We start from the raw sequence: 114,728 nt of genomic DNA, 5'->3' as shown, positions 1-114,728 counted from the left end.
GTTGCGCGCGGACCTCGAGTCCCAGGGATTCGACGTCGTGACGATCGGCCGGTCCGTCTCGAACCCGTCCCACGTCTCGTGGGGCGACACTGCCGCGCTCGACGCCGCGGTCGACGGCGCAGCGGTCGTGATCAATCTCGCGGGCAAGAACGTCAGCTGCCGCTACACCGCCCGCAACCGGCGCGAGATCCTCATATCGCGGACGGCGACGACGTCGGCGCTCGCGCGCTCCATCTCCCGCGCGACGACGCCCCCGCCCGTCTGGATCAACGCGAGCACCGCGACGATCTACCGCCACGCTACGGACCGACCGATGACGGAGTCGACGGGAGAGATCGGTGAGGGCTTCTCCGTCGGCGTCGCGACCGCGTGGGAGGCGGCGTTCTTCTCGCCCGATCTGCGCGGCACCCGCCGTGTGGCCCTGCGGATGGCGATCGTGCTCGGTCATGGTTCGGCGCTCGCACCCCTCCTCGGCCTCTCGCGCGTCGGATTCGGCGGACGTCAGTACGACGGCCGCTGGTGGGCTCCTCGCGAGAAGCGGGCCGCCGGCGCGTTCCACGAGTACCGTCCGACGCACGGGCGCCAGATGTTCAGCTGGGTCCACCTCGACGACGTGCTCGCGATCGTGCGACGGGCCATCGACGATCCGGCCGTCGAGGGCGCCGTCAACGTGAGCGCCCCGAAGCCGGTCGACAATGCGACGCTCATGGCGACCGTCCGCCGCGCCGTCGGGATGCCTGTCGGCGTGCCACTCCGACGGTGGATGATCGAGCTCGGTGCGCTCGGCATGCGGACGGAATCCGAGCTGCTCCTCAAGAGCCGGTGGGTCGTCCCGGAACGACTGACGCAGCTCGGCTACGAGTTCCGTCACCCCGAACTCGCCGGGGCGATCGACGCGATCGTGCGCCCGGCACGCTGATCCGCTCGGTCGACGCGCGGACCGTGCGCGAGGCGACCGGCACCGTGGGACAATGTGATGTCCACCGAACCACCCCTGACGTGAGGACCGCGTGAGCCCCCGAGCGACTACGGCACTCCAGCCCGCCTCCACACCACCGGCGTCGATCCGCAACTTCTGCATCATCGCGCACATCGACCACGGCAAGTCGACGCTCGCCGACCGGATGCTCCAGATCACGGGAGTCGTCGCCGATCGCGACATGCGCGCCCAGTACCTCGACCGCATGGACATCGAGCGCGAGCGCGGCATCACGATCAAGAGCCAGGCCGTGCGCATGCCGTGGTCGAAGGACGGTCAGACCTTCGCACTCAACATGATCGACACGCCCGGTCACGTCGACTTCACGTACGAGGTCTCGCGGTCCCTCGCGGCGTGCGAGGGAGCCATCCTCCTCGTCGACGCCGCTCAGGGGATCGAGGCGCAGACGCTCGCGAACCTCTACCTCGCGCTCGAGAACGACCTCGAGATCATCCCCGTCCTCAACAAGATCGACCTCCCGGCCGCGGACCCGGACAAGTACGCCGCCGAGCTCGCCGGGCTCATCGGCGGGTCCCCCGACGACGTCCTCCGCGTCTCCGGCAAGACGGGCATGGGGGTCGAGGAACTCCTCGACCGCGTCGTCGATCGGATTCCGAACCCACAAGGGGACGCGAACGCGCCGGCGCGCGCCATGATCTTCGACTCGGTCTACGACACGTACCGTGGCGTCGTCACGTACGTCCGGATGATCGACGGATCCCTCAGTCCGCGTGAGCGGATCCAGATGATGTCCACACGGGCCGTGCACGAACTGCTCGAGATCGGCGTCTCGTCTCCCGAGCCGATCCCGACCAAGGGCCTCGGCGTCGGCGAGGTCGGCTACCTCATCACGGGTGTGAAGGACGTTCGCCAGTCGAAGGTCGGCGACACCGTCACGACCGCGTCGAAACCGGCCACGGAAGCCCTCCCCGGCTACACCGATCCCAAGCCCATGGTCTTCTCGGGGCTCTACCCGATCGATGGTGCCGACTACCCCGACCTCCGCGAGGCCCTCGACAAGCTCAAGCTCTCGGACGCCGCACTCAACTACGAGCCCGAGACCTCCGTGGCCCTCGGTTTCGGTTTCCGCTGCGGCTTCCTCGGTCTCCTCCACCTCGAGATCATCACCGAACGGCTCGAGCGCGAGTTCGGCCTCGACCTCATCGCGACGGCGCCGTCTGTGACGTACGAGGTCACGACGGAGGACAAGAAGACCGTCACCGTCACGAACCCGAGCGAGTTCCCCGGCGGCAAGATCCAGGCGGTCTCCGAACCCGTCGTGAAGGTCGGGGTCCTCGCGCCGAAGGACTACGTGGGCACGATCATGGAGCTGTGCCAGTCCCGGCGCGGCACCCTGCTCGGCATGGAGTACCTCGGTGAGGATCGCGTGGAGTTGCGCTACACGATGCCGCTCGGCGAGATCGTGTTCGACTTCTTCGACCACCTCAAGAGCCGCACACAGGGCTACGCGTCCCTCGACTACGAGCCGGCCGGCGAGCAGGAGGCCGATCTCGTGAAGGTCGACATCCTCCTGCAGGGCGAACAGGTCGACGCTTTCAGTGCCATCGTCCACCGCGACAAGGCGTACGCGTACGGTGTGCTCATGACGGAGCGGCTCAAGAACCTGATCCCGCGTCAGCAGTTCGAGGTTCCCATCCAGGCCGCGATCGGCGCCCGCATCATCGCGCGCGAGTCCATCCGTGCGATGCGCAAGGACGTCCTCGCGAAGTGCTACGGCGGTGACATCACCCGCAAGCGCAAGCTGCTCGAGAAGCAGAAGGAGGGCAAGAAGCGCATGAAGATGGTCGGAAAGGTCGAGGTGCCGCAGGAGGCCTTCATCGCGGCGCTCTCCGGAGACACCGAGACGAAGAAGGACAAGAAGTAGAGCCATGCGCCGGGAGACCTTCGAGGACGTACACGTCGACTACGGCTCCGTCGGGGCGACGGCGGCGCCCGACATGATGCAGTACCCGCCCCGCGGTTTCCGCTCCGCGGAGGTCGAGGTCCGGTTGGGCAGCGGTGTCGAGCGGTTCACGCAAGCGGTCGACGCGATCATGTCGTGGGATCTCTACCGAGGCTCCGGCATCGCCGTCCAGGTACTCTCGCACGGCGAGCCGGGCGCGTACACGGGCGTGCGCTTCGCGGACGACGGCACGCCCATCGCTCCCGCGACGCTCTCGGCCGAGGAGCGGTTCACCGCCGACGGCATCCCGTACGTCTCCTCGGGCGCCTCGGCGCGGCTGAGCGGCCGCGTCGGCGTCTACCGCGTCACGAGCCGCGTGCGTGTCGTCTCCGTCGTCGAGGACGAGCGCCGCGTGAGCGTGACGTTCGGCACCCTCGGTGGGTGCGTCGTGAGCGGCGAGGATGCGTACATCGTCGAGCTCGCCGACGACGACAGCGTGCACTTCCGGCAGCGTTCGGTGTTCCGGCCGCGCGCCTTCCACTACCGCATCATGCGCTGGCTGGCGAAGCGGCGCTGGACGGCGCTGTCCACGCGGTTCTCGCGCACGCTCTCGCCGTTGTGGGCCGCCCGCTCTCGCGGTCAGGTCTCGGAGTAGTACGCGTGGGCGGTCCGCTCCCTCTCGCCGACCCGGCCCCACGAGACGGCTCCCTCCCCGCGTCCGTCGCGCGGGGAGCGGGCGAGCGCGCGTTCGGCGTCTATCTGCATGTTCCGTTCTGCACGGTCCGCTGCGGATACTGCGACTTCAACACCTACACCGCGACAGAGCTGCGCGGCGCTTCGCAAGCCGATTACGCTTCCACAGCCCTCGCGGAGATCGACTTCGCCGCCGCGGTGCTCGAGCGCGCAGGTCTTCCCGACCGACCGGCGCAGACGGTCTTCTTCGGCGGCGGCACCCCCACCCTGCTGCCCGCTGGCGACCTCGTCAGGATGCTCGACGGCGTCCGGACGCGTTTCGGCATCGCCGAGGGCGCGGAGATCACGACCGAGGCCAATCCGGACAGTGTCGACGTGGAGTACCTCGCCGAGCTCGCGGCGGCGGGATTCACGCGCGTCTCGTTCGGGATGCAGTCCGCGGTCCCGCGTGTGCTCGCGACCCTCGACCGGACGCACGACCCGGAGCGCATCCCCGTCGTCGTCGCGGCGGCACGGGAGGCCGGACTCCAGGTGAGCCTCGACCTCATCTACGGGACGCCGGGTGAGACCATCGAGGACTGGCGGCGGTCGCTCGAAGCCGTGACCGCCCAGCGGCCAGACCACGTCTCCGCCTACGCGCTCATCGTCGAGCAGGGGACCCGGCTCGCCCGCCGCATCCGCTCGGGTCAGCTCGCCGCGCCGTCGGACGACCTGCAGGCCGACATGTACGAGCTCGCCGACGACCTCCTGGGTCGAGCCGGCTATTCCTGGTACGAGGTGAGCAATTGGGCGGCGGCGCCCGAGTTCCGGTCGCGTCACAACCTCTCCTATTGGAGGGGTTCGGACTGGTGGGGCGTCGGGCCGGGAGCGCACAGCCACGTCGGCGGCGTCCGCTGGTGGAATGTCAAGCATCCCGCCGCTTACGCTGGGCTCATCGCCGACGACGCGTCGCCGGCCCACGGTCGCGAGACGCTCGACGACTCCACCCGGCTCGTCGAGCGTGTCCTGCTCGAGACGCGTATCGCTGAGGGCCTGGCGATAGACGCGCTCGAGGCCGACGGGCGGACGGCCGTCGCCGGTCTCATCGCCGACGGCCTCGTGAACGGAGAAGCCGCCCTGCGCGGGAGGGTCGTCCTCAGCTTGCGCGGGCGGCTTCTCGCCGACGCCGTCGTGCGTCGACTCGTGGCGTGACGTCGGTCCCGTCGCCATGCGACGGGACCGACGGCCGTCCTACTTGATGAACCGGAAGTTGACCGGGTAGCGGTAGGCGGAGCCGCCGTTGACCTTGACTCCGCCGATGATCGAGAACACGAGGTTCGCGAGGTAGGGCAGCCAGCCGATGAGCCCGAGGAGCAGGGAGATTCCGCCGTAGCCGTAGCTGTAGCCCATGCTGAAGCCGACGATTCCTCCGATGATCCCCGTGAGGATCTGGAAGGCGATGTTGACGATGATCCAGGTGATCTGCCAGTTGAGCGCTTCCTTCGACTCCTGGCGGGTGAACCCGCCGCGGTCCTTGAAGACGAGGAAGATGATGAGCGATGGCAGGAAGCCGATGACGCCGCCGAAGTGCGACCACATCGCCCACTGCTTGTCCTCGGCAGGAGAGAGGGGTGCTGCGCCACCCTGCTGGCCGTAGGGCTGCTGTCCATACGGGGGCTGCTGGCCGTAGCCGCCCTGACCGGCCTGGGGCGCGCCGTATCCGGGCTGCCGGCCCTGCGGAGCCCCGTAGGGCTGACCGCCCTGAGGAGCGCCGTACGGCTGGCCCCCCTGCTGGGCACCGTACGGCTGCCCGCCCTGCGGAGCACCGTACGGCGGCTGGCCGGGTGCCGGAGCACCGTACGCCGACTGACCACCCTGGGCGGGAGCTCCGTACGGCGGCTGCGGGGGAACCGGGGGCTGGGGAGCGCCGTACGGCGGCTGCCCGTTCGTGGAGTTCGGCTGCTGATCTCCCGACTGGGGGGAGGAGGGGTCGGTCATCGCCGTTCCTTTCGATCGGATGACGTGCGTTACGACGGCCCCGTCGAACGAGACCGCTCAGGACGAACCCGCCCGGGCACAGCATCACGGTATCGGTCCCGCCGAACGAGCCGCAATCGCCACGACGCGTGGTCGCCATTGGAGCCGCCGTCGTCGCGCTCGTCCGCTTCGCGCGGCTGGCCTCTACCGGGCCGCCTACCGCTTGTCCCGACGGTGGCCCCTAACGCGGCCTGCCGACACGGGCGCCCGGCAGGCGGCCGGGCCGGCGGAGGGAGTATTATTGGCACTCAGAGCAGGTGAGTGCCAACGAGCGATGGGAGGGCGCTGATGGTTTCGGAACGCGGACTGGACGTCCTCAAGGCCATCGTGCACGACTACGTCGCCTCCCGTGAGCCCGTCGGGTCCAAGACCATCGTCGAGCGGCACGCCTTCGGCGTCTCCGCCGCGACGATCCGCAACGACATGGCTCTCCTCGAGGAGGAGGAGCTCATCGTCGCCCCGCACACGTCGAGCGGGCGGGTCCCCACCGACAAGGGGTACCGGCTCTTCGTCGACCAGCTCGCGGACCGCCGCCCGTTGTCGAGCGCACAACGCCTCGCGATCGAGCAGTTCCTCGGCGAATCCGTCGACCTCGACGACGTCCTCTCCCGAACGGTCCGGCTCCTCTCGCAACTGACCAATCAGGTCGCGCTCGTGCAGTACCCGTCGTTCACCAACGCCTCGGTCCGACACGTCGAGCTCGTCACGCTCGCACCGTCGCGCCTCCTCGCCGTCCTCATCACGGATTCCGGGCGCGTGGAGCAGCGTATCGTCGAGACGGTGACAGCCGTCGACCCGTCGGACGTCGAGCGTGTCAAGACCGCGATCGGCGACGCGACCGTCGGGCGCTCGATCGCCGACGCCGCCGCCGCGCTCGAGTCGCTGCCGGACGGGCTCGACGTCCCGCTCCGGCAGCTCGCGCGCTTCGTGGCGGACGCGGTCATCGGACAGCTCGGCCACTACCGCCAGGATCGCCTCGTACTCGCCGGATCCGCGAACCTCGCGCGCACGGAGGACGACTTCCGCAGCATCTTCCCCGTGCTCGAGGCGCTCGAGCAGCAAGTCGTCCTGTTGCGGCTCTTCGGCGAGATGCAGTCGGACGCCTTCGGCGTCTCGGCACGCATCGGTCGAGAGAACGCGGCGTACGGGCTGTCCGAGACGAGCCTCGTGGTGAGCGACTACACGACGGCACCGGGGGAGACGGCGCGGCTCGGCGTCCTCGGTCCCACCCGCATGGACTACTCGAGCAATATGGCGGCCGTTCGAGCGGTCGCCCGCTACCTGACCAGGCTCCTCGGAGAGTCATGACCACCCGCCGTCCGCTCCGGCGGACGAACCAACCCGTAATCCACGTCGTCGGCGATTCCCCGATGCCGGCGCACTCCAGACGAAAGGCCCCGTGTGGCTGACCACTACGACGTCCTCGGCGTCTCGCGCGATGCGAGCGTCGACGAGATCAAGAAGGCCTACCGGAAACTCGCACGCGAGCTCCACCCCGACGTGAACCCGGGCGCCGACGCTTCCGAGCGCTTCAAGGAGGTCACGCACGCCTACGACGTCCTGAGCGACCCCGACCAGCGTCAGCGGTACGACCTCGGCGACGCCGGCGGATTCGGCGGGGCAGGAGGCGCGGGCTTCTCCGGGTTCGGCGACATCTTCGATTCGTTCTTCGGCGGCGGAGCCCAGCGCGGACCGCGGTCGCGCCGCGAGCGCGGCCAGGACGCCCTCCTCCGCGTCGAGGTCGACCTCGACGAGGTCATCTTCGGAACGCACCGCGACCTCGAGGTCGACACGGCTGTGCTGTGCGAGACCTGCAACGGGTCGTGCTGCCAGCCGGGCACCAACCCCGTCACGTGCGACGTCTGCCGTGGCACCGGCCAGATCCAGCGCACCGTGCGCTCGCTCCTCGGCAACGTCGTCACGGCGTCCCCGTGCGGCACGTGCCGCGGTTACGGCACCGTCATCCCGCACCCCTGCGTGACGTGCGGCGGCCAGGGCCGCGTGCGCGCCCGACGCACGGTCGCCGTCGACATCCCCGCCGGCGTCGACTCCGGGCTCCGCCTCCAGATGCCGGGCAGCGGAGAGGTCGGCCAGGCCGGCGGCCCGAACGGTGACCTCTTCCTCGAGATCTCCGTGCGCAGCAACGACGACTTCAGCCGCAACGGCGACGACATCCTCTGCACGCTCGAGGTGCCCATGACCGACGCCATTCTCGGCACCGAAGCCACGATCCCGGCGCTCGATGGCGACGTCGACGTCGAGTTGCGCGCCGGTGTGCAGAGCGGCGAGATCATCACGATCAAGGGCCGCGGCATCACGCGGCTCCGTGGCTCCGGTCGCGGCGACCTCCGCATCGGCGTCCAGGTCGTCACCCCCACGAAGCTCGATCACAAGGAGCGCGAGCTCATCCAGCGGTTCGCGAAGGGGCGCAAGCAGCACGGTCCCCAGCTCGCGCACTTCCACCAGGGTCTGTTCGCGAAGCTCCGCGACCGCTTCCTCGGCTGATCCGTGGCCTCGCTCTATCTCGTCGACGCCCTCCCGGAGAGCGTGGTCGGCGGCGTCATCACCCTCGACGGCCGTGAGGCGCACCACGCGGCCGTCAACCGGGTGCGGGCGGGAGAGAGCCTCCTCGTGGGAGACGGTCACGGCACGCTCGCGGAGGTCACCGTCGAGTCGGTCTCGAGCACCGCGATCGAGGTCCGCGTGGGATCGGTTCGCACCGAGAACCGTCCGACGCCCGAGATCTGGCTTGCGCAGGCCCTCGCCAAGGGGGATCGGGACGAGCTCGCGATCCAGGCGGCGACGGAGGTCGGTGTGTCCGGCGTCATCCCGATGCAGACCGCTCGGAGCGTCTCGCGCTGGAGCGGCCCCAAGCTCGAGAAGGGCGTCGCCCGGTGGGAGAGCATCGTCCGGGAGGCGAGCAAGCAGGCCATCCGGGGCTGGGTACCCGACGTCGCGGCTCCCGCAACACCGGGGACGCTCGTCGACCCCCGCGACCACGTGCTCGTGCTCGACCCCCGCGGCGTCATCCGTCTCGCGGACGCCGTGGCCTCGACGCCGACGGAGACGCGCCGGATCGTACTCGTCGTCGGCCCGGAGGGCGGGTTCGCCGGCGAGGAAATCGACCGCATGACGGCTGCGGGAGCGGTCTCCGTCGTGCTCGGCGACACCGTGCTGCGGACGTCGACGGCCGGCCCCGCCGCGATCGCCGTGGCGAACGTCGTCCTCGAGCGCTGGTGACGGTCCCGGCGAGCGCCGGCCGCCGTAGAATGGATGTCATGACCTCCACCGAACCGAGCATCTTCAGCCGCATCGTCGCGCGCGAGATCCCGGCAGACGTCGTGTTCGAGTCCGACGCGGTCATCGCTTTCCGCGACATCGCCCCGCAGGCCCCCGTCCACCTCCTCGTCGTGCCGAAGACCGAACAGTACCGCGACGTCGCGGAGCTCGCGGCGGGCGACCCTGCCCTCCTCGCGGAACTCGTCGCCACGGCGTCGCGCCTCGCGGACGAACTCGCCGACGGGCACTTCCGCCTCGTCTTCAACACCGGCGCGGGCGCCGGCCAGACCGTCTTCCACGTCCACGCGCACGTGCTCGCGGGTGGACTCGAGGAGGCATCGCTTGGCGGAGCCTGACGGCGGCGCGGTATCGCACCTCCACATCGACGGGATCGCCCTCGTCCGACTCTTCGGCCCGCAGGACCGACTCCTGCGCACGATCGAGACCCAATACCCGCTCGTCGAGGTGCAGACGCGCGGCAACGACATCACTCTCAGCGGAGACCCCGATCAGGTCGCCGCCGCCACGACTCTCATCGAGGAGCTCCTCATCATGATCCGCAACGGGCAGGACGTCGATCCTGCCGAGGTCCGGTCGTCCGCTCGCATCATCGAGAGCGACGGCCGTCCCGCCGACGTATTGGGCGGCCAGGCCGTCCTCACCTCCCGGGGCAAGAGCATCCGACCGAAGACCGCGGGCCAGAAGGCGTACGTCGACGCGATCGACGAGAACACGATCGTCTTCGGCATCGGCCCGGCGGGAACCGGGAAGACCTACCTCGCGATGGCGAAGGCCGTCCAGGCTCTCCAACGCAAAGAGGTCAACCGCATCATCCTCACGCGACCAGCCGTCGAGGCCGGTGAGCGGCTCGGTTTCCTCCCGGGTACGCTCACCGACAAGATCGATCCGTACCTCCGCCCTCTCTACGACGCGCTCAACGAGATGATGGATCCCGAGCTCGTGCCGAAGCTCCTCGCCGCGGGAACGATCGAGGTCGCGCCGCTCGCCTACATGCGTGGGCGCACCCTCAACGACTCCTTCATCGTGCTCGACGAGGCGCAGAACACGTCACCCGAACAGATGAAGATGTTCCTCACGCGACTCGGCTTCGGATCGAAGATGGTCGTGACGGGTGACATCACCCAGATCGACCTCCCGACCAACGCCTCGGGACTCCGTCTCGTGACGCGTGTGCTCGCGGACGTCGACGACATCCACTTCGCCCGCCTGACGAGCGAGGACGTCGTGCGTCACACGCTCGTCGGACGCATCGTCGACGCGTACAGCGAGTACGACGCCCGCAAGCAGGCCGACCACTTCGAGCGCGAGCAGGCGCGCGAGTTCGCGAACCGGGCGGAACGTCGCGGTGCGGCTCCGCGCGACCGGATGCCGCGTGGGGGCCGCGCGTGAGCATCGAGATCAACAATGAGTCCGGCGTCGAGGTCGACGAGAGCAAGATCCTCCGCATCGCCGACTTCGCCCTCGGCGTCATGCACGTGAGCGAGGAGGCCGAGCTCAACATCGTCCTCGTCGACGAGGCCGCTATGGAGCAGCTCCACGTGCAGTGGATGGACGAGCCCGGACCGACGGACGTCTTGAGCTTCCCCATGGACGAGCTGCGGCCCGGCACCGAGGACGACCCCACCCCTCCGGGTCTGCTCGGCGACATCGTGCTGTGCCCGCAGGTCGCGGAGTCGCAAGCCGAGACCGCCGGCCACGCGACGATCGACGAGCTCCTCCTCCTCACGACGCACGGGGTCCTCCACCTCCTCGGTTTCGACCACGCCGAGCCCGACGAGGAGAAGGAAATGTTCGGGATCCAGCGCGACATCCTCCTCGGGTTCGCGATGCGCGAGCGGCGCGGCTGACACATGCTCCTCGTCTGGCTCATCGCCGGGTCGTTGCTCCTCGTCGCCTTCGCCGGCCTCATGTCGGCTGCCGAGGCGGCCATCTCGGTCAAGTCGCGCGCCGACATCCTCGCCCTCGCGATCGAGTCGCGATCGCGCACGGCGCTCGTGCGCATCGCCGAGGACACGGGCACGCACGTCAACGCGCTGTCATTCGTGAGGATCACGACGGAGACGACGGCCGCGGTCCTCGTGACCCTCGCCTTCTCGTTCTCGCTCGAGTCCCTCTGGCTCGCGCTCGTCCTCTCCGCGCTCCTCATGACGGCCGTGTCCTTCGTGCTGGTCGGAGCGAGTCCCCGGGGGTTCGGCCGCAACAACGCCGACGTCATCCTCCAGGTGAGCGCACCGATCGTGCATGCTGTGCGCGTCGTCCTCGGTCCACTCGCCGACGCTTTGGTGACGTTCGGCAATCGCGTCACTCCGGGTGTCTCGAGGAACTCGGCCTTCGCGTCGGAAGAGCAGCTCCTCAGCATGGTCGACGAGGCGACGGAGCTCGCCGTGCTCGAGGAGGACGAACGCGCGCTCATCCACTCCATCTTCGAGTTCAATCAGACCGTCATCCGCGAGGTCATGGTCCCGCGCACCGACATGATCGTCATCGACGCCGGCGAGACCATCCAGGAGGCGACGGGGGTCTTCCTCCGCACGGGCGTCTCGCGTCTCCCCGTCATCGACGACGACATCGACGAGGTCGTCGGCATCCTGTACCTCAAGGACGTCGCGCGCATCGGCTACGAGACGCCAGACGAGGCCGGTCGACTCACGGCCGGCGCGATCGCCAAGCCCGCGCTCTTCGTTCCCGAGTCGAAGAAGGCCGACTCCCTCCTCGCTCAGATGCAGGCCGAATCGAACCACCTCGCCATCGTCATCGACGAGTACGGCGGCGTGGCGGGTCTCGTGACGATCGAGGACCTCATCGAGGAGCTCGTCGGAGAGATCTCCGACGAATACGACACGGAGCTCGACGAGGTCGTCGCCCTCGAGGTCGACGCGTACCGCGTGAGCGCCCGGCTCGCGATCGACGAGCTCGGCGAGTTGTACGGCATCGAACTCGAGGACGACGACGTCGACACGGTCGGGGGCCTCCTCACGAAGCATCTGGGCAGACTCCCCACCGCGGGCGACGAGGTCACGGCGAACGGGCTCGTACTCGTCGCCGAACGCGTGGAAGGGCGACGGAAGCGACTCGTGACCGTCGTCGTACGACCGACGGAGGCGCTCGACGAGATTCGTGCAGCGCTCGCACGAGAGGCAACGGAATGACCGACGAACAACAGGACGACGGCGAGACCACGAGCGCGGCACCGGCATTCCGAGCGGGCTTCGTCTCGTTCGTCGGTCGGCCGAACGTGGGCAAGTCGACCCTCACGAACGCCCTCGTAGGCGAGAAGGTCGCCATCACGAGCTCGAAGCCGCAGACGACCCGGCGCGCGATCCGTGGAATCGTGCACCGTCCCGACGGTCAGATCGTCATCGTCGACACCCCCGGCATCCACCGGCCGCGCACCCTGCTCGGCCAGCGCTTGAACGACCTCGTGGAGTCGACGCTCGGCGACGTCGACGTCATCGGGCTCTGCATCCCGGCCGATGAGAAGATCGGTCCCGGCGACCGCTTCATCAATGAGCAGCTCGACCGCTACGGCCGCGCGAAGAAGATCGCCATCGTCACGAAGATCGACGACGTGGCGAAGGACCGCGTCGGCGATCAGCTCCTCGCGGTGTCGCAATTGCGCGAGTGGGACTCGATCATCCCCGTGTCATCGACCGCCGGCATCCAGTTGGACGTCCTCGCGAGCGAGATCCTCGCGCTCCTGCCGCGATCCGTCGCGCTGTACCCCGACGAGGCCGTCACGGAGGAGTCCCTCGAGGACCGCGTCGCCGAGCTCGTGCGCGAAGCCGCGCTCGAGGGCGTGACCGACGAGCTGCCGCACTCGCTCGCCGTCACGATCGACGACATCCAGCGGCGTGAGGACAAGGACCTCGTCGAGATCTACGCGAACGTCTTCGTGGAACGCGACAGTCAGAAGGCGATCATCATCGGGAAGGGCGGATCCCGCTTGCGGGACGTCGGAACGCGGGCCCGCGCCGAGATCGAACCGCTCGTCGGTTCGCCGGTCTTCCTCTCGCTCCGAGTGAAGGTCGCCAAGGAGTGGCAGCGCGACCCGAAGCAACTGCGGCGCCTCGGCTTCTGACACCGTCAGACCGGAGGATGATCTTCGTCGCTCGACGGGCGGACCGGCGCGTCCCGTACGTCGCGCGGGTTCCCGCTCGCGTTACCGTGGACGGATGACCCGGGACCTCACGCGCACGCAACTCGTCGCCGACACCGTCGTCGCGAGCGTCGTGGGTGCGCTCCTGCTCCCGTCCGTCGTGCTTTCGCCGGCGCCGGGCGTGAGCATCGTCGTCGTCGTCCTCCTCGCCGTGGGGCTCGCGGTCCGGAGGTACTCCCCGGCGGGCGCGCTGTCGGTCGCGTGGTTCGCCGTCGCGGTCCAGCTGTCCGCGCAACAGCCCGCGAACGTCTACGACGCGATGATCCTCGGGATCCTCTACGCCGTCGGTCGCTACGGGGACGGCTGGGTGCGCTGGTACGGCCTCATCTCGGCGATCGGCGGGGGAGTGGTCGCGTCCGTCTACACCGTCGCACAGGTCTACGGCGGCGGCACCGTCATCTCCATGGTGGACCCGGCCAACCTCTCCGTCGCGATCTTCAGCATCGTCACGGCGTCGGCCGCCGCGATCTTCGTCCTCACCATCGCGTGGGGACTCGGCGTGCTGATGAGGCAGGCCGCAGCCACTCGAGCCTCGCGCGCCGAGCAGTTCCGGCTCGAGCAGGAGCGACGACTCGCGGAACGCACGATCGTCGTCGAACAGGAGCGGAACCGGATCGCACGCGACATGCACGACGTCGTCGCGCACTCGCTCGCCGTCGTGATCGCTCAAGCGGACGGTGCCCGCTACGCCATGGCGACCTCCCCGAAGGTCGGCGAGGCCGCTCTCGAGACCATCTCCGAGACGGCGCGCGAGGCTCTCGTCGACGTCCGCGTCCTCCTCGCCGAGCTCCGGCACAGTCAGTCGGGCGGACCTCAGCCGATGATCGCGGACCTCGGCCGCCTCGTCGAGCAGATGCGCGCAGCCGGGCTCGACATCCGCTTCGAGCAAACGGGGGAGGCCCGCCCGATGCCGGCGAGCCACCAGATCGCCGTCTACCGGATCGCGCAGGAATCCCTCACGAACGCGCTGCGTCACGGCGACCGCTCGCGCCCCGTGGCCCTCAGCGTCATCTGGGTGCCGCACGGCGTCGTCGTGCGGGTGCAGAACAGCGTTCTCCCCGCTCCGGCGTCCTCGTCACCGGGTCACGGCATCGCCGGGATGCGCGAACGCGCCGAACTCACAGGCGGTCGCCTCATCGCCGAGTCCATCGGCACCGACGCCTTCCTCATCGAAGCCCTCATCCCCTTCCCACAGCCCATGAGAGAAGTCCATCCGTGACCGACGCCCCGATCTCCGTCCTCCTCGTCGACGACCAGTCCCTCTTCCGTGCGGGCATCCGCATGCTCGTGGACTCCCAGCCCGATCTCACGATCGTCGCCGAGGCCGAGGACGGCGCAACCGGTCTCGCACGGGCAGTCGAGCTGCGGCCCGATGTCGTCCTGATGGACGTCCGTATGCCCGTCATGGACGGGATCGAGGCGACGAGTGCCATCCTCGAGCGCTTCGACGCCACCGGCCTCTCGGCCCCGAAGATCATCGTCCTCACGACCTTCGACCTCGACGAGGCCGCCGCGACGGCGCTCCGTCGCGGCGCGAGCGGTTTCCTCCTCAAGGACACCCACCCCGAGTTCCTCCTCGCCGCGATCCGCACGGTGCATGCCGGTAACGCGGTGATCGCCCCGAGCGCGACCGTCGAACTCTTCCGCCACGTCGGCGGCGGGTCGACGAGCCCCGTCCCCGCGCAGTTCGCCACGCTGACGTCGCGCGAGCACGACATCTTCCTCTTCGCCGCGTCGGGGCTCAGCAACTCGGAGATCGCCGCTCAGGAATTCGTGAGCGAAGCCACCGTCAAGACGCACATCTCCCGCGTGCTCGCGAAGCTCGGGCTCCGCGACCGCGTCCAGCTCGTGATCTACGCGTACGAGCACGGACTCGTCGATCGCGGCAGGCTTCATCCTCGGGGATGACGGTCGATCCGACCGGGTGCCGACGCGGCGGACGGGGTCCGCTTCCTAGCGTGGAAGCATGACGATCACCACTACAGAGATGGGCCTCGCGGCCCGCGTCGCCGGCGTCTCCCGGCGGTTCGGAGTCGGGCACGGCGCCGTCGTCGCGCTCGACGACGTCTCCGTCGGCATCCGCCGCGGACAGTTCACCGCGATCATGGGGCCGAGCGGTTCCGGCAAGTCGACCCTCATGCACGTCATGGCCGGACTCGACTCGAGCGACAACGGCAGCGTGTGGGTGGGGGACACCGACATCACGAGACTCCCGGACCGGGACCTGACCCTGCTCCGACGCCGTCGCATCGGATTCGTGTTCCAGTCGTTCAACCTCGTCCCGACCCTCGACGCCCGCTCCAACATCCTCCTCCCGTTCGACCTCGACGGTCGAAAGCCCAACGTCGACGAGAGCCGCTGGATCGACTCGCTCGTCACGACGCTCGGGATCGCCGACCGGCTCACCCACCGCCCGCACGAACTGAGCGGTGGTCAGCAGCAGCGCGTCGCCATCGCTCGTGCCCTCGCCACCCGCCCCGACCTCGTCTTCGCGGACGAGCCGACCGGGAACCTCGACTCCCGGAGCGGCCGCGAGGTGCTCACGCTCCTCACCGAGGCGTGCTCCCGATTCGGGCAGTCGATCGCGATGGTCACCCACGATCCGGTCGCGGCGTCCTACGCCGATCGCATCCTCTTCCTCGCCGACGGCCGCATCGTCGACGAGCGGGAGCGGTCGACGCCCGAGCAGATCTCCGCCATCATGCTCGCGATGGAGGCGACGCGATGAGAATGCGCTGGCGCGAGTACCGCGCCACGATCCTCGTCGCGGCCCTCTCCGGCGCCTTCGGTGCGCTGCTGCTGCAGGGCACGGTCCTGCTGACCGCACTCGTCGCGGGCGACTCGATCGGGGAGAAGGAGTCCGTGCAGCTGGCGCTCGGGCTCGTGGCCGTCGTCTTCTTCGCGATCGCGATCTTCGTCGGCGGGATCGTCACGGCGAACACCGTCGGAACGGTCATCGCGGGTCGGACACGCGACATCGCCCTCCTCCGGCTCGTGGGCGCCGACGCACGTCGCTTGCGAGCGAGTACCGCTCGGGACGGCATCCTCGTCGGACTCGTGGGCTCGCTCATCGGCACCGTCGTGGGCATCGGCATCATGGTCGGATTGGTCGCGCTCGGTCGGTCGACTGGCGACCTCCCCGAGACGACGCCGCAACTCGTGACCCCGATGCTCGTCGCGCCCGTCGTCGCCGTGACTCTCGTGACGTGGCTCTCGTCCTGGGTCGGCTCGCGCCGCATTCTCGCGGTGAGCCCGATCCAGGCGTCGGCCGCGGCCGTCGAACCCGACGCCGACACCGTGCGGTCGGCGACGGGCCGTCGGATCACTGCGATCGCCCTCGTCGCGGTCGGCGCTCTTCTCCTGGCCGCCGGGGTCGTCATCGGCCTCGTCACGATGCTCGGCATCCTCGTGGGGATGCTCGGGGGGATCCTGTCCTTCTCCGGCATCGTCCTCGCCGCTCCCTTCGTGATGCCGGCCGTCCTCCGCCTCGTCGGTCGGGCGATGGGATCGTCGCCGACGGCCCGTCTCGCCGCCGAGAACGCCGTGCGGAATCCCGCTCGGAGCTCACGGGCGACGATCGGTCTCGTCATCGGCGTGACCCTCGTCACGATGTTCGCCGTCGCGACGTCGAGCTACTACGACATGATCGTCCGCGCGAGCGAGCAGTACCCGGACGACTTCGCGGGCGTCGACGAGACGCTCGCGATGACGATCGGCGTCTTCTCGGTGCTCTTCGGATTCAGCGCCGTCATCGCCGCCGTCGGCATGGTCAACACCCTCTCCTTGAGCGTCCTCCAGCGGCAACGAGAGCTCGGACTCCTCCGCGCGCTCGGATTCACTGCCGGTCAGGTCCGCCGCATGGTGCTCGCCGAGGCGGCGCAGATGTCCGTCGCCTCGGTCTTGTTCGGGCTCGTCCTCGGCGTCGTGTACGGCTGGTGCGGTGCCCAGGCGCTCCTCGGTTCGATGCTCGGTGGGGGCCTCGTGGCGCCGAGCATGCCGTGGTTCGTCCTCGGCGGCGCCGTCCTCGTCGCTGCGGTCCTCGCCGCCGCCGCGTCGGTCGCCCCCGCGCGACGCGCGACCCGGGTGAGTCCCGTCGCCGCGCTCGCGGTCGACTGAACGGCGGCGGACCGCCCGCGGGAGCACGGCGCGACCTGGAACGCTCCGGTCGCGCCGTGCTAGCCTGCTCAGGTGATGTTCGGTTCGCTCCTCCTTAGCTGCCGCGACGAGGCTTAGCCGCTTTCTCCTCGTCGCGGAGTCCGTCGTGACCTACGTAGACGTTTCGCAAGGAGAAGAGCAGTGAAGAACACCCAGCAGCCCTCGGCCATGCCGATCCACAAGTACCGCCCGTTCCACGAGCAGATCCGCGTCGACCTCCCGGACCGCACATGGCCGAGCAAGCGCATCACGGAGGCCCCCCGCTGGTGCGCGGTCGATCTGCGCGACGGCAACCAGGCCCTCATCGACCCGATGAGCCCCGAACGGAAGCGCGTCATGTTCGACCTGCTCGTCTCGATGGGCTACAAGGAGATCGAGGTCGGTTTCCCGAGCGCCTCGCAGACCGATTTCGACTTCGTGCGCAGCCTCATCGAAGAGAACGCGATCCCGGAGGACGTCACGATCCAGGTGCTGACGCAGGCGCGGGAGCACCTCATCGAGCGCACCTACGAATCGATCGCCGGCGCCAAGCAGGCGATCGTGCATTTGTACAACTCGACGAGCGTGCTGCAGCGCGACGTCGTCTTCCGCACCGACAAGCAGGGCATCATCGACATCGCCCTCGCGGGAGCGCGGCTGTGCCGTCAGATGGAATCGCGCATCCCCGAGACCACCGTGTACTACGAGTACTCGCCCGAGAGCTACACGGGCACCGAACTCGAATTCGCCGTCGACATCTGCAACCAGGTGATCGAGGTCTTCGAGCCGACGCCGGACCGCAAGGTCATCATCAACCTCCCCTCGACAGTCGAGATGGCGACGCCGAATATCTACGCCGACTCGATCGAGTGGATGTCACGCCACCTCGCGCACCGTGAGAACGTCATCGTCTCGCTCCACCCGCACAACGACCGCGGCACCGCCATCGCCGCAGCCGAGCTGGGGTACCTCGCCGGAGCCGACCGCATCGAGGGCTGCCTCTTCGGCAACGGCGAGCGTACGGGCAACGTCGACCTCGTCGCCCTCGGCGTCAACCTGTTCACCCAGGGGGTCGACCCGCAGATCGACTTCAGCGACATCGACCAGGTCAAGCGCACCGTCGAGTACTGCAATCAGCTGCCGGTACCCGAGCGTAGTCCCTGGGCAGGAGACCTCGTCTTCACGGCGTTCAGCGGATCGCACCAGGACGCGATCAAGAAGGGCTTCGAGCGCATGGCGAGCGATGCCGCCTCGCGCGGCGTCTCGGTCGACGAACTGCAATGGGCCGTTCCCTACCTGCCGGTCGACCCGAAGGACCTCGGTCGGAGCTACGAAGCGGTCATCCGCGTCAACTCGCAGTCCGGCAAGGGAGGCGTCGCCTACCTCCTGAAGAGCGACTACGGCCTCGACCTGCCTCGCAAGCTGCAGATCGAGTTCTCGACGGTCGTCCAGGCGAAGACCGATGCGGAGGGCGGCGAGCTCACGAGCGCGGCCATCTGGCGCATCTTCGAGGACGAGTACCTCCCGTCGGCCGTCGAGGAGGCGCGCTGGGGCCGCTTCGAGCTGCGCCACGCGCGCACGTCGAGCGACCTCTCGGGCGTCGTCGACCTCATCGTGCAGTTGCGTGACGGTGAGGAGATCGATGAGAGCACGTCGACGGGCAACGGCCCGATCGACGCGTTCCTCGACATCCTCCGCGGCCATGGCGTCGACGTGACGCTCTACGACTACGTCGAGCACGCGATGAGCGAGGGCGGCGACGCCCGCGCCGCCTCCTACGTCGAGCTCCAGGTGGACGGCAAGCGGTTGTGGGGCGTGGGCATCGACAGCGACATCGCCGTCGCGTCGCTCAAGGCGATCGTCTCGGCCGTCAACCGCGGCATCCGCACCGGACACGTCGACCGCGAGCTCGCCTCGGTCTGATCCTGTCAGCCGGAACGGCGCCGTCCCCGTGAAGGGGGGCGGCGCCGTCCCGCGCGCGGACGGCCGGTACGTCCCGTCCACGTCACCGTCTGTTCACCTCGGATTCTCCACAGGGACACGTGCGGGCGACGGGTCGTTCGATGTGACCTGTTTGAGTGGTGCGCACTCACCACCTCACGGAAAGTCGGGTCATGACCACGTCGCAACGCCGCATCGAACTCCTCCCCATGGCCGGACACGTGAAGGGCAAGCGCAGCGCCGTGACGTGCGCGCTCAAGTGCTCGAACGCGTGCGCCTCCGGGGTGTGCAACACGTCGTCGAACGGCTATTTCCGCGACATCGTCGGCGCGCAGGTGTCCCGACGCACCGCTCTCGGTCTCGGTCTCGCCGGCGTCGTCACCGTCGCGGCCGGTTCCTTCGGCCTCACCCGCGCCACCCCGGCCGTCGCCGCAGCCGGCGGTCCCTTCGCGGCTGCCGCCCCCTCGGCCCTCGCGTTCTCGCCGATCGACCCCGTTCCGTACACGGTCGACGCCTTCACCGTCCCGGAGGGCTTCTCGTGGCAGCCCATCATCCGTTGGGGCGACCCGCTCTTCTCGGACAGCGCCGCGTTCGACATCACGAACCAGACGCCGGAGTCGCAGGCCGGACAGTTCGGCTACAACAACGACTACACCGACATCGTCGAGATCCCCGGCTCCGATCGGCTCCGCGCGCTGCTCTTCGCCAACCACGAGTACACGAACGAGAACATCATGTTCTCGGAGGAAGAGATCGCGAACGACGCGGAGCGCGTCCGTGCGGTCGGCCGGGCGGCGCACGGCCTGACGGTCGTGGAGCTCGAGCGCACGGCCGTCGACCGCCCGTGGAGCTACGTGCGGGGCGGCGAGCACAACCGCCGTTTCCTGATCGACACCCCGTACGCCGTCACCGGTGCCGCTGCCGGATCGGCGTTGCTGCAGACGATCGACGACCCGTCGGGCCGCTCCGTCCTCGGCACGCTCGGCAACTGCGCCGGCGGCACGACGCCGTGGGGCACGATCCTCTCCGGCGAGGAGAACTTCAACGGTTACTTCCGAGCGACGGGCACGAGCTCCACCGACAAGCGCTATGGCCTCACCGACGCGGCGACGACCCGGCAGTGGGAACTCGACGACCCTCGCTTCGATGCACGCACGCCGGGGTACGAGAACGAGGTGAACCGTTTCGGCTGGATCGTGGAGGTCGATCCCTTCGACCCCGACTCCACGCCCGTCAAGCACACGGCTCTCGGCCGTCTCAAGCACGAGGGCGCGAACGTCTCCATCGCCGCGAACGGCAAGGTCGTCGCCTACATGGGCGACGACGAGCGCTTCGACTACCTGTACAAGTTCGTGTCGCGGGGGACGTACGTCGAGGGCGACCGCGCCCACAACAAGACACTGCTCGAGGAGGGCGACCTGTTCGTCGCGCGGTTCGCGGGCGACTCACCCGCGAGCGAGATCACCGGAACCGGCGCCGTGCCCTCCGACGGCTCGTTCGACGGCACGGGGGAGTGGATCCCGCTCGTGGTCGGCGGTGCGTCCGCCATCCCCGGCATGACGGTCGAAGAGGTCCTCGTCTTCACGCGCGTCGCGGCCGACCTGGCGGGCGCGACGAAGATGGACCGCTGCGAGGACGTCGAACCGAACCCCATCACCGGCAAGGTCTACGTCGCCTGCACGAACAACTCGAACCGCGGCAACCCCGGCACCGAGGGACCGACGGAGATCAACCCGCGCACGCAGAACCGCGACGGACACATCGTCGAGATCACCGAGACGGGCGGGGACCAGACCGCCACGACCTTCACGTGGAACCTCCTGATGCTGTGCGGCGACTACACGCAAGGCGACGTGGTGTACTTCTCCGGTTTCCCGCAGGACCAGGTCTCGCCCATCTCGTGCCCGGACAACCTCGCGTTCGACTCGGTCGGCAACCTCTGGATCTCGACAGACGGCGCTCCCGACGGCATCGGCTACAACGACGGTCTCTTCAAGGTCGCGCTCGACGGCGCCGAGCGGGGCAAGGTCGAGCAGTTCCTGTCGGTGCCGCGTGAGGCCGAGACTTGCGGTCCGATCATCCGTGACCTCGACCAGCACGTCTTCGTCTCCGTGCAGCACCCGGGGGAGGAGGGTTCGTACGCCGAGCCGAGCTCCTACTTCCCCGACTACGCCGGCCCGGCCGCCCGCCTCGTGGGTGCCGTCGCGGCACCGCGCCCCTCCGTCGTCCAGGTGCTGCCGTCCGTGCAGCTGGCGGAACCAACCCCCACCCCGACGCCGACCGCGACGCCCACCGCGACGCCGACGCCCACGGCGTCGCCGACCGCGAGCCCGACGGCTCCCGCACCGACGCCGAGCGGCGCCGCCGGCCCGGGAACGGGCAACGGAGCCGGTACCGGCAACGGGGGCGGGCTCGCCGCGACCGGTGCGGAGACCGGTGGCATCATCGCTGCGGCCGCCGCTCTCCTCGCGACGGGAGCCGCGGCCATCGGCCTCCGCTCTCGCCGCGCAGGCAAGCCCGACGCTGCCGATGAGCCGACCGAGGGCTGAGACGGATCCAGCCGAGAGCCGTCTGTGAGCGGTGGTGTCGATCGGCGCCACCGCTCACGGGCGTTCGGGTGGCCCGTCAGCGGCGACGGCGCCAGGAGCGCCACCCCGCGAGCGCCCGCTGCTCCGGGAGACTCCACCCGAAACTGATGGCGAGGACGCGGATGAGGGTCGTCACGACGACGCACGCGATTGCCGCAGCCCCGATGTCGAGTCCGAGGCTTGCCGCGACCACGAGCGTCGTCGTGCCGGCCGCCGCCGCGATCGCGTAGAGCGAGCCGACGTGCATGAGTGCGACGGGCAGGTTCAGCATGATGTCGCGAACGACGCTCCCTCCCACCGCCGCGACGACGCCGACGAAGATCGCCGGCACCTCCGGCAGGCCCATAGCGAGGGCCTTCGACGATCCTATCGCCCCGAAGAGACCGATCGTGAGGGCGTCCAGCCCGATGATGACGGGGCCGAGGCGCGAGAAGACGCGCAACAGCAGCATGCCGAGGAGGGCGGCGGCCGTCGCGACGAGGAGGTAACCGTTCGACTGCAGCGCGGCAGGCGGCAGACCGAGCAGGATGTCGCGGCCGAAACCGCCGCCGAGTCCCACGACGATGCCGATGATCCCGACCCCGAGCAGGTCGAGCCGGTTGTCCGTGAATCTGGCCGCGAACATGGCGCCCTGAACGCCTCCGACGGCGACGGCCGCGAGATCGACCCAGAGCGGGATCGTGAAGAGGGGGGACACCCGTCCATCGTGCCACGCGGGTCCCGACCGACGGACGAGGGGGAAGCGACCGACGGACGAGGGGGAAGCGGCCGACCATCAGGGCGGTGACCGACGGGTCGCCCCGGCGGCGAGTCCGGCGGAACACCGTCGAAGACGGGACCGGACCGGGTGTGAGCGGGGATAATCGGATGGTGCCCCTGTACCGAGATGAAGCCGTCGTCATCCGCACGACCAAGCTCGGTGAGGCCGACCGGATCGTCACGATGCTCACGAAGCAGCACGGCAAGGTCCGGGCCGTCGCGAAGGGCGTCCGGCGCACCGCGTCGAAGTTCGGGGCGCGACTCGAGCCCTTCATGGTCGCGGACGTGCAGTTGTACGAGGGCCGCAGCCTCGACATCATCACGCAGGCCGAGACCCTCGGTGCCTACGGGGCGGACATCGTCGCCGACTACCCGAGCTACACCGCCGCGAACGCGATCGTCGAGACCGCCGAGCGACTCACCGACGCTGAGCCGCAACTCCAGCAGTACCTCCTCCTCGTCGGCGCCCTTCGCTCACTCGCACGCGGCGATCACGACGCCGCCCTCGTTCTCGACGCGTACCTGCTGAGGGCGCTGTCCCTCGCCGGATGGGCCCCGAGCTTCTTCGACTGTTCCCGGTGCCAGAAGCCCGGCCCTCATTCGCACGCCGTCGTCCAACTCGGCGGCGTGGTGTGCGACGAGTGCGCGCCGTCGGGCAGCCCTCGACTCGACGCCGACACGCTCGGGCTGCTCTCCGCGCTGCTCACGGGCGATTGGGACCTCGCCGACGAGAGCCCGGAAGACGTCCGGCGCCGTGCGAGTGGCGTGACGGCGGCGTACACGCAATGGCACCTCGAGCGCGGGCTCCGCTCCCTCGCCCACCTGGATCGGAAGCAACTCACGACATGACGCCGAAGCCGTTCACGCATAAGGACGCCGTCCCGTACCGTCCGATCGACTGGACCGGGATCTATCCGCCCCACCTCCCGAAGCGCGTCGTCCCGAAGCACGTCGCGATCGTCATGGACGGCAACGGTCGGTGGGCGAACCGGCGCGGCCAGACCCGCATCGAGGGCCATCGCGCCGGAGAGGCCGCGCTGCTCGACGTCGTCGCGGGCGCGATCCAACTCGGGGTCCAGCACCTCAGCGTCTACGCGTTCTCCACCGAGAACTGGGGGCGTTCGCCGGACGAGGTCCGCTTCCTCATGGGCTACAACCGCGATGTCCTGCACCGTCGTCGCGATCAGCTCAACGAGTGGGGCGTGCGGATCCGCTGGGCCGGACGTCGACCGCGACTCTGGCGTTCGGTGATCTCGGAGCTCGAGTTCGCGGAGCGTCTCACGGCCGACAACTCGACGCTGACCCTCACGATGTGCGTGAACTACGGCGGCCGCATGGAGATCGCCGACGCGGTCCGGTCGATCGCGGAGGAGGTGAAGGCCGGTCGCCTCAAGCCCTCCGGCATCTCGGAGAAGACCATCGCGCGGGCGCTCTACCTGCCCGACATGCCCGACGTCGATCTCTTCGTCCGCAGCTCGGGGGAGCAGCGCACGAGCAACTTCCTGCTCTGGCAGAGCGCATACGCCGAGATGGTGTTCCTCGACACGCTGTGGCCGGACTTCACCCGCACCGACCTGTGGAGGGCCGCGGAGATCTTCGCGTCCCGCGACCGCCGCTTCGGCGGTGCGATCGACAAGCCGACCGCGGAGGCGACCGCCGGGGAATAGGCCGGCGCTCGCCCCGGTTCCGCTCATCGTGACTGAATCGCTCCGTGTCGACGTCTGGTCGGACATCGCCTGTCCGTGGTGCTACATCGGCAAGCGCCGGTTCGAAGCGGGTGAGACGGTGTGGCGTGAGGGTCAGGGCGCCGATGCCCCCGACGTCGAACTCGTCTTCCACAGCTTCGAACTCGCCCCGGACACTCCGGAGGACTTCGCGGGCGACGAGATCGACTACCTCTCCCGCCACAAGGGCATCGCACCCGAGCAGGCCCGGCAGATGCTCGACCACGTGACGGGTATCGCCGCCTCCGTCGAGTTGGGGTACCGCTTCGACATCCTGCAGCACACCAACACGGTCCTCGCGCATGAGCTCATCCATTTCGCGAAGGCGAACGGCAAGCAGCTCGAGATGACCGAGCGCCTCATGAGCGCGTACTTCACGGAGGGCCGCCACCTCGGTCGTCCGGAGGAGCTCGTCGCCCTCGCCGGCGAGATCGGGCTCGACACCGCTGCCGCCGCCTCCGCGCTCGAGACGCACGCGTTCCTCGACGACGTCCGAGCGGACGAGCGCCAGGCGACCGAACTCGGCATCAACGGCGTGCCGTTCTTCGTGATCGACGGGAAGTGGGCGCTCTCGGGCGCCCAGGAACCCGCGACCTTCGCTGCTGCTCTCGCCCACGCCGAACGCGAGCGTGATATCGCACCGATAGACGGAGCGGCGTCGTGACGACGAGCGACAGGACCACGGTCCCCGTCGGAGGCTTCACGTTCTTCGCGCCCGCTCAGGATGCGTGCGAGGGCGACGCGTGCGTCATCCCCGGCGCCTCGGAAGGAGCGGAAGAAGCCGGGGGAGCGTCACTCCTCCGCGGTGATGTCCGCGACGGTCGCGTCGAGGGCTGAGAGCAGAGCGTCCCCGTCGACGAACGTGCTGAGGCCGTGCGCTCCACCGCCCAGCCCGACGCGCCGCCCGCGGATCCGTTCGTCCGCGAACACCGGCCACGCCGTCGTGCTTCCGAGCGGGGTGATCGTGCCGCGCTCGTAGCCCGTGGCGTCCTTCGCCTGACCGGCGTCCGGAAGCGAGAGCCGGTTCGTCCCGACGACGCCACGGAGCTTGGCCCAATCGATCTTCCGGCCTCCAGGGACGAGCGCGAAGAGGTACTCCCCGTCCGAGCGACGGACGACGAGCGACTTCACGATGTCCCCGGGCTCGATACCGAGCAGGTCGGCCGCCTTTGCGAGGCTGCGGGCCGGCGGTCGGGAGACGACCTCGACGTCGAGGCCGAGCGCCGCGGCGTGCGCCTTCATCGCGTCGGTGCCCGTCGGAGCGCTGCCGCTCGGCTGCGGTTCGGTCACGTCCGACGACGGTCCGCGGACGTCCGTCCCGATCGGGGTGCTGCCGCTCGGCTGCGGTTCCGTGGCGTCCGGCATATTGGTGCGCTCCGATCTGGGAGAATGGGACGGACATGACGACTTCAACGATAAGCGAGCGGCCGACCGCGCGCGGGCGATCGGCGCTCCGCATCGGGCCGTTGCAGCTCGACACCCCTGTCGTGCTCGCACCGATGGCGGGTATCACGAACACGGCGTTCCGTCGGCTCTGCCGCGAATTCGGAGCGGGGCTCTACGTGAGCGAGATGATCACGTCTCGCGCCCTCGTCGAGCGAACCCCCGAGACGATGCGTCTCATCACGCACCACGAGTCCGAAACGCCTCGGAGCATCCAGCTCTACGGCGTCGACCCGACGACGGTCCGAGAGGCCGTGACGATCCTCGTCGCCGAAGACCGTGCCGACCACATCGACCTCAACTTCGGTTGCCCCGTTCCGAAGGTCACGCGGAAGGGCGGGGGAGCGGCGCTGCCATGGAAGCTCGACCTGTTCCGAGCGATCGTCGAGAACGCCGTCGAGGCGGCAGGCGACGTCCCTCTCACGATCAAGATGCGCAAGGGCATCGACCCCGATCACCTGACGTATCTCGAGGCCGGTCGTATCGCCGAGGGCGCGGGAGTCGCGAGCATCGCGCTCCACGCGCGCACGGCGAGCGAGTTCTACTCCGGTCAGGCCGATTGGGACGCCATCGCGACGCTCAAGGAGACGATCGGCTCCGTCCCCGTCCTCGGCAACGGCGACATCTGGTCGGGCGAGGACGCCGTCGCGATGATGGAGCAGACGGGATGCGACGGGGTCGTCGTCGGCCGCGGCTGCCTCGGTCGGCCGTGGTTGTTCGGCGACCTCGCCGCCGCCTTCGCCGGATCCGACGAGCGCCACCATCCGTCGCTCGCCGACGTCGCCGCGACGTTCCGTCGTCACGCCGAGCTGCTCGCGGAGTTCTTCGAGAGCGAGGAACGCGGCTGCCGCGACATCCGCAAGCACGTGGCGTGGTACTTCAAGGGCTACCCCGTCGGAGGAGATCTCCGGACGCGCTTCGCCCTCGTCGAGTCGCTCGACCAGCTCGACGAGCTCATCGCCTCGCTCCCGCTCGACGCCCCGTACCCCGGCGCCGACGCCGAGGGGCCCCGCGGTCGCGCGGGGACGCCGAAGCGGCCCGTTCTGCCGGAGAACTGGCTCTCCTCACGCTCCCTCGACGTCCAGGAGGCCACGAACCTCACCGAGGCGGAGCTCGACACGAGTGGCGGCTGACACGACAGGGCAGTACAGCGCTTTCGACAGCGAGCGCTGGTTGCCAGAGGACCACTCGTCGCGCCGCAGCGACTTCGCCCGCGACCGGGCGCGGCTGCTCCACTCCAGTTCGCTCCGTCGGCTCGCAGCCAAGACGCAGGTCCTGTCTCCGACGGCGGGGCTCGACTTCGCCCGCAACCGGCTCACGCACTCGCTCGAGGTCGCGCAGGTCGGCCGCGAACTCGCGACGAGCCTCGGACTCGACCCCGACATCGTCGACACCGCGTGCCTCGCCCACGACCTCGGCCACCCGCCTTTCGGGCACAACGGCGAACGTGCTCTCTCCGAATGGGCTCGTGACGTCGGCGGCTTCGAGGGAAACGCCCAGACCCTGCGCATCCTGACTCGGCTCGAGCCGAAGGTGTTCGGACCCGATGACCGCAGCTACGGTCTCAACCTCACGCGTGCGAGCATCGACGCGAGCTGCAAGTACCCGTGGTCGGCGTCGGCTCCGGTGCTCGAGCCCGGCGGGCGCGAGAAGTTCGGGTTCTACGAGGACGACCGCGAGGCGTTCGAATGGGTGCGCATCGGAGCACCCGAGCGCAAGCCCTCCGTCGAGGCCCAGGTCATGGACCTGTCCGACGACATCGCCTACTCGGTCCACGACTTCGAGGACGCGGTCGTCGGTCAGTTCATCGACCCGGCGTTCCTCAACGCGAGGGCCGGGCACGACGCCCTCATCCTCGCGATCCGGGACTGGAACGGCCCCCGCTTCTCGACCGATGAGCTCGCCGCCGCGTTCGACCGGCTCGCGGGCTTCTCCGTCTGGGTCACGAGCTGGGACGCGTCACGCCGTGACCTCGCGAAGCTCAAGAACTTCACGAGCCAGATGATCGGCCGGTTCGCGGGGTCCGCCGTCTCCGCGACGCGAGCCGCCTTCCCGCAGGAGTCGATCGCGCGCTTCGGTGCCGATGTCGTGGTGCCGGACGAGATCGCGGCCGAGATCGCCGTCCTCAAGGGCGTCGTCGGTGCGTACGTCATGACGAGCGAGCCTCGGCAACCCGTGTACGCCCAGCAGCGAGAGATGCTCGCGACGATCGCCGATGCGCTCTACGACACCGGGGGAGCGGGTCTCGACACGGGACACCGTCACGAGTGGGAACTCGCCCCCGACGACACGGCGCGGCGCCGCGTGGTCGTGGATCAGGTCGCGAGCCTCACCGACCAGGCGGTCATCGCGTGGATCGAACGCGGACGTCCACTGGGGACGGCGGCATCGGGACCGGGCGACCTCTCGCGCGGCTAGAATTCGACTATGGCGGGGCGGATTCGACAGAGCGACATCGACGAGGTCAAGTCGCGCACGAACATCGCCGACATCGTCGGTGATCACGTCAGCCTGAAGAGCGCCGGAGTCGGTTCGCTCAAGGGACTGTGCCCCTTCCACGACGAACGCAGCCCGAGCTTCCACGTCCGCCCCCAGGTGGGCTTCTACCACTGTTTCGGCTGCGGCGAATCGGGTGACGTCATCTCGTTCCTGCGCAAAATCGACCACGTGACCTTCACCGAGGCGGTCGAGCGGCTCGCCGGCCGTATCGGCTTCACGCTCACGTATGAGGACGGGGGCGGACCGGACACGGACGGGCCGAATCGCGCACGCCTCCTGGCCGCGAACCAGGCGGCCGAGCAGTGGTTCCAGGAGCAGCTTCACACGGCCGCGGCTGAGCCGGGCCGTCGATTCCTCGGGGAACGCGGCTTCGACGCGGACGCCGCCGCCCGATTCGGTGTCGGGTTCGCCCCGCAGAGCTGGGATCAGCTCACGAAGATGCTCACGGGACGCGGATTCACGCGCGACGAGATCAACGCGTCGGGCCTCGTGTCCGTGAGCGACCGGGGGGCCTACGACCGCTTCAGAGGCCGACTCGTGTGGCCGATCCGCGACGTGACGGGGCAGACCGTCGGGTTCGGCGCCCGCCGGCTCCTCGAGGACGACAAAGGGCCGAAGTACCTCAACACGCCGGAGACGCCCGTCTACCACAAGGCACAGGTCCTCTACGGGCTCGACCTGGCGAAGCGGGAGATCTCCCGCGGTCATCGGGTCGTCGTCGTCGAGGGCTACACCGACGTGATGGCCGCACACCTCGCGGGTGTCGGCACGGCCGTCGCGACGTGCGGAACGTCTTTCGGCGTCGATCACATCAAGGTGCTGCGCCGCGTCATGGGCGACGACTCGACGGGGGGAGAGGTCATCTTCACCTTCGATCCGGACGCCGCGGGTCAGAAGGCCGCGCTCCGGGCGTTCAGCGAGGAGAAGCGGTTCGCCGCGCAGACCTACGTCGCGATCGGCCGCGACGGTCTCGATCCCTGCGATCTGCGGCTCGCCCACGGCGATGACGCCGTCCGCGGTCTCATCGACGCCAAGGAGCCGATGTTCGAGTTCGTGATCCGGCAGACGCTCGCGGGCTTCGACCTCGACACCGTCGAGGGGCGCGTCTCGGCTCTCCGGAAGGCGGCGCCGATCGTCGCGGACATCCGCGACCCCTCCATCCGACCGGGCTACACGCGCGTGCTCGCCGGCCGTCTCGGTATGGACCTCGACGAGGTGGCTCGTGCGGTCACGGCGGCATCACGCCGCTCGTCGCCGTCCGACACGCGCGCACCGCTCGAGGTCGCCCCGGTGGCCGAGCGGGCCGCGTCGCTGCGCGATCTTCCCGCCGATCCCGCCACGAGGCTCGAGCGCGACGCACTCATGGCGATCGTGCAGCACCCTGATCTCGTCGGCCGCGACCTCGTCGATTCGGCCATCCACGCTCGAGTGGACAATCCGACCCTCGCGCTCGTGCGCGACGCTCTCGCCGCGAGCATGGACGTGTTCGGGAGCCCGGAGTGGTTCCTGCGGGTGGGCGACGCCCTCCCGGAGCTTTTCCGCCCCTTCGTGCGGCAACTCGCGGTCGCCCCCATCCCGCAGCGAGACGGGGAACGGCTGAGCGGTTACGTCCGCGGCATCACGATCTCGCTCATCGAGCGGGATCTGCTCCAGCGAGAGGCGGAACTGCGCCGGATGATCCAGCGCAGCGATCCGAACGACCGCGACGCCTCGCGCGAACTGCAGCGCCGACTCGTCGCGATCGGTGACGAACGGCGACGCCTGCAGAGCGGCGCGGCGTGACGCGAGCGGCCGTGTCGGTGCAGGATGGACCGTGTGACAGCTTCTCCTGACTCCCGCGCCATCGTCGCCGACGATGTGAGCGTCGACTTCCCCGCCCACGGCATCAGCGGAGCCCACCGCGCCGTCGACGGCGTCTCGTTCTCCGTCGATTGGGGCGAGGTGCTCGGGCTCATGGGGGAGTCGGGGTCCGGCAAGTCCACGGTCGCTCGCGTGCTCGCGGCCGACCACGTGCGGCCGGCCGGTCAGAACGTGGCTCCCTCGATCGTGGGGGGCACCATCCGAGTGAACGGCAGGGCCGTCCGGTCCCTGCGCCGACGATCCCTCCCCGTGTTCGACTTCGACGTCGCTTTCCTCCGGCAGGACGCCGCCGACACTCTCGACGCCGAACGCACCGTCGCCGAGATCGTGGCTGCTCCGATCCTCGAGCGCGATCGCCGCTCCGACCGTCGGAAGCTCGACGTCCGCGTAGCGACCCTCCTCGACGAGCTGATGCTGCCTCTCGGGACGATGTCGAAGTACCCGTACGAGCTTTCGGCGGGTCAGCGACAACGGGTCGCCATCGCTCGCTCCCTCGCCCTCGACCCGCAGATCCTGATCGCCGACGAACCGACGGCGGGGATCGACATCTCCGTCCGATCCGCCGTGGCCGAGGTCGTCGAGCGCAGGCGCGATGCCGGCCGCTTCGCCGCCGTTTTCGTCACGCACGACATCGGTCTGCTGCGGGCCGTCGGCGGGCGTGTCCTCGCGTTGCACGCGGGGAGCGTCGTCGGCGTGGGCTCCGTCGACGGGCTGCTCGAGTCTGCCGAGCATCCCTATCTGACCGCGCTCGCTCACGCCGTCGCGCCGTCGCAGAGGGAGGGCGGTGGCGCCGCTCGTCGGTCGCCGGCGTGATTTGGACTCCACCGAAGTTTTGCTAGAGTAGTCGAGTCCTCACGGATGATCCTCGATAGCTCAATTGGCAGAGCAATCGGCTGTTAACCGATAGGTTCTTGGTTCGAGTCCAAGTCGAGGAGCAATGCAGAAAGGCCCCCGCTCACGCGGGGGCCTTTCTGCATGTCACCGTCCTGACGGTCTCCGTGTCGAGGGAGAACGTCGCCGGGCCTCACGCGTCGAGGTCGTCGACTCCGGGTTGCCAAGCGAGGCCGGGCTTGCCCCAGCCTCGCTTCCGTTCGATCTTGTCGGCCGTCCGCTGGTACGCGTGCTGGAGCCGATCCACGTAGAGGGTGCCGTCGAGGTGGTCGTACTCGTGCTGCAGGATGCGCGCTCGCCATCCGCGCACGTCGAGGCGCACGGGAGCCCCCTCGAGATCGGTGCCCGTCACGACCGCGCGGTCCGAGCGACGGAGCGGGAAGCGCTCACCCGGGAAGGACAAGCACCCCTCCGACTCCTCGTCCTCGTCTGGGTCACCGGGTTCGGTCGGAGAGACGAGCAGCTCCGGGTTGATGACGACGCCGCGCCACGGATTGCCCTCGTCGTCGGCGTAGCCGTAGACGAACAGTCGGAGCGGCACCCCCACCTGGGGCGCCGCGAGGCCGACTCCCGGGGCGGCGTCCATCGTCTCGAACATGTCGGCGACGAGCCGGCGGAGATCGTCGTCGACGGTTTCGACGGGCGAAGCGGGGGAGTGGAGGACGGGGTCACCGGAGATGAGAATCGGGAGAACGGCCATTCGTTGAGCCTAACGGGCGAGGGCCGCGGGTAGGCTCTGGGGGTGTTTCTCGCCCCGCTCGACGACCTCTCCGACATCACGAACGACTTCGTCAGAGACCCCATGCAGCTCGCCGGGATCCCTCTCGCCGTCATCGGCGCCGTCTTCCTCTCCGTGGGTGCTCAGCTCCAGCATCGCGGGGTGACGAAGGTCGAGGCGAGCGGAGCCCCGTCGACCTCCGGGTTGAGCGTCCGCCAGCTGACCGCTCTCCTGACTCGGCCTTCCTGGGTACTCGGCACCCTCATGCTCGGGCTCGCGATCGTGTTCCAGCTCGGTGCCCTGGCCTTCTCCCCCCTCATCATCGTGCAACCGCTCGGCGCGATCGCCCTCGTTCTCACCGCGATCATCAACGCGAGGACGCACGGCGTCCGTCTGAACCGTGCGTCCGTCCGAGCGGTCGTCGCGTGTGTCGGCGGCGTCGGGCTGTTCGTCACCGTCGCAGCACTCGTGGCGGGGGAGAAGGCCGTGACCGACGCGAACCTCGTCGTCATCCTCGGGTTGCTCGCCGTTGTGCTCGTGTTCTTCGGCGCGGCTTTCGCGATCGGCCGCCACCGTACGCGAGCGGTCTTCTTCATCATCGCCGCCGGCTTCATCTACGGCTTCGTCGCGACGCTCGCGAAGGTCATCATCAACCGCGTCCAGAACGGCAACGTCGAGTGGCTCACGATCCTGTGCGGCGTCGCGCTGCTCGTCGGCACCGCGCTCGGTGCCTACTTCGTCCAGAACGCCTACTCGTCGGGACCGCCGGACCTCGTCATCGCGGGCCTCACCGTCATCGACCCGATGGTCGCGATCGGGATCGGGATCGTCGTCCTCGGCGAAGCGGCCGGGGCTCCGCTCTGGGCCGTCCTCGGCTTCATCGCGGCGGGGCTCCTCGCGGTCTGGGGCGTCTTCCAGCTCGCGCGACACCACCCGCAACTGCAGACCTGATCGCGCTCACTCGACTGGGCGCGCCGCTCGACCTCGACTGGGCGCGCCGCTCGACGCACCGCGGACTCCGCCGGTTAGACTGATCCGACCGAAGACCGGCAGCGCCTGACACCGTCGGCGGACCCACCCGCAGCACGCCGGCCGACACCGGAGGAACACCTCATCTTGTCCGACTCCCCGAGTTCGAGTCCGTCCCCGGCGACCCCCGGTGAGGCGGTCGAGAAGCCCCTCACCATCGTGATCGGCGCCGACACCTTTCCCCCGAACGTCAACGGCGCAGCCCGATTCGTCGAGCGCCTCGCCGCCGGTCTCGTCCGGCGCGGCCACACCGTCCATATCGTCGCTCCCGCAGCCTCACGCAAGAACGGAACGTGGCAGGAGACCCACGACGGCGCGACCATGACGGTCCACCGGCTCTTCAGCATCCGGTGGCTGCCCCACGACTGGCTGCGCTTCGCACTCCCCGTCGTCATCCAGCGCCACGCCGCTCGAATCCTCGACGAGGTCAAGCCCGACGTGGTGCACTCCAACTCGCACCTCATCGTGGGCCGGGGCCTGAGTGTCCAAGCGGCGAAGCGGGGCATTCGGGTCATCGCGACGAATCACATCATGCCCGAGAACATGATCGAGTTCACGGTCGTCCCGAAGTGGACCCGCGGGGCGCTGCTCCGTTGGGCATGGGGCCAGACGAAGAAGATCCTGAGCCTCGCCGAAGCGGTCACGACCCCGACCCGTCGGGCCGCCGACTTCCTCGAGAAGAACACGGGTCTGTCCGGCGTGCACCCCATCTCGTGCGGCATCGATGCCGAGCTCTACACGCCGAGCTTCACCCCCCGCACGGAGAACCGCATCCTCTTCGTCGGCCGTGTCACGGGCGAGAAGCAGATCGATGTGCTCATCCGAGCGCTCGGCAGGCTTCCGCAGCACCTCGACGCGAAGCTCACGATCGTGGGAGGCGGCGACCAGAAGCGCAACCTGGAGCTGCTCGCCGAGCAGCTCGGTCTGGCCGATCGGGTCGATTTCAGCGGGTACGTCACCGAGGAGGAGCTGCGCGAGAGCTACACGCGTGCGACCGTCTTCGCGATGCCGTCGATCGCGGAGCTGCAGTCGATCGCGACCATGGAGGCCATGGCTTCCGGCCTGCCCGTCGTCGCCGCCGATGCGATGGCTCTTCCCCACCTCGTGCACGACGGTGCGAACGGCTTCCTCTTCACGCCGGGCGATGTCGACGAACTCGCGGCTCGACTCACGGACGTCTTCGAGGCCGACGGCGATCGCCTCGACGCCATGAAGAACGAATCACTCCGGCTCATCCAGGCGCACGACATCAACCGCACGCTCTCGACGTTCGAGCGTCTGTACCGCGGGAAGCCCGTCATGGACCCGGTGTCGGAGATCCCGGCCGAGCCCGCGCGCGACGACGCCTGACCGACCGACCGGACATCCTCCTGATCCGCCCCTCCTGGAGCGTCTTCTCGCCGCAGAGACCGCGTTGCCGGTAATCTCGATGCGGGGCGGTCGCCAAGTTGGTTAAGGCTCGGTGCTCATAACACCGTCATGCGTGGGTTCGAGTCCCACCCGCCCTACTGGGTTCCGCTCGTCGCCGCGGCCGGTTCATCACTGCGACGCGTCGATGTCGCGAGAGCCGATGGCCGAGCGAGCGCCACCCCCGGTGCGCGCCGAGGAGCTCGGGCTACGATCGCGCTAGGGCGGCGGTGACAGGCCGGCGTCATACCGTCGGGTTAGGGTGGATGACCGTCCCATCGGAGCGATATTCCGATGGACGCCGGAGCATCCCCGCGATGCCCCTCAACGGATCGACCGAGCGATACGCGAGTAAAGGGATGACGATGACCGATCAGAACCAGAACCCCTCGGATCGGAACGACCCGAACCGGCAGGGCGCAGCCCCGGCATGGGGGAGCACGCCAGGGGAGGCCGGAAACGCATCCGGGGGCCAGTACCCCACGGGCCAGCCCGGCGAGTACGCCGGGCGCGACGCCGCCACATCGGGCGGACAGTTCGGTCAGCCCGGCGAGTACGCCGGCGCTCCCACGGCCGACGATCACGTGGGTCGTCCCGCACCCTCGTACGGACCTCCCGCGCCTCTGTACGGCGCTCCGGGCGGTGACGTCACACCCGACCAGAACGCCACCGGCCAGTATCCCGGCGCTCCGTTCGGCGGGCAGTACACCGCACCGCAGCAGGACACCGGACAGTTCGGCGGGTCGGAGCACTCCCCGTTCGGCCATGCCGCGTTCACCGAGCAGTCGCGTGGGCCGCGGCAGAGCACGGACGAGAACGGCGAGCGGTACGGCGTCGGGCCGTTCTCACTCCGCGAGGCGGTCATCGCCGGGCTCGGGCTGCTCCTCCTCATCGCCTCCTTCCTGCCGCTCGTGGGCGGCGACTACGCCGAGTTCGTCGGGTACACCAACCTCTGGGGTCCGACCCCCTGGCTGGTGATCCCGGGCGCGCTCCTCTTCATCGCCGCTGCCGCACTCCTCGTGCTGCGTCGTGTCGTCCCGAAACTCCGGTGGCGCGTCGGCTCCCTCTCGGTCGACCAATTCGCGTCGGCTGCGGCGATCGTGACGGCCGGATTCCACCTCGGTGCGATCCTCCTCATCTCGAGCCTCGGCGCCTGGTTCGGCGGCCTCGAGGACCGCTTCGCACCGGGCGCCGGCCCCATCGTCGGCCTGCTCGTCTCGCTCGTAGCGATCGCCCTCACGACGCTCGCCACATTCATCCCACCGTTCGCCGCCGACTTCCGGGACCGTCCCGAGGCGCCCGCACACCGCTACGCGCGCTCCGCGAAGCCCGTTCCGCAGCGTCCGAAGCCTGCTCCTGCACCCGAGCAGCAGTGGACGCCCGATTCCTCGGCCGAGCCCGCTCCCACCGGATACGCCGATCCGAACGCCGGGTGGAACACCGCCACGGCAGCGCCCGCTGAGCAGTGGCCCGGCTCGGTCGCATCCGCGGCCGAGCCCGATCACGGCGACGTGGCGGCACCTGTCGACGCCGCTCCCGCGACGGCGGCGTACGCGTACCGCCCGGACGAGCAGGTCGCTCCCACGGCGTCTTCGTCCGTCGACACCTCCTCCCTCGAGGAGGACATCAGGACGGACGATCCGTTCGCGGCGCGTGAGCCGATCGTCGCCTTCAGCGACGAGCCGAGCGCGAACACCACGCACGACGAGTCGACCGCGAACACCACGCACGTCGAGCAGGTCGCCGAATCGCTGTCCTCCGAGCGTGGGGAGCCGACTGTCGCCGAGACCGCCCCTCCCGCCGTTCCGCAGCCCGAGCCGTTCGCTCCGTACTGGGTCCTCGCCCCCGAACAGCGCCAGGTCGTCGATCTCCACTCGGGCACGCCGCTCTTCGAGGTCGGACCGACGGCGTGGTCGCTCGCCGTGGGGGAGCGGGACGGCGGTCTCGTCATCCGCGCAGACGACGGACGCGTCGGCCTGCTCCGGGCCGTCGACGGTCTGACGAGAGGCTGACTCTCCCCGGACGAGGAGCCCCGGGGAAGGCGCGGTCGTGCGGCCGGTAGGCTGGATACGACATGATCCAGACCATCGACCTTCGCGGCCGCGCCCGGGACCGGGCGACCCTCCGCCGTCTGATCCCGCGTCCCATCCTCGACATCGACGTCGCGAGCTCCTCCGCTCGTGACCTCATCGGCGACGTGTCCGAGCGCGGGGAGAGCGCGCTCCTCGAGCAGTCGGAGCGGTTCGACGGCGTCCGACCGCAGCACGTCCGCGTGAACGCCGACGCGATCGACGCGGCCCTCGCGGCGCTCGATCCCGCCGTTCGCGCGGCTCTCGAGGAGGCCATCCGGCGCGTGCGCGCCGCGTCGGCGGCCCAAGTACCCGTCGCGACGCGCACCGAGTTCGGCTCCGGCGCGCTCGTGGAGCAGCGCTGGCACCCCGTCGAGCGAGTGGGTCTCTACGTCCCGGGCGGCAAGGCCGTCTATCCCTCGAGCGTCGTCATGAACGTCGTTCCGGCCCAGGTTGCCGGTGTCCGATCGATCGCCCTCGCCTCTCCCGCTCAGCGGCAGTACGACGGCGCCGTCCACCCGACGATCCTCGCTGCCGCCGGCCTGCTCGGCATCACCGAGGTCTACGCGATGGGAGGCGCCGGAGCGATCGGCGCGTTCGCCCATGGAGTCCCGTCCATCGGGCTCGAGCCCGTCGACGTCGTCACCGGTCCCGGCAACATCTTCGTGGCCGCGGCGAAGCGCCTCGTGAAGGGGCTCGTCGGCATCGACTCGGAAGCGGGCACGACGGAGATCCTCGTCATCGCCGACGCGTCGGCGGACGCCCGTCTCGTCGCCGCCGATCTGGTGAGCCAAGCGGAACACGACGAAGCCGCCGCCTCGTTGCTCGTCACGGACTCGGCTCCGTTCGCTGCGGCCGTCGAGCGTGAGCTTCCCGCCATCGTCGCCTCGACGGCGCACTCGGAGCGTGTCGCCACTGCCCTCGGCGGCCCCCAGTCCGCCGTCGTGCTCGTCGATGATCTCGAAGCCGCCGCGGACTTCAGCAACGTCTACGGGCCGGAGCACCTCGAACTCCAGGTCGAGGACGTCGCGGCGCTGCTCCCGCTCATCCACTCGGCCGGTGCCGTCTTCGTCGGCCCGCATTCGCCGGTGAGCCTCGGCGACTACCTCGCGGGCTCGAACCACGTGCTCCCCACCGGGGGCGGCGCGCGCTTCTCCTCGGGTCTCGGAGCGTTCACGTTCCTCCGACCGCAGCAGATCGTCACGTATTCCGAGACCGCCCTCGAGACGGTCGCCCCGCACATCGTCGCGCTCTCCACCGCCGAAGACCTTCCCGCCCACGGTGAGGCCGTCACCGCACGGTTCGCGCCGCGACCCGTCGACTGAGGACGTTTCATGCACTGTCCCTTCTGCCGATTCCCCGACTCCCGCGTCATCGACTCGCGGACGAGCGACGATGGTCTGTCGATCAGACGTCGACGCCAGTGTCCCGAGTGCGGGCGCCGCTTCAGCACGACGGAGACGGCGAGTCTCAACGTCATCAAGCGCAGCGGCGTGGTCGAGCCGTTCAGCCGCGATAAGGTCGTGAGCGGCGTCCGGAAGGCCTGCCAGGGCCGTCCCGTCACCGACTCGGATCTCGCCGTCCTCGCGCAGCGCGTCGAGGAGGCTATTCGACAGACCGGATCGTCGCAGATCGACGCCAACGACATCGGACTCGCCATCCTGCAGCCGCTCCGGGAGCTGGACGAGGTCGCCTACTTGCGGTTCGCGAGCGTGTACCAGGCCTTCGATTCGCTCGACGACTTCGAAGAGGCGATCACGCTCTTGCGCGTCGAGCACGCGGGCGACGAACAACCGCGACGGAGTGAATAGCGGCCCCGCTATTCTGGAGCCGGCATGTATCGCATTCTCTTCTCCCTCGTCCTCAAGCGACTCGACCCGGAGCGGGCGCACCACTTGGCCTTCTCGGTCATCCGTGCGATCCCCGCCGTTGGTCTCGCTCCTCTCGTGCGTCGGTTCACGAAGCCGTCCCCGGAGGACGCCGTCTCGACCCTCGGCTTGCGGTTCTCCTCACCGTTCGGCGTCGCGGCCGGCTTCGACAAGAACGCCGAGGCCGTCATGGGACTCGGCGCGCTCGGTTTCTCGCACGTCGAGGTCGGAACGCTCACGGCCGTCGCGCAGCCGGGTAACCCGAAGCCACGCATGTTCCGTTTCGTCGCCGACCGTGCGGTCGTCAACCGAATGGGCTTCAACAACGGGGGCGCGGCCCTCGCGGCCGAGCGGCTCGTGGCCCTTCGTCGACGTGAAGACCGGCCGGTCATCGGTGTCAACATCGGGAAGAGCCGGGTCGTGGACGTCGACGACGCGGTCGACGACTACCTCGAGAGCACCCGGATCCTCGCTCCGCTCGCGGACTACCTCGTCGTCAACGTGTCGTCGCCGAATACGCCGGGACTCCGTGGGCTGCAGGAGATCGACCGGCTCGCTCCGCTGCTCGCCGCTGTCAAGGCGACCGCGGGCAGGACCCCTCTCCTCGTGAAGATCGCGCCGGATCTCGCCGACGACGAGGTCGTACGGATCGCGGAACTCGTCGTGAGCACGGGGCTCGACGGAGTCATCGCCACGAACACGACCATCTCGCGAGCAGGTCTCCGCACGTCCGCCGACATCGTCGAGAAGGCCGGGGATGGAGGGCTCTCCGGAGCGCCCCTGCGGTCTCGGTCGCTCGAGGTCCTCGCTCTCCTCCGGCGCGAGCTTCCCACCGGGATGTGCGTCATCTCCGTCGGGGGAGTCGAGACAGCCGAACACGTCCGGGAAAGACTCGAAGCCGGCGCGACCCTGGTTCAGGGCTACACCGGCTTCGTCTACTCGGGGCCGCTCTGGGCGCGATCGGTGAACCGAGGACTCGCGCGCCAGAGAAGCAGGAGCGTCTCGTCTACTCCGGGAACTGCCGACGCTTGACCTGCGGCTTCGGCAGGCGCAGCACACGCAGCTGAAGCGAGCGCATGGCGGCGTACCACCGGACCCCGCGTTCGACCTTCGACTCGCCGAACTTCTCGGCGAGCCGCTTGCGGAGACGCCGTCCGAGCAGGAACACGTCGACGAGAGCGAGCAGGAAGAACGCCCAGATCACGAGCATCGCGTAGACCTGGACCTCCGCGCTCGGGATGAGCGTCAGGAGAATCACGGCGAACATGATCGGAATGAGGAACTCGCCGACGTTGAAGCGGGCGTCTACGTAATCGCGGATGAACTTCTTCTGCGGGCCGCGGTCCCGCGCGGGGAGGAAGCGCTCGTCACCGGCCGCATAGCCGACGCGGGCCTTCTCGCGGGCCTCCGCCATCTTGGCGCGGGCTTCCTTCGCGGCGAGCTTGCGATCACCGGGGACGAGCGGTCGCTTGTTCGCCGCCTCGCGCTCTTTGCGCGTCGGCGTCGGACGCCCCTTGCCGGCCGCGATGCGCGCCTCGATCTCCGCCTCGGCGGTCGTCGAGGTCGTCGTCGGGTTGTCTGTCTTGTTCCTGGTCACGTCGGTTCCTCCACCCACTGCCTCTTAAGATTACCTCTATGAGCGATTCCTCTCCCTCCACGCCCGACCAGACCGCCGTCGACCGTGCTCTCATCGACGCCGTCCAGCTCGGAATGCCGTCCACGATCGCCGATCTGTCGGCGCTCGTCCGCATCCCGTCGGTCTCGTGGGCGGCCTTCGATCCCGCGCACGTCCAGTCGAGCGCCGAGGCCGTCGCGGCCCTCGCCGAAGCCACCGGCGTGTTCGATTCCGTGCGGATAGCCCGCGCCGCGATCGGTGACACCGAGGAGCTCGGCCAGCCAGCCGTGCTCGCACATCGAGCTGCCCGCAACGGCGCGCCGACCGTGCTGCTGTACGCCCATCACGACGTCCAGCCCCCCGGCCGCGACGAGGACTGGGACACCCTCCCGTTCGAGCCGACCGTCGTGGGAGACCGGCTCTACGGGCGTGGCGCCGCCGACGACAAGGCCGGTGTCATGGCGCACATCGCTTCCATCCGTGCCCTCACCGAGGTGCTCGGCGACGGTTTCGACCTCGGTCTCGCTCTCTTCATCGAGGGTGAGGAGGAGTTCGGATCGCGCTCCTTCGAGACCTTCCTCGCGGAGAACGCGGACGAGTTGCGAGCCGACGCCATCGTCGTCGCCGATTCCGGCAACTGGGACGACGTGACCCCGGCGCTCACCGTGAGCCTGCGGGGCAACGTGACCTTCCGCCTCACGGTGCGTCCGCTCGAGCACGCGTCGCACTCCGGCATGTTCGGGGGAGCGGTGCCCGACGCGATGCTCGTGATGATCCGACTCCTCTCCTCTCTCTGGAACGAGGACGGCTCCGTCGCCGTCGAAGGACTGACGTCCCGTGAGGGCATGACGCCGGACTACGACGAAGCGCAATTGCGCTCGGAGACGGGGCTCATCGACGGCGTGCAGCCGATCGGCGCGGGCTCGCTCCTCAGCAGGATCTGGTGGCAGCCGTCGATCACGGTGACGGGAATCGACGCGCCGACCGTCGCGAACGCCTCGAACACGCTCATCCCCGAGGTCTCGGTGCGTGTGAGCGCGCGGATCGCTCCCGGCCAGAGCGCGGCGGAGGCCGCGGACGCCATCGTGCGACACCTCGAGGCCAACGCGCCGTTCGGCGTCGTGCCGACGATCGACGACATCGACACCGGAAACCCCTTCCTCGTCGACACGTCCGGACCCATCGTCGCGGCGACCAAGCGGGCGATGGCGGACGCATGGGGCGTCGAGCCGGTCGACTTCGGCGTCGGCGGATCGATCCCGTTCATCGCGAGTCTCGTCGAATCCTTTCCCGACGCCGAGATCCTCGTGACCGGCGTGGAGGACCCGCATTCGCGTGCGCACAGCCCGAACGAGTCCCTCCATCTCGGTGTGTTCCACCGCGCTGTGCTCTCCGAGGCACTCCTGCTCGCGCGTCTCTCGTCCCGGTGACGCGCCTTCGGCCCAACCTCCGGATCGGCGCGGTAGAATCGACGCGACCGGTGAACGCCGGTCCACCGACCATCCGAGGAGAGTCATGACGGACACGATGACGCCGGCGCCGGCAACCGATCTCGCCGGCGAGGCGGAGAAGAAAGCCCACGGCGTCGCCCTCAGCGACACCGCGGCAGCGAAGGTCAAGAGCCTGCTGGCCCAGGAGGGCCGCGAGGACCTGCGTCTGCGCGTCGCCGTCCAGCCCGGCGGCTGCTCAGGACTCATCTACCAGCTGTACTTCGACGAGCGTTTCCTCGACGGCGATGCCGCAGTGGACTTCGACGGCGTCGAGGTCATCGTCGACAAGATGAGCGTCCCGTACCTCGACGGGGCATCCATCGATTTCGAAGACAGCATCCAGAAGCAGGGCTTCACGATCGACAACCCGAACGCCCAGGGAAGCTGCGCATGCGGAGACAGCTTCCACTGATCATCCGGCTCGTCGGAAGCGGGGGTCGACCGTCCGGTCGGCCCCCGCTTCCGTGTATCCACGCGGGTTATACAGGATTTCGACAGATCGTAGAAACACAGCTCCGTGGTCATCGGCTCCCGCTGTCTTCGGGCTAGACTGTCAGGGAACCAACAGTGTCTTGCGAAAGGTCCCCAGGTGCGCTCGAACAGACGACTCCGCTGGGCTGCAATTCCGGTCGCTCTCACCCTCGCGGTAGTGCTCGCCGGCTGCACCCAAGCCGAACTGCACGGCTATCTGCCGGGCTTCACGGAGGGTGAGGCGCCCGTCACGGACCGCACCGAGATGGTGGCGGGTCTGTGGACCAACTCCTGGATCGTGCTCCTCGTCGTGGGTGTCATCACCTGGGGCCTCACGTTGTGGGCCGTGGTCGTCTACCGTCGCCGCAAGGGCCAGACGGGCCTTCCGCTCCAGCTCCGGTACAACATGCCGATCGAGATCTTCTACACGGTCGTGCCCCTCATCCTCGTCCTCGGCTTCTTCGCCTTCACCGCTCGCGACCAGGCCATCATCGAGACCCAGTTCGAGCAGCCGGACGTCGAGATCGACGTGTACGGCAAGCAGTGGGCGTGGGACTTCGTGTACGAGGGCGCGGCTGACGGCGAAGACGTCTGGTCGGCCGGAGTCCAGGCTCAGGACATCGAGGGCGCCTCGGAGGACGGCTCGGTCGACCAGGAACAGCTCCCGACGCTCTACCTGCCCGTCGACGCCAAGGTCAACTTCGACCTCAACTCGCGCGACGTGCAGCACTCCTTCTGGGTCATCGACTTCCTCTACAAGAAGGACCTCTATCCGGGCATCACCAACCACATGTCGGTCCAGCCCCTCCGCGAGGGCACGTACGCCGGCAAGTGCGCCGAGCTCTGCGGCGAGTACCACTCGCGCATGCTCTTCAACGTCAAGGTCGTCTCCCAGGAGGAGTACGACGAGTACATCCAGTCGCTCGTCGACGCCGGCAACGTCGGTGACTACGGCGACACGTACGACAGGAACTACACGCCCGGTCTGACCGGCGGCGAATCGGAAGAGGGAGCGGAGTCATGACGAGTACCGTCGACCTGCCCACCGGCCAGGCCAAGGTCGTGAACACGACCCGCGTCGAGCGCAAGGGCAACGTCGTGGTCAACTGGATCACGTCGACCGACCACAAGACGATCGGGTACATGTACCTGATATCGTCGTTCATCTTCTTCTGCATCGGCGGCGTGATGGCCCTCATCATCCGCGCGCAGCTCTTCGAGCCCGGCCTCGAGGTCGTGGCGACGAAGGAGCAGTACAACCAGCTCTTCACGATGCACGGCACGATCATGCTGCTGATGTTCGCGACCCCGTTGTTCGCCGGCTTCGCGAACGTCATCATGCCGCTCCAGATCGGTGCTCCCGACGTCGCCTTCCCGCGACTCAACGCGTTCGCCTTCTGGTTGTTCCTCTTCGGCAGCAGCATCGCCGTCGCCGGGTTCCTCACGCCGGGAGGCGCTGCCGCGTTCGGATGGTTCGCCTATACGCCCCTGTCGAGTACGACGTTCACTCCAGGCCTCGGTGGTCATCTCTGGGTGTTCGGACTGGCTCTCAGCGGTTTCGGCACGATCCTGGGCGCTGTGAACTTCATCACCACGATCATCACGATGCGCGCTCCCGGCATGACGATGTTCCGCATGCCGATCTTCACGTGGAACATCCTCGTGACGTCGATCCTCGTGCTCCTGGCGTTCCCGGTCCTCGCCGCGGCGATGACCGCTCTCGGTGCCGACCGTGTCTTCGACGCCCAGATCTACGACCCGGCTCTCGGCGGCGCCATCCTCTGGCAGCACCTGTTCTGGTTCTTCGGCCACCCCGAGGTGTACATCATCGCGCTGCCGTTCTTCGGCATCGTCTCCGAGATCTTCCCGGTGTTCAGCCGCAAGCCGATCTTCGGCTACAAGACCCTCATCTACGCGACGATCGCGATCGCCGCCCTGTCCGTCACGGTGTGGGCCCACCACATGTACGTCACGGGTTCCGTGCTGCTGCCGTGGTTCGCGCTCATGACGATGCTCATCGCGGTCCCGACCGGCGTGAAGATCTTCAATTGGATCGGCACGATGTGGCGTGGCTCGATCACGTTCGAGACGCCGATGCTCTGGAGCATCGGATTCCTCATCACGTTCACGTTCGGTGGCCTCACGGGTGTCATCCTGGCCTCGCCGCCGCTCGACTTCCACGTCTCCGACAGCTACTTCGTCGTCGCGCACTTCCACTACGTCGTGTTCGGCACCGTCGTGTTCGCGATGTTCGCGGGCTTCTACTTCTGGTGGCCGAAGTGGACCGGCAGGATGCTCAACGAGAAGCTCGGATACTGGCACTTCTGGATCCTCTTCATCGGATTCCACATGACGTTCCTCATCCAGCACTGGCTCGGCGTCGTCGGCATGCCGCGTCGCTACGCGACCTACGCGCCGGAGGACGACTTCACCTGGATGAACCAGGTGTCGACGATCGGGGCCATGGTGCTCGCGAGCTCGATGATCCCGTTCTTCCTGAACGTCTTCATCACCGCCCGCAAGGCTCCGAAGATCACCGTCAACGACCCGTGGGGTTACGGGGGATCGCTCGAGTGGGCGACTTCGTGCCCGCCCCCGCGGCACAACTTCACATCGATCCCGCGCATCCGCTCGGAGCGCCCTGCGTTCGACCTCAACCACCCCGAAGCGATGCCTGTCGGCGTCGGTCCGGCCAAGGACGCCCCCGACGCCCCGGTGTACGATGCCGGCGACGAGAAAGTGAAGTGACGTGAAAGCAAATACCAATCTCTTCTGGCTGCTTTCGGCGTTCTTCGGTCTCTCGGCCGTCGTCTACACCGGCTGGAACCTGCTCGACGACAAGCACATCGTCGAGTGGGTCGGGACGGTCGCGCTCGTCCTGAGCGCCGCGCTCGGCGCCTTCCTGGCGTTCTACCTGGGTCGCGTGCGCAGCCACCAGGGCGGCGAGTTGCCCGAGGACACGCTCACGGCGGACATCGACGACGGAGACCCCGAGCTCGGGCACTTCAGCCCGTGGAGCTGGTGGCCCATCTTCCTGGCCGGAGCCCTCGCACTCGTGTTCCTCGGCGTCGCGATCGGCCCCTGGATCGCCTTCATCGGCTTGCCGCTCGTACTCATCGCCATCGTCGGTTGGTGCTACGAGTACTACCGCGGATTCTTCGCGCGCTAGGAGCCGCTGTGACGCTCATCCGACGGGGAACCCTCGACGACCTGGACGCGGTCTTCCACCTCGCCCAGCAGTTCGTGACGGAGAAGGCCGGTATCGATCTCGACGGCTTCACCGTGGCTTTCAACAACGTCATCCGGTGGCGCGAGAACGAGACGAACGTCCTGCACGTGGCCGAGAGCGACGAGGGCGCCGTGATCGGCTACACCCTGATGAGTGTGTCGCGACTTCTCCACGTCGCTGGCCTCACGGCTCACCTGCAAGAGCTCGTCGTCGACGAGTCCGCTCGGGGCCACGGCGTGGGTTCGGACCTCGTCTACGCGAACGAGCTCTACGCCATGGAGCGCGGAGTGCGGCGCTTGACCATGTCCACCTCGCGAGCCGGGGAGTTCTACCGCCGGCTCGGGTACGAGGTCACCGCGGAGTTCTACAAGAAGATCCTGCCGCTCGGCGGCTGACCTCGAGCGGTCAGGACCGAACCGTGCGGCGAGTCGAGGCTTGCGGCGTGACAGGTGCCACAGGTCGGCGAGGCAGCCCGAAGCCCGATCGCGGTGTAGGCGGCTTTCGTCCCCGTGTCAGTATCGGTCGGTACCTCGCGGTCATGACTCTCGTTCTGATCGTCACGTGCGGTTTTTACGCCCTCGTCGTGTCTCTCTCCGATGCCGGAGGAATCGGAATCGGAACAGCCCTCTTCCTGCCGTATGCTCACGCCTTGGCGGCGGTGTTCGTCGGACCGGCCTGCGTCATGGGCACGCTCGCCGGGCTTGCCACAATCGGGCTCTCGCGGCGAGGGCGCATGTCGCTGCAGATCTGGTCGACGGCCACCATCTCGGCCCTCTGCGTGGTCGGCGTCCTCGCCGTCGCCCAGTTTCCGTTCGAATGGTACGCGTCCGAACCTCTCGAGCTGGATGGCGTCGGGCCACTTCACCCACTCGCCGCGATCGGTGGGTACAGCGCCCTCCTCATCGCGCTCACGTCCATCCTCGCTACCGTCGGCCGGCGCTATATCTGGACTCGCGCTCCCGCGCCCGAACGTCATAGGGTCGTCGAGACGGACGCGGTCCTACCACCCGGCGGCTGAGCCCCGAGATCGTCGAGCCACCGCTCGGTCTGCCGCGGCGACGTGAAGCGACGCACGTCGAGCGCGGCCGTCGACGTCTTCTCGAGAGCCCTCATTCGTTGGCGGTTGAGCTCGAACATGGTCCATGCCCACCGGACGATGTGCTCCCGATCAGTCATGATCGTTCGGAGCGGCGGCTCCTGATTCCCGTTCCAGAGCTCGACCCGGCGAATGCGACGACGGAGCGTTCGCCGGACGACGCGCGTCATGACACGCGCCCTGCTGTAGTCGAGGGCCACGAGAAGTTCGGCACGCTCGAGCAACAGCGACCTGACGGGCGTGTACTGCCACTCCGACACCCACGCGTCGGACCGGACGATCTGTTCGACGTCGCGTACGAAGCCCTCCCGAGGGATCCAATCGGGTCCGTGGTACAGCGCGTCGAGTTCGGTGTAGGGGAGTCCCAGCCGCGCCGACAGTTCCCGCGCGAGAGTGCTCTTACCCGCGCCGGCGGAGCCCGCGACGAGGATGCGCCGGGGAAGTGCCACCCCGGCGTGGTCGGCGGTGCGGGAACGATCCTCGGACATACGAAACGGCCCCTCTCCTGTTCGGCGCCATCGATGTTACTCGACGAGCTCCGAGGAGAGGGGCCGTTCGCTCGACCGACTCAGACTGCGGCGGTCAGTGGTTCTGGTGCGACGACTCGATCTCGACGTGGTCCTCGTGGTGGTGCGAGGCCTCGATCTCGCCACGCGTCGGGGGAGCGATGCGGTCCTCGAAGAACCATCGCGACAGTGCGGCACGAGCACGCTGGCCCACCGAGATCTTGCCTCGCGAGTTCGGACGGATCATGAGCGGCTTGTAGTCGTGGTAGCTCACGAGCTTCCAGCGCTGGTACTCGTCGATCGGCTCGTGCTTCTCGATGTACTCGCCGCCGGGGAGCCGGATGATGCGGCCCGACTCGTAGCCGTGGAGCACGATCTCGCGGTCCTTCTTCTGCAGGGCGAGGCAGATGCGCTTCGTGATGAAGTAAGCGATGAACGGCCCGGCGATCACCACGAACTGGAGGGCATGGATGACACCTTCCATCGTGAGCTTGAAGTGCGTCGCGATGATGTCCGAGCTCGCAGCCGCCCACAGGCCGGCGTAGAACGTGAGGCCGGCGGCACCGATCGCCGTCCGGGTCGCGGCGTTGCGCGGCCGGTCGAGGATGTGGTGCTCGCGCTTGTCACCCGTGACCCATGCCTCGATGAAGGGATAGATCATGGCGAGCACGATGAAGAGACCGAGCGCGCCGAGCGGGATGAGGATGTTGAAGGACCACGTGCGGTCGAACAGCACGAACTCGAGGTGCGGAGGAATCAATCGGAGGGCGCCGTCGGCGAATCCGATGTACCAGTCGGGCTGGGTTCCCGCCGACACCGGTGACGGGTCGTACGGACCGTAGTTCCAGATCGGGTTGATCGTGAAGAACGTCGCGAGCAGCACGATCACGCCGAACACGATGAAGAAGAAGCCACCGGCCTTCGCGGCGTAGACGGGAAGCACGGGGTAGCCGACGACGTTCTGCTGCGTCTTTCCCGGGCCCGAGAACTGGGTGTGCTTGTGGACGACCACGAACACCAGGTGCAGCGCAATGAAGAGCAGCACGAGCGCGGGGAGGAGCAGGATGTGCAGCGTGTAGAGGCGTCCGACGATCGCGGTACCGGGGAACTCGCCGCCGAAGAGCAGGAACGAGATCCAGGTGCCGACGAGCGGGATGCCCTTGATCATGCCGTCGATGATCCGCAGGCCGTTGCCCGAGAGCAGGTCGTCGGGCAACGAGTAACCGGTGAAGCCCTCGGCCATAGCGAGGATGAAGAGAACGAAGCCGATCACCCAGTTGAGTTCGCGCGGCTTGCGGAAGGCACCCGTGAAGAAGATGCGCATCATGTGCAGGCCGATGGACGCCACGAACAGCAGTGCGGCCCAGTGGTGGATCTGCCTCATGAGCAGGCCACCGCGGATGTCGAACGAGATGTCGAGCGTCGACGCCATGGCGGCCGACATCTCCACACCCTTCAGAGGGACGTAGGAGCCGTCGTAGTGCACCTCTGCCATCGATGCTTGGAAGAAGAACGTCAGGAACGTCCCCGAGAGGAGGATGACGACGAAGCTGTAAAGGGCGACCTCACCCAGCAGGAACGACCAGTGGTCGGGGAAGACCTTGCGGCCGAACTCTTTGACGACGGCGGAGATCGAGGTGCGCTCGTCGAGATAGTTCGACGCGGCGGCCGTGAAGCCGCCGGACTTCTTCTCGACGGACGTCTCGGGCCGCGTAGCGGTTGACGTGCTCATCAGTGACGCTCCCAGAAGGACGGTCCCACGGGCTCGCGGAAGTCGCTCTGCGCGACGAGGTAACCTTCGTCGTCAACGGCGATCGGGAGCTGGGGGAGGGGTCGTGCTGCCGGCCCGAAGATGACGGCTGCGTGGTTGGCCACGTCGAACTGCGACTGGTGGCACGGGCACAGCAGGTGGTGGGTCTGCTGCTCGTAGAGGGCGACGGGGCAACCGACGTGTGTGCAGACCTTGGAGTAGGCCACGATGCCGTTGTACGACCAGTCCTTACGTGATTCCTCTTCGACGAGGTCTTCCGGCTTCAACCGCATGAGGAGGACGATGGCCTTCGTCTTCTCCTCGAGCATGTGCTCGGAACCCGGGAGGTTCTCGGGGATGACGTGGAAGACGGAGCCGATGGTGACATCGGAGGCCTTGATGGGCGTTCCGTCGGGGTCGCGGGCGAGGCGGGTGCCCGCCTCCCACATCGTGTGGCTGAGGAGTTCGACCGGGTCCTCGCCCTCGGGAGCGAGGCCGCGGAAGAGCACGACGGCCGGAAGCGGGAACGCGATGAGCGATCCGATGAGCGTGTTGCGGATGAGCGACCGGCGCCCGAAACCGCTCTCCTGGTTCGCCTCGTCGAAGATCTCGACGGCACGGGCACGCGTCTCGTCCGTCCCGCGGACGGGGTGGCGGATGTCGATCGCCTCGTGATCCGCCATGAGCGCCTTGCCCCAATGGACCGCGCCGATCCCGATGCCGAGGAGGGCGAGGGTCATGCCGATACCGATGAACATGTTGTTCAAGCGCACCGAGAGGAGGTCCTCCGGGACGATCGGGAACGCCATGTAGGCGGCGACCGCGAAGATGCTGCCGGCGAGCGAGAGGTAGAAGAGCGTGTAGACGGCGCGCTCGGCGGTCTTGGCCTTCTTGGGGTTCGTGTCGGTGACGCGCAACCGGTGCGGAGGCAGACCCGGGTCGCGGACGGCGTCGGAGGACACGACGGCCGTGCCCGGCGAGACGGCATGCGCCTCGTCGTGGTCGCCGGCAGCGGCGAGTTCCGTGCCGCTTGTACCGTCCTGTGCCATGTTGCTCCTTCTACTTTCCGTACTGCGTTCGTCGATGCTGTGGGGTCGCGGAGGCGACTAGTTGGACCGAGCCGTGATCCACACGGTCAGCGCCACGATGATGCCCATTCCGGCGATCCAGAGGAAGAGACCTTCCGCGACGGGGCCGAGGGCTCCGAGCGGGTGGCCACCGACGGAGGTCGAGTTCTCCTGGAACTTGAGGGCGGTGATGATGTCGCGCTTGTCCTCTGGGGTGAGGTTGGCGTCGTTGAAGACCGGCATGTTCTGCGGGCCCGTGAGCATCGCCTCGTAGATGTGCGACGGCGTGACACCCGTGAGGGCCGGAGCGTACTTGCCCTCGGTGAGGGCTCCACCGGCGCCGGCGACGTTGTGGCACATGGCGCAGTTGACGCGGAAGAGCTCGGCCCCCCGAGCGGCGTCGCCCTCGGCATCGAGGTACTGATCCTCGGGAATCGACGGGCCGGGAGCGATCGACGCGACGTACTGCGCGAGGGCGTTGACCTGGTCGTCGGTGAACTGGACCGGCTTGACGGGGGCCTGAGGAGCGTGGGCCTGGAGGGGCATTCGACCCGTGCCGACCTGGAAGTCGACGGCGGCCGAACCGACGCCGATGAGGCTGGGGCCGTCGTCGCTGCCCTCGAGGTCGAGACCGTGGCACGTGGCGCAGTTGGCTTGGAAGAGCTTCTCGCCCTCCTCGACGGTGGCCTGGGTCGCCGTCGAGGACGTGTCCGCGACGGCGGTGGACGAGCTGACGAGGGCGTAGGCGCCGCCGGAGAGCAGGAGGCCGAGCGCGATGAGCGAGACACTCGCGAGAGGGGAGCGGCGTCCGGTCTTACGGCCGGCTCGTGGCTTCCGGGAAGTTCTGAACATGTGTGTGTGCGCTCCGGTGCTATTTCAGGACGTAGATGACGAAGAAGAGGCCGATCCAGACCACGTCGACGAAGTGCCAGTAGTACGAGATGACGATGGCGCTCGTGGCTTCACGATGCCCGAAGGACTTGACCGCGTAGGCGCGTCCGATCACGAGGAGGAAGGCGATGAGTCCGGCGGTCACGTGGAGGCCGTGGAAGCCCGTCGTGAAGTAGAACACCGAGCCGTACGAATCGGAGCTGAGCGTGACGCCTTCGCTCACGAGGGTCGCGTACTCCCAGATCTGACCGGCGACGAAGATCGCACCGAGGGCGTAGGTGAGGAAGAACCACTCCACCATGCCCCAGTCCTTCGGATTGCCCGAGGTGGAGCGCGCCTTCGACTTCTCCGCCGCGAACACGCCCATCTGGCACGTCACGGAGGACGACACCAGGATCAGCGTGTTGACCAAGGAGAACGGCACGTTGAGGAGGCCGGACTGTTCGGCCCAGAGCTCGGGCGCCATCGATCGGAGGGAGAAGTAGATCGCGAAGAGGCCGGCGAAGAACATCACTTCGCTGCCGAGCCACACGATCGTCCCCACCATCACCGGGTTCGGTCTGTTGAGTCGCTGCGCTGCGGCCGCGAAGTTCACTGGAGTGCTCGTCACCGTTCCATTATGGCCGATCCCGAGTCCGAATTCGTGCACCACGGAGCTCGTTCTACAAGTTGTCGAACTTAGGCGAGCCTTAGTCGACGCCGGGAAGGCGCCGTGAATCCGGTGCGAGAACGCCGCTCACTAGAATCGGACCATGACCTCCACCCCGTCATGGCCAGCGCTCATCTCGACTCTCCTCGACCGCGAAGACCTCAGCGTGGCGCAGGCCACCTGGGCGATGCAGCAGGTCATGACGGGCCAGGCGACCCCGGCTCAGCTCGCCGGCTTCCTGGTCGCGTTGAGCGCGAAGGGGGAGACGGTGGACGAGATCGTCGGCTTCCGCGACGCCATCCTCGAACACGCCATACCGCTACCGGCCGACTCCATGGCCCTTGACATCGTGGGCACGGGCGGGGACAGATTCGGCACGGTGAACGTGTCGACGATGGCGTCGGTGATCGCGGCCGCGTCGGGTATCCCGGTGATCAAGCACGGAAATCGGGCCGCGAGCTCGAAGTCCGGATCGAGTGACGTGCTCGCCGCTCTCGGCCTCGATCTGACGCTTTCGCCGGAACGCGTCGCGGCGACGGTCGACGATGTGGGGATCACCTTCGCATTCGCTTCGGCGTTCCACCCCGGGTTCCGCCACGCCGGTCCCGTCCGGGCCGATCTCGGCATCCCGACGGTCTTCAACTTCCTCGGCCCGCTCTGCAATCCGGCGCGTCCGGAGGCCTCGGCGGTCGGCGTCGCCTCGCTCGACCGCGTCCCCCTCATCGTCGGCGTGTTCCAGACGCGGGGTGCCACTGCCCTCGTCTTCCGCGGCGACGACGGGCTCGACGAGCTCACGACGACGGGCCACTCGCACGTGTGGGAGGTGAGCAGGGGACTCGTCACCGAGCATGACCTCGATCCGCGCGACCTCGGCATCCCGCGGTCCAGGATCGAGGACCTCGTCGGAGGAACGCCGGAGGAGAACGCCGCCATCGTGCGGCGGACACTCGACGGCGAGACCGGTCCCGTGCGCGACATCGTCCTCCTCAATGCCGCGGCGGGGATCGTGTCCTACCGTTTGGCCGAGGACCCGTCGCGTGTGCAGGAGAGCTTCGTCACGCGGTTCCGCGAGGCTCTGGCCGTCGCCGCCGAGACGGTCGACTCCGGGGCGGCGACGCGCACTCTCGACGCCTGGATCGCCGCGACGCGAGCACCGGCGGCCTGACTCGGTCGACTCCTTTCCCGCCGAGCCCTTTCCGGCGTACGGTGTGTGGAGGCGGGCCTCCCGCGGCCACCTGACCCGACCCTCCCGACGACCCCGGAGATTTCAATGAAGAAGCTCATCAACGATCCGAAGAATGTGGTGCAGGAGTCCGTGGCGGGCTTCGCAGCCGCGCATTCCGACATCGTCACCGCGTCCACCGACCCTCTCTTCATCGTCCGCTCCGACGCGCCCGTCGCCGGCAAGGTCGGGATCGTGAGCGGCGGGGGAAGCGGCCACGAGCCCCTCCACGGCGGGTTCGTCGGGCACGGCATGCTCGGCGCTGCAGTGCCGGGACCCGTCTTCACCTCGCCGACGCCCGATCCGATCGTCGCGGCCACGAAGGCCGTGGACGGCGGGGCGGGCGTCCTCCACATCGTCAAGAACTACACGGGCGACGTGCTCAATTTCGAGACCGCCGCGGATCTCGCCGCCGCCGACGGCATCGAGGTGCGCTCGGTCGTCACGAACGACGATGTCGCCGTACAGGACTCGCTCTACACGGCGGGACGCCGCGGTGTCGGCGGGACCGTCCTCGTGGAGAAGATCGCGGGAGCGGCCGCCGAGCGGGGGGACGCCCTCGACGAGGTAGCCGCGATCGCCGAGCGGGTCAATGCGAATGTCCGCACGATGGGTGTCGCCCTCACGCCGTGCGTCGTCCCGCACGCGGGCGAGCCGAGCTTCACGCTCGGTGACGACGAGATCGAGATCGGCATCGGTATCCACGGCGAGCCCGGTCGGGAGCGCATCGCCCTCGAGCCTGCCGACGCCATCGTCGACCGCTTGCTGGCACCGATCCTCGACGACTTTCCCTTCGAGTCGGGTCAGTCGGTCCTCCTGTTCGTGAACGGGATGGGCGGGACCCCTCTCGTCGAGCTCTACATCGTCTACCGCCATGCGGTCGAGGTCCTCGCGCAACGGGGCATCACGGTCGTCCGTAACCTCGTCGGCAACTACATCACCGCCCTCGAGATGCAGGGAGCATCCATCTCCGTGTTGAAGCTCGACGACGAGATGACCGAGCTCTGGGACGCACCCGTTCAGACGGCGGCGCTCCGATGGGGTCGCTGATGCCGGTGCGGCTGACGTTGAGGGACGATGGGCGCGAGCGACGCGTCCGGAAGGGAGTGGACGAATGACGCTGGGGACTGATTGGGCCGTCGCGTGGGTGCGGCGGGCAGCAGAGGTGATCGCGGAACACCGCGTCGAACTCATCACGCTCGATCGGGAGATCGGAGACGGTGACCACGGCGAGAACCTCGACCGGGGCTTCACCGCCGTCCTGCCGAAGCTCGACGCGCTCCCGGGCGACTCGACTCCCGGCGATGTGCTCAAGGTCGTCGCGACGACGCTCATCTCGACCGTCGGCGGCGCCTCCGGCCCGCTCTTCGGAACGGCCTACCTCAAGGCGTCAGGAGCGATCGCGGGTCGAGCCGAGATCGACGCGACGGGCCTCGTCGAGCTCCTGACCGCCGCTCGCGACGGCGTCGTCCTGCGTGGGAAGGCCGAGGCCGGCGACAAGACGATGATCGACGCGTGGACGCCCGCCGTCGATGCCGCTGCGGCCGCCGCCGAGTCGGGCTCCGACGAACGCGAGGTCCTCGAGGCCGCCGCGGCCGCCGCCGAGGCCGGCGCCGTCGCGACCGAGTCGCTCGTCGCGCACAAGGGACGCGCGAGTTACCTCGGTGAGCGGGCCGTCGGTCACCGCGACCCGGGCGCTCAGTCGAGCGCGCTGATCCTCCGCGCCGCTGTGGAGGCGGCGAGGTGACGGTCGGGATCCTGATCGTCTCCCACTCGGAGAAGATCGCCGAGGGCGTCGTCGATCTGGCCGGACAGATGGCGTCTGGAGTGACGATCACGCCGGCAGGCGGAACGGATGACGGGCGCATCGGGACGAGCTTCGACCGCGTGACGGCAGGCCTCGCAGCGACCGACTCCGGCGACGGCGTCGTCGTGCTGTGCGACCTCGGGTCCGCCGTCCTGACGGCGGAGACGGCCCTCGACTTCCTCGACGATGAGGCACGAGCGCGAGTCGAGATCGTGGATGCGCCCCTCGTGGAGGGCGCCGTCGCCGCGGCCGTGGCCGCCGCGTCCGGATCGGCGCGTGCCGACGTCGCGGCCGCGGCCCGCACGGCGAACGGGGAGACCGCGGTCGCCGACGCGCCGACGTCGCCGGCCGACGCGACGACGAGCGGTCCGTATGAACGCTCCGTCGTACTCGTCAACCGTGACGGTCTGCACGCGCGACCCGCTGCCGAGTTCGTCAAGCTCGCCTCGCGGCAGGACGCGCCGGTCACCGTCAACGGCAAGGATGCGAGGAGCCTGCTGGCGATCATGGGCCTCGGCCTGACGGCCGGTTCCACGGTCACGCTCTCGACGCCCGACCCGGCCGGACGACCGGCGGTCGACGCGCTCGCGGAACTCATCGAGTCCGGTTTCGGCGAGACCTGACGACGCCCGACCCATTGACCTGAACCACCCCACCACGTCCGTCGGACGCGAACCGGCGAGCGGACGACAACGACGACAGATCGGATACACACATGGGCATCGACGACATCTCGAAGAAGGCGCAGGAGTTCCTGAAGGACGAGCGCGTCACGAAGGCGCTCAAGAGCGAGAAGGCCGAGGGAACGAGCGACAAGATCCTCGACGGCATCGCGGGGGCCGCCGACAAGGCGACCGGCGGGAAGTATCGGGACCAGATCGACAACGCGAAGAAGGCGGCCGACAAGAAGATCGGCAACCAGTAGCGGGTGTCGACGGCCGATGGTGACAGTTCGCGTCGATAGCTGGATCTGGGCCGTCAGGCTGACGAAGACCCGATCGGCGGCGACGGCCGCGTGCAAGGCAGGGCACGTCCGCGTCAATGGCGAGCGTGCGAAGCCGGCTCAACCCGTTTCCGTGGGGGACGAGGTACGCGTCCGCATCGGCGACGAGAGGATCGTCGTCGCGCGTGCGCTCCTGGTGAAGCGTGTCTCGGCCGTGGTCGCTGCGGAGAGCTACAGCGACCTGACCCCGCCGCGTCCGCCGCGCGCCGAGACGCCGACCGACGTGACGCGCGACCGGGGGAGCGGTCGCCCGACGAAGCGCGATCGACGCGATCTCGAGCGCCTGCGCGGCCGCTGACGCTCCGGCACTCGCCGGAATCGACCGCACCGGGCGATTTATACTCCTCCGACCGCTCGCCGGGCAAGGGGCGAACCGGGGTTCGCCGCCCGCCTCGATCGCGGGTCTAGGGTGAACGCCGAGGAGGCGCAATGTCGACCACTGATGTACACGAGGACACCGCACCGATCCGCAGCCTCGTGCCCGCCCGGATGGACCGGTTGCCGTGGACCCGGTTCCACTGGTCGATCGTCGTCGGCCTCGGATTCTCGTGGGTTCTCGACGGTCTCGAGATCCAGATCGTCGCGTCCGCCGGCTTCCAGAAGGAATTCGGCCTCGCGGCGGCGGAGGTGGGGATCACCGCGACGGTCTACCTCATCGGCCAGGTCATCGGCGCCCTCGTCTTCGGTCGGCTCTCAGACCGGCTCGGACGCAAGAAGCTCTTCCTCCTCACCCTCGCGATCTACCTGATCGCGTCGGGCCTCGCCGGTCTCGCGCCGAACTACGAGATCCTCCTCGTGTGCCGATTCATCGCGGGAGCGGGTATCGGCGGCGAGTACGCCGCCATCAATTCCGCGATCGACGAACTGATCCCGGCGAAGTACCGCGGGCGCGTCGACATCGCGATCAACGGCACCTACTGGGGCGGGGCGGCTCTCGGTACGGCCTTCAACTTCTTCTTCCTGAACGAGTCGATCTTCGCGGAGAACGTCGGCTGGCGTCTCGCGTTCTTCATCGGCCCCGTCCTCGGGATCCTCATCATCTTCCTGCGGCGCCACATCCCGGAGAGCCCGCGATGGCTCATGACGCACGGGCGCGAGGAGGAGGCCGAGCGCACGGTCGACGACATCGAGGGCCGTGTCGAGCGCGAGGGCGGGACCCTCGAGAAGGTGGACGATTCGCAGGCCATCGAACTCAAGACGACCGGATCGATCCCCTTCCGCGTGATCGCGCGGGTCCTCCTCAAGGACTATCCGAAGCGCACGCTCGTGGGAGCGACGATGATGATCACGCAGTCGTTCCTCTACAACGCGATCTTCTTCACCTACGCTCTCGTGCTGCAGAATTTCTACGGCCTCGACTCGTCGACGACCCAGTTGTACTTCTTCCCCTTCGCGATCGGAAACCTCGTCGGTCCATTCGTGCTCGGTCACTTCTTCGACGTCTGGGGGCGGCGCAACATGATCCTGCTGACCTACGGCGTCTCCGGCGTCGTGCTGGCCATCTCCGCCGTGCTTTTCCAGGCGGACATGCTGACCGCGACGACGCAGACGATCTTCTGGTGCGTGGCTTTCTTCTTCGCTTCGGCGGGCGCATCGTCCGCCTACCTCACGGTGAGCGAGATCTTCCCGCTCGAGCTCCGCAGCCAGGCCATCTCGTACTTCTTCATCATCGGCCAGCTCGCGGGCGCTTTCGCGCCGACGATCTACGGCATCCTCGTGGGAGACGGAACCGACCGGGGACCGCTCACGATCGGGTACTTCCTCGGTGCGGCGATCATGATCGTCGGTGGCATCGTCGCGAAGATCTTCGGGGTCGACGCCGAGCGGCAGTCGCTCGAGGCGATCACGAAGCCGCTGTCGCTCTACGAGACCGGGACCGCGAGGTAGGCCCGGTACCGGATCCCGGCCGAGCTCAGCTCACGGCCAAGGCGACCCAGGAGACGGCGGGGAGTTCGACCGTGACGACACCCGCGGCGATCGCGGCGTCGACGGCGCACAGGGCGACTCGTTCCGGATCGTCGCGCGTGTTCTTCGCGTACGGGTCGTCGTCGTGGAGGACGAGCGCTTCCGTGATCGCCGTGACGCCGAGCGACGAGAGGTCGACCGTCACCGTCGCGGCCTCGGAGAGGGACCGGTTCACGAGGAAGACGGCCGCGGTGCCGGTCTCCTCGTCGAACGTCGCCACGGCGTCGACGAGCGGCGCCGCGCCGTGCTTCGCCGTCGGGTACGAACCGACCTCGATGCGAGGGCGAAGGACGACACCCCTCGCCAGCCGTGAGGTCACCGAGAAGGGGAAGAACGTCGTCTGACGCCACGCCTCACCCCCGGGCTCCGTCATGATCGGCGCGATGACGTTGACGAGCTGAGCGAGCGACGCCGAGGTGACCCGGTCGGCGTGCGACAGGAGCGTGATGAGCAGGTTTCCGAGAACGACGGCGTCGGCCGCGGTGTAGACGTCCTCCAGGAGGCGCGGCGCATAGGGCCACTCCCGTGAGCCGTCCGTGTCGGCCGCGGCGAGCTCCGCCTCCCGCGCTTGATGCTCCTCCAGGTACCAGATGTTCCACTCGTCGAACGACAGCATGATCGTCTTCTCGTGCCGCAGCTTGTACTTCACGTGGTCGGCCGTCGCGACCACGGTCGAGATGAAGTACTCCATGTCGAGCGACGAGGCGAGGAATGACCCGAGGTCGCCGCCGGACTCCTGGTAGTAGGCATGGCAGGAGATGAACTCGACGTCGTCGTACGTGTGCTCGAGCACCGTGCGCTCCCAGTCGCCGAACGTCGGCATCCCCGATCCGCTCGACCCGCACACGACGAGTTCGAGGCCCGGGTCAGCGATCTTCATCGCCTTGGCCGTGCGGGACGCGAGCTTGCCGTAGTCCTCGGCGCTCATGTGGCCCACTTGCCAGGGCCCGTCCATCTCGTTGCCGAGGCACCACATGCGGATGTCGTAGGGCTCGGTCCCTCCGTTGGCGATCCGCAGGTCGGCGAGGGTCGTGCCGGCGGGTCCGTTCGCGTACTCGAGCACGTCGAGAGCCTCGATCACCCCGCGCGTTCCGAGATTGACGGCGTACATGACCTCGCTTCCCGTGAGCCGCGCCCATCGCGCGAACTCGTCGAGACCGACCTCGTTCGTCTCGAGGGAGTGCCATGCGAGGTCGCGTCGTCGCGGGCGCTCGGATCGAGGACCGACGCCGTCCTCCCAGCGGTACCCCGAGACGAAGTTGCCGCCCGGGTATCGGATGGTGCTCGTGCCGAGTTCCTTCACGAGCTCGACGACGTCGAGCCGGAACCCGTCAGCGTCGGCCGTCGGGTGGCCCGGCTCGTAGAGCCCGTCGTAGACGCATCGCCCCAAGTGCTCGACGAATGAACCGAAGAGCCGGCGATGGACGGGAGCGACGATCGCACTGCGGTCGACCGAGACGGAGGCGTGAATCATGATGTCGTCCTATTCGAAGCGGGGGAGGGGAGCGGCTCGACGCCGTCAGGCGCTCGCAGGGGCACGGGCTCGGGCCGCTCGACGCGGCTCTCGAGCTCGATCGCCGTGTGCGCGGCGTTCGAGCGCAGGACGGCGTCCATGATCTCGAGCACGTGGAGGGCCAGCCGGCCGCTCGCCCGATGAGGTCGGCCGTCGGCGACGGATTCCGCGAGATCGGCGAGTCCGATTCCGCGGGTGGCGTCCCGATAGCCGGCGGACTCCGGTACCTTGCGCCACTCGGGGTCCTCGTCCGTGGCGATCTCGACCGACTCCGAGAACATGTTCGGATCCGGTACCGCGACCGTTCCACCCGTGCCGAAGACCTCGAAGAGTGGGGCGCGCGTCCGCCGGATCTCGAAACTCACCGTGATCGTCGATGTGACTCCGCCGGCGTGTTCGAGAACGGCGCTGACGTGAGTGTCGACATCGACCGAAAGCGTCGTGCCGGCGTTGGGACCGGTCTCGATGGTTCGAACCCGGTCGGACCGCGTCGACCGACCGTACACCCGGACGACGGGACCGAAGAGGTGGACGAGAGCCGTGAGGTAGTACGGTCCCATGTCGAGGAGCGGACCTCCTCCCGGCTGGTAGTAGAAGGCGGGCGAGGGATGCCAGCGCTCGTGACCGGGAGCCGACCAGAAGACGGACGCGGCGATCGGTGTGCCGATGGCACCCGAATCCACCACCACGCGAGCGGTCTGCACGCCCGTCCCGAGGACGGTGTCCGGCGCGCTTCCCACGCGCAGCCCGAGCGAGTCGGCGAGGTCGAGCATCGCCTGAGCCGATGCAGGCTCGAGCCCGAGCGGCTTCTCCGCGAACACGTGCTTACCTGCTCGCAGGGCGCGCGTGCCGATCTCCACGTGAGCGGAGGGGATCGTGAGGTTGAGGACGACATCCACGTCGGGTGCGGCGAGCAGCTCGTCGACGGTCGAGGCGCGGACTCCATGCGCCGCCGCGACGAGTTCCGTGCGTTCGGCGTCGAGGTCGGCGACGGCAACGAGACGGAGGACGGGGAGCGACGGGAGGGTCGCGAGGTACTGCTCGCTGATCTTCCCGACCCCGACGATGCCGACCCTCAGCGGGAGGCCCACAGCAGGCCCCGTTCGATGATGGTCCGCACGCGGGCATCCTCGAGGATCTCGACGCGGTGACCCGGGGTCGACACGAAGATGCGCCCGGTGCCCCAACGCCGGGTCCAGATGGCGGGTGACGTCACGGGCCGGGTCCAGGGATCACCCTCTCGAGCGGCTTGTGTCGTGGTCGCGAGCACGTCGTTGTAGTCGTCGTGGAGCACCCAGTACTGCTCGGTGACGAGCTCGAAATCACCGATCCCGCGCGTGATGGGATGGTCTGCGGCCGCCGGTGTCATCCGGATCGTGTGACGCACGTCGTTGTCGGCCGTATCGGCACTGCGCTCGCTCGGGCGCTTCGCCGGATGCGCGGCGAACTGGCCGCCCACCAGCTGGAGGTAATCGGAGGAGTTGCGATAGGAGTCGGCGATGCCGCCATGCCAGCCGGCGAACCCCGTGCCCTTCTCGACAGCGGTGCGTAGTCCGGCGACCTCCTCGGTCTCGATCGTGGACATCGTGTTGCTTTGGACGATGAGATCGACCGTGGCGAGGAAGGAGGCATCCGCGTAGATCGCGGGGGAGTCCTCGATCGTGACGTCGAAGCCGTTGTCGATGAGGAAGGGGATGAAGAGTTCCGTCGCCTCGACCGGCTGGTGCCCGTCCCACCCGCCGCGGACGACGAGCGCCCGTCTCGTCGCGGTGGTGGTGCTGGTGTCGGTCATCATCGTCCTCGAAGAGTCGGAGAGGCGAAGACTGGCATACGCAGTTGCGCAATTTCGACTCTGAAAGCGGGTGATGTCGCTCTATTGTGAACCGGCAGCTCTGCGAAGACAAGGCATGCACCACGATTCGGTGCCGTAAGTTGTCGATGCAAGTTTCGCAACTTGCGGTATCGTCTCATCATGGTCGAACGAGAACCCGAGCCGTCGCGACCCGCGAGAGTCACGATGGCCGAGATCGCCCGGGCCGCGGGAACGAGCGTGCCGACCGTCTCCAAGGTCCTCAACGGCGGTACCGACGTGTCGGAGGGGACCCGCCGCACGGTCATGGAAGCGGCCCACGGTCTCGGCTACAAGCGGCACCCTCGGCGCCATCGGGCTGAGGAGGCGGGGGAGTCTCGCATGGTCGACGTGATCGTCGGACACCTCGAGGGTTCGTGGATCAGTCGCGTGCTCGAAGGCGTGGAGCGCGAGACCGCGGCCGCCGATCTCGACCTCGTCCTCACAGTCGCGGACCCGGCGGGCGACTGGGTACGCCGCCTGCTCCGCCGATCGACGATCGGAGCGATCGTGGTGCTCGTCGAGGCGACGGCCGCCCAGCTGCACACGCTCGCGGCGGCGGGTGTGCAGGTCGTCGTCGTCGATCCCGGCACGCGGCCGCCGCGGGAGATCGCGAGCATCGGCGCCACCAATTGGGAGGGGGGTCGCCTGGCTGCCGAACACCTCCTCGCGGGCGGGCACACCGACGTCGCCGTCATCGGCGGATCGCGCCCACACCTCTACAGCAGCGCACGGATCGACGGCTTCTCGACCGCCTTCCGCGACGCAGGCCACCCGGTGCCGCCGGAGCGCGTCATCCATTGCGGGTGGGACAGGGGAGCGGCGCGAGAAGCGGCGACGGCGCTCCTCGGGGCGGGCACGACGAGACCGTCGGCCGTCTTCGCATGTTCGGACCTCATGGCCCTCGGCGTCTACGATGCGGCGGCCCGCCTCGATCTCCGCATCCCCGAGGAATTGAGCGTCGTCGGTTTCGACGACGTCCGCGAGGCCGCGTGGGCGGCGCCGGCGTTGACGACGATCCAACAGCCGATCACCGAGATGGGGGCTGCCGCCTTCCGCATGCTGCGGCGGCTCGGCGGCCGGAGAGGCGAGGCGGCCGAGCCCTCAGCGCCCCGGATCGAGCTGGAGACGCGCCTCGTCGTACGCGGCTCGACGGCTCAGCTCCGCCGCCGTCCGGTTGAGTGACGCGGGCACGGGAAACCACATCCACGCTTGCAGGCCTGCACCGGATCACTCATCCGCTCACAAGCGATCGTTATCCGTGGACCCGCGGATCACCGCGGGAGAGTGCATCCAACGCAAACCTGCCAGCTTCAATCTGACATAATGTGCATTATCAGCGTTGCCGAATGCGCCCCGGCTATGGCGTGATGGCCGTTCCCGCGTCGGCGCGAACGGCCCCGCGCTCACACGGGAAGAACGCGTGCCCACCAGTCGAGGATGACGTCGAAGCGATCGCGACGGTGACGCGGACGGCCCGAACGGCTGAGCTCGTGATTCTCGCCCGGGAACACGACGAGTTCGGCCTCGACGCCGTTGCGCTTGAGCGCCGCGTAATACCGCTCGGCCTGAGACAACGGGCACCGCAGGTCGTCGGCCGAGTGCAGCACGAGCGTCGGCGTGCGCACGTCGCGCACGTGGGCTTGAGGACTCTGGCGCGCGATGTCCTCAGCCGATGTCCCCACGTACTCGTCGCCGAAGAAGTCACCGATGTCGGACGTGCCCACGAAGAGCTCGGGGTCGAGGAAACCGCGTTCGACGATCGCGCCCGCGAATCGGTGGTCGTGCGCCGTGATCCACGCCGTGAGATAGCCGCCGTAGGACCCGCCGAGCACACCGACCCGGTCCGCGTCGAGTGCGTCGTCGGCCGCCACCACGCCGTCGAAGAAGTCCATGACGTCCTCGAAGTCCACGGTTCCCATCGCGTTCTTGATCGACCGTCCGAAATCCTCGCCGAAGCCGGCGGCTCCGCGCGGATTGCAGTAGGCGACGGCGTATCCCGCGTCCGCGTACACCTGGGATTCGTCGAAGAATGCTCCGGTGTACGCAGCGAACGGGCCGCCGTGGATCATGAGGAGTGTCGGGAAGGGACCGTCGCCGGCTGGCTTCACGAGCCACCCCTCCACGACCTGACCGGAGCGCCCCGTGATGGCGTGCCGCTCGATCGGGAGCACTCCGGCGTCGCGCACGGATCGCGAGAAATCAGTGAGCCGCACTGGATCCGGTCCTCCGAGAACGGCGACCTCTCCGGAGTCCGACTCCCCCGCGACGACAGCGACGATGCGCTCGCCCGCGGCGTCGATCGATGTCACGACATCGGTGTGCGAGGTCAACGGCGTCCGCGTGCCATCGAAACCGAGCCGTTCCGCCCGCACAGCTCCTTTCGACCGATTGAGGAAGACGACGGATCCGTCGGTCGTGAAGGCGATGTCGGCGACCTCGCCGATGTCCGTGTCGGCGACATCGGTCAGCACGACGGCGGGAGCGTCGGGCGACGACATCCGGTAGAGCGACGTGTTGCGTGCCACGAAGTCGACGCCGGCGGGGCCGAGCTCTTGCGCGAGGACGTGGAGCTGCCCCTCCGGTGAGAAGGCGGCCGCGGCGATCGATCGCGGGGCGTCGTCGCTCGAGAGCCGCTCGGGTTCCCCAGAACCGTCGACACGCACGGCGTAGACGGCCGACACCCGGTCGACATCGCGCGTGTCGTGAAGCGCCGCGACGACGGCGATGGCGCTTCCGTCCGGCGTGAAGACCGGACCGGACACTTCGGCGTCGAGATCGGTGAGTCGCGTGGCCACGGGAACGAGCGCTGTCTCGGGTGCCTCCTCGCCCGACCGCTCGGGAAGTGGTCTGACGACGGGCTCCGCATCGAGGTCGGGGACCTCGACGATGAAAAGGGACGAGCGGCGATCGGTGGTGTAGCCGACACCGTTGGCCCGGTAGGTGCGCGTCGTGAAGCGCCGGGGCGCCTCGGCGTCGGCGGAGATCTCGGGGACCGTCCCATAACGACCCTGCTCCGGCACACGTGTCGTGAATGCGAGCGACGACGAATCCGGGGACCAGGCGAACGCGGACACGCCGAGCCGTTCGGCGGTGATGGCGATCGGCTCGCCGCCCGTCGATGCGACGACGTGCAGTTGGGCCGGCTCGCCGGGAGACGATCGCAGGAAGGCGATGACGGCGCCGTCCGGCGAATACCGCGGGGCGGAGTCCCGGAAGCCCCGGGTCAATCGGCGCGGCGCGCCGCCGTCGAGGGGCACGGTCCACAACTGTCCGACATAGGCGTCGGCGCCGAGGTCCGGCCGCGTGACCGAGACGACGGCGACGTCGTCGGTGGGGTGGACGCTCGGTCGCCCGGGCGCCTGCAGAGTATCGAGATCGTTTGCCTTCACGACTCCATTCAACGTGTTCGTCTCCCCCGGGCCAAAACGGCGGCTCGGCATCCACGGGGAATACGGTCGCGAGAACGCCCGTTCGGCTGGGAGGCGCTATGCGCCTTCCCAGAAAGGACAGCATGAACCTCTACACCCCTCTTCGCGCCGGTGACCTCGAACTCGCCAATCGCGTCGTGATGGCTCCCCTCACCCGGACGCGGTCGCACGCCGACGGCGTGCCGAGCGCCCTCAACGTCGAACACTACGGCCAACGGGCCGGCCTCGGCCTCATCATCACGGAAGGCGTGTTCCCCACCGCTGAGTCGAAGGCGTACCCGGGCCAGCCCGGTATCGCGACCGCGGAGCAAGCGGAGGGCTGGGCGCGCGTCGCGACCGCGGTCCACGACGGCGGCGGGAAAATCGTCATGCAACTCATGCACGGCGGTCGGGTGTCACACCCCGAGATCACCGGCACTCCGCGGATCGTCGGTCCGAGCGCCATCGCGATCCGGGGCGACGTTCGCACACCGGTCGGCAAGCTGCCGTACCCTGTCCCGCACGCCCTGGACGCTGACGAGCTGATCGCGGTTCGGGACGCCTTCGTCGCCGCCGCCCGACGGGCCGTCGACGCGGGACTCGACGGAGTCGAGATCCACGGAGCCAACGGCTATCTCCTCCACGAGTTCCTCTCGCCCTCGGCGAACCGCCGGGACGACGCCTACGGCGGTTCGCCCGCCGCACGGGCCGCCTTCGTCGTCGACGTGGTGAGCGCCGTCGCCGCGGAGGTCGGAGCGGGACGCGTCGGCCTCCGCCTCTCCCCCGCCCACAACATCCAGGACATCGAGGAGATCGACCCCGACGACGTGCGAGCGACGTACGAGACCGTCGTCGACGGCATCGCCCCGCTCGGTCTGGCTTACCTGAGCGTGCTCCACGCGGATCCGTTCGGCGGACTCGTCCAGGATCTCCGCCGACGCTTCGGCGGCGTTCTCATCGCGAACAGCGGTTTCGGAAGCGTCACGAGCAAGGTGGAGGCCGAGGAGCTGCTCGACGCGGGCGCGGCCGACGCCGTCGCGATCGGTCGACTGGCCATCGCGAACCCCGACCTCGTCGAACGCTGGAAGGACGGCCACCCCGAGAACGAGCCCAACCCGGGCACGTTCTACACCGACGGACCGGTCGGCTACACGGACTACCCGCGCCGCTTCGCGTGACATCGATTCCCCGGGGCGAGAACGCCCCGGGGAATCGATCCGCTACACGCCGAAGTCGGAGACGTCCCCCACGTAACGCGTGTGGTCGGCGCCGATCGGCTCGACGGCGGCGAGAGCCACCTCGGCGGCGAACTCGGAGACGTTGAAAAGGCGACCAGCGGCTTCCTTGCGCGCCGAGATCGCCCCCGGGTTCGCACGCTCGAGCAGGGTCGCCGTGATGGTCCCCTCGATCATGTCGCCCGAGACGACGACGAAATCGACCCCCGCGGCGTCGAACTCCGGGATTCGAGCGCGCAGAGCATCTTCACCGGCGCGCTTCGACCGTGCCACGGGCTCGTACTCGGGCATCGTCGCGACGGTGCCGATGAAGTGGGCCTGGTGGCTCGTCACGAAGACGATGCGTCCGCCCGTGGCGAGCAGCGGGAGCATCGCGTCGACAACGCCGACCTGAGCGTCCCTGTTGAGCACCATGGCGTAATCCTCTGCCATGCCGCTCTCCATGCCGCCCGAGGCGTTGAGGACGAGGACGTCGAGAGAGCCGTACTCCTCGGCGATCGTGCTGGCCATCGCCTGGACCGACGTCGGGTCGGTGAGGTCGGCGCCCACCGTGATGGCCGTGCCGCCCGACGAGCGGATCTCGTCGGCGAGCTTGAGGGCTCGTGCTTCCTTGTTCCGGAAATTGATGACGACGCGGGCACCCGCGGCGGCGAAGTAGCGGACCGTGTCGGCACCGATGCCGCGGGACGATCCGGTGACGAGCACGTTCTTGCCCTCGAGCGATCCGGGAGCGAGCGGGTTGGACACGGTGGTTCCTCTCAGTGGACGATCGGCCGTCACGCGCCGGGACGACGAACGGTCGTGCCAAGCTGGGGCCAGCCCCGAGAATACCAAGGGGCTCATCGCGCGGACGCCATGGGGCGACGCGTCCGGCGGAAGGGACGCCCGTGACATCGCCGTACCTCGCCGGTCCCCTCCCCCGGATCCCCGCCCATCGCGGTCTCGCGACGAACCACCCAGAGAACACGCTCGGAGCTTTCGCGGCCGCCATCTCCGCGTGGAGCCCCGTACCTGGAGACGGACGCGCACGTGACGTCGGACGGGGTCGCACCTGAGCGGGACCTGGGAAGCCGACAATCGTTGGAAGAGAAAACCCAGGTTGGCGGTTTATAACATACAGACCACCATTTGCGAGAGGAGACCACACAATGGCAGATCGCAGCCTGCGCGGAATGCGCCTCGGATCCCAGAGCCTGCAGAGCGAAGAAGGCGTCGTGTTCTCGGAGCGGATCGCTCACGAGTATTCCTGTGCCACCTGCGGAAACGAGACCGTTCTCGTTTTTGCGGCCGACGCCGAGGCACCCGACACCTGGGAATGCAAGACGTGCGGGGCCGAGGCCGTCCGCCTCGTCGACCACAAGCCCGTCGACATCGACCACGGCGACGTCAAGGCGCCCCGAACCCACTGGGACATGCTGCTCGAACGGCGCACGCGTGCCGAGCTCGAGGAGCTCCTCCAGGAACGACTCGACTTCCTCCGCGCTCGTCGCGGCCAGCACAAGATCGGCGCGTGAGGTTCATCTCCTCTCGCTGAATCTCGCAGTACCGAACCACCCACGTACCGAAGCACCGGACGATTCGTCGTCCGGTGCTTCGTCGTTCTCGAAGGCGCCCGTCGGGCTCAGGGACGACGCCGCCGGCCGAGCACCCCGGACACGACGAGCGCTCCGAGTCCCCACCAGACGATGAGCCCCTCGACCTGACCGCCGACGAGCACGGCGGGGGTGAGGCCGCGGGACAAGGGAACGTCCTCGATGAGCGCCCCGGGCTCGTACGCCGGAACCGTCGAGATCGTCTCTCCACGCGGCCCGATGATGGCGCTCAGGCCGACCGTCGAGATGCTGACGACGCTCCGCGACGTCTCGATCGCCCGCAGACGCGTGATCGCGAGCTGCTGCTGGTTCTCGTCGGTGGTGCCGAAGTCGGCGTTGTTGGTCTGCGCGAGGAGCACTTGCGCCCCTCGATCGACGGAGTCGCGCATGACGGCGTCGTCGACGATGTCGAAGCAGATGCTGATGCCCGTGATGACACCGTTGACGTCGATGACCCCGTCACGCGTACCCGGCGTGTAGTCGCGCGCGATGAGGTCGATCAGGTCGGGCGCGAACGGTCGCCAGAACTGTCGATCGGGGACGTATTCGCCGAACGGGATGGGGTGCTTCTTGTCGTACCAGTCCTCAACTCCCCCGTTCTGCCACAGCATCGAGGTGTTGAAAACGCCGTCCTCCCGCTCCTGGATCGCCCCGAGGATGATGGGCGCGCCTCCCGCGAGGCCGCTGAGCGAGTCCAAGGAACGCGCGGCGCTCGCGACCGTAGCCGGATCGTATTCGCTCGATCCCTCTGGCCACACGATCATGTCCGCGCCTTCGCCGATGACCTCGAGGCTCGCGTCGAGCTGGCCGTCGATCAGATCACCGGCATCGCGCGTGGCGGAGTCGAAGTAGCCGGCCTTGATGTTGCCCTGGACCGCGGCGATGCGGCTCGTACCGAACTCGGACGTGGGCCAGGCGGGCACGGCGAGGACGGCGACGATCACGATGCCCGGCACAGCGAGCCGACGGACGAGCCCGGGCGCAGGCTCACGCAGAACCTGAACGGTGATGGCGATGATCGCGACCATGACGAAGCTGAGACCGGAGATCCCTATCCAGGCGACGAGCGGCGCGAAGGGGCTCTCGGACTGGCTGAGGGCGACGCGACCCCACGCGAATCCGCCGTACGGCCACGTGCTCACGAGTCCTTCCCTCGCGGTCCACAGCGCCGCGACGAGGACCGGGAGGACGGCGAGCCGCGCGACGGGACCGCCCCACACACGCGGGAACCAGCGGTACGCGAGGGTGATGAGGACGGTGCCGAGTCCGAAGAACAGCGACTCGAGCACGGAGAGAGCGACCCACGGCACGGGACCGAGGTACAGCGCGGTCCACGACACATGGACGAGATAGAAGGACAACCCCGCGAGGAAGCCGACGAGGAACGAGGGACCGGCTCGTCGGCCGATCGCCGCGACGAGCACGATGCCGATCCCCACGAAGGTGAGCGGCCAGAATCCGATGTCGGGGAAGCCCGCGTCGAGCACGGGGCCCGCTCCGAGCGCCAGGAGGACGGCCGCCCACAGCGGGACGACGGGCGCGTCGGCGCGCGCGAGGACGTCGCTCGGTCGGGAACGGACCGGACGAGGGGGGTTTCGGGTCACCTGTCCACCCTACGGTCGGTCCCTCAGACGGAGCTGTAGGCGACGATGCCGCGCCTCACCGAGTCGAGCGCGCGCCGGGCGGTCACCCCGACGGGCGGGTCGGCGACGCTCGAGAGCTGGTCGAGGAGATCGATCGTCTGCTTGCACCAGCGGACGAAGTCGCCGGCCGCGAGATCGGCGTCGCGCAGGACGACGTCGAGGGCCGCGCCCGACGCCCACTTGTACATCGCGAGGGCGAGTCCGTTCGCGGGGATGTTGCTCCCCGGCAACCGGTGAGCGTGCTCCACGTCGTCGAGCACGCTCCAGACCTCCTGGGTGGCCGTGAGCGCATCACGGAATCTTCCCCTCGGGAGATAACGCTCGGGAACGTCTGTGTCATCGCGCCGCGGCTCGTACACGAGACAGCAGGCGAGAGCGGCGAGGCTCGGCGCGTCGAGACCGTCCCAGAGACCGCGCCGCAGGCACTCGGCGACCAGCAGATCGCGCTCCCCGTAGATCCGGCGCAACGCCTGGCCGGGGGCGGCGAGTTCGATGCCGCCCGGCATGTCGCCCTCGACGAGATAGCCGAGTTCCACGAGCACGTCGACGACGCGATCGAACACCTTCGCGACCGCGCCCGTTCGCGTGTTGATCTGGCGACGGAGCGTGTCTGTCTCACGCCGGAGGCGGAACCAGCGCTCCGCCCACCGCGCGTGCTTCTCGCGATCGGCGCAACCATGGCACGGATGGGCCTTGAGACGCTTCTTGAGGGAGGTGATCTGTCGCACCCGACGCTCACGCTTCGCAGCGGATCCGGCATCGGGACGCTGCTTCTCGAGATCGCCGAGCTCGCGGCGGATCGACGCGTACTCCGCGAAGTCGCCGAGGTGACACCGCATGGCGTCCGCATACCCCTCGAGCGACGCCTCCTGGTCGCGCACCTTCCGTGCGAGGTCGACGACCGCGCGGTCCGCCTGGAATTGGGCGAAGGACGACTCGAGGATCTCGCGCGTGCGCCGTCTGCCGAACCGGTCGATGAGGTTGACGGCCATGTTGTAGGTGGGCCGGAAGCTCGAGTTGAGCGGATAGCTGCGCCGTGAGGCGAGAGACGCGACGGCCTGCGGGTGGAGCCCCTCGACCCACTGGATGACGGCGTGACCCTCGACGTCGATCCCCCGGCGGCCGGCGCGACCGGTGAGCTGCGTGTACTCCCCCGACGTGATCGGGACGCGGGCCTCGCCGTTGAACTTCTCGAGCTTCTCGAGCACGACGGTGCGCGCGGGCATGTTGATGCCGAGGGCGAGGGTCTCGGTCGCGAACACGACCTTGAGGAGTTTGCGCTGGAACAGCTCCTCGACGACCTCCTTGAACGCGGGCAGCAGGCCCGCGTGGTGCGCAGCGACGCCCCGCTCGAGGCCGTCCCGCCACTCCCAGAACCCGAGGACGGCGAGGTCCTCGTCCTGCAGCGCGCTCGTGCGTTCGTCGACGATCGCCCGGATCTCGCGACGCTCGTGCTGCTCCGTGAGGCGCACGCCCGCGCGAACGACCTCCCGCACCGCTCCGTCGCAGCCGACTCGGCTGAAGATGAAGAAGATCGCGGGAAGGAGGTGATGCTCGCCGAGGAGCTCGACGGTTCCCGCTCGCGACGTCCGCTCCTGGCGCTGCGGGCCGCGGCGCCGGTTGTAGCGGCTGACGTCGTCGTACTGCTTCGTGGTGAGCGAGCGCCCGCCGAACTGCGCGAGTCGCACGAGTTCGGGGTTGACGTTCGGGTCGTCAGCCGACGTCTTCGCGTCGAAGAGGTCGAGCAACCGCCCACCGATCAGGACGTGCTGGTCGAGCGGAACGGGTCGCTCCTCCGACACGATCACGTCGGTGTCACCCCGCACGGTGTGGAGCCAGTCTCCGAATTCCTCCGCGTTGGAGACCGTCGCGCTCAACGAGACGAGCCGGACGGCTTCGGGGAGGTGGATGATGACCTCCTCCCATACGGCCCCGCGGAACCGATCGGCGAGGTAGTGCACCTCGTCCATGATCACGAAGGCGAGGTCGGTGAGGAGATCCGAGTCCGCGTACAGCATGTTGCGGAGCACCTCGGTCGTCATGACGACGATGCGGGCGCCCGAGTTGACGTTCGTATCGCCCGTGAGCAGTCCGACGTTCTCCGCGCCGTATGCGTCGACGAACTCGCCGTACTTCTGATTGCTCAGCGCCTTCATCGGCGCCGTGTAGAACACCTTCGCACGGTCCTGCCGCATCGCGAGGAAGACCGCGAATTCGGCGACGATCGTCTTCCCTGCCCCGGTCGGCGCGGCGACGAGCACGCTCCGCCCTGCCTCGAGACGCTCGCACGCGGCCTCCTGGAAGGGGTCGAGGTCGAAGGAGAGCCCGTCTCGGAACTGGCGGACGAGCGCGGTCCGACGGCGCGAGGCCGCGTAGCGCTCAGCGGGGCTGAGGCCGTCGCTCATACGGCGAACTCGGGGTCGGGGGCGCTCACCCGACGACCGGCCCGCTTGTCATGGATCCACGCCACCCCGTAGGCCGCGAAATACAGGATGATCATCGGGATCGCCAGGAGGAACATCGAGATGACGTCGGCAGCGGGCGTGGCGAGGGCGCAGAACACCATGATCGCGAGGATGGCCCAGCGCCACGACTTGATGATCGAGGCGGCCGACAGTACACCGACGAAGTTCAGGAGCACGAGGAAGACCGGCAGGACGAACGCGATTCCGACGGCGAGGACGAGCTTCAGGACGAAGTCGAAGAAGTAGCTCGCGGTGTAGATGCCGCTCGCGCCCTCCGGGATGAACCCGGCCAGGAGTTCGACGATGTGCGGCATGACCACCCAACCGGCGAAGGCACCGCCGAAGAAGAGGGGAAGCGCCGCGCCGAGGAAACCGAGGGCGTAACCGATCTCGCGCCGTTTCAGTCCGGGAACGAGGAAGGCCCAGATCTGGTAGAGCCAGACGGGAGCGGAGACCACGATGCCGACGGTGAGAGCGATCTTCATGTAGAGGTCGAAGCCCGACGTGACCGTCTCGAAGTTGAGACTCGCGTTCATCCGCTCGGCGAGTTCGGCGATGGGCCGCGACATCGCACGGATCACCGGTTCGGCGACGATGAAGCCGACGATCATCCCGACGACGATCGCGAGGGCTGAGATGAACAGACGCTTGCGCAGTTCGAGCAGGTGCTGCCCGAGGGACATGCGCCCCTCGCTGTTCTTCGGCCGGCGTTGTTTCGCAGGCACGGCCGACTACGGGGTCGTGTCGGAATCGCGCCGCGCCGAGGCGGCGGTCGTCCTGGCTCCGTCGTCGGTGCGGACTCCCGCTGCGGTGCCGTTCTCGGTCGTCGCCGAGGGGTCGTCGTCACGCACCTCCTTCTTGAAGATGCGCACGGACTGCCCGATACTCCGCGTCAGAGCGGGAAGCCGGGTCGCACCGAACAACAGCAGCACGATCACGAGGATGATGACGAGATGCCACCCGGTCAGGTTTGCGAACATGCGCGATCCTCCAGAGGGTCGAAGTACGACGAGTCTACCCCGCGGAATCGGGCGGATCACTGTGAGAACCGCCGACATCGAGGTAGTTGTCGAGGGCGGACGACGCCCAGGACGCCACGGCCGCACGGGCCTCGTCCGGATCGACGACGGTCACGAGCCCGGCGAGCCCCGCGACGAGTCGCTTGAGCGTGCCGTAATGGGCGAGCCGAACGGTGACGCGCACCACGTCGGTTCCCACGGAACGCTTCTCGCTCGACCCGATCCAGTCGTCGATGAGCGGGAGCGCGGCGGCGGTCACGTCGAGATCGACGCTCAGATCGTCCGGCGAGGCCTGGAAGAGCGTTTCGGGCAGCACGACGTCGCGCGCCTCGGCGCTCGACGGTTCGTCCGTCACCGCGAGGTCCGACATGCGGTCGAGTCGGAAGGTCCGGACCGCCGTCCGGCCGTGGTCCCACGCGCGCACGTACCAATCGGCGTCGAGGGACTCGACGCGCAGCGGATCCACGATCCGGCGCTCCCTCTCGCCGCGAGCGTTGAGATAGTCGAAGGAGAGCGACCGCCCCGTCGACACCGATTCGCGCACCGTCGCGAGAGCCGTGTCTGCGTCCCCCGAACCGACGGCGACCTCGCTGGGCGCCGCCGACGCGCCGAGCGCGAGCTTCGCCATGAGGGCTCCGACGACGTCGCGGTCGGCCTGCTCGGGCAGACCGGAGAGGTACTGGAGCCCGGCGATGAGAGCCGCAGCCTCTCGAGCGGAGAACCGGGGCGACTCGTCGATCGCGACGAGGTGGGTGATCGCGATCTCGTCGTCCTGCTCGAAGGCGTCCCAGTCGATGTCGAACAGGTCGTCGTGCTGGTACTGCGTCGTCTCGCCCGGTACGCCCGAGACGGCGATGAGGCGAACGGCCTGCCTGATCTGCTCCGGCGGAACGCCGAAGTGCGCCGCCGCGTCCGCGACCGACACGCGATCGTGATCCATGAGGTACGGTACGAGCGACAGCAGGAAGGCGAGCTTGTCCTGGGCCTGTACCGGCTGGAAGTCGGCCACGTTCACTCCCGCGATCCGGTCGAGTGGGCGTGGACGAGCATCGTCAGGCGTTTGATGACCGCTGCTCGGAGGTCGCCGGGGCTCAGCGCCTCGACCTCCGGTCCGAACGATGCGAGCTCGTCCGCCAGGATGTCGACGTCCGTGTAGTGCAGGGTGAGAACCCCGTCGAGGTCACGGCTCGAGTCGGGCCGCTTGCTCAGTCGGGTCTCGGCGTCGGACCCCGCGACGACGCGCACGGTCGCACGCTGGGACCGCCACAACGCGTCGAGCTCGGCGAGGGCGCGATCCGCGAAGCCGCCGCCCTCCGGAGGCGCGAAGGTCCGTGACGTCGATCGCGGCGTCCCGACGATGCGAGCCAGAAGGAAGGTGCGGCGGGCGCCGAGGTCGTTGTCGATCCCGTACAGGTGCCAGCGACCGCGGTGCTGGACGAGGGCGAGGGGCGACACCGACCGGAGGCGAGGAGCGGCGTCGCCCGGCTTCAGATAGGTGAAGGTCACGATCGAGTGGCGCTCGAGAGCCGTCCGCAACGGTTCGAAAGAGCTCTCTCTCGTGCGGAGGCGCGGCGCGTAACCGATGACCGGATCGTCCGACGGGATGCCGAGGGAGCGGAGCTTGAGGAGCGCGCGCTGCGACTCCGCCGACAGGGAGCCCTGTCGCCAGACGGTCGCCGCGAGGCCCAGGAGGGTGATCTCCTGAGCGGAGAACGTGATGTCCGCCGGCAGGTCGTATTCGCCCTTCGAGATGCGGTAGCGGAGGAGCTGGTTGTTCCCCTGCTCCCCCGGCGATTCGACCGTCTCCATCGGGATGCCGAGATCGCGGATGTCGTCCTTGTCGCGCTCGAACTGACGCTCGAGGCTCGCGTTGTCGCCGCCCGGCTTGTAGCGCTGGCGATAACCCTGCACGGTCGACAGGATCTCGTTCTTCGTGAGTCCGGTCTCCGTCGCGACGAGAGCGAGCACGAGGGAGAAGAGACGCTCCTCCACGGGTACGCGCACGACGGACGGGCTCGACGGTTCAGGCACGCTCACATCCTATGACGGCGGCGTGCCGCTCCCCCGCTCAGCCGATGCCGAGGATGTCGACGACGAAGACGAGGGTCGAGCCTGCCGGGACGGGACCCGTCTCGGCGTCTCCGTACCCTTCGGACGGCGGGATCACCACGACGACCTGGGAGCCGACCTGCGCTCCCACGAGCGCCTCGGCGAAGCCCGGCACGACCTGGTCCGTCGTGAACTGGGCGGGCGTGCCGCGGTCCCACGAGGAGTCGAAGATGGTGCGCTCGTCCCACAGCGCGCCCGTGTACTGCACGGTGACGAGGTCACCCTCTTCGACCGTCTCACCGTTGCCCTGCAGGAGGGTCGCCTTGCGGAGGTCGGCGGGGGGATCGTTCGTCGGGATCGTGAGGCCGGGCGTTCCGTCCGCCGCGGTGACCACCGACGGGAGACCGGGCGTCGTCACGGGGACGGGGATGCCGTTCGCCTTCGCGAGGTAGCTCCGGCGCACGTCCATGACGGCGAGGATCGTGTCGTCCTCCTCGATGCCGAACTGCGGGTTGCCGCCAGACGGTCCGAACGCGTCCTCGGGCGACATCGCCACCGCGACCCGGGAGCCGGCGGTGGCGCAGACGAGGCCCTTGGCCATGCCCGGAAGCAGGTTCGCGGGGGCGAAGATCGTCGGGGCCTCGGCGTCGTAGGCCGACTGGTTGACGACCTCCCCCGTGCGACCGTTGAGCAAGGTGTAGTCGAGGACCACGAGCTCGTTCTCGAGAACGACCTCGCCATCGCCCTCGATGAGGGTCGAGCGTTCGGTGGTCGAGGCGTTGAGTCCGCGCGGAGCGTCCACCGTGGGAGCCGTTCCGAAGTCGCCGGACGCCGTGATGACGTCGGAGATGCGGCCGGACGACGCCTCGGGCTCGCAGGACTCGGCCGGCGAGCTGCAGGCCGTGAGCGTGATCGCTGCGAGTCCGACGGACAGGAGCAGGATGGGTGCCTTACGCACGGTACCTCGATTCGGTGCGGACGGGCCGACGGCCCCGGGATGCGCGGTTCAGTTTAGTCGGCGTCGGAGTCGCGCTCGGACACGCCGTCGCGAGAACGGATGAGATCGGCGCTCGCAGCGGCCGCGCGGACGCGCTTCCGCAAGCTCTTCGGACTCGAGACCCGCTCGCCGAGTGCTCCCGGCGTCCACAACTCGACGTCCTCGTCCGAGAAGTCGGTCTTCGACGGGCGGCGCTTGAGCTCCGGAAGGACAGCGCCGTCGGCGAGCCGTCGAGCGGTCAGCAGGAACCCCGTGTGGCCGATCATGCGGTGGTCCGGACGCACAGCGAGTCCCTCGACGTGCCAGCCCCGCACCATGGTCTCGCTCGACGCCGGGTCCGTGAACCGACCCGTCGCGCGGATCGCCTCGGCGACGCGCGAGAGCTGCGTCACCGTGGCGATGTAGCAGAGGAGCACGCCCCCGGGTGTGAGGGCGTCGGCGACGGCGTCGACGCACTCCCACGGCGCGAGCATGTCGAGGACGACACGATCGGCCGTGCCGCTTCCCACGACGGACGGGAGCCGTTCCACCAGATCGCCGACCACGACATCCCATGACGTCGGGTCGTAGCCGAAGAAGCTCGCGACGTTGTCGCGCGCCACGTCCGCGAACTCCTCGCGCCGCTCGAAGGACGTGAGGTGCCCGCGCTCCCCGATCGCACGGAGCAGCCAGATGGAGAGGGCTCCGGAACCGACGCCGGCCTCGACGACGCGCGCGCCGGGGAAGATGTCCGCCTGGGCGAGGATCTGGGCGGCGTCCTTCGGATAGATGATCGCGGCCCCGCGCGGCATCGACATGACGAAGTCGACGAGCAGCGGCCGCAAGGCGAGGTACTCGACCCCCGCCGTGTTGGTGACGACGGAACCGTCGTCGAGCCCGATGAGATCGTCGTGGTTGATCATGCCGCGGTGCGTGTGGAACACCTTGCCCGGCTCGAGGCTGATCGTGTGGAGCTTGTTCTTCGGTCCGGTGAGCTGGACGCGGTCACCCACACGGAAGGGTCCCGAGTTGCGGACGCGCTCACCCTCGAGGGCGGTCATCGCCGGCCCGCCGACGCGGGACGCGACCCGAATGCTTCGGCGATGCTCTCGGCGGTGCGACCCGCGAGGGTCGACCACGTCACATGCTCGATCGACTCCGGAATCGAGACGGCGTGGGGTACCGCGATCGCGACGGCGCCCGAGGCGACGGCCGAGGCCAGCCCCGTGCGGGAGTCCTCGATCGCGACACAGCGCTCGATGTCCACACCGAGCCGTGACGCGGCCTCGAGGTAGGGGTCCGGATGCGGCTTCGGACGAGTGACCTCGTCTCCCGTCACGAGCGTCTCGAAGGAGTCGAAGCCGATGCGCTCGACGACGTGCTCGGCCATCGCCCGCACCGACATCGTGACGAGGGCCGTCCGAACACCGGCCCGCCGGAGGTCCGTGAGGAGTTCGCGGGCACCCGGGCGGAAGGGGACGCCCTCGGCGGTGATGCGCGCCATCACGACACCCGTCAGGTGCGAGACGATGTCGTCGGCGAGCATGTCGACGCCGTGCGAGCGGAGCGTCTCGGCGGAGTCCCAGAGCCCGGCGCCGACGAGCGACATCGCGTCCTCGTACGTCCAGGTCTTCCCGAAGGACTCGACGAGATCGGTCTCGGCCGAGATCCAATAGGGCTCGGTGTCGACGAGGGTCCCGTCCATGTCCCAGAGGACGGCATCGGGCAGCAGAGTAGTCACGGGGTTCAATGCTACCGGTTGAGCGAATGCGCCTATCCTGGAGTGATCGATCGGCCAGACGGCTGCGGAAGGGCTGGTGCACGTGACGGCTGAAGTCGAAGCGTTCTCGCGGGGGCGCGTCCTCGTCGTCGCGTTCGAGGGCTGGAACGACGCCGGCGACGCGGCGACGGGTGCCGTCCGGTTGCTCCGGGAGCAGCTCGAACTCGTGCCCCTCGCGTCGGTCGACCCCGAGGACTACTACGACTACCAGTTCACGAGACCGACGATCGCCGCGAACGACGACGGACGCCGGGTGCTCCGGTGGCCCGGATCGACGCTCTACGGACCGGCCGTCGACGCCGGTGAGGGACCGTCCGTCTATCTCCTCCTCGGGATCGAGCCGTCGCGCAGCTGGAAGAACTTCACGGCCGAGGTGCTCGACGCCGCCCTCGCCGTCGACGTCACCGCCGTCGTGCTGCTCGGCGCGATGCTCGCTGACGTCCCGCACACACGCCCCATCTCCATCTTCACGACGAGCGAGAATCCCGACGTCCGCCGGGCGCTCGCCGTCGAGCGGTCGACCTACGAGGGACCGGTCGGCATCCTCACCGTGATCTCCGACGCCGCAGAGGCACTCGGTCTGCCGACCGTCTCTGTCTGGGCGTCCGTCCCCCACTACGTGCACAACGCGCCGTCGCCGAAGGCGGTTCTCGCCCTCGTCGACAAGCTCGAGGAGCTCGTCGGCATCGAGATCGATCGCGGCGAGCTCATCTCCGACTCGGCCGAGTGGGAGCAGGGCATCGACGCCCTCGCCGAGGAGGACGACGAGATGGCGACCTACATCCAGCAGCTCGAACAGGCCCGTGACACGGTAGAGTCCCCGGACGCGAGCGGCGAGGCGATCGCCCAGGAGTTCGAGCGCTACTTGCGCCGTCGTGGCGACAAGCCCGATGGCCGGAGCGGCGACGAGCCGTGGGGCAAGTCTTGACGCCGGTCAGGCCGCCGCAGCGACCGGGGGCGACCGACTAGTCCGCTGCGAGATCGATGCCGAGGAGGGCGTCGATCGCGTTCCTGAGGAGTCGCCGGTCGTCCACCCCCGATGCCGCGGCCTCATCGAGGACCGCGATCGCGGCGGGCGTGTCGAGGTCGTTGCGGAGGGCGTCGCGGACGCGCTCGAGCACGACGGTTGCCGAGAGCGCGCTCGAGCGGGCCGCGTCGTCCGCGCCGAATGCCTCGCGCCACTCGGCCAAGCGCACGATCGACGCGTCGAGACGCGCGTCGGTCCACTCCCAGTCCGAGCGGTAGTGGTGCTCCAGGATCGCGAGGCGGACGGCGCGGGGATCGACGCCCCGTTCCCGCAGCTCCGACACCAGGACGAGGTTGCCGAGCGACTTCGACATCTTCTCGCCCGCGTACGCGACCATGCCGGCATGGCTGAAGACCGCCGCGAGCGGGTGACCGGACAGTGCCGCCGCGTGACCGGCACTCATCTCGTGGTGGGGGAAGATCAGGTCGGAGCCACCGCCCTGGACGGTGAAGTCGGTGCCGAGGCGATCCAGGGCGATGACGGAGCATTCGATGTGCCAGCCGGGACGACCGGCCCCCGCAGCCGTCTCCCAACGCGGTTCGCCCTCGCGGGCAGCGCGCCAGAGGAGCGGATCGAGCGGGTCCTTCTTGCCTGCCCTGTCCGGATCCCCGCCGCGTTCGGCGCTCAGCCGCTCCATGAGCTCGCGGTCGTAGTTGCTCTCCTGCCCGAGCGACCAGACGCCCTGAGCCTCGGCCGCGGCGATGTCGAAGTACACGTCGTCTCCCATTGCCGAATCGGGAGTGTCCACCCGGTAGGCGACCCCGGCGTCGAGCAGACGGACGACGGCGTCCGCGATGGGCTCGACGACCTCCGTCACCGCCACGTAATCATCGGGAGGGAGCACACGGAGCGCGGTCATGTCGTCGCGGAAGAGCTGGATCTGATCGTCGGCGAGAGCCCGCCAATCCATACCGCGTTCGGTCGCGCGCTCGAGGAGCGGATCGTCGACGTCCGTGATGTTCTGCGCGTAGTGCACGCTGATCCCCGCGTCGAGCCACATCCGCTGCAGGGTATCGAATGCGAGATACGTGGAGGCGTGTCCGATATGCGTCGCGTCGTACGGAGTGATGCCGCACACGTAGAGCCGAGCGCGCTCACCCGTGTGCACCGACACGAGACCACCGCTCGCCGTGTCGTGCAGCAAGGGAGCGCACGGCGACCCCGGGACGGAGGGGACGACGGGACGGGACCAGGCCTGCATCCCTCCAGCCTAAGCGAGCGCGAGCGGCTCCCTGACCGGGCGGACGCCTCGCCGACCGCGTCTCAGGGCTGGATGGTGTTCGTCGCGAGGAGCACGACGAGTACGACGCCGAGCAGGATGCGGTAGACGACGAACGGAAGGAAGGAACGCCTCGAGATGTACTGCATGAAGTACGTGATGACGACGAGGGCGACGCCGAACGCGACGACGGTCGCGACGAGCGTCTCGAGTGGACCGTAGACCTCGGGAAGGCACCCGGTCGCCCCCTCGACGCACGGGTCGACGATCGACTTCGCGACCTGGTAGAGCCCGCTGCCGAAGACCGCCGGGATCGCGAGCAGGAACGCGTAGCGCGCGGCCGCCTCGCGCTTGTAGCCGAGGAAGAGTCCGGCCGTGATCGTGCCGCCCGAGCGCGAGACACCGGGAATCAGCGCGAGAGCCTGGGCGAACCCGTACACGACGCCGTGCGGGTAGGTGATCTCCGGCAGTTCGCGACGCTTCGCGCCGACGTAGTCCGCGACGCCGAGCAGGATGCCGAAACCGATGAGTGTTCCCGCGATGAACCACAGCGATCGGAACGTCGTCTCGATCTGGTCCTGGAACAGGAGACCGAGGATCACGATCGGGAGCGAGCCGATGATGATGAGCCACCCCATGCGCGCGTCCGGATCGTTGCGCGGGACGCGGCCCGAGAACGAACCGAACCAGGCGCTGATGATGCGGACGATGTCGCGCCAGAAGAAGATCACGACGGCGAGCTCGGTGCCGATCTGTGTGATCGCGGTGAACCGCGCACCCGGGTCCTCCCCCGTTCCGAGGAACTCGCCGACGATGCGCAAGTGCGCGCTCGACGAGATCGGGAGGAACTCGGTGAGGCCCTGGACGAGCCCGAGGATGATCGCGTTGACGAAGTCCACTGCTGGGCTCTCCTGACGGTCAGTACGTGGTGAACAGGTCCTCGAGGACGCGGCGACCGAAGACGAGCGATTCGAGCGGGACCCGCTCGTCGACGCCATGGAACATCGCCGGGAAGTCGACGTCCTCCGGAAGGCGGAGCGGAGCGAACCCGTAGCCGGTGATCCCGAGCCGCGAGAGCGCCTTGTTGTCGGTCCCCCCGGAGAGCATATACGGCAGCACGGACGCCTCCGGGTCGTGCTCGCGCAGCGTCGCGACGGCCGCATCGATGAGCGGCCCCGCGAACGGCGTCTCGAGACCGATGTCCTGCTGCACGATCTCGATCTCGACGTCCTCGCCGACGATGCTCCGAACCGTGTCGAGGACATCGTCCTCCTCGCCCGGCAACGTGCGGATGTCGACGAGGGCCGTCGCCTCATCGGGGATGACGTTGTGCTTGTAACCGGCGTCGAGCAGGGTGGGGTTGCTCGTCGTGCGGAGGGACGCGCGGATGAACCCCGAAGCGGTACCCGTGGCGATCGCGATCTCGTCCGGACCCGTCGTCTCCGGGTCGACACCGAGGATCCCGGCGAGCTCGCCGATGAGCGCGGATGTCGTCTCCGTGAGCCGGATCGGCCACTCGGTCCGGCCGATGGCGGCGACGGCGACGGCGAGCTTCGTCACCGCGTTGTCCTCGATGACCCGGGAACCATGCGCCGCGACACCGCGGGCACGCAGGCGGATCCAGACGAGAGACTTCTCCGCGGTCTGCATGAGGTACGCGCGCTTGCCGCCGAGCGTGATCGAATAACCCCCGACCTCGCTGATCGCCTCCGTCGCCCCGTCGAAGAGCTCCTGGCGGGTCTTCACGATGTGCTGCGAGCCGTAGACGCCGCCGTTCTCCTCGTCGGCGAAGAACGCGAGCACGAGATCGCGCTCGGGACGGCGACCGCCGCGCAGCAGGTCGCCGACCGCGGTGAGGATCATCGCGTCCATGTTCTTCATGTCGACCGCCCCGCGGCCCCACAGCATTCCGTCGCGGATCTCCCCGGCGAAGGGGTCGACCGACCAGTTACGAGGATCGGCGGGGACGACGTCGAGGTGACCGTGCACGACGAGCGCCGGCTTCGCGGCGTCGCTCCCCGTCACGCGCGCAACGACGCTCGTCCGGCCGGGCTCCGAATCGATCAGCTCCGGCTCGAGCCCGAGATCGCGGAGGTACGCCGCGACGTACTCGGCCGCCTCCGTCTCGGGCTTCGCCTTCCCCTCCCCGTAGTTCGTGGTGTCGAAGCGGATGAGGTCCCGTGCGACACGAACGGTCTCGTCGCTTTCGAGCTGGGCGGTCGACAGGGGCTCGGAGGAAGCGGGCATGCGACAACGCTACCCGCTGGTTCGCGGCGTGTGAAAACACCGTCCGATTTTCGTGCTATCGTCGTTTCTCGGCGCTCGAATAGAGAGCCGGAACAACTCGCGCGGGTGGCGGAATTGGCAGACGCGCTAGCTTGAGGTGCTAGTGCCCTATTAATGGGCGTGGGGGTTCAAGTCCCCCCTCGCGCACGTGAGTTGGAAGGCCCGGATCGGAAGATCCGGGCCTTCTGTGCTTTCTAGCGCCGCGGCAGACCGTGGAGCAGTTGCCCGACGGCAGGTACTGGATACGCGTCCGATGGTCGGGTTCGACCAAGACCGGGAACATCGCCGTCTTCCGCGGCGTGCGGGGTAGGTCCCTGAGCTTGTCGAAGGGCGGGCTGGGCACCGGATCCGGCGGGTCAGTGACTGCCGAGGCGCTTCCGGAGGTAGTCGATGCGGGCCTGGAGCTGCGTGACACTCGCTTGGGCGACGGCCGGACCACCGCATACCCGCCGCAGCTCCGCGTGGATGAGGCCGTGCGGCTCGTTCGTGTTCTTCGCATACAGGCCGACGAGGCTGTTGAGGAGACTCCGCTGCTCCTTGAGCGTGCGATAGAGCGCCGGCGGCGGCTGCTCCGCCTCCGGGGGCCGGGGCTGCTGTCTCCGCTTCCCATCGATGCGCCTCGCCTGCCGCTGGTGGCGCTGCGTGAGGAGTTCGTGGACCTGCTCCGGTTCGAGGAGGCCGGGGATCCCGATGAAGTCGAGCTCCTCCTCCGTGCCCGGCACCGCGTAGGACCCGAACTCGTCGCCGTCGAACACGACGCGGTCGAACGTCGCGTCGGAGCCGATCGCCTCGAAGCTGAACTCCCCCGTGAGCGAGTCCGACGCCTTGTCCGATCTGTTGGCGGCGTCGACCATGGCGTCCTCGGGATTCCAGAGGTCGCCTTCGGCGTCCGGGTCCTGGCGACGATCGAGGGCGTGGTCCCTGGCCCGCTCGAGCTCCGACGCGAGGGTCATGAGCTGCGGCACGTTGGGGAGGAACACGCTCGCGGTCTCTCCACGACGGCGCGCGCGCACGAATCGACCGATCGCCTGGGCGAAGAACAACGGCGTCGACGCCGATGTCGCGTAGACGCCCACTGCGAGCCGTGGCACGTCGACGCCCTCGCTCACCATCCGCACGGCCACGAGCCAGCGGGTCGTCCCGCTCGAGAAGGAGTCGATCTTCGAGCTCGCCTCCGCGTCGTCCGAGAGCACGACGGTCGGGGCCTCCCCCGTGATGTTCTCGAGGATGGTCGCGTAGGCCTTCGCCGCGAAATGGTCGGTCGCGATCACGAGCCCGCCGGCGTCGGGGATCCCGTGCCGGACCTCCGTGAGGCGACGATCGGCGGCGCGCAGGACGGACGGGATCCATTCCCCGGCGGGATCGAGCGCCGTTCGCCACGCTTGCGAGGTGATGTCCTTCGTGTTCCCCTCGCCGAGGCGGGCCTCCATCTCGTCGCCCGTGCTCGTGCGCCAGCGCATGTGGCCCGCGTAGACCATGAAGATGACGGGACGGACGACGCCATCGGCGAGAGCGCGTCCGTAGCCGTAGTCGTAATCCGTCACCGACGTGCGGATTCCCTCCCGATCGGGGAGGTAGGTCACGAACGGGATGGGCGCGGTGTCCGACCGGAACGGCGTTCCCGTCAGCGACAGACGCCGGACGGCCGGTGAGAAGGCCTCGCGGATCGCGTCGCCCCAGCTCAAGGCGTCGCCGCCGTGATGGACCTCGTCGAGGATCACGAGGGTGCGTGAGGAGGCCGTCAGGTCCTGATGGAGCGACGCGCGCATGGCGACTTGGGCGTAGGTGACGACGACACCGTGGAAGTGACGACCGACGGCGCCCGCCCGGTTGCTGAACTCGGGATCGAGGCGGATGCCCGCGCGGTGCGCCGCCTCGGCCCACTGCTTCTTGAGGTGCTCCGTCGGCGCGACGACCGTCACGCGATCGACGGTGCGCCGCGACAGCAGCTCCGCCGCGAGCCGCAAGGCGAACGTCGTCTTGCCGGCGCCCGGCGTCGCCGCCGCGAGGAAGTCACGCGGCTCCGACGCGAAGTACGCGTCGATCGCCTCGGCCTGCCACGCGCGGAGCTTGCTGACGGTTCCCCATGCCGCGCGCTCGGGGAATGCAGGCGAGAGGTGCTCTGCTGCGGCGGTTCCGATGCGAGGGCCCGACTCCCCGCCCTCCGTCACCCTGTCCGCATCCACTCGCAGTACCTTAGACGACTCTTCCGACACCCGGTGACGACCTCGCTACGCTGGGAGGACGTCCACAGAGGAGGTTCGCGTGGCGGAGACGGAAGACGAACGACTGCACCCCTGGTCGCGGTACGTGGCGCTCGGCGACTCGTTCACGGAGGGCATCGGAGACCCGGAGCCCAATGCGCCCGGCGGTCACCGCGGCTGGGCGGACCGAGTCGCTGAGGTGCTCGCGGCGGGGAACCCGGCGTTCGCCTACGCGAACCTCGCGGTGCGCGGGAAGCTCATCCAGCAGATCATGGACGAGCAGATCGAACCGGCGGTGCAGTTGCGCCCGGATCTCATCTCCATCTCGGCCGGCGGCAACGACGTCATCCGCCCCGGCACGGACCCCGACGAGATCGCCGCCAAGTTCGAGACGGCGATCGAACGACTCGCCGCCGACCGTCCGACGATCGTCGTCTTCACCGGGGTCGACGTCGGCTTCTCGCCCGTCTTCCGCAGCATCCGCGGCAAGGTCGCCATCTACAACGAGAACATCCGCAGCGTCGCGGCGAAGTACGACTGCATCGTCGCCGATCAGTGGGCTCTCACCGAGATCCAGGACCAGCGCATGTGGGCGCCCGACCGGCTGCACCTCAACGCGATCGGCCACCACACGGTCGCGCGCATGGTGCTCGACGCCCTCGGGGTCGAGAACTCGCTCGAACCGCTCAAGCCCGAGCCCTTCCCCGAGAGGACGCGGCGCGACGTGCGGAGCGACGACATGCAGTGGGCCAGGGAGTACCTCGTCCCGTGGGTCGTCCGGCGCATCCGCCACCAGTCCTCTGGCGACACGATCAGCGCGAAGCGGCCGATCGCCGGTCCGCTGGTGCAACCGGCGGACCTCCGCGAGGACTGACCCGGGACGCCCGTCCGTCGTCGGCGCGCACGCGGAGCGACCACAGCGCCACGGCGCTCGCCGAGGCGACGTTGAGCGAATCGACACCGTGGAGCATGGGGATCGTCAAGACCGTGTCGGCCGCGTCGAGGGCTGCTCGACTGAGCCCGTCGCCTTCCGTCCCGAGTGCGATCGCGAGCCGCTCCGGCGGGTCGTTCTCGAACTCGTCGAGGCCGATCGCACGATCGGACAGTGCGAGGGCGGCGACATGGAATCCGGCGTCGTCGAGAATGCGGCGCGACGTCGTCCAGTCCGGGAGCCGCGTCCACGGGACCTGGAGCACCGTTCCCATGCTGACCCGCACGCTCCGTCGGTAGAGCGGGTCGGCGCACCGCTCGCTCACGAGCACGGCGTCGGCGCCGAGGCCGGCCACCGATCGGAAGATGGCGCCGACGTTGGTGTGGTCGACGATGTCCTCGAGGATCACGACACGCCGAGCACCGTCGATGACCTCCTCGACCGATCGGAGCGGCGGGCGGTGCATCGCGGCGAGGGCGCCTCGATGCAGGTGGAAACCCGTGAGGGCCTCGAGCACGTCCGGCTCCCCGACGTAGACGGGGACCTCCGGGAAGCCCTCGAGGAGCGGCTCGACGTCGGGCAACCACTTCTCCTGCAGGAGCACGCTGCGCGGACGATGACCGGCCGCGAGAGCACGGCGGATGACCTTCGTCGATTCGGCGATGTACAGGCCGCCGGCTGGTTCGGTCTTCTTGCGCAACGTCACGTCCGTGAGCCGCGAGTAGTCGACGAGTCCGTCGAGTCGGTCACGGGAGATCCGTTCGACGAGCATGCAGAACCTCTCCGTCGCTGCACCCCGCGACAGACGTCGGAAACAAAACCGTAAGACGATGCGTTTACCATCGTGTCAGGTTCGAGAGTCGGGAGGTTCCATGTCGGCACTCGTCGAATCATCCACGGACGACACGTCCATCGCAGGCGTCGAACGAGCGATCGAACTGCTCGACGGCCGCGTGTCGGTCTTCCTGACGGGAGCCGGTGTCAGCACCGACTCCGGGATCCCCGACTACCGCGGGGAGGGCGCGCCCAAGCGCACACCGATGAACGTCGGCCAGTTCCTCCTCGACGAGGCGTTCCGGCGACGGTATTGGGCGGGATCGCATCGCGGCTGGCGGCGCTTCGCCTCCGTCACGCCGAACGACGGCCACCGCGCTATCGCCCGCCTCGAGGCCGCCGATCTGTCGGTCGGCGTCGTGACTCAGAACGTCGACGGTCTCCACGTCCGCGCGGGGTCCCGACGCGTCGTCGACCTGCACGGTTCCATGGAACAGGTGCGGTGCCTCACGTGCGGCCAGATGTTCAGTCGTGAGAGCATCGCCGAGCGCATGGTCGAGCAGAACCCCGGCTTCGACCTCGCAGAGGACGAGGAGCTCGGTCCCGACGGCGACGCCATCGTGTCGGGCATCGATTCGTTCGACATCCCTGCGTGCACGGTGTGCGGCGGGATACTGAAGCCCGACATCGTGTTCTTCGGGGAGTTCATCCCTCGCGACAAGTTCGAGGAGGCCACACAACTCGTCTCGAGCGCCGACGTCCTCGTGATCGCGGGCTCGTCACTCGTCGTGAACTCGGGCATCCGCCTGCTCGAGCAGGCGCGGCGCGCCCGCAAGCCCGTCGTCATCGTGAACCGAGGGGTCACGAAGGGCGATTCCCGCGCGACGGTCAGGATCGACGCCGGAGCATCCGAGACCCTCAGTGCGATCGCCGACGGGCTCCTGTCCTGACCGTCGGTCAGGACACTCGCCGTCGCGTCGCGAAGGCCGCGAACACTTCGAGGAGCCGCTCCGCCGCCTCAGCCCACGCGCCGGGGTCGGTCGAGTCGACATCGAGCGCCCCGAGAGCGACGACGGGCTGACGCGTCCGGCTCGCGCCGATCGCCTCCCGTTGCGACGACGACGAGGTCGTGACGATCGCGTCGGCGCGGGCGATGAGCAGCCGTGAGAGCAACGGGATCATCCGTAGCCAGGTGAGTACCCCGATGGCCGGACCCGACGTCCGCCGACGGGACAGACTCCGACGGGCATCGGCTCCGACGCCCGTCACGAGGGCGTAGCGACGGCCCGCGCTCCCCCACATCGGCGCGGGCGAGAAGACGACGTCGGGATCGACCGTGTTGAGCCCGAGCGCCGTCAAAAGCTCACGAGGGTCGTCCGGGCTGCGGAGGAGCTGCCAGGGAGCGTCCGGGAGGAGGGCTAGCTGTCGGTGGTCGGAGATGATCATCGTGACGGGCCGCCGCCGTGCGAGAGCGGCGACGATGCCCCGCGTGGCCGTCGACAATCGGTCGTCGGGATCGTCGGTCGCCCAGCGACAGTCGACGAGGATCCTCACGCCGGTCTCCGCGTCAGGAACGACTCGATGTATCCGGCCGCCGCCTCGGGGACCTCGTAGTGGATGAGATGCCCGACCGACGGGATGATCTCGAGTTCGGCGTCGGCGAAGAGCGTCGTCAACCGATGCTGGGCGGTCACGGGCGTGATGTCGTCGCGCTCGGCCGCGACGAGGAGCGTCGGCACCCTGATCCTTCCGGCCACCATGCTCACGTCGTTCGAGACCGAGGCCCTGAACGCCTCGAGCACGACACGGCGGGACGCGAAACCGGAGAAGTACAACTGGTGCTGCGCGTGGATCCAAGCCCTGAGGGACCGCTCCCGCGTCTTGGCCATGGCCTCGCTCATGACGCGCACGATGAGCCGATTGCGCAGGAGCGCGAAGCCGAGACGCTCGGGAAGCGCAGCGGCCACCCAGTAGTAGAAGACCGCGAGTCGGGTCAGGACACCGCGCGGTCCGGCGAGGGCCGGCGCGGCGATCGGGTTCACGAGGATGAGCGACGGCGTCTCGAGACCGTCCGCGACAGCCGTCGCGGCCACGATCGAGCCGAAGGAGTGCCCCAGCACGACGGCCCGGCCGCCGGGGGCGACGGTCTCCACGAACGCTCGCAACCAGCGCGAGTAGCCCTCGATGTCATGTCCGTCGACGAGGGGCTCGGACGTGCCGAAACCGGGTAGGTCGGGGGCGATCAGCCGATAGCCGCGCAGGTGGGCCACGACGGGCTCGAGTCCATGATGGTCGCCGCGGAACCCGTGCACGAGGACGAGAGTGACCGCGGCGTCGCTCGGTCCGTACTCCCACCACGCCGTGGAGGTGCCCAGCACCGGCGTCGCGTGCTCTCGGACGGGGACGCGGCGCAGGAGCGCCTCGTAGGGGGAAGTCGCGACCATGAGACCTCCAGTTTAGGGGGCACGAGGAGCCTCACCGTCCCGGCGGCCGACTCGCCCACCGAGTGACGGGTCGTCGTCGGTGGTCGCGTCTATCGTGACAACGTGGACATCGGAACAGCAACGCCCTGGTGGTCGACGCTCGGGGTCTTCGACCTCGAGACGACGGGACTCGACACCAGCACGGCGCGTATCGTCAGCGCCCACGTCGGTCTCCTCGACGCCGACGGACGCGTCGTCCGCAGTCGCGATTGGCTCGCCGATCCGGGAGTACCGATCCCCGAGCAGGCCACGGCGGTGCACGGCATCAGCACGGAACGCGCACAGGCAGAGGGTCGCCCGGCTGCCGAGGTGGTGGCCGAGATCATCGACGAACTCAACGCCCTCTTCGATGCCGGCATCCCCGTCGTCGTCTACAACGCGCCGTACGACCTGTCCCTGCTCGCTGCGGAAGCCCGGCGGCACGGTCACGAGCCCATCCACGAACCGGCTCCCATCATCGATCCGCTCGTGATCGACAAGGCCGTCGACCGGTACCGTCGCGGCAAGCGCACCCTCGCAGCGGCCGCGGGTTACTACGGTGTCGATCTCCTCTCGGCCCACGAGGCGAGCTCGGACGCGATCGCGGCCGGACGGGTCGCCCAGGCGATCGCGCGCGTCTACGCCGAGGCCCTCGACGTCGCCCCGCACCACCTCCATGGTCTCCAGGTCGACTGGTGCCGTTCGCAGGCCGAGAGCTTCCAGGACTACATGCGGCGCACGAAGGACCCGGAGTTCGTGACCTCGGGGCTCTGGCCCGTCCGCTGAGGCCCCACCTGCGAACCGGCCCGCCCGCGTTCCCGCGCCCCACGAGGATGCTCGCAGACGACGAAACGGCCGGCTCCCGGAGGAACCGACCGTCTCGATGCTCGCGGCGATCGCCGCGCGATGACTACTTGCCGAAGCTCTTGAAGCGCTGGTTGAACTTCTCGACACGACCGGCCGAGTCCATGATGCGCTGCTTGCCCGTGTAGAACGGGTGCGACTCGGACGAGATCTCGACGTCGATCACGGGGTACGTGTTGCCGTCTTCCCACTCGACCGTCTTGTCGCTCGACACCGTCGAACGCGTGAGGAACGACGCGCCCGAGGCGAGGTCGCGGAACACGACGGCGTTGTACGTCGGGTGGATGTCAGTCTTCATCGGAGGTCCTTGTTCATACGTTGTTGGGGTCGAGTGCCGGTCGTGGAGAACGACGCTCGCCGACGATCGAATCGGTGTCGGATGTCTGTTCGACCCGCAGGGCACGACGCGAAACCACGCGGGCGTGCGAGCCGACTGTCGAGTTTACCAGAATCCCGCGCCGTTATGGGAGGCGCGACGCGCCGATCAGACCGCGCGAGCGGAGAAGCGGCCGTCGCGCTCGTCGAGCTCGATGGGGAGATCGAACGTCGCGGTGAGGCTCTCGGAGGTGAGCGCCTCGGCGATCGGGCCGCTCGCAACGATGCCGCCGCGAGCGATGAGGAGTGCGTGTGTGAATCCCGGCGGGATCTCCTCGACGTGGTGCGTGACCATGACGATCGCCGGTGAGTCGTCGGCCTGCGCGAAGCCGCTCAGGAGGCCGACGAGCTCTTCGCGGGCGCCGAGGTCGAGGCTCGCTGCTGGCTCGTCGAGGAGGAGGAGCTCCGGATCGGTCATGACGCTGCGGGCGATCTGAACACGCTTCTGCTCGCCGTCGCTCAGCGAACCGAAGCGCCGGTCTGCGAGACCGTCGAGTCGCCACTCGGCGAGGACGCGGTGAGCGCGCTTGAGATCGATGTCCTCGTAGGACTCGTTCCATCGCCCCGTGACGGCGTAGGCCGCTGTCAGCACGACGTCGATGACCTTCTCGGTCGCCGGGATCCGACGGGACATCGCGGTGGACGCGAAGCCGACGCGTGAGCGCATCTCGAACACGTCCACGCGCCCGAGCCGGTTGCCGAGCAGTTCGACCGTCCCCGAGGTCGGGAACATGAAGCTCGACGCGAGCTGCAGAAGCGTCGTCTTCCCCGCACCATTGGGGCCGAGGATGACCCATCGCTGATCGTCGGTGACGGTCCAGTCCACGTCGTGGAGGATGGCGTTGCCATTACGGACGACGGACACAGCTGAGAGATCGAGAACCGACGACATGGTCTCTAGCCTATCGGCCGCACGGGCACGATAGCGCCCGATCAACGCCCCAAGACCGAAGCGTAGAGGGCGCGCGTGTCGTCCGCGATGCGCTGCCAACTGAACATCTCCTCCGCCCGCTTGCGTCCTGCAGCACCCATCTGCGCCGCTCGCGGATCCGAGACGATCCGTGTCATCGCGTCCGCGAGATCCGCCACGAAGCGATTGGCGTCGACGGGTGTACCCGTCCCGTCGGTGACCTGCTCGATCGGGACGAGGAGCCCCGTCTCGCCGTCCGCGACGACCTCGGGAATGCCGCCGGTGGCCGACCCCACGACGGGGGCGCCGCACGCCATGGCCTCGAGGTTGACGATTCCGAGCGGCTCGTAGACCGAGGGACAGACGAACGCCGTCGCGCTCGTGAGGATCGCGCAGAGCTCGCGACGCGCGAGCATGCGGTCGATCCAGACGACGCCGGCGCGCGAGTGCTGCAGTTCCCGCACGCCTGCTTCGACCTCCGCGAGGATCTCCGGAGTATCGGGCGCGCCGGCGCACAGCACGAGCTGAACGTCGTCCGGAAGCGACTTCGCGGCTTTGAGCAGGTACGGGAGTCCCTTCTGCCGCGTGATGCGCCCGACGAAGACGATGGACGGCTTGTCGGGATCGATTCCGGCCGCGCGAACGAAGTCGGGGTCGTCGACGGGACGCCACTCGTCGAGGTCGATGCCGTTGTATATCACCTCGACTTTCGCCGGATCAAGCCCCGGATAGCTCCGCAGGATGTCAGCGCGCATGCCGCCGCTCACGGCGACCACCGCGGCGGCCGACTCGAAGGCCGTCTTCTCGATCCAGCTGGACACGCGGTAACCGCCACCGAGCTGCTCGGCCTTCCACGGCCGCAAAGGCTCGAGGCTGTGCGCCGTGACGACGTGAGGGACGCCGTGCAGCAGGCTCGCCACGTGACCGGCGCCGTTCGCGTACCAGGTGTGCGAGTGCACGAGATCCGCGCCGGCACAGTCCTGTGCCATCTGGAGGTCCGCGCCGAGCGTCCCGATCGCGGCGTTCGCCGACGCGAGCTCCGTGGGGACTCGGTAGGCGAAGGTGTCGGGAGCGTCGCGATCCGCGCCGAAGCACCGCACCGAGACGTCGATGTCGGCTCGGAGGGCTTTGACGAGCTCGGTGACGTGCACCCCCGCTCCCCCATAGATCTCCGGTGGATACTCCCGTGTCAGCAGGTCGACTCGCATTCTCCGACGGTAGTACACCTCCAACTCCTCCTCTAGGGTGGGGGCATGCCTGCAACGAAGAAGGTCTTCGGAATCGTCCTCGCCGGCGGTGAGGGCAAGCGTCTCATGCCCCTCACGGCCGACCGGGCGAAGCCCGCGGTGCCTTTCGCCGGTCAGTACCGGCTCATCGATTTCGCCCTGTCGAACCTGATCAACTCGGGACTGACCCAGATCGTGGTCCTGACGCAGTACAAGTCGCACAGCCTCGACCGCCACGTCTCCCAGACCTGGCGGCTCTCCGGTCTGCTCAACTCGTACGTCGCCTCCGTCCCGGCGCAGCAGCGCCTCGGGAAGCGGTGGTTCTCTGGGTCCGCCGACGCGATCCTCCAGAGCCTCAACCTGATCCGCGACGAGAAGCCCGACATCGTCGTCGTGGTCGGCGCCGATCACGTCTACCGCATGGACTTCAACGACATGATCGAGGCCCACATCGCCTCGGGGAAGCCCGCGACGGTCGCCGCCATCCGGCAACCGATCGAACTGAGCGACCAGTTCGGCGTCATCGACGTGCAGCCGGACGACCCGACTGCGATCCGGGAGTTCCTCGAGAAGCCGATCAATGCGACGGGCCTCGCGGACGCGCCGCACGAGGTCTTCGCCTCGATGGGCAATTACGTCTTCGACGCCGACGCCCTCATCGAGGCCGTCACGGTCGACGGCGAGTCGACGACCTCGAACCACGACATGGGCGGCGACATCGTGCCCTACTTCGTGAACAAGGGTCAAGCGGGCGTCTACGACTTCAAGCGCAACGACGTCCCCGGATCGACGGACCGCGATCGCGCCTACTGGCGGGACGTCGGAACGATCGACAGTTTCTTCGAGGCCCACCAGGACCTCATCTCGACGCTCCCGATCTTCAACCTCTACAACGCCCACTGGCCGATCTTCTCGCAGCAGCTCAACTCGCCCCCCGCGAAGTTCGTGCGCGATGCGCGCGGCAATCTGGGCGAGACGATCGACTCGATCGTGTCACTCGGGTCGCTCATCTCGGGCGCTCACATCGAGCGCAGCGTGCTCGGTTCCTGGGCTCTCGTCGAGTCGGGGTCGAAAGTCGTCGACTCGGTGCTCTTCGACCGGGTGACCATCCGGCCGGACGCCGTCGTTCAGCGCGCGATCCTCGACAAAGAGGTCGTCGTCGAGTCCGGCGCGCAGGTCGGCGTCGATCACGATCGCGACCGTGCTCGCGGCTTCACCGTCACCGACTCCGGGCTCACCGTCGTCGGCAAGGGGGTCAGGGTCGTCCCGTGAGTGAACGCTCGACCGGCGGAGGCTCCTCGGCGCCGCGATTCCTCGTGGTCCTCGACGTCGACTCGACGCTCATCGAGAACGAGGCGATCGAACTGCTCGCCGCAGAAGCGGGAACACTCGAACACGTCGCGCGGGTGACCGAGCGGGCGATGAGGGGCGAACTCGACTTCTCCGCGAGCCTCGTCGAGCGCGTCGCGACCCTCCGCGGCCTCGATAGCGCGGTCTTCGACGCCGTCGCTCCGCGCATCGTCGTCACGACCGGTGTGCCCGAGCTGATCGACGGGGTGCACGGCGCGGGCGGCGTCGTCTGCGTCGTCTCCGGCGGGTTCCACGAACTGCTCGACCCCCTCGCGACCCGGCTCGGCCTCGACGGGTGGAGGGCGAACCGCCTCATGGTCACCGACTCCATTCTCACGGGCGAGGTCGACGGCCCGATCATCGACGCCGAGGCGAAGGCCGAGACCCTGCGGGAGTGGGCCGCCGACTGGGACATCCCGCTCGAGCGCACGGTCGCGATCGGTGACGGCGCCAACGATCTGCGGATGATGTCCGCGGCGGGACTCGGCGTCGCGTTCGACGCGAAGCCCGCCGTGCGGGCCGCAGCCGACGTGGTCCTACGCGAGCGGGACCTTACCTCGGTGCTCCCCCTGCTCGGACTCCCCCGCCTCCGCCCGTGAGGTGGTTGATTTGGCGATGGTGCGCGTAACTGCGTGCACCATCGCCAAATTGATGTGCAGGGGGTCAGTGCCCCATGCCGAGGCCGCCGTCGACGGGGATGACGGCGCCCGAGATGTATCCGGCGTCGTCACCTGCGAGCCACGTCACCACCTTCGCGACCTCCGACGCCGTCGCGTAGCGGCCGGCCGGGATCGACTTGAGGTACTCGGCCCGCTGCTCCTCTGGCAAGGCGTCGGTCATGTCGGTCTCGATGAAGCCCGGGGCGACGACGTTCGCGGTGATCCCTCGCGCACCGAGCTCGCGCGTGATCGATCGAGCCATCCCGACGAGGCCGGCCTTCGACGACGCATAGTTGACCTGGCCGGGCGAACCGTAGAGGCCGACGACGCTCGAGATGAGCACGATGCGACCGAAGCGGGCCTTGAGCATGCCCTTCGACGCGCGCTTGACGACGCGGAACGATCCGCCGAGGTTCGTGTCGACGACACGGTCGAAGTCGTCGTCGGCCATCCGCATGATGAGGGTGTCCGCGGTGATGCCCGCGTTCGAGACGAGGACCTCGACCGGTCCGAGCTCGCGCTCGACCTCGGAGAACGCAGCATCCACGGAAGCCGTGTCGGTGACGTCGGCCCGGACCGTGAGCGCGCCCTCCGGTCCGGAACCCGAGCGGGCGGTCACCGCGACGCGATGCCCGGCGACGATGAATTCCTCCGCGATGGAGTAGCCGATGCCCCGGTTCCCTCCGGTGATGAGAACGGTGCGTGCTGTAGTCATGAGATCCAATCCGAGCGGTCGTGCGAGTGCGGGCTTCGGCGGCCGGGTACCCGGCCGGAGAATGCGAGGGGGCCGTGAAGGTCGCCCCGGCCGCCTTACAGCCTAGGAGATGGACGTAGGCTGTTCGTGACGATGAAACAACCCTCCATCACCTCTCTCCCGGCGTCTCCCGACGAGGAACGCCGCAGCAGGATGCGCAAGTACTCGATCGCCATGAGCGTTCGGATGGCGTGCATCCTGCTCGTCTTCGTGGTTCCCGGTTGGTGGATGTGGGTCTTCGCTCTCGGGGCGATCGTCCTTCCCTACATCGCCGTGGTCCTCGCGAACGTCGGTGACAACCGCGCCGGCCGGGTCGAGGCACCGGGGCCGCGGGAATCCCTCGCGATCGATCGAGGGTTCGTCGAGCCGCCGCCCGCGGCGGATCGGTCCGCCGGAGACGGACGGTGATCGGCCTCGGCTCCGTGCCCGATCGGCACACGTGCTCTCGAGCGGGGTGCTCCGAGACCGCGACATCGCGCGTGGAGTGGCGCAACCCGCGCATCCACGGGCCCGAGCGCACGAAGATCTGGCTCGCATGCGAAGAGCACGTCGCCTACTTGAGCGAGTTCCTCTCCGCTCGCGACTTCCCCGTCGCGGTGCGTCCGCTCGAGGAGGAGACGACACCGTGAACAAGTGGCGTTTCGCCATCAGCCGGCGGTGGTTCGGCTACCTCGCCGTCGCGATCGTCTTCGCCGTGGTGTGTGTGCTGCTGTCCAACTGGCAGCTCGCCCGCCGTGCGGAGAAGACCGCGGAGATCGACCTCGTCGACCGCAACTTCGACGCCCAACCCGTCGACGTGGCCGACGTGCTGCCTGCACTCGACACGTTCGACCCCGACGACGAGTGGCGACCGGTGCTCCTCGAGGGCACTTATCTCACTGACGAGCAGACCCTCGTCCGCAATCGTCCGCGCGGCGGTCAGCCGGGCTTCGACGTCCTCGTGCCCTTCCGCACGGACGACGGAATTGTCTTCATCGTCGACCGCGGGTGGCTCCCGACGGGGAGCGAGCAGGACCTCCCCGACGTCGTGCCCGACGCGCCGACGGGAGATGTCACCGTCACGGTCCGATTACGCCCGGGAGAACCGACCGTCGCGAACCGTGGAGCCGGCGAAGGCCAGATCGCGACCATCCACCTCCCCGATCTCGCCGAACGCATCGGTGAGCCGACCTACACGGGCGCATACGGGGTTCTCGCGGACGAGACACCCGCTCCCGCCGAACCGCGCCCCGCGTCCGTCGAACGCCCGGTCCCCGATGAGGGTGCTCACCTCTCCTACGCGTTCCAGTGGCTCATCTTCGGCATCCTCGGCTTCGTCTTCCTCGGCTACGCCGTGCGCCAGGAGTACCGAGCGCTCAACGCCGACGACCCGGACGAGCGTCGGCGAGCCGAGGAGCGCGAAGCGAAGCGCAAGCAGAAGCGCACGGACGCGGACATCGAAGACGAGTTGCTCGATGCGGGTGCCCCCCGCCCCTGAGGGACCGACGAGCCCGCCCGTCCGGATCAGGCGAGGCTGATGAGCTCCGCGTAGTCCTTGTTCCAGTGGTCCTCGACGCCGTCGGGGAGGATGAGGACGCGCTCGGGGTTGAGGGCCTCGACGGCGCCCTCGTCGTGACTCACGAGCACGACCGCGCCCTCGTAGTGCGCGAGGGCGTCGAGGATCTCGTCGCGGCTCGCGGGATCGAGGTTGTTCGTGGGCTCGTCGAGGAGGAGGACGTTCGCCCCGGACACGACGATCATCGCGAGGGCGAGCCGTGTCTTCTCCCCGCCGGAGAGGACGCCGGCCGGCTTCATCGAGTCGTCTCCCGTGAAGAGGAACGATCCGAGCACCTTGCGGGCCTCGGTCTCCGTGATGTTCGGGGACGCCGACACCATGTTCTCGAGCACCGAACGCTTGACGTCGAGCGTCTCGTGCTCCTGCGCGTAGTACCCGATGCGCAACCCGTGGCCCGGCTCGACCTGCCCCGTGTCGGGCTTGTCGACACCCGCGAGGATGCGGAGGAGCGTCGTCTTGCCGGCGCCGTTGAAACCCAGGATGACGACCTTCGAGCCCCGGTCGATCGCGAGATCGACGGCCGTGAAGATCTCGAGCGATCCGTACGAGCGGGACAGGTTCGACGCCATGAGCGGGGTCCGACCGCAGGGAGCGGGCTGCGGGAACCGCAGCTTGGCGACCCGATCGACGGCACGGACGTCGTCGAGGCCGGCGAGCATCTTCTCGGCGCGAGCGACCATCTGGTGCGCCGCTGCGGCCTTCGAGGCCTTCGCGCCGAACCGGGCGGCCTGCAGCTGCAGGGTCGTCGCCTTCTTCTCGACGTTGGCGCGCTCCTTCTTGCGGCGCTCCTCGTCGGCCTGGCGCTGCTTCTGGTAGTTCTTCCAGTTCATGTTGTAGGTGTCGATGACCTGGCGGTTCGCGTCGAGGTAGAAGACGCGGTTGACCGTCTCCCCCACGAGCTCGACGTCGTGGCTGATGACGATGAATCCACCCGTGTAGTTCTTGAGGAACTCGCGCAACCAGACGACCGAGTCGGCATCCAGGTGGTTGGTCGGCTCGTCGAGGATCATGGTGCGAGCGTCCGAGAAGAGGATCCTGGCGAGCTCGATGCGGCGACGCTGGCCGCCCGACAGCGTCTTCAGCTGCTGATCGAGGATGCGGTCCGGCAGGTTCAGGTTGCTCGCGATCGACGCCGCCTCGGCCTCTGCCGAGTAGCCCCCGAGCATGTGGAAGCGTTCTTCGAGGTTGCCGTAGCGCTTCATGGCGGCGTTACTGACAGCCGTGTCGGACGAGGCCATGTCGATCGTCGACTCCTGCATCCCGAGCACGATGTCGCCGAGGCCGCGGGCGTTGAGGATGCGCGTGCGGGCGAGTTCCTCCGGGTCTCCGGAGCGCGGATCCTGAGGGAGGTAGCCGAGCTCCCCGCTCAGCTCGACCGAGCCGGAGTTCGGCATCAGTTCACCGGAGAGGACCTTCGTGAGCGTCGTCTTCCCGGCACCGTTGCGCCCAACGAGACCGATCTTGTCGCCGTCCGACACCCGGAAGTCGACGCCCTCCATGAGTACGCGCGCTCCCACGCGGATCTCGAGGTCGTGAACGCTCAGCACGGTGTATCCGTTTCTCGCCCGGGCGCACGTCGGCGCCGCACTGGACGGTGTGGTGGAGAAGAGGGGGTCAGCCCCCCAGTCTACGACGTGGAAGTGACGCGATCGCCCCGCGCGACCGTGACGATGCGGACGATGGCTTCCTCGAGCAGGGCGGGATCGCACGCGAGATTGACGCGGACGTGTCCCGCACCACCCGGTCCGAAGTCGGCGCCCGTGCGGAGCGCGACCTTCGCACGTTCGAGGATCACGTCGGCGGGGTCGGCGTCCCAGCCGAGCGCACCGAGGTCGACCCAGGCGAGGTATCCGGCGTGCGGCTCGTGCACCCGTGCGTCGGGGACTTCGTCGGCCAGCCGGGAGACGAGGGTGCGGCGATTGCGCTCGATGGTCAGGACCGCACGATCGAGCCACTCCTCGCCGTCGTCGTAGGCCGCGATGCTCGCGATCACGCCGAACTGGCCTGTCCTCCAGGCGACCTCGTCGGGGAGCGACCGCAGGAAGGCGGTGCGGTCGGGATCGTCGGCGATCATCATGGCGCATTTGAGTCCCGCGATGTTCCACGCCTTGCTCGCCGAGTGCAGGGCGAAACCGATCCGGCGTGCGGCATCCGAGACCGAGAGCCACGGGGTGAAGCGCGCGTCGGAGTGCGTGAGCGGCGCGTGGATCTCATCGCTCACGACGATCGCACCCGCGGCGTCGGCGAGCGTCGCGAGCGCGGAGAGCGACGCGGCGTCGTGAGGGTGACCGAACGGGTTGTGCGGATTGCAGAGCAGGACGGCCCGCGCTCCCCTGTGGAGCGCCGCTTCGATCGCCCCGAGGTCGAGGGTTCCCTCCGGTGTGAGGGCGACGTCCACGACGGGAACGCCCGCCTCGGCCGCGAGCATGTAGAACGGCGGATACACGGGCGGCGTGATCACGAGGCCCGTCCCGACGTCGATGCGCCGGAGGATCTCGACGATGCCCATGCTCACGTCGGCCGTCGTCTGGATGTGAGCGGTATCGAGGGACCAGCCCCACCGCCGCTCCGCGAATCCGGCGAAGGCCCGAGGGAGCTCCGTGTGCGACGCGACATAGCCGGTGTCGCCGCGCTCCACCGCCGAGTGGAGAGCCGCGGCGATCGGTTCGGCGAGGGGGAAGTCCGCCTCGGCCACGAACATGGGGATGACGTCGGAGGGGTACTCGCGCCACTTCTCGCTCGTGCGCGAGCGCAAGACATGGAGCGGCGCCGCGGGCAACTCGTTCATGGTCTCCTCCGGATACGCGAAAGCCGACCGGAGTGTTCCGGTCGGCTTCCTCGGTCGTCAGATGGCGAAGCCGAGAGCTCGCATCATGTCGCGGCCGTCATCGGTGATCCGCTCCGGGCCCCACGGCGGCATCCAGACCCAGTTGATGCGGAAGGCGTCCACGACGCCGTCGAGCGCCTCGGCCGTCTGCTCCTCGAGCACGTCGGTGAGCGGGCAGCCCGCCGAGGTGAGCGTCATGTGGATGACGAGGGCGTCGTTCTCCTCGTCCCATCCCAGGTCGTAGATGAGACCGAGGTCGACGACGTTGATCCCCAACTCGGGATCCATGACGTCCTTGAGAGCTTCCTCGACCTGGTCGAACTTGTCGGGAGCGAGCGTCGTTACCATGTCGTTATGCTACGGGAGCGTCGGAGAGATAGCGATCGTATCCCTCGTCTTCCAGGCGATCGGCGAGCTCGGGTCCACCCTGCTCCGCGACCTTGCCCGCGACGAACACGTGGACGAAGTCCGGCTTGATGTACCGCAGGATGCGCGTGTAGTGGGTGATGAGGAGGACGCCGAGTCCGGTGTTCTCCTTCGCACGGTTGACGCCCTCCGACACGATCTTGAGCGCGTCGACGTCGAGGCCGGAGTCGGTCTCGTCGAGCACGGCGAACGTCGGCTTGAGGAGTTCGAGCTGCAGGATCTCGTGGCGCTTCTTCTCGCCGCCCGAGAAGCCCTCGTTGACGTTGCGCTCGGCGAACGAGGAGTCCATGCGGAGGTTCGACATCGACTCGCGCACGTCCTTGATCCAGCTGCGAACCGCGGGAGCCTCACCGTCGACGGCCGTCTTGGCCGTGCGGAGGAAGTTCGTCACGGTCACGCCCGGGATCTCGACGGGGTACTGCATCGCGAGGAAGAGTCCGGCACGAGCGCGCTCATCGACGCTCATCGCGAGCACGTCCTCACCGTCGAGGGTAATGGTGCCCGACTCGACGGTGTACTTGGGGTGGCCGGCGATCGTGTAGGCGAGAGTCGACTTGCCGGAACCGTTCGGCCCCATGATCGCGTGGGTCTCGCCCTCGCGGATCGTGAGGTCGACGCCCTTCAGGATGGGCTTCGTTCCCTGGTCGGTCTCCACGCTCACGTGCAGGTCGCGGATTTCGAGTACAGCCATGTCGCTAGATCACTTTCGTTACGGTCGGGTCGATGTAGATGTCGCCGTCACGGAGTTCGACCTCGTAGACGGGAACGGGTTCGTAGGCCGGCAGCGTCAGGGGCTTGCCGGTCGTGAGCTCGAACTTCGAGCCGTGCGCCCAGCACTCGAGGGCCGAGTCCTCGACGAACCCCTCGGAGAGGGAGATGTCGCCGTGGGTGCACGTGTCGCCGATCGCGTGGACTGCGCCGTCTCCGTCGAGTACGAGCGCGATGGGCGCTCCCCCGACGACGACGCGGCGTGCTTGGTTCGGGGCCAGTTCGGCGACCGGACAGACCTTCTCCTGCACGATCAGCGCTCGCTCGCGGAGAGCAGGTCGGTACCCGCGAGCTCCGCCTCGATCGCGCGGTCCAGGCGCTCCTGCAGCTCCGGGTCGCCGATCTGCTGTACGACCTCGGTGAGGAATCCGCGCACGACGAGGCGGCGCGCCTCCTCCTCGCCGATGCCGCGAGCCTGGAGGTAGAAGAGCTGCTCGTCGTCGAAGCGCCCGGTGGCACTCGCGTGCCCGGCACCGGCGATGTCGCCCGTCTCGATCTCGAGGTTCGGGATGGAGTCGGCGCGCGTGCCGTCCGTGAGGACGAGGTTGCGGTTCTGCTCGTAGCTGTCGGTGCCCGTGGCCTTCTGGCCGATGAGGACGTCGCCGATCCAGACGGATCGGGCGCCCTCGCCCTGGAGCGCACCCTTGTAGGTGACCCGGCTCCGCGTGTGCGGGGCATCGTGGTTGACGTACACCTGCTGCTCGAGGTGCTGACCCGCGTCGGAGAAGTAGAGGCCGAGGGCCTCGACGTCGCCACCCTCCGCACCGAGGTGCGTCGAGGGATTCACGCGGACGACCGAGCCGCCGAGCGACACGACCACGTGCTTCAGCTTCGCGTCGCGACCCACCGTCGCGAAGTGTGCAGCGAGGTGCAGAGCGTCGTCGTCCCAGCCCTGCACGCTCACGACGGTGAGATCAGCGCCGTCACCGACGACGATCTCCACGTTCTCCGTGAGCTTGGCCTGGCCTGCGCTGTCGAGGATGACGAGGCCACGGCTGAAGGGAGCCGCGTTGATGACCGTGTGAGCGGCACGAGCCGTCGTTCCGAGGGCGGTCCGGCGGATGTTCGCGCGCTTCATCTCCTCACCCGACACCTCGACGCGCAGCACCTCCCGCGTCTGCGTCCAGGCGTTGGCCGCTGCGCGCTCCTCGGGGATGCCGGCGCGGCCGCGCTCGACGGCATCGACGGCTCCCCACGTGACGGATACGCCGTCGACCTGGTCGGCGTCGACGCGATACGCCGAGCCGTCCAGGTCACCGTCGATGAGGTCGGCGACGCGTGCGACCGGGGTGAGCTTCCACGACTGCTCACGTCCGGTCACGGCGTCGAAGTCGTCGACGTTCGTGGAGGTGAAACGCTCCGAGCGCGTCTGGACCGGCACGAATGCGCCGGCACCGTCGCTGTGCGCGCGGAAGCCGTGTTGACCGGTGGTCTCGAGGGTTTGGCTGGGAGCCCCAGCCGGCACTGCTGTCGTCACTAGCCGACGGATCCTTCCATGCCCATCTCGATGAGCTTGTTGAGTTCGAGCGCGTACTCCATGGGCAGCTCTCGAGCGATGGGCTCGATGAAACCGCGGACGATCATGGCCATGGCCTCGTCCTCCGGCATACCGCGCGACATGAGGTAGAAGAGCTGCTCCTCGCTCACACGCGACACGGTCGCCTCGTGACCGAGCTGGACGTCGTCCACGCGGATGTCGATCGCCGGGTAGGTGTCGCTGCGCGAGATCGTGTCGACGAGCAGAGCGTCGCACCGCACCGTGTTGGCCGAGTGGTGGGCGTTCGCGTCGACGCGGACCTCGCCACGGTAGCCTGCACGACCACCACCGCGGGCGATCGACTTCGAGACGATCGACGACTGCGTGTACGGAGCCATGTGGATCATCTTGGCGCCGGCGTCCTGATGCTGACCGGGACCCGCGAAAGCGACCGAAAGCGTCTCGCCCTTGGCGTGTTCACCGGTGAGGTAGATGGACGGGTACTTCATCGTGACCTTGGATCCGATGTTGCCGTCGATCCACTCCATCGTCGCGCCCTCCTGGGCGATCGCACGCTTCGTGACGAGGTTGTAGACGTTGTTCGACCAGTTCTGGATCGTCGTGTACCGCACGCGGGCATTCTTTTTCGCGATGATCTCGACGACGGCCGAGTGGAGCGAGTCCGACTTGTAGATCGGGGCCGTGCAGCCCTCGATGTAGTGGACGTAGCTGCCCTCGTCGGCGATGATGAGCGTCCGCTCGAACTGGCCCATGTTCTCCGTGTTGATGCGGAAGTAAGCCTGAAGCGGGATCTCGACGTGAACGCCGGGCGGCACGTAGACGAACGAACCTCCCGACCAGACGGCCGTGTTGAGCGCGGCGAACTTGTTGTCGCCGGCCGGGATGACCGTGCCGAAGTACTCCTCGAAGAACTCGGGGTGCTCCTTGAGAGCCGTGTCCGTGTCCATGAAGATGACGCCCTGACGCTCGAGTTCCTCGTTGATCTGGTGGTAGACCACTTCGGACTCGTACTGGGCGGCGACACCGGCGACGAGACGCTGACGCTCGGCCTCGGGGATGCCGAGCCGCTCGTAGGTGTTCTTGATGTCGTCGGGGAGTTCCTCCCACGTCGCCGCCTGGCGCTCGGTCGACCGTACGAAGTATTTGATGTTGTCGAAGTCGATGTCGGAGAGATCGGCGCCCCACGTCGGCATGGGCTTGCGACCGAAGAGGTCGAGACCGCGCATGCGCCGTTTCAGCATCCACTCCGGTTCGTCCTTGAGCCGCGAGATGTCTGCGACAACCTCGGGCGACACTCCACGACGCGCGGAAGCTCCCGCGACGTCCGAGTCGGACCAGCCGAATTCGTACACGCCGAGGCTCTCGAGCTCTGGGCGATCGATCAGGACGTCAGACATGGCTACCTTTCTCTCCTCTAGTCGGCAACAGGCGCGTGCGATCACGCATTCCCGAGCCGCCAAGCATGGCCGCGCGATGAGCGCGGTCGCCCCGACTCCGGACCCCCGTTCCCGGGGGCCGATCCGTGCGGGGCATGGTTCGAGAGACGCCGTCGTCTCCGTAGAATGAGTGTGGAAGCACCGATCGGACCGTCGCCGTTCGAGAGAGCCCTCTCCGCGAACACCAGCCGATCCGGTCCCGGCCTCAACCCCCTGATTCTACAGGGTGACGCATCCGAACGGGGCGATGTCCGGGCTGGCTTTCAGCAAAAAGAGCCGAGGAAGAAGTCGAGATGAGCGCCGCCACGCGAACACTGCAGCGATTCTGGCACTGGCTGCCAACCGGGATCGATCGTCGGGTCCGATTCATCGCGTGGGCGAACTTCGTCGCGCAGACCGTCATCGTCGGCACCGGAGGAGCCGTGCGCCTGACGGGTGCCGGTCTCGGGTGCCCGACGTGGCCGCGATGCACCGCCGACTCGTTCGTGACGACTCCCGAGATGGGCATCCACGGCATCATCGAATTCGGCAACCGGACACTCTTCTTCGTCGTCGAGATCATCGCGATCCTCGCCGTGCTGTACGTGATCAAGTACCGCGCCCAGCGCCGCGACCTCCTCGTCCTCACGATCATCCCCGCGGCGAGCGTCTTCCTGCAGGCCATCGTCGGCGGCATCACCGTGCTCACGGGCCTGAACCCCTACGTCGTCGGCCTGCACTTCGTGCTCAGCGTCGTCCTCGTCGTCCTCGCGGCCGTCCTCGTCTACCGCGTCTACGAGGCGCCCGGCGAGCGGGCCCGAGTCGCTCCCGTTTGGTACGCCGGGGTGACCCACCTGACGTCGTTCTTCGTGGCCGTCACGGTCATCGTGGGCATCCTGACGACGGGTTCCGGCCCGCACGCCGGCGACGGCGGCGCGAAGCGCAACGGACTCGACCCCGAACTGCTCCAGCACGTCCACAGTTGGCCCGCCTACGCGACACTCGCGCTCACCGTCGTCCTCGTCGTCGGCGCCGTCCGCTTCCCGCCGCGGCCGCGGACACGGACCTTCGTCCTCTGGCTGCTCGCGGTCGAGATCGTCCAGATCATCGTCGGCGTCACCCAGGCGCGACTCGGGCTGCCGGAGATCCTCGTCGGGATCCACATGGTCCTCGCGTGCCTCCTGACGGCGGCGATGACGACGGTCGTCCTCTCCCTCAAGAGCCCGGTGCCCACGACGGTCGGCGAGGCGGAGCGCCAGCCCGTCTCCGGGAGCGCCGCCGGCTGACCGCCGATCCGCGGTCGGCTCGGACGACGTCGACGCTCCCGATCACAGCGCGTCTGGGCGGCTCGTGTCGCGCTCGGTCGGGCGTGTTGCACACGGGCGATGGCGGACGCCGCCCAACGTCGTCCGCTGAGGCGCGTCGCTAGAAGGGCAGGAGCGGGTCGATCGCGATCGCGAGGAACAGCACCGTGAGGTAGCTGATCGAGCCGTGGAACACGCGCATGGGCGAGACGGCCTCATGGCGGATCGCGAGGTTGTACAGGCGGTGGGTCTCGTAGATGAACCAGATGCCGACCGCGATCGCCGTGACGGTGTACACGACACCCATTCCCGCAGCGGGGATGAGCAGGAGCGAGCACGCGACCGTCGCCCACGTGTACAGGATGACCTGCAGGCCCACTTGTGCGCGGCCGCGCACGACGCCGAGCATCGGGACACCGACCGACTTGTAGTCGTCGCGGTACTTCATCGACAGCGGCCAGTAGTGTGGAGGCGTCCAGAGGAAGACGACACCGAAGAGGATGAGGGGAGCCCAGCCGAGCGAGTTCGTGACGGCGGCCCACCCGATGAGCACAGGGAAGCAACCGGAGATGCCGCCCCAGATGATGTTCTGAGAGGTGCGCCGCTTGAGCCACAGCGTGTAGACGAAGACGTAGAAAGCGATCGCGGCGACGGAGAGCGAAGCAGCGAGGAGATTGGTCGTGACGAGGAGCCAGACCGTCGAGACGACGGCGAGCGTCCAGGCGAACACGAGGGCCTCGCGCGGCGACAGCTCCCCCGTCACGAGCGGACGATTCTTCGTCCGCTTCATGACCTTGTCGATGTCGCGGTCGATGTACATGTTGAACGAGGCGGCGGAGCCGGCGCTCATCGCACCCCCCAGGACCGTCGCCACGATGAGCCACCAGTGCGGCAGCCCGCCCTCGGCGAGGATCATCACCGGGATCGTCGTGACGAGGAGGAGCTCCATGACACGGGGCTTGGTGAGAGCGACGTAGGCCTTCGCCTTCCGGCGGAATCCGATCTGCTCGGTTCCGACACGTTCTTCTACGGCTGCCTTCATCGCTCCTCTAACCCGTTTTCGTCCGTGGGCGATTCTACGCGATGTCGAAGCCGTAGGACTCCATTACTCCTCACGATCGGGCTACGCAACATCGCGACCGGGGACCGTACGCGTCCCTATACTGGGGAACGCCCCGCGTCGGGCACCTCCCACTTTCGCTCGTCGAAGCTGTGGCGCGTCCCGATGACGACGGCGGCGCCGCGAGCGCGCCATTGCCTGACCGGCGAACGCGGTTCGCTGGTCCGAATTGGGAAGGATCAGTCACGTGGCAGTTCTCGAATGGGACTCAATCGACGAGAAGGCGGTCGACACGGCCCGCATCCTCGCCGCCGACGCGGTGGAGAAGGTCGGTAACGGCCACCCCGGAACGGCGATGAGCCTGGCGCCCGCCGCCTACCTGCTGTTCCAGAAGGTCATGCGCCGCGATCCGCGCGATCAGGACTGGCTCGGCCGTGACCGTTTCATCCTGTCGGCCGGCCACAGCTCGCTGACGCAGTACGTCCAGCTCTACCTCGGTGGCTACGGACTCGAGCTCGATGACCTCAAGGCCCTCCGCACCTGGGGCTCGAAGACGCCCGGCCACCCCGAATACGGCCACACGGACGGCGTCGAGATCACGACGGGACCACTCGGTCAGGGCCTCGCCTCCTCCGTCGGCTTCGCCTACGCCTCCCGCTACGAGCGCGGCCTGTTCGACCCCGAGACGCCGGCCGGTGAGAGCCCGTTCGACCACTTCGTCTACGTCATCGCGAGCGACGGCGACCTCGAAGAGGGCATCACGAGCGAGGCATCGTCCCTCGCGGGACACCAGCAGCTCGGCAACCTCGTCGTCATCTACGATGCGAACCAGATCTCGATCGAGGACGACACCGACGTCGCCTTCACCGAGGACGTCGCCGCCCGCTACGAGGCCTACCACTGGCACGTCCAGACGGTCGACTGGAAGAAGACCGGCGACTACGTCGAGGACGTCCAGGAGCTCTTCGACGCGATCGAGGCCGCGAAAGCCGAGACCACGAAGCCGTCGCTCATCGTGCTCAAGACCATCATCGGCTGGCCGAGCCCGACCAAGCAGAACACCGGCAAGATCCACGGTTCAGCCCTCGGCGGCGAGGAGCTCGCGGGCGTCAAGAAGGTACTGGGCTTCGACCCGGAGCAGACCTTCGAGGTCGCCCCCGAGGTTCTCGAGCGCACGCGCGGCGCGGTCGAGCGCGGCGAGGCGGAGCGCGCGGACTGGCAGAAGTCCTTCGACGCGTGGGCCGAGTCGAACCCCGAGCGCAAGCAGCTGCTCGACCGGCTCCTCACGGGCGAGCTGCCCGAGGGCGTCGAAGACGTCCTGCCCGTCTTCGAGGCCGGCACGACCGTCTCGACGCGCGCGGCGTCCGGCAAGGTCCTCACCGCCCTCGGCGAGGTCGTTCCGGAGCTGTGGGGCGGTTCCGCCGACCTCGCCGAGTCCAACAACACGACGATCGGGGGCGCGACCTCCTTCATCCCCGCGAGCCGCTCGACCGAGATGTGGACGGGCGACCCGTACGGCCGCGTACTCCACTTCGGTATCCGCGAGCACGCCATGGCGGCGATCCTCAACGGCATCGTCCTCCACGGCCCCACTCGGGCCTTCGGCGGCACGTTCCTCATCTTCAGCGACTACATGCGTCCGGCCGTCCGGATCGCCGCCCTCATGCAGATCCCCTCGATCTTCGTGTGGACGCACGACTCGGTCGCCCTCGGCGAGGACGGCCCGACGCACCAGCCGATCGAGCAGCTCTCGACCCTCCGTGCCATCCCGAACCTCGCGGTCGTCCGTCCCGGTGACGCCAATGAGGTCTCCCACGCCTGGCTCGAGATCCTCAAGCGCCGCGGCGGCCCGGCTGGAATCGCCCTCACGCGCCAGAACATCCCCGTCTTCGAGCGCGGTGACGGCGAGGCCTCCGGCGACACCTTCGCGTCCGCCGCGAACGTGTCGAAGGGTGCATACGTCTTCGCCGAGTCCAACACCGGATCGACCGACGTCATCCTGCTCGCCACGGGCTCCGAGCTGCAGATCGCCGTCGACGCGCGCAAGGCGCTCGCGGAGGAGGGCATCGGCGCTCGCGTCGTGTCGGTTCCGTCCCTCGAGTGGTTCGCCGAGCAGGACGAGGCGTACCGTGAGTCGGTGCTGCCGTCGTCCATCACGGCCCGGGTATCGATCGAGGCCGGTCTCGCGTTGTCCTGGAGAGGCATCGTCGGCGACGCCGGCCGCAGCGTCTCCATCGAGCACTTCGGCGCCTCCGCCGACTACAAGACGCTCTACAAGAAGTTCGGGATGACGACGGAAGCAGCCGTCGCCGCCGCGAAGGAGTCGCTCGGTCGCTGACCGGGCAGGAAGAAAGAACGGGTACATCTCATGAGCGACAACCCCACAACCGCACTCTCCGCCGCCGGTGTCAGCATCTGGCTCGACGACCTGTCCCGCCAGCGCATCGGCTCCGGCAACCTCGAGCGGCTCATCGCCGAGAAGAACGTCGTCGGTGTCACCACCAACCCGACGATCTTCGCCGGTGCGCTCTCGCAGAGCGAGTCCTACGCCAAGCAGGTCGGCGAACTCGCCGCGCAGGGCACGAACGTGACCGACGCCGTGTTCGAGATCACGACGGACGACGTCCGTGACGCCGCGAACATCTTCAGCGACGTCTACGAGAAGTCGGCCGGTTTCGACGGCCGCGTCTCCATCGAGGTCGAGCCCGGCCTCGCTCACGACGCTGCCGGGACGATCGCCGAGGCCCAGCGCCTCTGGGCGAAGATCGACCGCCCGAACGTCATGATCAAGATCCCGGCGACCGTCGAGGGTCTTGAGGCCATCGCCGAGACGATCGGCGCCGGCATCAGCGTCAACGTCACGCTGATCTTCAGCCTCCAGCGCTACCGCGAGGTCATCAACGCCTACCTCACGGGCCTCGAGAAGGCCCGCGCGGCCGGAATCGACCTGTCGACGATCCACTCGGTCGCGTCCTTCTTCGTCTCCCGCGTCGACAGCGAGATCGACAAGCGCCTCACCGCCATCGGTACCGAGGAAGCCCTCGCACTCAAGAGCAAGGCCGGACTCGCGAACGCTCGACTCGCCTACCAGGTGTACGAGCAGGCGTTCGGCTCGGAGCGTGCCAAGACGCTCACGGACGCCGGCGCGAACCCGCAGCGTCCCCTCTGGGCGTCGACGGGCGTGAAGGACCCGAACCTCCCCGACACGCTGTACGTCACGGGGCTCGTCGCCGAGGGCGTCGTCAACACGATGCCGGAGAAGACGCTCGACGCCACCTTCGACCACGCCGAGGTCACGGGAGACACCGTCACCGGTGCGTACGACGAGGCGAACAGCGTCCTCGACGCGCTCGCCGACCTCGGCATCTCCTACGACGAGGTCACCGCGCTCCTCGAGAAAGAGGGTGTCGAGAAGTTCGTCGTGAGCTGGAACGAGCTTCTCGACACCGTCACCTCCGCGCTGGAGAGTGCGAAGTGAGCTTCGCGATCCGGGTGAGCGGCGCGGCGGCCGAGGCCGTCGCGACCGCAGTGCCCACACTCGTCTCCGATCTCGTCGCGTCGGGCATCACCGGCCAGAACCCCGACCTGTGGGGCCCCGACGCCGTCGAGGAGGCCTCGAAGCGCCTCGGCTGGGTCGAGGCGCCGAGCATCTCCCGTCCGCTCGTCGATGAGATCACCGCCCTCCGCGACGACCTGCGCTCTCGCGGCGTGACGCACATCGTGCTCGCCGGCATGGGCGGTTCGTCGCTCGCGCCCGAAGTCATCACGCGGACCGTCGGGGCAGAGCTCACCGTGCTCGACTCCACGGCTCCCGGCCAGGTCGCGGCGGCGCTCGCCGACCGCCTCGAGGAGACGGCGATCGTGGTCTCCTCGAAGTCGGGGTCGACGGTCGAGACCGACAGCCAGCGTCGCATCTACGAAGACGCCTTCCGCGGCGCGGGCATCGACCCCGCCGAGCGCATCATCGTCGTGACCGACCCCGGCTCGCCGCTCGAGGCGTCGGCTCGCGAGGCGGGATATCGCGTCTTCAACGCCGACCCCAACGTCGGCGGGCGCTACTCCGCGCTCACCGCCTTCGGTCTCGTTCCCAGCGGACTCGCGGGCGTGGACATCGCGGAACTCCTCGATGAGGCTGAGGCCATTCTCGTGGAACTCTCCGTCGATGACGAGAGCAACCCGGGTCTCGTCCTCGGTGCGGCCATCGCGGCGACGTCCCCCCGTCGGGACAAGCTCGCGATCGTCGCCGACGGGACCCACATCGTCGGTTTCCCCGACTGGGCGGAACAACTCATCGCGGAGTCGACCGGCAAGCTCGGCACGGGCATCCTGCCCGTCGTGCTCGAGCCCCTCGCGACCGAGATCACGGCAGGCTACCCGGATGTGCAGGTCGTCCGGATCGTCGACGACGCCGACGAGCACGGTCACCTGTTCTCGGACGACCGTCACGACGGCGAGATCCACGTGAGCGGCACACTCGGCGCCCAGATGATGGTGTGGGAGTACGCGACGGCGGTGGCCGGACGCCTTCTCGGGATCAACCCGTTCGACCAGCCAGACGTCGAGTCGGCCAAGGTCGCGACGCGCGGCCTCCTCGACAGCACGCCGGAGCCCACTCCCCCGGCGTTCGTCGAGGGCGGCATCGAGGTGCGTGCGACAGGTGGTCTCGCCGACGGCCAGTCCACCATCCGTGGAGCGATCGACGCCCTCCTCGCGCAGCTCGGCGAGGACGGCTACGTCTCCATCCAGGCCTACGTCGATCGGGTCGCGACGCCGCAGCTCGACGGCATCCGCGACCTTCTCGCAGCGCGCGCCGGGCGACCGGTCACGTTCGGCTGGGGCCCCCGCTTCCTCCACTCCACCGGTCAATACCACAAGGGCGGGCCCGCGACGGGCGTCTTCCTCCAGATCGCGGAGCAGTCGGACTCAGACATCGAGGTGCCCGGTCGCCCGTTCACGCTCGGCCAGCTCATCCGGGCCCAGGCCGCGGGTGACGCGAGCGTGCTCGCCGACCACGGCCGTCCCGTGCTGACGCTCACGTTGAGCGGCTCCGCCGACGACATCACCGCGCTCTTCGAAGCCGCAAACTGAGCCTCGCGCTCTCCAGCGAAAGAACCTGAATGCCTGTCCAGATCACAGCGGACTCCAATCCCCTCCGGCACGAATCCGATCGGCGCCTCAACCGCATCGCGGGACCGAGCGGGCTCGTCATCTTCGGTGTCACCGGAGACCTGTCGCGCAAGAAGCTCATGCCCGCGGTCTACGACCTCGCCAACCGCGGCCTGCTCCCACCGGGCTTCGCGCTCGTCGGGTTCGCCCGGAGGGACTGGGAGGACCAGGACTTCATGGAGGTCGTGCACGAGTCCGTGAGGAAGTACGCGCGCACGGAGTTCCGCGAGGAGGTCTGGGAGCAGCTCGCTCAGGGCATCCGCTTCGTCCCCGGCGAATTCGGTGACGACGCGGCGTTCCAACAGCTCAAGGAGACGATCGAGGAGCTCGACGCCGATCGCGGGACGATGGGCAACCACGCGTTCTACCTCTCGATCCCGCCGAAGGCCTTCCCGGAGGTGACCGAGCAGTTGCGTCGCTCGGGGCTCGCGGAGCAGAAGGAGGGGCAGTGGCGACGCGTCGTCATCGAGAAGCCCTTCGGGAGCAACCTCCGAACCGCTCGTGAACTCAACGCGGTCGTCGAATCGGTGTTCCCGGCGGACAGCGTCTTCCGCATCGACCACTACCTCGGCAAGGAAACGGTCCAGAACATCCTCGCGCTGCGCTTCGCCAACCAGCTCTACGAGCCGCTGTGGAACGCCAACTACGTCGACCACGTGCAGATCACGATGGCCGAGGACATCGGCGTTGGCGGCCGGGCGGGCTACTACGACGGTATCGGCGCGGCGCGCGACGTGATCCAGAACCACATCCTCCAGCTCCTCGCCCTCACGGCGATGGAGGAGCCCATCGCGTTCGACGCGGCCGCTCTTCGTGCCGAGAAGGAGAAGGTCCTCGGGGCCGTCTCCCTGCCCGAGGACCTCGGGTCGGCGACGGCTCGCGGTCAGTACGCCGGAGGTTGGCAGGGCGGTGAGCGTGTGCCCGGCTTCCTCGACGAGGAGGGCATGGACCCGCAATCGACGACGGAGACATTCGCCGCGATGCGCCTCGACATCAACACGCGCCGCTGGTCGGGGGTTCCTTTCTACTTGCGCACAGGCAAGCGTCTCGGTCGCCGCGTGACCGAGATCGCTGTCGTGTTCAAGCGGGCCCCGCAGCACCTCTTCGCCGACTCGCAGACGTCCGAGCTGGGACAGAACGCCCTCGTGATCCGCGTGCAGCCCGACGAGGGCGTCACGATCCGGTTCGGCTCCAAGGTCCCCGGTGCGGGGATGCAGGTCCGCGACGTCACGATGGACTTCGGCTACGGCCATGCCTTCACCGAGGCGAGCCCCGAGGCGTACGAGCGACTCATCCTCGACGTTCTCCTCGGCGACCCGCCTCTCTTCCCCCGCCACGAAGAGGTCGAACTCTCGTGGAAGATCCTCGACCCGATCGAGGAGTTCTGGGCCGCTCAGGACGGTCCGCTCGAACAGTACGCCCCGGGCTCCTGGGGTCCGTCATCCGCCGACGCTCTCATCGAGCGCGACGGCAGAAGCTGGAGACGTCCGTGATCGTCGACCTTCCCGACACCACCATCAGCGCGGTGTCCAAGACCCTCGTGACGCTGCGGGAGGACGGCGGCGCCGTCGCCCTCGGCCGCGTCCTCACCCTCGTGATCGTCTCGTCTGACGGCGAGGAGGAGGAAGCCATCGAGGCCGCGAACGACGCGTCGCGCGAGCACCCCATGCGCGTCATCGTCGTGTGTCGCGTCGACGCCTCGTCGGCGGACCCGCGGCTCGACGCGGAGATCCGGGTGGGCGGCGATGCCGGAGCGAGCGAGGTCATCATCCTCCGCGCCCACGGTGACGCTGCGAGCAACGAAGAGAGCCTCGTGACGGGGCTGCTCCTGCCGGATGCGCCCGTCGTCGCGTGGTGGCCGAGCAAGCCGCCGCAGGACGTCGCCAACTCCCCGATCGGCGCCATCGCCCAGCGTCGCATCACGGACTCGTCGACCGACGAGGACCCGGAGGCCGCGCTGCTCCGTCTCGCCGAGCACTACAAGCCCGGCGACACGGACTTCGCGTGGACGCGACTGACGCTCTGGCGGGCGCAGCTCGCCGCCGTGCTCGACCAGCCGCCGTACGAGCAGGTCACGGCCGTCTCGGTGTCGGGCGCGTCCGATTCTCCGTCGACCATCCTGCTCGCGACCTGGTTGCAACTCGCACTCGACGTCCCGGTCGAGCACGAGTTGACCACGGGACGGTCCGGCATCGGCGGCATCCACGGCGTCACACTGACGCGAGCGAGCGGCGAGATCTCGCTCGAGCGGCCCGAGTCGACCATCGCGTCGCTCCAGCAGCCCAACCAGCCGACGCACGACATCGCGCTTCCGCGACGCACACTGCGCGACTGCCTCGCGGAAGAACTCCGCAGACTCGACCCCGACGTTCTCTTCGGTGAGGTCATGACGAGGGGTCTCCCGCAGTTCCTCGCGCAGACGACCCCGGTGAAGGGACGCTCCGGAGAATGAGCAACGAACGGCGCGTACTCGTCCACGCGGACGCTGAGGCCCTCGCGGCTTCGATCACGGCTCGGTTCCTCACAAAGGTGATCGACCTGCTCGATGAGCGCGAGCGCATCAACGTCGTCCTCGAGGGCGGTCGCGTCGGCGTCCGCGTCCTCGAGGCCATCAACGCCTCGCCGGCGCGCGACGGCGTCGATTGGAGCCGTGTCCACTTCTGGTGGTGTGACGAGCGATGGGCGCCGGCGGGTCATGACGATCGCAACGACACGAAGGCGCGTCGCGCGCTCCTCGATCACATCGACCAGCCGGCGGAGTGCGTCCATGCATTCGCCGCCTCCGACGAGGGCTTGACGCTCGATGAAGCCGCGTCCGCATATTCGGACGATCTCGCGGCACACGCCGAAGGCGACTCTTCGCTGCCGGTCTTCGACATCACGTTCCTCGGCGTCGGCCCGGACGGACACACGGCCTCGCTCTTTCCCGACAGCGCCGAGGTCTCGGAGCGCGACGCGTGCGTCGTCGCCGTCCGCAACGCACCGAAACCGCCTCCAGAGCGGCTGTCGCTCACACGGCACGTGCTCAACTCGTCCCAGCGCATCTGGGTCGAGATGTCGGGGGCCGACAAGGCCTCCGTCCTCGGACTCGCTCTGGCCGGCGCCGCATACACTGAAGTCCCGATCGCCGGTGTCAAAGGCCGCAAGCGCACCGTGTTCTTCGTGGACAACGCCGCCGCCTCCGAGGTGCCGGAGCACCTCATCGCCCGCGACTACTGAGTCGAGAGCAACGAAGAAGGCCCCGACCGGGAAGCGGTCGGGGCCTTCTTCGTGGTAAGGCGTCAGGCGATGCGGGTCGTCACGCGGAGGTGCCGCGGCGCTCGCGGAGCTGACGAAGAGCGTCGTCGAGGAGCTGCTCGGCCTCCTCCTCGGTGCGCCGTTCCTTCACGTACGCGAGGTGGGTCTTGTACGGCTCGAGTTTCGTGACCTCCGGCGGGTTGTTGCGGTCCCGTCCGGCGGGCAGGCCCGATGAGGGGCTGTCGATGACGTCGGGGATCTCCTCGTCCGGCAGGTTCGCCGCGAAGTACTTCACGGTCTCGTTGCCGAGGGCGTCCCAGTACGAGATCGCGATGCGATCGGCGTGGTAGCCGTGGTCCTGCTCACCCATGGGTCCCGCGCCGACGCGCGAACCCCTGATGGCACTTCCTCCTGCAGCCATTCGTTCCTCCTAGACGGCCGTCGCGAACTTCGTGAGAAGCCCGAGGACGACGATGCTTGCGAACCACACGAGGCCGAGCACGACCGTGATGCGGTTCAGGTTGCGCTCCGCGACTCCGGAAGCGCCGAGGTTCGAGCCCATGCCTCCGCCGAACATGTCGGAGAGCCCGCCCCCGCGACCCTTGTGAAGCAGGATCAGGAAGGTCAGCAGGAGGCTGGTGATGCCCAGCACGACCTGGAGGACGACTTGCAGAATATCCACGGAGGACCTTTCTTCGACGGGCGCGGTGATCCGAGGGCCGCCGTCAAGTATAACCGGACGGCCCCCGTGATCAGACGCCGACGTGCTTCTGGAACCGGACGATGCTCGAGAACTCGTTCACATCGAGGCTCGCGCCGCCGATGAGCGCACCGTCGACGTTCGGCTCGCGCATGAAGCCCGCGATGTTCGAGGACTTCACGGAGCCGCCGTAGAGGATCCGGGTGCGGGTCGCCGCCTCGTCGCCGAGGATCTCACGGACGACGTCACGCAGGGCGGCCGCGACCTGCTCGGCCTGATCCGGCGTGGCCGCCTGACCGGAACCGATCGCCCAGACGGGCTCGTAGGCCACGACGATGTCGGCACCGGCGTCGAGTCCCTCGAGTGCCGTCCGGAGCTGAGCGACGGGAACCGCGCTCGGGCCGTGCTTCTCGAGATCCTCGGCCGTCTCGCCGACACACACGACCGGCACGAGCCCGTGCTTGACCGCCGCAGCGGTCTTCGCCGCCACGACGGTGTCGTCCTCCGCGTGGAGCGTACGACGCTCGGAGTGCCCGATGATGACGTACGTGCAGTCGAGCTGCGCGAGGAAAGCCCCCGAGATCTCACCCGTGTAGGCGCCCGAGTCGTGCATCGACAGGTCCTGGGCGCCGAAGGCGATCGAGAGCTTGTCTGCGGCGACGAGCGTCTGCACGGAGCGGAGGTCGGTGAACGGCGGGAACACCGCGACCTCCGCAGCGTCGAAGTCGTGTGAGGCGTCCTTGAGCGTCCAGGCGAGCTTCTGCACGAAGGCGATGGCCTGGAGGTGGTCCAGGTTCATCTTCCAATTGCCCGCGAGGAGCGGGACCCTGTTCACTGCCATCCGAGGACCTCCAGTCCCGGGAGACGCTTGCCCTCGAGGAATTCGAGGCTCGCGCCACCGCCTGTCGAAATGTGACCGAACTGGTCGTCGGAGAAGCCCAGGGAGCGAACGGCCGCAGCGGAGTCGCCTCCCCCGACGACACCGAGCCCGTCGACCTCGGTGAGCGCCTGAGCGACCGCCTTCGTTCCGGCCGCGAACGGCTCGAGCTCGAAGACGCCCATGGGCCCGTTCCAGAACACCGTCTTCGATGCGGCGATGCGCTCCGCGAACGCCGCCGCCGTGTCGGGACCGATGTCGAGGCCGAGTCCGGACGAGCCGAAGGACGTCGACTCGATCGCATCGGCCGCCGTGACCTCGTGAGCGGCGTCTGCCGCGAACTTCTCCGCGACGACGACGTCCGTCGGGAGCACGATCTCGACGCCCCGTTCCTTCGCCTCGGCCAAGTAGCCCTTGACCGTGTCGATCTGATCGGTCTCGAGGAGGCTCGACCCCACCGGGTGGCCGAGCGCAGCCAGGAACGTGAACAGCATGCCGCCGCCGACGAGCAGTGAGTCGACGCGGGGCAGCAGGTGGCCGATGACCCCGAGCTTGTCGGACACCTTCGATCCGCCGAGCACGACG

At 68.4% G+C, this 114,728-nt stretch carries 111 protein-coding genes and 3 tRNA genes (2 of these 114 cut by a window edge); 67 read left to right on the top strand and 47 right to left on the bottom strand.

Translation table 11 applies throughout. The features are described from left to right. From ELQ90_RS07125 to hemW, 4 genes are all read left to right on the top strand, one after another. On the top strand, positions 1-919 hold the 3' portion of the coding sequence (locus ELQ90_RS07125; protein ID WP_243696049.1) for an epimerase. 71 nt of this gene lie to the left of the window's left edge; only the last 919 of its 990 coding nucleotides appear in the window; its start codon lies beyond the left edge, outside the window; the stop codon is at positions 917-919. Between the two features lie 91 nt (positions 920-1,010). Then, a complete protein-coding gene (lepA, locus tag ELQ90_RS07120; protein ID WP_128494566.1) occupies positions 1,011-2,864 on the top strand; it encodes a translation elongation factor 4 in 1,854 nt (617 codons plus the stop codon). A 4-nt stretch (positions 2,865-2,868) separates the two neighbouring features. After that, positions 2,869-3,537: a DUF1990 family protein gene (locus ELQ90_RS07115; RefSeq protein ID WP_128494565.1), complete on the top strand. Its 669-nt coding sequence runs from the start codon at positions 2,869-2,871 to the stop codon at positions 3,535-3,537. Positions 3,538-3,542: 5 nt separating this feature from the next. Then, on the top strand, positions 3,543-4,766 hold the full coding sequence (hemW, locus tag ELQ90_RS07110) for a radical SAM family heme chaperone HemW (RefSeq protein WP_128494564.1): 1,224 nt from the start codon (positions 3,543-3,545) through the stop codon (positions 4,764-4,766). Between the two features lie 39 nt (positions 4,767-4,805). Here the strand turns inward: hemW and ELQ90_RS16920 are convergent, their stop codons facing one another. Further along, positions 4,806-5,552, bottom strand: a complete 747-nt coding sequence (locus tag ELQ90_RS16920; RefSeq protein ID WP_243696048.1) for a DUF4870 domain-containing protein — start codon at positions 5,550-5,552, stop codon at positions 4,806-4,808. Positions 5,553-5,879: 327 nt separating this feature from the next. On the opposite strand from ELQ90_RS16920, the gene hrcA reads away from it, so the two are divergent. The 14 genes from hrcA (at position 5,880) to ELQ90_RS07035 (ending at position 21,671) form a co-directional block, all read left to right on the top strand. Then, positions 5,880-6,899 (top strand): heat-inducible transcriptional repressor HrcA, encoded by a 1,020-nt coding sequence (gene hrcA, locus ELQ90_RS07100; RefSeq protein ID WP_128494563.1) that lies wholly within the window; start codon positions 5,880-5,882, stop codon positions 6,897-6,899. 93 nt (positions 6,900-6,992) lie between these two features. After that, a complete protein-coding gene (dnaJ, locus tag ELQ90_RS07095) occupies positions 6,993-8,096 on the top strand; it encodes a molecular chaperone DnaJ (protein WP_128494562.1) in 1,104 nt (367 codons plus the stop codon). Positions 8,097-8,099: 3 nt separating this feature from the next. Then, positions 8,100-8,831 (top strand): 16S rRNA (uracil(1498)-N(3))-methyltransferase, encoded by a 732-nt coding sequence (locus ELQ90_RS07090; RefSeq protein ID WP_128494561.1) that lies wholly within the window; start codon positions 8,100-8,102, stop codon positions 8,829-8,831. A 38-nt stretch (positions 8,832-8,869) separates the two neighbouring features. Further along, positions 8,870-9,226, top strand: a complete 357-nt coding sequence (locus tag ELQ90_RS07085; RefSeq protein WP_128494560.1) for a histidine triad nucleotide-binding protein — start codon at positions 8,870-8,872, stop codon at positions 9,224-9,226. Further along, positions 9,213-10,280 (top strand): PhoH family protein, encoded by a 1,068-nt coding sequence (locus ELQ90_RS07080; RefSeq protein ID WP_128494559.1) that lies wholly within the window; start codon positions 9,213-9,215, stop codon positions 10,278-10,280. Before ELQ90_RS07085 ends, ELQ90_RS07080 begins: the two co-directional genes overlap by 14 nt. Further along, on the top strand, positions 10,277-10,738 hold the full coding sequence (ybeY, locus tag ELQ90_RS07075; protein WP_128494558.1) for an rRNA maturation RNase YbeY: 462 nt from the start codon (positions 10,277-10,279) through the stop codon (positions 10,736-10,738). Before ELQ90_RS07080 ends, ybeY begins: the two co-directional genes overlap by 4 nt. A 3-nt stretch (positions 10,739-10,741) precedes the next feature. Beyond that, positions 10,742-12,040, top strand: a complete 1,299-nt coding sequence (locus ELQ90_RS07070; protein ID WP_128494557.1) for a hemolysin family protein — start codon at positions 10,742-10,744, stop codon at positions 12,038-12,040. Then, a complete protein-coding gene (era, locus tag ELQ90_RS07065) occupies positions 12,037-12,969 on the top strand; it encodes a GTPase Era (RefSeq protein WP_128494556.1) in 933 nt (310 codons plus the stop codon). The genes ELQ90_RS07070 and era overlap by 4 nt, the downstream gene beginning before the upstream one ends. A gap of 94 nt (positions 12,970-13,063) precedes the next feature. Further along, on the top strand, positions 13,064-14,266 hold the full coding sequence (locus ELQ90_RS07060) for a sensor histidine kinase (protein WP_128494555.1): 1,203 nt from the start codon (positions 13,064-13,066) through the stop codon (positions 14,264-14,266). Then, on the top strand, positions 14,263-14,955 hold the full coding sequence (locus tag ELQ90_RS07055) for a response regulator (RefSeq protein WP_128494554.1): 693 nt from the start codon (positions 14,263-14,265) through the stop codon (positions 14,953-14,955). The genes ELQ90_RS07060 and ELQ90_RS07055 overlap by 4 nt, the downstream gene beginning before the upstream one ends. A gap of 58 nt (positions 14,956-15,013) precedes the next feature. After that, positions 15,014-15,775 carry an ABC transporter ATP-binding protein gene (locus ELQ90_RS07050; protein WP_128494553.1) on the top strand — a complete coding sequence of 254 codons (762 nt, stop codon included), beginning with the start codon at positions 15,014-15,016 and terminating at the stop codon, positions 15,773-15,775. Then, a complete protein-coding gene (locus ELQ90_RS07045) occupies positions 15,772-17,163 on the top strand; it encodes an ABC transporter permease (protein ID WP_128494552.1) in 1,392 nt (463 codons plus the stop codon). The genes ELQ90_RS07050 and ELQ90_RS07045 overlap by 4 nt, the downstream gene beginning before the upstream one ends. A 180-nt stretch (positions 17,164-17,343) precedes the next feature. Beyond that, positions 17,344-19,104, top strand: coding sequence for a 2-isopropylmalate synthase (leuA, locus tag ELQ90_RS07040; RefSeq protein WP_128494551.1), 1,761 nt, complete (start codon positions 17,344-17,346; stop codon positions 19,102-19,104). Between the two features lie 191 nt (positions 19,105-19,295). After that, positions 19,296-21,671, top strand: a complete 2,376-nt coding sequence (locus tag ELQ90_RS07035) for a PhoX family protein (RefSeq protein WP_128494550.1) — start codon at positions 19,296-19,298, stop codon at positions 21,669-21,671. A 76-nt stretch (positions 21,672-21,747) separates the two neighbouring features. Here the strand turns inward: ELQ90_RS07035 and ELQ90_RS07030 are convergent, their stop codons facing one another. After that, positions 21,748-22,407: a trimeric intracellular cation channel family protein gene (locus tag ELQ90_RS07030; protein ID WP_128494549.1), complete on the bottom strand. Its 660-nt coding sequence runs from the start codon at positions 22,405-22,407 to the stop codon at positions 21,748-21,750. A 173-nt stretch (positions 22,408-22,580) separates the two neighbouring features. On the opposite strand from ELQ90_RS07030, the gene recO reads away from it, so the two are divergent. From recO to ELQ90_RS07015, 3 genes are read left to right on the top strand one after another with little or no spacing between them, the layout of a single operon-like run. Then, entirely contained in the window at positions 22,581-23,318 is a 738-nt protein-coding gene (gene recO, locus ELQ90_RS07025; RefSeq protein ID WP_128494548.1) for a DNA repair protein RecO, read from the top strand. After that, positions 23,315-24,136 carry an isoprenyl transferase gene (locus ELQ90_RS07020; RefSeq protein ID WP_128494547.1) on the top strand — a complete coding sequence of 274 codons (822 nt, stop codon included), beginning with the start codon at positions 23,315-23,317 and terminating at the stop codon, positions 24,134-24,136. The genes recO and ELQ90_RS07020 overlap by 4 nt, the downstream gene beginning before the upstream one ends. A gap of 28 nt (positions 24,137-24,164) precedes the next feature. Then, positions 24,165-24,857 carry a DsbA family oxidoreductase gene (locus ELQ90_RS07015; RefSeq protein ID WP_128494546.1) on the top strand — a complete coding sequence of 231 codons (693 nt, stop codon included), beginning with the start codon at positions 24,165-24,167 and terminating at the stop codon, positions 24,855-24,857. A 128-nt stretch (positions 24,858-24,985) separates the two neighbouring features. Here ELQ90_RS07015 and ELQ90_RS07010 read toward each other — a convergent pair whose 3' ends face one another. Then, on the bottom strand, positions 24,986-25,435 hold the full coding sequence (locus tag ELQ90_RS07010; RefSeq protein ID WP_128494776.1) for an aminoacyl-tRNA deacylase: 450 nt from the start codon (positions 25,433-25,435) through the stop codon (positions 24,986-24,988). A 158-nt stretch (positions 25,436-25,593) separates the two neighbouring features. Here ELQ90_RS07010 and dusB point away from each other — a divergent pair, with 158 nt between their 5' ends. From dusB to ELQ90_RS06985, 5 genes are all read left to right on the top strand, one after another. After that, positions 25,594-26,769 carry a tRNA dihydrouridine synthase DusB gene (gene dusB / locus ELQ90_RS16800; protein WP_128494545.1) on the top strand — a complete coding sequence of 392 codons (1,176 nt, stop codon included), beginning with the start codon at positions 25,594-25,596 and terminating at the stop codon, positions 26,767-26,769. Further along, positions 26,759-28,054, top strand: coding sequence for a deoxyguanosinetriphosphate triphosphohydrolase (locus tag ELQ90_RS07000; protein ID WP_128494544.1), 1,296 nt, complete (start codon positions 26,759-26,761; stop codon positions 28,052-28,054). Before dusB ends, ELQ90_RS07000 begins: the two co-directional genes overlap by 11 nt. 9 nt (positions 28,055-28,063) lie before the next feature. Then, the gene (dnaG, locus tag ELQ90_RS06995; RefSeq protein WP_128494543.1) at positions 28,064-29,917 is read left to right on the top strand and encodes a DNA primase; all 1,854 of its coding nucleotides are present in this window, start codon (positions 28,064-28,066) and stop codon (positions 29,915-29,917) included. A gap of 33 nt (positions 29,918-29,950) precedes the next feature. Further along, positions 29,951-30,808, top strand: coding sequence for an ATP-binding cassette domain-containing protein (locus ELQ90_RS06990; RefSeq protein ID WP_166408878.1), 858 nt, complete (start codon positions 29,951-29,953; stop codon positions 30,806-30,808). A 49-nt stretch (positions 30,809-30,857) separates the two neighbouring features. Further along, positions 30,858-30,930: transfer RNA gene (locus ELQ90_RS06985), tRNA-Asn, on the top strand. Between the two features lie 89 nt (positions 30,931-31,019). Here ELQ90_RS06985 and def read toward each other — a convergent pair. Beyond that, complete coding sequence (def, locus tag ELQ90_RS06980; protein ID WP_128494541.1) at positions 31,020-31,586, bottom strand: peptide deformylase; 567 nt, start codon at positions 31,584-31,586, stop codon at positions 31,020-31,022. 102 nt (positions 31,587-31,688) lie between these two features. On the opposite strand from def, the gene ELQ90_RS06975 reads away from it, so the two are divergent. From ELQ90_RS06975 to ELQ90_RS06945, 7 genes are all read left to right on the top strand, one after another. Further along, the gene (locus ELQ90_RS06975) at positions 31,689-32,555 is read left to right on the top strand and encodes a DMT family transporter (RefSeq protein ID WP_128494775.1); all 867 of its coding nucleotides are present in this window, start codon (positions 31,689-31,691) and stop codon (positions 32,553-32,555) included. Positions 32,556-32,720: 165 nt separating this feature from the next. Next, entirely contained in the window at positions 32,721-33,983 is a 1,263-nt protein-coding gene (locus ELQ90_RS06970; protein WP_243696047.1) for a glycosyltransferase, read from the top strand. Positions 33,984-34,066: 83 nt separating this feature from the next. Further along, positions 34,067-34,141: transfer RNA gene (locus tag ELQ90_RS06965), tRNA-Ile, on the top strand. A gap of 264 nt (positions 34,142-34,405) precedes the next feature. Next, the gene (locus ELQ90_RS06960; RefSeq protein ID WP_128494540.1) at positions 34,406-36,052 is read left to right on the top strand and encodes a hypothetical protein; all 1,647 of its coding nucleotides are present in this window, start codon (positions 34,406-34,408) and stop codon (positions 36,050-36,052) included. A 62-nt stretch (positions 36,053-36,114) separates the two neighbouring features. Beyond that, a complete protein-coding gene (hisD, locus tag ELQ90_RS06955; protein WP_128494539.1) occupies positions 36,115-37,434 on the top strand; it encodes a histidinol dehydrogenase in 1,320 nt (439 codons plus the stop codon). Between the two features lie 9 nt (positions 37,435-37,443). After that, positions 37,444-37,920 (top strand): transcriptional regulator NrdR, encoded by a 477-nt coding sequence (gene nrdR, locus ELQ90_RS06950; RefSeq protein ID WP_128494538.1) that lies wholly within the window; start codon positions 37,444-37,446, stop codon positions 37,918-37,920. A gap of 24 nt (positions 37,921-37,944) precedes the next feature. After that, on the top strand, positions 37,945-39,009 hold the full coding sequence (locus ELQ90_RS06945; RefSeq protein ID WP_128494537.1) for a quinone-dependent dihydroorotate dehydrogenase: 1,065 nt from the start codon (positions 37,945-37,947) through the stop codon (positions 39,007-39,009). On the opposite strand, the gene ELQ90_RS06940 is transcribed toward ELQ90_RS06945, so the two are convergent. Then, on the bottom strand, positions 38,984-39,574 hold the full coding sequence (locus ELQ90_RS06940; RefSeq protein ID WP_128494536.1) for a DUF3043 domain-containing protein: 591 nt from the start codon (positions 39,572-39,574) through the stop codon (positions 38,984-38,986). The two genes, ELQ90_RS06945 and ELQ90_RS06940, sit on opposite strands and share 26 nt — an antisense overlap. Before the next feature lie 38 nt (positions 39,575-39,612). Here ELQ90_RS06940 and ELQ90_RS06935 point away from each other — a divergent pair, with 38 nt between their 5' ends. The 7 genes from ELQ90_RS06935 (at position 39,613) to ELQ90_RS06905 (ending at position 45,800) form a co-directional block, all read left to right on the top strand. Further along, positions 39,613-41,022 (top strand): dipeptidase, encoded by a 1,410-nt coding sequence (locus tag ELQ90_RS06935; protein WP_128494535.1) that lies wholly within the window; start codon positions 39,613-39,615, stop codon positions 41,020-41,022. 85 nt (positions 41,023-41,107) lie between these two features. Further along, positions 41,108-41,494 (top strand): iron-sulfur cluster insertion protein ErpA, encoded by a 387-nt coding sequence (erpA, locus tag ELQ90_RS06930; RefSeq protein ID WP_208020583.1) that lies wholly within the window; start codon positions 41,108-41,110, stop codon positions 41,492-41,494. A 177-nt stretch (positions 41,495-41,671) separates the two neighbouring features. Then, positions 41,672-42,577: an aa3-type cytochrome oxidase subunit II gene (ctaC, locus tag ELQ90_RS06925; protein WP_128494534.1), complete on the top strand. Its 906-nt coding sequence runs from the start codon at positions 41,672-41,674 to the stop codon at positions 42,575-42,577. Beyond that, complete coding sequence (gene ctaD / locus ELQ90_RS06920) at positions 42,574-44,301, top strand: aa3-type cytochrome oxidase subunit I (protein WP_128494533.1); 1,728 nt, start codon at positions 42,574-42,576, stop codon at positions 44,299-44,301. Before ctaC ends, ctaD begins: the two co-directional genes overlap by 4 nt. A 1-nt stretch (position 44,302) precedes the next feature. After that, positions 44,303-44,722: a cytochrome c oxidase subunit 4 gene (locus ELQ90_RS06915; protein WP_128494532.1), complete on the top strand. Its 420-nt coding sequence runs from the start codon at positions 44,303-44,305 to the stop codon at positions 44,720-44,722. Positions 44,723-44,730: 8 nt separating this feature from the next. Then, positions 44,731-45,177: a GNAT family N-acetyltransferase gene (locus ELQ90_RS06910; protein ID WP_128494531.1), complete on the top strand. Its 447-nt coding sequence runs from the start codon at positions 44,731-44,733 to the stop codon at positions 45,175-45,177. Between the two features lie 143 nt (positions 45,178-45,320). After that, on the top strand, positions 45,321-45,800 hold the full coding sequence (locus ELQ90_RS06905; protein ID WP_128494530.1) for a hypothetical protein: 480 nt from the start codon (positions 45,321-45,323) through the stop codon (positions 45,798-45,800). On the opposite strand, the gene ELQ90_RS06900 is transcribed toward ELQ90_RS06905, so the two are convergent. The 5 genes from ELQ90_RS06900 to ctaE form a co-directional block, all read right to left on the bottom strand. Beyond that, positions 45,755-46,366: a P-loop NTPase family protein gene (locus ELQ90_RS06900; protein ID WP_128494529.1), complete on the bottom strand. Its 612-nt coding sequence runs from the start codon at positions 46,364-46,366 to the stop codon at positions 45,755-45,757. The two genes, ELQ90_RS06905 and ELQ90_RS06900, sit on opposite strands and share 46 nt — an antisense overlap. Before the next feature lie 94 nt (positions 46,367-46,460). Continuing rightward, positions 46,461-48,116 carry a cytochrome bc1 complex cytochrome b subunit gene (qcrB, locus tag ELQ90_RS06895; RefSeq protein WP_128494528.1) on the bottom strand — a complete coding sequence of 552 codons (1,656 nt, stop codon included), beginning with the start codon at positions 48,114-48,116 and terminating at the stop codon, positions 46,461-46,463. Next, complete coding sequence (gene qcrA, locus ELQ90_RS06890) at positions 48,116-49,183, bottom strand: cytochrome bc1 complex Rieske iron-sulfur subunit (RefSeq protein ID WP_128494527.1); 1,068 nt, start codon at positions 49,181-49,183, stop codon at positions 48,116-48,118. Before qcrA ends, qcrB begins: the two co-directional genes overlap by 1 nt. Before the next feature lie 57 nt (positions 49,184-49,240). Next, positions 49,241-50,053: a cytochrome bc1 complex diheme cytochrome c subunit gene (qcrC, locus tag ELQ90_RS06885; RefSeq protein ID WP_128494526.1), complete on the bottom strand. Its 813-nt coding sequence runs from the start codon at positions 50,051-50,053 to the stop codon at positions 49,241-49,243. 19 nt (positions 50,054-50,072) lie between these two features. Further along, complete coding sequence (gene ctaE, locus ELQ90_RS06880) at positions 50,073-50,702, bottom strand: aa3-type cytochrome oxidase subunit III (RefSeq protein ID WP_481808280.1); 630 nt, start codon at positions 50,700-50,702, stop codon at positions 50,073-50,075. A gap of 142 nt (positions 50,703-50,844) precedes the next feature. On the opposite strand from ctaE, the gene trpD reads away from it, so the two are divergent. The 7 genes from trpD to ELQ90_RS06845 all read left to right on the top strand — a co-directional run bounded on the left by trpD (position 50,845) and on the right by ELQ90_RS06845 (position 56,660). Then, positions 50,845-51,906 (top strand): anthranilate phosphoribosyltransferase, encoded by a 1,062-nt coding sequence (gene trpD, locus ELQ90_RS06875; RefSeq protein WP_128494525.1) that lies wholly within the window; start codon positions 50,845-50,847, stop codon positions 51,904-51,906. Positions 51,907-52,011: 105 nt separating this feature from the next. Further along, positions 52,012-53,013, top strand: a complete 1,002-nt coding sequence (gene dhaK / locus ELQ90_RS06870) for a dihydroxyacetone kinase subunit DhaK (RefSeq protein ID WP_128494524.1) — start codon at positions 52,012-52,014, stop codon at positions 53,011-53,013. Positions 53,014-53,077: 64 nt separating this feature from the next. Continuing rightward, positions 53,078-53,710 carry a dihydroxyacetone kinase subunit DhaL gene (gene dhaL / locus ELQ90_RS06865; protein WP_128494523.1) on the top strand — a complete coding sequence of 211 codons (633 nt, stop codon included), beginning with the start codon at positions 53,078-53,080 and terminating at the stop codon, positions 53,708-53,710. Continuing rightward, the gene (dhaM, locus tag ELQ90_RS06860) at positions 53,707-54,393 is read left to right on the top strand and encodes a dihydroxyacetone kinase phosphoryl donor subunit DhaM (protein WP_128494522.1); all 687 of its coding nucleotides are present in this window, start codon (positions 53,707-53,709) and stop codon (positions 54,391-54,393) included. The genes dhaL and dhaM overlap by 4 nt, the downstream gene beginning before the upstream one ends. Before the next feature lie 92 nt (positions 54,394-54,485). Then, on the top strand, positions 54,486-54,695 hold the full coding sequence (locus tag ELQ90_RS06855; RefSeq protein WP_128494521.1) for an Rv0909 family putative TA system antitoxin: 210 nt from the start codon (positions 54,486-54,488) through the stop codon (positions 54,693-54,695). A gap of 16 nt (positions 54,696-54,711) precedes the next feature. Beyond that, positions 54,712-55,071: an RNA-binding S4 domain-containing protein gene (locus ELQ90_RS06850; protein ID WP_128494520.1), complete on the top strand. Its 360-nt coding sequence runs from the start codon at positions 54,712-54,714 to the stop codon at positions 55,069-55,071. A gap of 131 nt (positions 55,072-55,202) precedes the next feature. Continuing rightward, a complete protein-coding gene (locus ELQ90_RS06845; RefSeq protein WP_166408876.1) occupies positions 55,203-56,660 on the top strand; it encodes an MFS transporter in 1,458 nt (485 codons plus the stop codon). A 25-nt stretch (positions 56,661-56,685) separates the two neighbouring features. Here ELQ90_RS06845 and arfA read toward each other — a convergent pair whose 3' ends face one another. Genes arfA through ELQ90_RS06830 form a run of 3 tightly spaced genes read right to left on the bottom strand, consistent with a single transcriptional unit; the run spans position 56,686 to position 60,043 of the window. Then, complete coding sequence (gene arfA / locus ELQ90_RS06840; RefSeq protein ID WP_128494519.1) at positions 56,686-58,212, bottom strand: arabinosylfuranosidase ArfA; 1,527 nt, start codon at positions 58,210-58,212, stop codon at positions 56,686-56,688. Further along, positions 58,209-59,342 (bottom strand): Gfo/Idh/MocA family protein, encoded by a 1,134-nt coding sequence (locus ELQ90_RS06835; protein WP_128494518.1) that lies wholly within the window; start codon positions 59,340-59,342, stop codon positions 58,209-58,211. Before ELQ90_RS06835 ends, arfA begins: the two co-directional genes overlap by 4 nt. Next, the gene (locus ELQ90_RS06830) at positions 59,327-60,043 is read right to left on the bottom strand and encodes a ThuA domain-containing protein (RefSeq protein ID WP_128494517.1); all 717 of its coding nucleotides are present in this window, start codon (positions 60,041-60,043) and stop codon (positions 59,327-59,329) included. The genes ELQ90_RS06835 and ELQ90_RS06830 overlap by 16 nt, the downstream gene beginning before the upstream one ends. A gap of 180 nt (positions 60,044-60,223) precedes the next feature. Here ELQ90_RS06830 and ELQ90_RS06825 point away from each other — a divergent pair, with 180 nt between their 5' ends. Then, positions 60,224-61,285, top strand: a complete 1,062-nt coding sequence (locus ELQ90_RS06825) for a LacI family DNA-binding transcriptional regulator (protein WP_208020582.1) — start codon at positions 60,224-60,226, stop codon at positions 61,283-61,285. Between the two features lie 221 nt (positions 61,286-61,506). Here ELQ90_RS06825 and ELQ90_RS06820 read toward each other — a convergent pair whose 3' ends face one another. Continuing rightward, positions 61,507-63,492, bottom strand: a complete 1,986-nt coding sequence (locus ELQ90_RS06820) for a S9 family peptidase (protein ID WP_243696046.1) — start codon at positions 63,490-63,492, stop codon at positions 61,507-61,509. 122 nt (positions 63,493-63,614) lie between these two features. On the opposite strand from ELQ90_RS06820, the gene ELQ90_RS06815 reads away from it, so the two are divergent. Further along, the gene (locus tag ELQ90_RS06815) at positions 63,615-64,688 is read left to right on the top strand and encodes an oxidoreductase (RefSeq protein ID WP_128494769.1); all 1,074 of its coding nucleotides are present in this window, start codon (positions 63,615-63,617) and stop codon (positions 64,686-64,688) included. 42 nt (positions 64,689-64,730) lie between these two features. Here ELQ90_RS06815 and ELQ90_RS06810 read toward each other — a convergent pair whose 3' ends face one another. Beyond that, positions 64,731-65,492: an SDR family oxidoreductase gene (locus ELQ90_RS06810; protein WP_128494515.1), complete on the bottom strand. Its 762-nt coding sequence runs from the start codon at positions 65,490-65,492 to the stop codon at positions 64,731-64,733. A gap of 401 nt (positions 65,493-65,893) precedes the next feature. Between ELQ90_RS06810 and ELQ90_RS06805 the strand changes: the two genes are divergently transcribed. Next, positions 65,894-66,259 carry an RNA polymerase-binding protein RbpA gene (locus tag ELQ90_RS06805; RefSeq protein ID WP_128494514.1) on the top strand — a complete coding sequence of 122 codons (366 nt, stop codon included), beginning with the start codon at positions 65,894-65,896 and terminating at the stop codon, positions 66,257-66,259. Positions 66,260-66,366: 107 nt separating this feature from the next. Here the strand turns inward: ELQ90_RS06805 and lnt are convergent, their stop codons facing one another. The 9 genes from lnt to ELQ90_RS06760 are packed head-to-tail and all read right to left on the bottom strand — an operon-like array spanning position 66,367 to position 76,230. After that, positions 66,367-67,941, bottom strand: coding sequence for an apolipoprotein N-acyltransferase (lnt, locus tag ELQ90_RS06800; RefSeq protein WP_128494513.1), 1,575 nt, complete (start codon positions 67,939-67,941; stop codon positions 66,367-66,369). A gap of 23 nt (positions 67,942-67,964) precedes the next feature. Then, positions 67,965-70,385, bottom strand: coding sequence for a DEAD/DEAH box helicase (locus tag ELQ90_RS06795; protein WP_128494512.1), 2,421 nt, complete (start codon positions 70,383-70,385; stop codon positions 67,965-67,967). Further along, positions 70,382-71,128, bottom strand: a complete 747-nt coding sequence (tatC, locus tag ELQ90_RS06790) for a twin-arginine translocase subunit TatC (RefSeq protein WP_128494511.1) — start codon at positions 71,126-71,128, stop codon at positions 70,382-70,384. The genes ELQ90_RS06795 and tatC overlap by 4 nt, the downstream gene beginning before the upstream one ends. Before the next feature lie 48 nt (positions 71,129-71,176). After that, positions 71,177-71,425: a twin-arginine translocase TatA/TatE family subunit gene (tatA, locus tag ELQ90_RS06785; RefSeq protein WP_128494510.1), complete on the bottom strand. Its 249-nt coding sequence runs from the start codon at positions 71,423-71,425 to the stop codon at positions 71,177-71,179. A 34-nt stretch (positions 71,426-71,459) separates the two neighbouring features. Then, positions 71,460-72,473 (bottom strand): helix-turn-helix transcriptional regulator, encoded by a 1,014-nt coding sequence (locus ELQ90_RS06780; RefSeq protein ID WP_128494509.1) that lies wholly within the window; start codon positions 72,471-72,473, stop codon positions 71,460-71,462. A 2-nt stretch (positions 72,474-72,475) separates the two neighbouring features. Then, positions 72,476-73,495, bottom strand: a complete 1,020-nt coding sequence (locus ELQ90_RS06775) for a helix-turn-helix transcriptional regulator (protein ID WP_128494508.1) — start codon at positions 73,493-73,495, stop codon at positions 72,476-72,478. A 37-nt stretch (positions 73,496-73,532) separates the two neighbouring features. After that, a complete protein-coding gene (locus ELQ90_RS06770; RefSeq protein WP_128494507.1) occupies positions 73,533-74,471 on the bottom strand; it encodes an FKBP-type peptidyl-prolyl cis-trans isomerase in 939 nt (312 codons plus the stop codon). A gap of 53 nt (positions 74,472-74,524) precedes the next feature. Continuing rightward, a complete protein-coding gene (locus tag ELQ90_RS06765; RefSeq protein WP_128494506.1) occupies positions 74,525-75,550 on the bottom strand; it encodes a tRNA (adenine-N1)-methyltransferase in 1,026 nt (341 codons plus the stop codon). Further along, on the bottom strand, positions 75,547-76,230 hold the full coding sequence (locus ELQ90_RS06760) for an HAD family hydrolase (RefSeq protein ID WP_128494505.1): 684 nt from the start codon (positions 76,228-76,230) through the stop codon (positions 75,547-75,549). The genes ELQ90_RS06765 and ELQ90_RS06760 overlap by 4 nt, the downstream gene beginning before the upstream one ends. 82 nt (positions 76,231-76,312) lie before the next feature. Between ELQ90_RS06760 and ELQ90_RS06755 the strand changes: the two genes are divergently transcribed. Beyond that, on the top strand, positions 76,313-77,197 hold the full coding sequence (locus ELQ90_RS06755; RefSeq protein WP_128494504.1) for a PAC2 family protein: 885 nt from the start codon (positions 76,313-76,315) through the stop codon (positions 77,195-77,197). Between the two features lie 37 nt (positions 77,198-77,234). Here ELQ90_RS06755 and mshC read toward each other — a convergent pair whose 3' ends face one another. From mshC to ELQ90_RS06740, 3 genes are all read right to left on the bottom strand, one after another. Next, positions 77,235-78,497: a cysteine--1-D-myo-inosityl 2-amino-2-deoxy-alpha-D-glucopyranoside ligase gene (gene mshC / locus ELQ90_RS06750; RefSeq protein ID WP_128494503.1), complete on the bottom strand. Its 1,263-nt coding sequence runs from the start codon at positions 78,495-78,497 to the stop codon at positions 77,235-77,237. 62 nt (positions 78,498-78,559) lie between these two features. After that, positions 78,560-79,414, bottom strand: coding sequence for an undecaprenyl-diphosphate phosphatase (locus ELQ90_RS06745; protein WP_128494502.1), 855 nt, complete (start codon positions 79,412-79,414; stop codon positions 78,560-78,562). 19 nt (positions 79,415-79,433) lie between these two features. Then, positions 79,434-80,762, bottom strand: a complete 1,329-nt coding sequence (locus tag ELQ90_RS06740; protein WP_128494501.1) for a M20/M25/M40 family metallo-hydrolase — start codon at positions 80,760-80,762, stop codon at positions 79,434-79,436. Positions 80,763-80,861: 99 nt separating this feature from the next. Between ELQ90_RS06740 and ELQ90_RS06735 the strand changes: the two genes are divergently transcribed. Then, positions 80,862-80,948 (top strand) — tRNA-Leu (locus tag ELQ90_RS06735). A gap of 209 nt (positions 80,949-81,157) precedes the next feature. Here ELQ90_RS06735 and ELQ90_RS06730 read toward each other — a convergent pair. Then, positions 81,158-82,987: a DEAD/DEAH box helicase gene (locus tag ELQ90_RS06730; RefSeq protein ID WP_243696045.1), complete on the bottom strand. Its 1,830-nt coding sequence runs from the start codon at positions 82,985-82,987 to the stop codon at positions 81,158-81,160. Positions 82,988-83,066: 79 nt separating this feature from the next. On the opposite strand from ELQ90_RS06730, the gene ELQ90_RS06725 reads away from it, so the two are divergent. Next, positions 83,067-83,879, top strand: coding sequence for an SGNH/GDSL hydrolase family protein (locus ELQ90_RS06725; RefSeq protein ID WP_128494500.1), 813 nt, complete (start codon positions 83,067-83,069; stop codon positions 83,877-83,879). Here ELQ90_RS06725 and ELQ90_RS06720 read toward each other — a convergent pair. After that, positions 83,818-84,708 (bottom strand): TrmH family RNA methyltransferase, encoded by an 891-nt coding sequence (locus tag ELQ90_RS06720; RefSeq protein ID WP_128494499.1) that lies wholly within the window; start codon positions 84,706-84,708, stop codon positions 83,818-83,820. The two genes, ELQ90_RS06725 and ELQ90_RS06720, sit on opposite strands and share 62 nt — an antisense overlap. A 100-nt stretch (positions 84,709-84,808) precedes the next feature. Here ELQ90_RS06720 and ELQ90_RS06715 point away from each other — a divergent pair, with 100 nt between their 5' ends. Further along, positions 84,809-85,660 (top strand): Sir2 family NAD-dependent protein deacetylase, encoded by an 852-nt coding sequence (locus tag ELQ90_RS06715; RefSeq protein ID WP_128494498.1) that lies wholly within the window; start codon positions 84,809-84,811, stop codon positions 85,658-85,660. A 7-nt stretch (positions 85,661-85,667) separates the two neighbouring features. Here the strand turns inward: ELQ90_RS06715 and ELQ90_RS06710 are convergent, their stop codons facing one another. Together ELQ90_RS06710 and ELQ90_RS06705 are read right to left on the bottom strand one after the other, a co-directional pair. Continuing rightward, positions 85,668-86,264: a hypothetical protein gene (locus ELQ90_RS06710; RefSeq protein WP_128494497.1), complete on the bottom strand. Its 597-nt coding sequence runs from the start codon at positions 86,262-86,264 to the stop codon at positions 85,668-85,670. Further along, on the bottom strand, positions 86,261-87,154 hold the full coding sequence (locus ELQ90_RS06705; RefSeq protein ID WP_128494496.1) for an alpha/beta fold hydrolase: 894 nt from the start codon (positions 87,152-87,154) through the stop codon (positions 86,261-86,263). The genes ELQ90_RS06710 and ELQ90_RS06705 overlap by 4 nt, the downstream gene beginning before the upstream one ends. Before the next feature lie 102 nt (positions 87,155-87,256). Between ELQ90_RS06705 and ELQ90_RS06700 the strand changes: the two genes are divergently transcribed. Then, entirely contained in the window at positions 87,257-87,958 is a 702-nt protein-coding gene (locus tag ELQ90_RS06700) for a 3'-5' exonuclease (protein WP_128494495.1), read from the top strand. Positions 87,959-88,082: 124 nt separating this feature from the next. On the opposite strand, the gene ELQ90_RS06695 is transcribed toward ELQ90_RS06700, so the two are convergent. The 3 genes from ELQ90_RS06695 to glgA all read right to left on the bottom strand — a co-directional run bounded on the left by ELQ90_RS06695 (position 88,083) and on the right by glgA (position 90,529). Next, positions 88,083-88,334 carry a type B 50S ribosomal protein L31 gene (locus tag ELQ90_RS06695; protein ID WP_106564402.1) on the bottom strand — a complete coding sequence of 84 codons (252 nt, stop codon included), beginning with the start codon at positions 88,332-88,334 and terminating at the stop codon, positions 88,083-88,085. Positions 88,335-88,520: 186 nt separating this feature from the next. Then, on the bottom strand, positions 88,521-89,303 hold the full coding sequence (locus ELQ90_RS06690) for an ABC transporter ATP-binding protein (RefSeq protein ID WP_128494494.1): 783 nt from the start codon (positions 89,301-89,303) through the stop codon (positions 88,521-88,523). Between the two features lie 41 nt (positions 89,304-89,344). Continuing rightward, entirely contained in the window at positions 89,345-90,529 is a 1,185-nt protein-coding gene (gene glgA, locus ELQ90_RS06685) for a glycogen synthase (RefSeq protein WP_128494493.1), read from the bottom strand. Between the two features lie 45 nt (positions 90,530-90,574). Between glgA and ELQ90_RS06680 the strand changes: the two genes are divergently transcribed. Both ELQ90_RS06680 and serB read left to right on the top strand, forming a co-directional pair. Then, a complete protein-coding gene (locus ELQ90_RS06680; protein ID WP_128494492.1) occupies positions 90,575-91,819 on the top strand; it encodes a glucose-1-phosphate adenylyltransferase in 1,245 nt (414 codons plus the stop codon). Next, entirely contained in the window at positions 91,816-92,496 is a 681-nt protein-coding gene (gene serB, locus ELQ90_RS06675) for a phosphoserine phosphatase SerB (protein WP_128494491.1), read from the top strand. Before ELQ90_RS06680 ends, serB begins: the two co-directional genes overlap by 4 nt. Positions 92,497-92,560: 64 nt before the next feature. Here serB and fabG read toward each other — a convergent pair whose 3' ends face one another. Then, on the bottom strand, positions 92,561-93,271 hold the full coding sequence (gene fabG, locus ELQ90_RS06670) for a 3-oxoacyl-ACP reductase FabG (protein ID WP_128494490.1): 711 nt from the start codon (positions 93,269-93,271) through the stop codon (positions 92,561-92,563). Positions 93,272-93,403: 132 nt separating this feature from the next. Here fabG and ELQ90_RS06665 point away from each other — a divergent pair, with 132 nt between their 5' ends. From ELQ90_RS06665 to ELQ90_RS06655, 3 genes are all read left to right on the top strand, one after another. Further along, the gene (locus tag ELQ90_RS06665) at positions 93,404-93,718 is read left to right on the top strand and encodes a DUF3099 domain-containing protein (RefSeq protein ID WP_243696070.1); all 315 of its coding nucleotides are present in this window, start codon (positions 93,404-93,406) and stop codon (positions 93,716-93,718) included. A gap of 71 nt (positions 93,719-93,789) precedes the next feature. Continuing rightward, complete coding sequence (locus tag ELQ90_RS06660) at positions 93,790-93,939, top strand: hypothetical protein (protein ID WP_424980799.1); 150 nt, start codon at positions 93,790-93,792, stop codon at positions 93,937-93,939. Next, positions 93,936-94,787 (top strand): SURF1 family cytochrome oxidase biogenesis protein, encoded by an 852-nt coding sequence (locus tag ELQ90_RS06655; RefSeq protein ID WP_128494487.1) that lies wholly within the window; start codon positions 93,936-93,938, stop codon positions 94,785-94,787. Before ELQ90_RS06660 ends, ELQ90_RS06655 begins: the two co-directional genes overlap by 4 nt. A 26-nt stretch (positions 94,788-94,813) precedes the next feature. Here the strand turns inward: ELQ90_RS06655 and ELQ90_RS06650 are convergent, their stop codons facing one another. From ELQ90_RS06650 to sufB, 7 genes are all read right to left on the bottom strand, one after another. After that, on the bottom strand, positions 94,814-96,412 hold the full coding sequence (locus ELQ90_RS06650) for an ABC-F family ATP-binding cassette domain-containing protein (RefSeq protein WP_128494486.1): 1,599 nt from the start codon (positions 96,410-96,412) through the stop codon (positions 94,814-94,816). A gap of 80 nt (positions 96,413-96,492) precedes the next feature. Further along, entirely contained in the window at positions 96,493-97,653 is a 1,161-nt protein-coding gene (locus ELQ90_RS06645; RefSeq protein WP_128494485.1) for a MalY/PatB family protein, read from the bottom strand. Positions 97,654-97,710: 57 nt separating this feature from the next. After that, a complete protein-coding gene (locus ELQ90_RS06640; RefSeq protein WP_128494484.1) occupies positions 97,711-98,040 on the bottom strand; it encodes a metal-sulfur cluster assembly factor in 330 nt (109 codons plus the stop codon). A gap of 4 nt (positions 98,041-98,044) precedes the next feature. Continuing rightward, positions 98,045-98,809: a Fe-S cluster assembly ATPase SufC gene (sufC, locus tag ELQ90_RS06635; protein ID WP_128494483.1), complete on the bottom strand. Its 765-nt coding sequence runs from the start codon at positions 98,807-98,809 to the stop codon at positions 98,045-98,047. A gap of 4 nt (positions 98,810-98,813) precedes the next feature. Then, complete coding sequence (locus tag ELQ90_RS06630; RefSeq protein ID WP_128494482.1) at positions 98,814-99,140, bottom strand: non-heme iron oxygenase ferredoxin subunit; 327 nt, start codon at positions 99,138-99,140, stop codon at positions 98,814-98,816. Further along, positions 99,140-100,363, bottom strand: coding sequence for a Fe-S cluster assembly protein SufD (sufD, locus tag ELQ90_RS06625; protein WP_424980798.1), 1,224 nt, complete (start codon positions 100,361-100,363; stop codon positions 99,140-99,142). Before sufD ends, ELQ90_RS06630 begins: the two co-directional genes overlap by 1 nt. Then, a complete protein-coding gene (gene sufB, locus ELQ90_RS06620) occupies positions 100,363-101,781 on the bottom strand; it encodes a Fe-S cluster assembly protein SufB (RefSeq protein WP_128494481.1) in 1,419 nt (472 codons plus the stop codon). Before sufB ends, sufD begins: the two co-directional genes overlap by 1 nt. Before the next feature lie 332 nt (positions 101,782-102,113). Between sufB and ELQ90_RS06615 the strand changes: the two genes are divergently transcribed. Beyond that, a complete protein-coding gene (locus tag ELQ90_RS06615; RefSeq protein WP_128494480.1) occupies positions 102,114-103,085 on the top strand; it encodes a COX15/CtaA family protein in 972 nt (323 codons plus the stop codon). Between the two features lie 139 nt (positions 103,086-103,224). Here ELQ90_RS06615 and ELQ90_RS06610 read toward each other — a convergent pair whose 3' ends face one another. Continuing rightward, complete coding sequence (locus ELQ90_RS06610; RefSeq protein ID WP_128494479.1) at positions 103,225-104,145, bottom strand: heme o synthase; 921 nt, start codon at positions 104,143-104,145, stop codon at positions 103,225-103,227. Between the two features lie 265 nt (positions 104,146-104,410). On the opposite strand from ELQ90_RS06610, the gene tkt reads away from it, so the two are divergent. Genes tkt through pgl form a run of 6 tightly spaced genes read left to right on the top strand, consistent with a single transcriptional unit; the run spans position 104,411 to position 112,548 of the window. Further along, a complete protein-coding gene (tkt, locus tag ELQ90_RS06605) occupies positions 104,411-106,501 on the top strand; it encodes a transketolase (RefSeq protein WP_128494478.1) in 2,091 nt (696 codons plus the stop codon). A gap of 30 nt (positions 106,502-106,531) precedes the next feature. After that, positions 106,532-107,641, top strand: a complete 1,110-nt coding sequence (gene tal, locus ELQ90_RS06600; RefSeq protein ID WP_128494477.1) for a transaldolase — start codon at positions 106,532-106,534, stop codon at positions 107,639-107,641. Continuing rightward, the gene (locus ELQ90_RS06595; RefSeq protein ID WP_128494476.1) at positions 107,638-109,251 is read left to right on the top strand and encodes a glucose-6-phosphate isomerase; all 1,614 of its coding nucleotides are present in this window, start codon (positions 107,638-107,640) and stop codon (positions 109,249-109,251) included. The genes tal and ELQ90_RS06595 overlap by 4 nt, the downstream gene beginning before the upstream one ends. Before the next feature lie 29 nt (positions 109,252-109,280). Continuing rightward, the gene (zwf, locus tag ELQ90_RS06590; RefSeq protein WP_128494475.1) at positions 109,281-110,822 is read left to right on the top strand and encodes a glucose-6-phosphate dehydrogenase; all 1,542 of its coding nucleotides are present in this window, start codon (positions 109,281-109,283) and stop codon (positions 110,820-110,822) included. Next, a complete protein-coding gene (locus ELQ90_RS06585; protein ID WP_128494474.1) occupies positions 110,819-111,781 on the top strand; it encodes a glucose-6-phosphate dehydrogenase assembly protein OpcA in 963 nt (320 codons plus the stop codon). Before zwf ends, ELQ90_RS06585 begins: the two co-directional genes overlap by 4 nt. Then, positions 111,778-112,548: a 6-phosphogluconolactonase gene (pgl, locus tag ELQ90_RS06580; RefSeq protein ID WP_128494473.1), complete on the top strand. Its 771-nt coding sequence runs from the start codon at positions 111,778-111,780 to the stop codon at positions 112,546-112,548. Before ELQ90_RS06585 ends, pgl begins: the two co-directional genes overlap by 4 nt. Before the next feature lie 79 nt (positions 112,549-112,627). Here the strand turns inward: pgl and ELQ90_RS06575 are convergent, their stop codons facing one another. From ELQ90_RS06575 to ELQ90_RS06560, 4 genes are all read right to left on the bottom strand, one after another. After that, a complete protein-coding gene (locus tag ELQ90_RS06575) occupies positions 112,628-112,987 on the bottom strand; it encodes an RNA polymerase-binding protein RbpA (protein ID WP_128494472.1) in 360 nt (119 codons plus the stop codon). A gap of 9 nt (positions 112,988-112,996) precedes the next feature. Further along, positions 112,997-113,248, bottom strand: coding sequence for a preprotein translocase subunit SecG (gene secG / locus ELQ90_RS06570; RefSeq protein WP_128494471.1), 252 nt, complete (start codon positions 113,246-113,248; stop codon positions 112,997-112,999). Positions 113,249-113,318: 70 nt separating this feature from the next. After that, positions 113,319-114,107, bottom strand: a complete 789-nt coding sequence (gene tpiA, locus ELQ90_RS06565) for a triose-phosphate isomerase (RefSeq protein ID WP_128494470.1) — start codon at positions 114,105-114,107, stop codon at positions 113,319-113,321. Beyond that, positions 114,098-114,728, bottom strand: partial view of a phosphoglycerate kinase gene (locus ELQ90_RS06560; RefSeq protein ID WP_128494469.1) — the 3' portion only. It continues 584 nt past the right edge of the window; 631 of the gene's 1,215 nt are visible here — the last part of the coding sequence; the start codon falls outside the window, past its right edge — the gene reads right to left on this strand; its stop codon occupies positions 114,098-114,100. The genes tpiA and ELQ90_RS06560 overlap by 10 nt, the downstream gene beginning before the upstream one ends.

Origin of the sequence: Labedella phragmitis, assembly GCF_004078635.1 — a bacterium.
Classification (GTDB): domain Bacteria; phylum Actinomycetota; class Actinomycetes; order Actinomycetales; family Microbacteriaceae; genus Labedella; species Labedella phragmitis.
This window is presented reverse-complemented; position numbering and strand designations above follow the sequence as displayed.

Excerpts from the sequence above, each read along its gene's own strand:
- tatC (WP_128494511.1), bottom strand. The coding sequence starts at position 71,128 with ATGTCCCTCGGGCAGCACCTGCTCGAACTGCGCAAGCGTCTGTTCATC.
- ELQ90_RS06640 (WP_128494484.1), bottom strand. The coding sequence starts at position 98,040 with ATGGTAACGACGCTCGCTCCCGACAAGTTCGACCAGGTCGAGGAAGCT.
- ELQ90_RS06610 (WP_128494479.1), bottom strand. The coding sequence starts at position 104,145 with ATGAAGGCAGCCGTAGAAGAACGTGTCGGAACCGAGCAGATCGGATTC.
- ELQ90_RS07085 (WP_128494560.1), top strand. The coding sequence starts at position 8,870 with ATGACCTCCACCGAACCGAGCATCTTCAGCCGCATCGTCGCGCGCGAG.
- ELQ90_RS06795 (WP_128494512.1), bottom strand. The coding sequence starts at position 70,385 with ATGAGCGACGGCCTCAGCCCCGCTGAGCGCTACGCGGCCTCGCGCCGT.
- ELQ90_RS07060 (WP_128494555.1), top strand. The coding sequence starts at position 13,064 with ATGACCCGGGACCTCACGCGCACGCAACTCGTCGCCGACACCGTCGTC.
- sufC (WP_128494483.1), bottom strand. The coding sequence starts at position 98,809 with ATGGCTGTACTCGAAATCCGCGACCTGCACGTGAGCGTGGAGACCGAC.
- ELQ90_RS07020 (WP_128494547.1), top strand. The coding sequence starts at position 23,315 with ATGACGCCGAAGCCGTTCACGCATAAGGACGCCGTCCCGTACCGTCCG.
- fabG (WP_128494490.1), bottom strand. The coding sequence starts at position 93,271 with ATGACTACAGCACGCACCGTTCTCATCACCGGAGGGAACCGGGGCATC.
- trpD (WP_128494525.1), top strand. The coding sequence starts at position 50,845 with ATGACCTCCACCCCGTCATGGCCAGCGCTCATCTCGACTCTCCTCGAC.
- ELQ90_RS06855 (WP_128494521.1), top strand. The coding sequence starts at position 54,486 with ATGGGCATCGACGACATCTCGAAGAAGGCGCAGGAGTTCCTGAAGGAC.
- ELQ90_RS06825 (WP_208020582.1), top strand. The coding sequence starts at position 60,224 with ATGGTCGAACGAGAACCCGAGCCGTCGCGACCCGCGAGAGTCACGATG.
- nrdR (WP_128494538.1), top strand. The coding sequence starts at position 37,444 with ATGCACTGTCCCTTCTGCCGATTCCCCGACTCCCGCGTCATCGACTCG.
- ELQ90_RS06935 (WP_128494535.1), top strand. The coding sequence starts at position 39,613 with ATGAGCGATTCCTCTCCCTCCACGCCCGACCAGACCGCCGTCGACCGT.
- ELQ90_RS06720 (WP_128494499.1), bottom strand. The coding sequence starts at position 84,708 with ATGCTCGTCGAACGGATCTCCCGTGACCGACTCGACGGACTCGTCGAC.
- qcrA (WP_128494527.1), bottom strand. The coding sequence starts at position 49,183 with ATGGCACAGGACGGTACAAGCGGCACGGAACTCGCCGCTGCCGGCGAC.
- ELQ90_RS06695 (WP_106564402.1), bottom strand. The coding sequence starts at position 88,334 with ATGAAGACTGACATCCACCCGACGTACAACGCCGTCGTGTTCCGCGAC.
- dnaG (WP_128494543.1), top strand. The coding sequence starts at position 28,064 with ATGGCGGGGCGGATTCGACAGAGCGACATCGACGAGGTCAAGTCGCGC.
- ctaD (WP_128494533.1), top strand. The coding sequence starts at position 42,574 with ATGACGAGTACCGTCGACCTGCCCACCGGCCAGGCCAAGGTCGTGAAC.
- tal (WP_128494477.1), top strand. The coding sequence starts at position 106,532 with ATGAGCGACAACCCCACAACCGCACTCTCCGCCGCCGGTGTCAGCATC.
- ELQ90_RS06645 (WP_128494485.1), bottom strand. The coding sequence starts at position 97,653 with ATGAACGAGTTGCCCGCGGCGCCGCTCCATGTCTTGCGCTCGCGCACG.
- ELQ90_RS07115 (WP_128494565.1), top strand. The coding sequence starts at position 2,869 with ATGCGCCGGGAGACCTTCGAGGACGTACACGTCGACTACGGCTCCGTC.
- arfA (WP_128494519.1), bottom strand. The coding sequence starts at position 58,212 with ATGATTCACGCCTCCGTCTCGGTCGACCGCAGTGCGATCGTCGCTCCC.
- ELQ90_RS06815 (WP_128494769.1), top strand. The coding sequence starts at position 63,615 with ATGAACCTCTACACCCCTCTTCGCGCCGGTGACCTCGAACTCGCCAAT.
- ELQ90_RS06850 (WP_128494520.1), top strand. The coding sequence starts at position 54,712 with ATGGTGACAGTTCGCGTCGATAGCTGGATCTGGGCCGTCAGGCTGACG.
- glgA (WP_128494493.1), bottom strand. The coding sequence starts at position 90,529 with ATGCGAGTCGACCTGCTGACACGGGAGTATCCACCGGAGATCTATGGG.
- erpA (WP_208020583.1), top strand. The coding sequence starts at position 41,108 with ATGACGGACACGATGACGCCGGCGCCGGCAACCGATCTCGCCGGCGAG.
- ELQ90_RS07010 (WP_128494776.1), bottom strand. The coding sequence starts at position 25,435 with ATGAAGGCGCACGCCGCGGCGCTCGGCCTCGACGTCGAGGTCGTCTCC.
- dhaL (WP_128494523.1), top strand. The coding sequence starts at position 53,078 with ATGACGCTGGGGACTGATTGGGCCGTCGCGTGGGTGCGGCGGGCAGCA.
- dhaK (WP_128494524.1), top strand. The coding sequence starts at position 52,012 with ATGAAGAAGCTCATCAACGATCCGAAGAATGTGGTGCAGGAGTCCGTG.
- mshC (WP_128494503.1), bottom strand. The coding sequence starts at position 78,497 with ATGCAGGCCTGGTCCCGTCCCGTCGTCCCCTCCGTCCCGGGGTCGCCG.
- ELQ90_RS16920 (WP_243696048.1), bottom strand. The coding sequence starts at position 5,552 with ATGACCGACCCCTCCTCCCCCCAGTCGGGAGATCAGCAGCCGAACTCC.
- ELQ90_RS06805 (WP_128494514.1), top strand. The coding sequence starts at position 65,894 with ATGGCAGATCGCAGCCTGCGCGGAATGCGCCTCGGATCCCAGAGCCTG.
- ELQ90_RS06900 (WP_128494529.1), bottom strand. The coding sequence starts at position 46,366 with ATGTCCGAGGATCGTTCCCGCACCGCCGACCACGCCGGGGTGGCACTT.
- ELQ90_RS06705 (WP_128494496.1), bottom strand. The coding sequence starts at position 87,154 with ATGGTCGCGACTTCCCCCTACGAGGCGCTCCTGCGCCGCGTCCCCGTC.
- zwf (WP_128494475.1), top strand. The coding sequence starts at position 109,281 with ATGCCTGTCCAGATCACAGCGGACTCCAATCCCCTCCGGCACGAATCC.
- ELQ90_RS06740 (WP_128494501.1), bottom strand. The coding sequence starts at position 80,762 with ATGCCCGCTTCCTCCGAGCCCCTGTCGACCGCCCAGCTCGAAAGCGAC.
- ELQ90_RS07045 (WP_128494552.1), top strand. The coding sequence starts at position 15,772 with ATGAGAATGCGCTGGCGCGAGTACCGCGCCACGATCCTCGTCGCGGCC.
- tpiA (WP_128494470.1), bottom strand. The coding sequence starts at position 114,107 with ATGGCAGTGAACAGGGTCCCGCTCCTCGCGGGCAATTGGAAGATGAAC.
- sufB (WP_128494481.1), bottom strand. The coding sequence starts at position 101,781 with ATGTCTGACGTCCTGATCGATCGCCCAGAGCTCGAGAGCCTCGGCGTG.
- ELQ90_RS06665 (WP_243696070.1), top strand. The coding sequence starts at position 93,404 with ATGAAACAACCCTCCATCACCTCTCTCCCGGCGTCTCCCGACGAGGAA.
- ELQ90_RS06975 (WP_128494775.1), top strand. The coding sequence starts at position 31,689 with ATGCAGCTCGCCGGGATCCCTCTCGCCGTCATCGGCGCCGTCTTCCTC.
- ELQ90_RS06680 (WP_128494492.1), top strand. The coding sequence starts at position 90,575 with ATGCCTGCAACGAAGAAGGTCTTCGGAATCGTCCTCGCCGGCGGTGAG.
- ELQ90_RS06765 (WP_128494506.1), bottom strand. The coding sequence starts at position 75,550 with ATGACCGCCCTCGAGGGTGAGCGCGTCCGCAACTCGGGACCCTTCCGT.
- ELQ90_RS06690 (WP_128494494.1), bottom strand. The coding sequence starts at position 89,303 with ATGTCGTCGGTTCTCGATCTCTCAGCTGTGTCCGTCGTCCGTAATGGC.
- qcrC (WP_128494526.1), bottom strand. The coding sequence starts at position 50,053 with ATGTTCAGAACTTCCCGGAAGCCACGAGCCGGCCGTAAGACCGGACGC.
- ELQ90_RS06615 (WP_128494480.1), top strand. The coding sequence starts at position 102,114 with ATGAGCGCCGCCACGCGAACACTGCAGCGATTCTGGCACTGGCTGCCA.
- era (WP_128494556.1), top strand. The coding sequence starts at position 12,037 with ATGACCGACGAACAACAGGACGACGGCGAGACCACGAGCGCGGCACCG.
- pgl (WP_128494473.1), top strand. The coding sequence starts at position 111,778 with ATGAGCAACGAACGGCGCGTACTCGTCCACGCGGACGCTGAGGCCCTC.
- def (WP_128494541.1), bottom strand. The coding sequence starts at position 31,586 with ATGGCCGTTCTCCCGATTCTCATCTCCGGTGACCCCGTCCTCCACTCC.
- ELQ90_RS06830 (WP_128494517.1), bottom strand. The coding sequence starts at position 60,043 with ATGACCGACACCAGCACCACCACCGCGACGAGACGGGCGCTCGTCGTC.
- ELQ90_RS06575 (WP_128494472.1), bottom strand. The coding sequence starts at position 112,987 with ATGGCTGCAGGAGGAAGTGCCATCAGGGGTTCGCGCGTCGGCGCGGGA.
- hisD (WP_128494539.1), top strand. The coding sequence starts at position 36,115 with ATGATCCAGACCATCGACCTTCGCGGCCGCGCCCGGGACCGGGCGACC.
- qcrB (WP_128494528.1), bottom strand. The coding sequence starts at position 48,116 with ATGAGCACGTCAACCGCTACGCGGCCCGAGACGTCCGTCGAGAAGAAG.
- ELQ90_RS06960 (WP_128494540.1), top strand. The coding sequence starts at position 34,406 with ATGACCGATCAGAACCAGAACCCCTCGGATCGGAACGACCCGAACCGG.
- ELQ90_RS06945 (WP_128494537.1), top strand. The coding sequence starts at position 37,945 with ATGTATCGCATTCTCTTCTCCCTCGTCCTCAAGCGACTCGACCCGGAG.
- ELQ90_RS07035 (WP_128494550.1), top strand. The coding sequence starts at position 19,296 with ATGACCACGTCGCAACGCCGCATCGAACTCCTCCCCATGGCCGGACAC.
- dusB (WP_128494545.1), top strand. The coding sequence starts at position 25,594 with ATGACGACTTCAACGATAAGCGAGCGGCCGACCGCGCGCGGGCGATCG.
- ELQ90_RS06715 (WP_128494498.1), top strand. The coding sequence starts at position 84,809 with ATGTCGGCACTCGTCGAATCATCCACGGACGACACGTCCATCGCAGGC.
- tatA (WP_128494510.1), bottom strand. The coding sequence starts at position 71,425 with ATGTTCGCAAACCTGACCGGGTGGCATCTCGTCATCATCCTCGTGATC.
- hrcA (WP_128494563.1), top strand. The coding sequence starts at position 5,880 with ATGGTTTCGGAACGCGGACTGGACGTCCTCAAGGCCATCGTGCACGAC.
- ELQ90_RS07050 (WP_128494553.1), top strand. The coding sequence starts at position 15,014 with ATGACGATCACCACTACAGAGATGGGCCTCGCGGCCCGCGTCGCCGGC.
- ELQ90_RS07070 (WP_128494557.1), top strand. The coding sequence starts at position 10,742 with ATGCTCCTCGTCTGGCTCATCGCCGGGTCGTTGCTCCTCGTCGCCTTC.
- ELQ90_RS06905 (WP_128494530.1), top strand. The coding sequence starts at position 45,321 with ATGACTCTCGTTCTGATCGTCACGTGCGGTTTTTACGCCCTCGTCGTG.
- ELQ90_RS06845 (WP_166408876.1), top strand. The coding sequence starts at position 55,203 with ATGTCGACCACTGATGTACACGAGGACACCGCACCGATCCGCAGCCTC.